This window comes from Shewanella sp. DW31, from assembly GCF_015767295.1.
GTDB lineage: Bacteria > Pseudomonadota > Gammaproteobacteria > Enterobacterales > Shewanellaceae > Shewanella > Shewanella oncorhynchi.
In genome coordinates this window covers 57,672-147,819 of sequence record NZ_JADWMP020000011.1, presented here as the reverse complement: position 1 = coordinate 147,819, position 90,148 = coordinate 57,672, and the positions used below count along the sequence as shown (strand labels likewise).

The 90,148-nt window shown below is 45.3% G+C and carries 73 protein-coding genes and 7 tRNA genes (1 of these 80 running past the window's edge); 57 read left to right on the top strand and 23 right to left on the bottom strand.

Features of this window, described 5'->3' with window-relative positions:
* Position 1: 1 nt before the first annotated feature.
* The 5 genes from GWI56_RS11455 (at position 2) to GWI56_RS11435 (ending at position 529) form a co-directional block, all read left to right on the top strand.
* A tRNA-Gln gene (locus tag GWI56_RS11455) sits at positions 2-76 on the top strand.
* A 24-nt stretch (positions 77-100) separates the two neighbouring features.
* Positions 101-175: transfer RNA gene (locus GWI56_RS11450), tRNA-Gln, on the top strand.
* Between the two features lie 2 nt (positions 176-177).
* A tRNA-Met gene (locus GWI56_RS11445) sits at positions 178-254 on the top strand.
* 75 nt (positions 255-329) lie between these two features.
* Positions 330-414: transfer RNA gene (locus tag GWI56_RS11440), tRNA-Leu, on the top strand.
* 40 nt (positions 415-454) lie between these two features.
* Positions 455-529, top strand: a tRNA-Gln gene (locus GWI56_RS11435).
* Positions 530-737: 208 nt separating this feature from the next.
* Here GWI56_RS11435 and GWI56_RS11430 read toward each other — a convergent pair.
* On the bottom strand, positions 738-1,463 hold the full coding sequence (locus GWI56_RS11430; RefSeq protein ID WP_198572954.1) for a hypothetical protein: 726 nt from the start codon (positions 1,461-1,463) through the stop codon (positions 738-740).
* Between the two features lie 386 nt (positions 1,464-1,849).
* Between GWI56_RS11430 and GWI56_RS11425 the strand changes: the two genes are divergently transcribed.
* The 7 genes from GWI56_RS11425 (at position 1,850) to secF (ending at position 8,654) form a co-directional block, all read left to right on the top strand.
* A complete protein-coding gene (locus tag GWI56_RS11425; RefSeq protein WP_168822802.1) occupies positions 1,850-2,530 on the top strand; it encodes a PepSY-associated TM helix domain-containing protein in 681 nt (226 codons plus the stop codon).
* 16 nt (positions 2,531-2,546) lie between these two features.
* The gene (locus GWI56_RS11420; protein WP_198572948.1) at positions 2,547-3,059 is read left to right on the top strand and encodes a DUF2271 domain-containing protein; all 513 of its coding nucleotides are present in this window, start codon (positions 2,547-2,549) and stop codon (positions 3,057-3,059) included.
* Positions 3,060-3,114: 55 nt separating this feature from the next.
* Complete coding sequence (locus GWI56_RS11415) at positions 3,115-3,933, top strand: DUF4198 domain-containing protein (RefSeq protein ID WP_198572947.1); 819 nt, start codon at positions 3,115-3,117, stop codon at positions 3,931-3,933.
* A gap of 298 nt (positions 3,934-4,231) precedes the next feature.
* The gene (greA, locus tag GWI56_RS11410) at positions 4,232-4,708 is read left to right on the top strand and encodes a transcription elongation factor GreA (protein WP_028761461.1); all 477 of its coding nucleotides are present in this window, start codon (positions 4,232-4,234) and stop codon (positions 4,706-4,708) included.
* A 385-nt stretch (positions 4,709-5,093) separates the two neighbouring features.
* Positions 5,094-5,708 (top strand): hypothetical protein, encoded by a 615-nt coding sequence (locus GWI56_RS11405; protein ID WP_198572953.1) that lies wholly within the window; start codon positions 5,094-5,096, stop codon positions 5,706-5,708.
* A gap of 226 nt (positions 5,709-5,934) precedes the next feature.
* A complete protein-coding gene (secD, locus tag GWI56_RS11400) occupies positions 5,935-7,749 on the top strand; it encodes a protein translocase subunit SecD (RefSeq protein WP_105251696.1) in 1,815 nt (604 codons plus the stop codon).
* A 2-nt stretch (positions 7,750-7,751) separates the two neighbouring features.
* The gene (gene secF / locus GWI56_RS11395) at positions 7,752-8,654 is read left to right on the top strand and encodes a protein translocase subunit SecF (RefSeq protein ID WP_028761458.1); all 903 of its coding nucleotides are present in this window, start codon (positions 7,752-7,754) and stop codon (positions 8,652-8,654) included.
* Positions 8,655-8,743: 89 nt separating this feature from the next.
* Here the strand turns inward: secF and yhbY are convergent, their stop codons facing one another.
* On the bottom strand, positions 8,744-9,043 hold the full coding sequence (gene yhbY / locus GWI56_RS11390) for a ribosome assembly RNA-binding protein YhbY (RefSeq protein ID WP_006082725.1): 300 nt from the start codon (positions 9,041-9,043) through the stop codon (positions 8,744-8,746).
* A 90-nt stretch (positions 9,044-9,133) separates the two neighbouring features.
* On the opposite strand from yhbY, the gene rlmE reads away from it, so the two are divergent.
* The 14 genes from rlmE (at position 9,134) to rpsO (ending at position 22,523) form a co-directional block, all read left to right on the top strand.
* The gene (gene rlmE / locus GWI56_RS11385; RefSeq protein WP_006082724.1) at positions 9,134-9,763 is read left to right on the top strand and encodes a 23S rRNA (uridine(2552)-2'-O)-methyltransferase RlmE; all 630 of its coding nucleotides are present in this window, start codon (positions 9,134-9,136) and stop codon (positions 9,761-9,763) included.
* 29 nt (positions 9,764-9,792) lie between these two features.
* Positions 9,793-11,763, top strand: a complete 1,971-nt coding sequence (gene ftsH, locus GWI56_RS11380; protein WP_168822810.1) for an ATP-dependent zinc metalloprotease FtsH — start codon at positions 9,793-9,795, stop codon at positions 11,761-11,763.
* A gap of 212 nt (positions 11,764-11,975) precedes the next feature.
* On the top strand, positions 11,976-12,809 hold the full coding sequence (gene folP / locus GWI56_RS11375; RefSeq protein WP_198572946.1) for a dihydropteroate synthase: 834 nt from the start codon (positions 11,976-11,978) through the stop codon (positions 12,807-12,809).
* Positions 12,810-12,889: 80 nt separating this feature from the next.
* A complete protein-coding gene (gene glmM, locus GWI56_RS11370) occupies positions 12,890-14,227 on the top strand; it encodes a phosphoglucosamine mutase (protein WP_198572945.1) in 1,338 nt (445 codons plus the stop codon).
* Positions 14,228-14,421: 194 nt separating this feature from the next.
* Complete coding sequence (gene tpiA, locus GWI56_RS11365) at positions 14,422-15,204, top strand: triose-phosphate isomerase (protein WP_006082720.1); 783 nt, start codon at positions 14,422-14,424, stop codon at positions 15,202-15,204.
* A 1-nt stretch (position 15,205) separates the two neighbouring features.
* Positions 15,206-15,541 (top strand): preprotein translocase subunit SecG, encoded by a 336-nt coding sequence (gene secG, locus GWI56_RS11360; protein WP_028761453.1) that lies wholly within the window; start codon positions 15,206-15,208, stop codon positions 15,539-15,541.
* A gap of 11 nt (positions 15,542-15,552) precedes the next feature.
* Positions 15,553-15,639: transfer RNA gene (locus GWI56_RS11355), tRNA-Leu, on the top strand.
* Positions 15,640-15,721: 82 nt separating this feature from the next.
* Positions 15,722-15,798 (top strand) — tRNA-Met (locus GWI56_RS11350).
* Between the two features lie 173 nt (positions 15,799-15,971).
* Positions 15,972-16,427, top strand: a complete 456-nt coding sequence (gene rimP, locus GWI56_RS11345; protein ID WP_006082718.1) for a ribosome maturation factor RimP — start codon at positions 15,972-15,974, stop codon at positions 16,425-16,427.
* Positions 16,428-16,456: 29 nt separating this feature from the next.
* Positions 16,457-17,956: a transcription termination factor NusA gene (gene nusA / locus GWI56_RS11340; RefSeq protein WP_028761452.1), complete on the top strand. Its 1,500-nt coding sequence runs from the start codon at positions 16,457-16,459 to the stop codon at positions 17,954-17,956.
* A gap of 25 nt (positions 17,957-17,981) precedes the next feature.
* Positions 17,982-20,624 (top strand): translation initiation factor IF-2, encoded by a 2,643-nt coding sequence (gene infB, locus GWI56_RS11335; protein WP_105251699.1) that lies wholly within the window; start codon positions 17,982-17,984, stop codon positions 20,622-20,624.
* Positions 20,625-20,681: 57 nt separating this feature from the next.
* A complete protein-coding gene (rbfA, locus tag GWI56_RS11330) occupies positions 20,682-21,140 on the top strand; it encodes a 30S ribosome-binding factor RbfA (protein WP_105251700.1) in 459 nt (152 codons plus the stop codon).
* A complete protein-coding gene (truB, locus tag GWI56_RS11325; protein ID WP_173497504.1) occupies positions 21,140-22,105 on the top strand; it encodes a tRNA pseudouridine(55) synthase TruB in 966 nt (321 codons plus the stop codon). Before rbfA ends, truB begins: the two co-directional genes overlap by 1 nt.
* Positions 22,106-22,253: 148 nt before the next feature.
* Entirely contained in the window at positions 22,254-22,523 is a 270-nt protein-coding gene (gene rpsO / locus GWI56_RS11320) for a 30S ribosomal protein S15 (protein ID WP_028761447.1), read from the top strand.
* A 191-nt stretch (positions 22,524-22,714) separates the two neighbouring features.
* On the opposite strand, the gene GWI56_RS11315 is transcribed toward rpsO, so the two are convergent.
* The gene (locus tag GWI56_RS11315; RefSeq protein ID WP_173497505.1) at positions 22,715-24,769 is read right to left on the bottom strand and encodes an EAL domain-containing protein; all 2,055 of its coding nucleotides are present in this window, start codon (positions 24,767-24,769) and stop codon (positions 22,715-22,717) included.
* A gap of 195 nt (positions 24,770-24,964) precedes the next feature.
* Between GWI56_RS11315 and pnp the strand changes: the two genes are divergently transcribed.
* The 11 genes from pnp to deoD all read left to right on the top strand — a co-directional run bounded on the left by pnp (position 24,965) and on the right by deoD (position 38,304).
* A complete protein-coding gene (pnp, locus tag GWI56_RS11310) occupies positions 24,965-27,067 on the top strand; it encodes a polyribonucleotide nucleotidyltransferase (protein WP_198572944.1) in 2,103 nt (700 codons plus the stop codon).
* Between the two features lie 191 nt (positions 27,068-27,258).
* The gene (gene nlpI, locus GWI56_RS11305) at positions 27,259-28,161 is read left to right on the top strand and encodes a lipoprotein NlpI (protein WP_198572943.1); all 903 of its coding nucleotides are present in this window, start codon (positions 27,259-27,261) and stop codon (positions 28,159-28,161) included.
* Between the two features lie 99 nt (positions 28,162-28,260).
* Entirely contained in the window at positions 28,261-29,841 is a 1,581-nt protein-coding gene (prfC, locus tag GWI56_RS11300; RefSeq protein WP_198572942.1) for a peptide chain release factor 3, read from the top strand.
* A 91-nt stretch (positions 29,842-29,932) separates the two neighbouring features.
* A complete protein-coding gene (locus GWI56_RS11295) occupies positions 29,933-30,136 on the top strand; it encodes a hypothetical protein (RefSeq protein ID WP_198572941.1) in 204 nt (67 codons plus the stop codon).
* Between the two features lie 10 nt (positions 30,137-30,146).
* Positions 30,147-30,911 carry a TatD family hydrolase gene (locus tag GWI56_RS11290; protein WP_198572940.1) on the top strand — a complete coding sequence of 255 codons (765 nt, stop codon included), beginning with the start codon at positions 30,147-30,149 and terminating at the stop codon, positions 30,909-30,911.
* A gap of 176 nt (positions 30,912-31,087) precedes the next feature.
* Positions 31,088-32,383, top strand: coding sequence for a NupC/NupG family nucleoside CNT transporter (locus GWI56_RS11285; RefSeq protein WP_105251707.1), 1,296 nt, complete (start codon positions 31,088-31,090; stop codon positions 32,381-32,383).
* Between the two features lie 347 nt (positions 32,384-32,730).
* The gene (locus GWI56_RS11280) at positions 32,731-33,570 is read left to right on the top strand and encodes an outer membrane protein OmpK (RefSeq protein WP_113939307.1); all 840 of its coding nucleotides are present in this window, start codon (positions 32,731-32,733) and stop codon (positions 33,568-33,570) included.
* A 421-nt stretch (positions 33,571-33,991) separates the two neighbouring features.
* Positions 33,992-34,762 (top strand): deoxyribose-phosphate aldolase, encoded by a 771-nt coding sequence (deoC, locus tag GWI56_RS11275; RefSeq protein WP_006086931.1) that lies wholly within the window; start codon positions 33,992-33,994, stop codon positions 34,760-34,762.
* 184 nt (positions 34,763-34,946) lie between these two features.
* Entirely contained in the window at positions 34,947-36,278 is a 1,332-nt protein-coding gene (gene deoA / locus GWI56_RS11270) for a thymidine phosphorylase (protein WP_198572939.1), read from the top strand.
* Positions 36,279-36,287: 9 nt separating this feature from the next.
* Positions 36,288-37,502: a phosphopentomutase gene (locus GWI56_RS11265; protein WP_105251710.1), complete on the top strand. Its 1,215-nt coding sequence runs from the start codon at positions 36,288-36,290 to the stop codon at positions 37,500-37,502.
* A 91-nt stretch (positions 37,503-37,593) separates the two neighbouring features.
* Positions 37,594-38,304: a purine-nucleoside phosphorylase gene (gene deoD / locus GWI56_RS11260; RefSeq protein ID WP_006086929.1), complete on the top strand. Its 711-nt coding sequence runs from the start codon at positions 37,594-37,596 to the stop codon at positions 38,302-38,304.
* Between the two features lie 189 nt (positions 38,305-38,493).
* On the opposite strand, the gene GWI56_RS11255 is transcribed toward deoD, so the two are convergent.
* Positions 38,494-39,564 carry an AhpA/YtjB family protein gene (locus tag GWI56_RS11255; RefSeq protein WP_206766073.1) on the bottom strand — a complete coding sequence of 357 codons (1,071 nt, stop codon included), beginning with the start codon at positions 39,562-39,564 and terminating at the stop codon, positions 38,494-38,496.
* Positions 39,565-39,607: 43 nt separating this feature from the next.
* On the opposite strand from GWI56_RS11255, the gene serB reads away from it, so the two are divergent.
* The gene (serB, locus tag GWI56_RS11250) at positions 39,608-40,588 is read left to right on the top strand and encodes a phosphoserine phosphatase SerB (protein WP_198572938.1); all 981 of its coding nucleotides are present in this window, start codon (positions 39,608-39,610) and stop codon (positions 40,586-40,588) included.
* 115 nt (positions 40,589-40,703) lie between these two features.
* Positions 40,704-41,690, top strand: a complete 987-nt coding sequence (locus tag GWI56_RS11245) for an alpha/beta hydrolase (protein WP_198572937.1) — start codon at positions 40,704-40,706, stop codon at positions 41,688-41,690.
* On the opposite strand, the gene GWI56_RS11240 is transcribed toward GWI56_RS11245, so the two are convergent.
* Positions 41,687-44,068, bottom strand: coding sequence for a PilZ domain-containing protein (locus tag GWI56_RS11240; protein ID WP_198572936.1), 2,382 nt, complete (start codon positions 44,066-44,068; stop codon positions 41,687-41,689). The genes GWI56_RS11245 and GWI56_RS11240 overlap by 4 nt on opposite strands.
* Before the next feature lie 100 nt (positions 44,069-44,168).
* Between GWI56_RS11240 and radA the strand changes: the two genes are divergently transcribed.
* Positions 44,169-45,530: a DNA repair protein RadA gene (radA, locus tag GWI56_RS11235; RefSeq protein ID WP_198572935.1), complete on the top strand. Its 1,362-nt coding sequence runs from the start codon at positions 44,169-44,171 to the stop codon at positions 45,528-45,530.
* 81 nt (positions 45,531-45,611) lie between these two features.
* Here radA and GWI56_RS11230 read toward each other — a convergent pair whose 3' ends face one another.
* Entirely contained in the window at positions 45,612-45,983 is a 372-nt protein-coding gene (locus tag GWI56_RS11230) for a PilZ domain-containing protein (protein WP_105251715.1), read from the bottom strand.
* Positions 45,984-46,675: 692 nt separating this feature from the next.
* On the opposite strand from GWI56_RS11230, the gene GWI56_RS11225 reads away from it, so the two are divergent.
* Positions 46,676-48,028, top strand: a complete 1,353-nt coding sequence (locus tag GWI56_RS11225; protein ID WP_105251716.1) for an NCS2 family permease — start codon at positions 46,676-46,678, stop codon at positions 48,026-48,028.
* Positions 48,029-48,090: 62 nt separating this feature from the next.
* Here the strand turns inward: GWI56_RS11225 and GWI56_RS11220 are convergent, their stop codons facing one another.
* From GWI56_RS11220 to GWI56_RS11210, 3 genes are all read right to left on the bottom strand, one after another.
* The gene (locus GWI56_RS11220; RefSeq protein ID WP_113939315.1) at positions 48,091-48,522 is read right to left on the bottom strand and encodes a CBS domain-containing protein; all 432 of its coding nucleotides are present in this window, start codon (positions 48,520-48,522) and stop codon (positions 48,091-48,093) included.
* Between the two features lie 115 nt (positions 48,523-48,637).
* Entirely contained in the window at positions 48,638-50,524 is a 1,887-nt protein-coding gene (locus tag GWI56_RS11215) for a lysophospholipid acyltransferase family protein (RefSeq protein WP_198572934.1), read from the bottom strand.
* Positions 50,514-51,611: a UDP-2,3-diacylglucosamine diphosphatase gene (locus GWI56_RS11210; RefSeq protein WP_198572933.1), complete on the bottom strand. Its 1,098-nt coding sequence runs from the start codon at positions 51,609-51,611 to the stop codon at positions 50,514-50,516. Before GWI56_RS11210 ends, GWI56_RS11215 begins: the two co-directional genes overlap by 11 nt.
* Before the next feature lie 727 nt (positions 51,612-52,338).
* On the opposite strand from GWI56_RS11210, the gene GWI56_RS11205 reads away from it, so the two are divergent.
* Together GWI56_RS11205 and GWI56_RS11200 are read left to right on the top strand one after the other, a co-directional pair.
* Positions 52,339-52,695 (top strand): ribonuclease E inhibitor RraB, encoded by a 357-nt coding sequence (locus tag GWI56_RS11205; protein ID WP_168822840.1) that lies wholly within the window; start codon positions 52,339-52,341, stop codon positions 52,693-52,695.
* A 1,595-nt stretch (positions 52,696-54,290) separates the two neighbouring features.
* Positions 54,291-54,740 (top strand): hypothetical protein, encoded by a 450-nt coding sequence (locus tag GWI56_RS11200; protein WP_168822851.1) that lies wholly within the window; start codon positions 54,291-54,293, stop codon positions 54,738-54,740.
* Between the two features lie 325 nt (positions 54,741-55,065).
* Here the strand turns inward: GWI56_RS11200 and GWI56_RS11195 are convergent, their stop codons facing one another.
* Entirely contained in the window at positions 55,066-56,424 is a 1,359-nt protein-coding gene (locus GWI56_RS11195; RefSeq protein WP_131523258.1) for a YjiH family protein, read from the bottom strand.
* Positions 56,425-57,130: 706 nt separating this feature from the next.
* Between GWI56_RS11195 and GWI56_RS11190 the strand changes: the two genes are divergently transcribed.
* Positions 57,131-57,844: a hypothetical protein gene (locus tag GWI56_RS11190; protein ID WP_028761881.1), complete on the top strand. Its 714-nt coding sequence runs from the start codon at positions 57,131-57,133 to the stop codon at positions 57,842-57,844.
* A gap of 36 nt (positions 57,845-57,880) precedes the next feature.
* Here GWI56_RS11190 and GWI56_RS11185 read toward each other — a convergent pair whose 3' ends face one another.
* Complete coding sequence (locus GWI56_RS11185) at positions 57,881-58,768, bottom strand: U32 family peptidase (protein ID WP_198572932.1); 888 nt, start codon at positions 58,766-58,768, stop codon at positions 57,881-57,883.
* Between the two features lie 37 nt (positions 58,769-58,805).
* A complete protein-coding gene (locus GWI56_RS11180; RefSeq protein ID WP_173497518.1) occupies positions 58,806-59,816 on the bottom strand; it encodes a peptidase U32 family protein in 1,011 nt (336 codons plus the stop codon).
* 138 nt (positions 59,817-59,954) lie between these two features.
* On the opposite strand from GWI56_RS11180, the gene GWI56_RS11175 reads away from it, so the two are divergent.
* The gene (locus GWI56_RS11175; RefSeq protein ID WP_173497519.1) at positions 59,955-60,488 is read left to right on the top strand and encodes an SCP2 sterol-binding domain-containing protein; all 534 of its coding nucleotides are present in this window, start codon (positions 59,955-59,957) and stop codon (positions 60,486-60,488) included.
* Positions 60,489-60,597: 109 nt separating this feature from the next.
* On the opposite strand, the gene GWI56_RS11170 is transcribed toward GWI56_RS11175, so the two are convergent.
* The 3 genes from GWI56_RS11170 to yegQ form a co-directional block, all read right to left on the bottom strand.
* Positions 60,598-62,487: a S8 family peptidase gene (locus tag GWI56_RS11170; RefSeq protein ID WP_173497520.1), complete on the bottom strand. Its 1,890-nt coding sequence runs from the start codon at positions 62,485-62,487 to the stop codon at positions 60,598-60,600.
* A 521-nt stretch (positions 62,488-63,008) separates the two neighbouring features.
* Positions 63,009-63,260, bottom strand: coding sequence for a YfhL family 4Fe-4S dicluster ferredoxin (locus GWI56_RS11165; RefSeq protein WP_006082676.1), 252 nt, complete (start codon positions 63,258-63,260; stop codon positions 63,009-63,011).
* A 4-nt stretch (positions 63,261-63,264) separates the two neighbouring features.
* The gene (yegQ, locus tag GWI56_RS11160; RefSeq protein ID WP_105251727.1) at positions 63,265-64,632 is read right to left on the bottom strand and encodes a tRNA 5-hydroxyuridine modification protein YegQ; all 1,368 of its coding nucleotides are present in this window, start codon (positions 64,630-64,632) and stop codon (positions 63,265-63,267) included.
* 328 nt (positions 64,633-64,960) lie between these two features.
* Here yegQ and GWI56_RS11155 point away from each other — a divergent pair, with 328 nt between their 5' ends.
* Together GWI56_RS11155 and GWI56_RS11150 are read left to right on the top strand one after the other, a co-directional pair.
* Positions 64,961-65,803 (top strand): HDOD domain-containing protein, encoded by an 843-nt coding sequence (locus GWI56_RS11155; protein ID WP_131523262.1) that lies wholly within the window; start codon positions 64,961-64,963, stop codon positions 65,801-65,803.
* Positions 65,804-65,893: 90 nt separating this feature from the next.
* Entirely contained in the window at positions 65,894-67,387 is a 1,494-nt protein-coding gene (locus GWI56_RS11150) for a bifunctional diguanylate cyclase/phosphodiesterase (protein WP_198572951.1), read from the top strand.
* A gap of 208 nt (positions 67,388-67,595) precedes the next feature.
* On the opposite strand, the gene GWI56_RS11145 is transcribed toward GWI56_RS11150, so the two are convergent.
* The gene (locus GWI56_RS11145; RefSeq protein WP_105251729.1) at positions 67,596-68,027 is read right to left on the bottom strand and encodes a thioesterase family protein; all 432 of its coding nucleotides are present in this window, start codon (positions 68,025-68,027) and stop codon (positions 67,596-67,598) included.
* A gap of 352 nt (positions 68,028-68,379) precedes the next feature.
* Here GWI56_RS11145 and GWI56_RS11140 point away from each other — a divergent pair, with 352 nt between their 5' ends.
* Positions 68,380-69,360: a chemotaxis protein gene (locus tag GWI56_RS11140; RefSeq protein WP_028761419.1), complete on the top strand. Its 981-nt coding sequence runs from the start codon at positions 68,380-68,382 to the stop codon at positions 69,358-69,360.
* Between the two features lie 152 nt (positions 69,361-69,512).
* Here GWI56_RS11140 and GWI56_RS11135 read toward each other — a convergent pair whose 3' ends face one another.
* The gene (locus tag GWI56_RS11135) at positions 69,513-70,769 is read right to left on the bottom strand and encodes an adenylosuccinate synthase (protein ID WP_198572931.1); all 1,257 of its coding nucleotides are present in this window, start codon (positions 70,767-70,769) and stop codon (positions 69,513-69,515) included.
* Between the two features lie 140 nt (positions 70,770-70,909).
* On the opposite strand from GWI56_RS11135, the gene GWI56_RS11130 reads away from it, so the two are divergent.
* The gene (locus GWI56_RS11130; protein ID WP_028761417.1) at positions 70,910-71,800 is read left to right on the top strand and encodes a LysR family transcriptional regulator; all 891 of its coding nucleotides are present in this window, start codon (positions 70,910-70,912) and stop codon (positions 71,798-71,800) included.
* A gap of 28 nt (positions 71,801-71,828) precedes the next feature.
* Here the strand turns inward: GWI56_RS11130 and GWI56_RS11125 are convergent, their stop codons facing one another.
* Both GWI56_RS11125 and GWI56_RS11120 read right to left on the bottom strand, forming a co-directional pair.
* A complete protein-coding gene (locus GWI56_RS11125) occupies positions 71,829-72,653 on the bottom strand; it encodes a transporter substrate-binding domain-containing protein (RefSeq protein ID WP_198572930.1) in 825 nt (274 codons plus the stop codon).
* Positions 72,654-72,980: 327 nt separating this feature from the next.
* Positions 72,981-73,415 (bottom strand): PACE efflux transporter, encoded by a 435-nt coding sequence (locus GWI56_RS11120; protein WP_168822865.1) that lies wholly within the window; start codon positions 73,413-73,415, stop codon positions 72,981-72,983.
* 90 nt (positions 73,416-73,505) lie between these two features.
* Here GWI56_RS11120 and GWI56_RS11115 point away from each other — a divergent pair, with 90 nt between their 5' ends.
* A complete protein-coding gene (locus GWI56_RS11115; RefSeq protein WP_198572929.1) occupies positions 73,506-74,393 on the top strand; it encodes a LysR family transcriptional regulator in 888 nt (295 codons plus the stop codon).
* Between the two features lie 99 nt (positions 74,394-74,492).
* On the opposite strand, the gene GWI56_RS11110 is transcribed toward GWI56_RS11115, so the two are convergent.
* Complete coding sequence (locus tag GWI56_RS11110; RefSeq protein ID WP_198572928.1) at positions 74,493-75,110, bottom strand: TetR/AcrR family transcriptional regulator; 618 nt, start codon at positions 75,108-75,110, stop codon at positions 74,493-74,495.
* Positions 75,111-75,527: 417 nt separating this feature from the next.
* Here GWI56_RS11110 and GWI56_RS11105 point away from each other — a divergent pair, with 417 nt between their 5' ends.
* The 6 genes from GWI56_RS11105 (at position 75,528) to GWI56_RS11080 (ending at position 84,786) form a co-directional block, all read left to right on the top strand.
* A complete protein-coding gene (locus GWI56_RS11105; protein ID WP_198572927.1) occupies positions 75,528-76,766 on the top strand; it encodes an efflux RND transporter periplasmic adaptor subunit in 1,239 nt (412 codons plus the stop codon).
* A 13-nt stretch (positions 76,767-76,779) separates the two neighbouring features.
* On the top strand, positions 76,780-79,938 hold the full coding sequence (locus GWI56_RS11100; RefSeq protein WP_113939332.1) for a multidrug efflux RND transporter permease subunit: 3,159 nt from the start codon (positions 76,780-76,782) through the stop codon (positions 79,936-79,938).
* Between the two features lie 443 nt (positions 79,939-80,381).
* Positions 80,382-81,059, top strand: a complete 678-nt coding sequence (locus GWI56_RS11095) for a methylamine utilization protein (RefSeq protein WP_198572926.1) — start codon at positions 80,382-80,384, stop codon at positions 81,057-81,059.
* Positions 81,049-83,355 carry a GGDEF domain-containing phosphodiesterase gene (locus GWI56_RS11090; protein ID WP_198572925.1) on the top strand — a complete coding sequence of 769 codons (2,307 nt, stop codon included), beginning with the start codon at positions 81,049-81,051 and terminating at the stop codon, positions 83,353-83,355. Before GWI56_RS11095 ends, GWI56_RS11090 begins: the two co-directional genes overlap by 11 nt.
* Before the next feature lie 76 nt (positions 83,356-83,431).
* The gene (locus GWI56_RS11085; RefSeq protein WP_198572924.1) at positions 83,432-84,313 is read left to right on the top strand and encodes a DUF3034 family protein; all 882 of its coding nucleotides are present in this window, start codon (positions 83,432-83,434) and stop codon (positions 84,311-84,313) included.
* Positions 84,310-84,786 carry a group 1 truncated hemoglobin gene (locus tag GWI56_RS11080; protein ID WP_198572923.1) on the top strand — a complete coding sequence of 159 codons (477 nt, stop codon included), beginning with the start codon at positions 84,310-84,312 and terminating at the stop codon, positions 84,784-84,786. Before GWI56_RS11085 ends, GWI56_RS11080 begins: the two co-directional genes overlap by 4 nt.
* Before the next feature lie 94 nt (positions 84,787-84,880).
* On the opposite strand, the gene GWI56_RS11075 is transcribed toward GWI56_RS11080, so the two are convergent.
* Positions 84,881-85,354 carry an NYN domain-containing protein gene (locus tag GWI56_RS11075; protein ID WP_006082658.1) on the bottom strand — a complete coding sequence of 158 codons (474 nt, stop codon included), beginning with the start codon at positions 85,352-85,354 and terminating at the stop codon, positions 84,881-84,883.
* Between the two features lie 114 nt (positions 85,355-85,468).
* Entirely contained in the window at positions 85,469-86,329 is an 861-nt protein-coding gene (locus GWI56_RS11070) for an AraC family transcriptional regulator (RefSeq protein WP_131523567.1), read from the bottom strand.
* Between the two features lie 193 nt (positions 86,330-86,522).
* Here GWI56_RS11070 and GWI56_RS11065 point away from each other — a divergent pair, with 193 nt between their 5' ends.
* Positions 86,523-87,446, top strand: coding sequence for a DMT family transporter (locus tag GWI56_RS11065; RefSeq protein WP_198572922.1), 924 nt, complete (start codon positions 86,523-86,525; stop codon positions 87,444-87,446).
* 77 nt (positions 87,447-87,523) lie between these two features.
* Here GWI56_RS11065 and GWI56_RS11060 read toward each other — a convergent pair whose 3' ends face one another.
* Positions 87,524-90,148, bottom strand: the 3' portion of a protein-coding gene (locus GWI56_RS11060; RefSeq protein WP_198572921.1) for a multidrug efflux RND transporter permease subunit. The gene runs 516 nt beyond the window's last position; the window shows 2,625 of its 3,141 coding nt (coding positions 517-3,141); the start codon falls outside the window, past its right edge; the stop codon is at positions 87,524-87,526.

Here is a 90,148-nt window from a genome sequence, read left to right as displayed (position 1 = left end):
TTGGGGTATCGCCAAGTGGTAAGGCACCGGGTTTTGATCTCGGCATTCCAAGGTTCGAATCCTTGTACCCCAGCCATTTTTTCTCAGTTTCCAAGTTGATTGGGGTATCGCCAAGTGGTAAGGCACCGGGTTTTGATCTCGGCATTCCAAGGTTCGAATCCTTGTACCCCAGCCATTGGCAATGTAGCTCAGCTGGTTAGAGCACAGCACTCATAATGCTGGGGTCGCAGGTTCAAGTCCCGCCATTGCTACCATATTTAACTCTGTTAAAGTGATTTTTCAGAGAAAAATCCAAAACTGTTGAACAGACAATTTTGGTACATTTTGATGCGGGAATGGTGAAATTGGTAGACACGCCAGATTTAGGTTCTGGTGCCGCGAGGTGTGAGAGTTCAAGTCTCTCTTCCCGTACCATCAAAATGCAATCTTCGATAGAAGATTAAACACAGTTTATTGGGGTATCGCCAAGTGGTAAGGCACCGGGTTTTGATCTCGGCATCCCAAGGTTCGAATCCTTGTACCCCAGCCAAAAAGTTAAAAAGCCTGTCTTCTGACAGGCTTTTTGCTTTTTAACTTTTAACTATTTTCAGCTTAGCGTTATTTTGCTTTCAGTTTCCCTTCAATATTAGCCCTTCCAGCCTTTCCCTTGTCTCTATAATTCCCGTTGGTTGTGGCAATTCAGCTATTTTCAAAGTTAATCCACAGTGCCATTTGAGCTGGCACTGTGGTGATCCGTTTTATTGCTTTTTGACTTCAGGAGTAACGGGTGGCGATTTTATTTCTGCTGGAGCTGCAGGAGCCGCTGGAACGGCGACTTTTGCAGCCGCTTCAGTGATATTGATTGGCATTGCAGCATTCTTAATGACTGTATTCTCTGTGACTGCACTATCAATAACGGCACTTTGGGCCGCTTTAACATCACCTGTTGCAACGGCTTTGACAGCATCAGGTATTGCTAATTGTTGCTGTACTTGATTTGCACCCGCTTCTAAGGCTTTTTGTTGTAACTTCTGTGGATCGGTATAGTCGGCTAATTCCTTCGGCCAACTTGGGACCCGTTTTTCTGCCTGATTACTGAGTTGCTCAGAAATCACTAAGGGTGCACCGCCTTTCATCAGCATGACTGCCATTTGGTTGGTGTCTGAGTTCCAAACTAGACCCGCTTTTTCGGCCATTTCGGGGACAGGGGTGTAAGTCGACACTAAGTAGATGAGTGGACCTTCCTGTTGGATCTTGTCGGCCGTTTTGAGCAGGGACAGGGTGGTATCGTAATTTTTACCCAGCAATTCCTGCATACGGTTTTTGATGAGCGGTTGTTCGAATAATCCGACATCGTTCGGATCTAAACCGACAAGGGGTTTAAGCAAGGCCCACATGAGCTGGCCTTGAGGTGACATTAATAATAGTGGTGCAACGCAGGCGTTGAGCATTAATGCGAGCCACACAATATGCAGGCAGCGCATTTTTTTGAGCAGAGATGTACTCAAGATGATATTTCCTTGGAAGTACCAGCAAGTCGCCGGCGGCGGATTGTAGCTGATTGGCATAAGGTAAACGAGAGGGTGGCAAAGTAAATTTTAAGCAAAAAAATTAACCCAAATGTTGGATTTTATCCTTATGAATTTGAAAGGTATTTACAGGTGATACAATAAATTATTTGCTGCTAATTTAATCGAAGGTAATGGTTTTTGAGTGCTAAAAACAGATTTACCCCTAAGTGCTTTATTTTTAGCACTTATTTTTCTTCTTACTTTTTGACTTCTTTTTCAGTATTGAATATGTAAAGTTTGTAAACTTTGTTCTGTTTGATAATCGATCTCATTTAATCTCGGCGCATTAAATTAGTTTAATGCAGCTCATTTCTATCTTTAGCTGCATAGGGAAAGCAGACTCTGGAGGTATTTCTCTTTGGTTTGTTTTTGAGAGTGCATCATTGAAATTAAGAGTCAGTAAGTCATCTTTGTCCTTTGCCCGCATTATTCATGTTTATGTGTCTATGGCTTTATTGTTGCTGATGCTGTTTTTTGCGGTGACAGGTATAACGTTAAATCATCCTAATTGGTTTTCTCAAGCTGATCAGGAACCTAAGCGGGAACAAGTGCCAATCCCAGCCTATTTGTTACCCGTTAATGCCCAAGACTCACAATGGCGTCTGGCTGCGGGTCATTGGTTGAAAAGTGAATGGGCTATGGATATGGCGAGTGCCGATATCGATGAAGATGAAATTAGTTTAGTCAGCAAAGGACCTGGTACTTATCGGAGTCTGACATTGGACTTACTCGACGGGCAAGCCTATGTCGAAACCTTAGATTACGGTGTCGTTGCCGTAGTGAATGATTTGCATAAGGGCCGTAACACAGGCACAGCTTGGGCTTGGATACTCGATCTCAGCGCTGTGCTTATCATTTTATTTTCGCTCACTGGGGCTTATTTGTTGCTGCCTCAAACCAAGCGCCTCAAAAAGTCATTGTTATACATGGTACTCGTCAGCAGTAGTTGCGGGCTTGTGTATGTTTATTTTGTTCCATAAGGAGTGTAGGCCGAGTATGCGTCATCTTATTCGCACCATTACGGTGAGTGCTTTGTTTGTCAGTTCTGTGGCGTTTGCGACGCCTAAAATGACAGTCGATTTAACCTTGCCTGAAATTACCGAAGGGCAATATCACAGACCTTATGTGGCCGTATGGGTTGAGGATGCCAAGGGGCAAACGGTTAAAACCTTAAGCCTTTGGGTATGGGATGAAGGCCATAAATGGTTGAAAGATATCCGTCGTTGGTGGCGTAAAGCCGGACGCGAAGATATGAGCTTTGTTGACGGTATTGCATCTGCGACACGTCCAGCGGGTCATTACAAAATCGATTGGGATTTAAAAGATGAGGCGGGAAAAGTGCTTGAACCTGCCACTTACACTGTATTTATTGAAGTGGTGCGTGAACACGGTGGTCGCGATCTTGTACGACAAAATATCGATTTAGCTGCGGGAGATTTCTCTGTGCAGTTGCCCGCCACGACAGAAACTGGCGTTATCGACTTACGCTTAAGCGGCATGGCTCGTTGAGTCAATCCATTAAATATTTAGCCCGTATATTAATTGTTAAACTTAAGGAAAAGGCATGAAATTACGTCTTATTGCATTACTTGGCACACTTTGCATTAGCCCATTGGCAAGTAGCCACGACAGATGGATTTTACCTAGCCACTTCAACGTTTCGGCTGAAAGTGAAGAAATTGTGTGGATTACTTCAGATGTGTCTGCCAGCAATCAAGTGTTTATGATGGATAAACCTTTTAGTGCCAGTGATGTGCGTGTGTTACAGCCAAATGGAAAACCAACGTCTCCAAGCTCAAGTTACACGGGCGGACGTAAGTCGGTGTTTGATGTGCAACTGATGCAAGATGGCACTTATAAGTTTGAAAAAGAAGTTTCACCTCGTTATTTTTCTCAGTATAAAGTTAAAGGAAAAGAAGGGGTTGTACGCAGCCGTATGGATAAAAAAGCCACAACTGCTGCTATGCCAAAGGGAGCCTATGAACTTGAAAGTTCTTTAAATGTGTCGCGGGTTGAAACCTATGTCACACGTAATAAGCCAACTGAGGAAGTGTTAAAGCCTAAGGGGGAATATTTAGAACTAGTGCCTGTGACTCATCCTGCAGATATTATTGAGAATGAAGCTGCTACCCTGCAATTTGTTTTCGATGGTAAGCCCGTTGAAGGCGTTAAAGTCGCCATTATTAAAGACGGTAGCTTATATCGAAACAAACCAGAGGAAATCGAATTTACCTCAGATAAAGACGGTAAAGTTTCAATGATCTTACCTTCAGCAGGACGTTATCTCTTACATGCGGCAATTGAGCGCCCTAATTCAGATAAATCCCTTGCTGATAAAACGGTTAGTGAAATCTTTTTGACCTTTGAGGCTGGGCTTGAATAAATGAGTTAACCTCTATTTGAGGTTTTTGCTTTGAGTCTTAATGCCCACGGTCTAAATGGCGAGTGGGCATTTTTGTATTCATTTCGTACTAAAACGTGTGCGAAATTTCCTTAGGTATACAGATTTGAATTTGATTACTGGTAACTCTGCTTAAGGTTGGGTAAGCTGCGTCAATGCATTGTTCTTGGTGCATCAAAAGCGCATAACGATTAGAATAGCGCAATTCCACCCTCATTTGACTGTGTTGACCTTAGCGTTGGCACGGGTTGCTTTTGTTTTAAAGGAGACGAAAGAAGTTATGACTAAGGTTCCTATGACAGTTGTCGGTGCAGAGCAGCTGCGTAAAGAGTTAGATATTCTCAAGTTTGACCGTCGCCCTAAAATCACTGAAGCAATTGCTTCAGCGAGAGAGTTAGGCGACTTGAAAGAAAACGCGGAATACCATGCGGCTCGTGAGGAACAAGGTATTTGTGAAGCACGTATCCGTGATATTGAGGGTAAGTTATCTAACGCGCAAATTATCGACGTCACTAAGATGGTGAATAACGGTCGTATCATTTTTGGCGCCACTGTGACTATTTTAAATCTCGATACCGATGTTGAAGTGACTTATCGCATAGTCGGCGATGACGAAGCGAATATTAAAGAAAACCTGATTTCAGTGAATTCACCAATAGCCCGCGGCTTAGTCGGCAAAAATGAAGGTGATGAAGTGTCTATTACTACGCCAGGTGGTATGACAGATTACGAAATCATCTCAGTACAGTATTTATAATCTGCTTATAATACTTTGCTTATAGTGTTGTGAGCGTGACTCATGCGATATCGCTAAAACCGTCCTAGGGCGGTTTTTTGTTATACGCGAATTAAGTTTGTTTACGGCTTGAGTTTAGGGCTTTAGCCAAAGATATCGATCGCGCTTCAGCGTTGAATTCGGGGTAAGATGGACAAAGTTTAATTTGTCTCTTTGTAGGTTTTTACCTAAGCTGCCATCCTAGCAAAATCAACATTGGCGAAATGTGTATGTTGTTTTTTTGCGCGAGTTTCACTTTATGGACCCACAGTTAAGCATCAAAAGCGAACAGTGAATAGGTTCATCCTTAGTTTGATAATGTTTTATAAGAGGGCACGCTTTGGTCAAACATTGGCGTACAGGATTGATGTTAGTTTGCGTGGCGATCATGTTGATTGCGCACTCGGCTAGCTATGCGCCAAAACCCTCAGTACAGCGCAGTGATGCAACTCGCCATTATGTTCAGATGCATATGGGTCAGAAACACACTGCTCTGAAACAAACGGCTCAGATGCATACTGTGAGTCTTGATAGCTCGACTCCCCATACAAAACTAAGCGCTGAGCCTCAAAGCTTGCCCGATGCCGATGTTATCGCCCAATCTAATGCACAGTCTGATGCGCAAACCGTTGAAAGCTGCGGCTCACCGAATAGTCATGATACCAATCGCGTCAGTTCAGACTCAGAATCACAGCCAGCACCTTGTCCGAGCTCTGACTATGTAAGTCATTCTGATGACTTAGATTTTGCCCCGATAAATTCGCCGCGATTTATCAGTCTTGCCCAGCACGATGTGCGTGAGGTCAAGCCAGTATATGTACTCGCTGTAGACTTTACTGCCGAACCGACATCCAATGCCGTTGAACCCACCGATCTTGATATCATATCAGATTGGACGCTTTCTGCTGTTTCTTCCCCCGCCCGAATTTCGGGTTGGAAAGTCTCAAATCTTCAATATCGATTTAGCCAACAAGCCGCTTAGCTCGCCTATTTAGGCATGACGTTGATAGGAGCCTACTCTTATCGATTTTTCATGCTGTTGCCTTTTTGTACTCACCGAAACTTTTTATAGCTGCTTAAGTAAGCAGTGATGATTTGAGCCTTACGAGCTTAGCCGCTGGTACTCAATCATGTGTTTCGGACTGATATCAATATGTTCGCTTAGCGATTTGATTCAAATGCTGAGCGTTAAATAGCGAGTTAATCCCATGGAAAGAAAACCCAATCAACGGCTGCTAAATCACTATTCAGCTTGGAAATACTTAGTGCTTATCGTCACTATTATCGTGATGCTATTCAGTGCGTTGCCGACATTTTACGGTGAGGATGCGGCGGTGCAGGTGGGCGCGAAGGCGGGGTTAACGCTCACACCTATTGCCCTTCGAGATAAGCTACAAGCTGAAGGCGTGACGGTAAAACGTATCGACCAAAAAAATGGTGAAACCTTAATTGTCCTCGATGCGGATAACCAACAAACCTTAGTCAAAACTTTAGTCTCTTCTATGGTCGCAGAGCCAAAAGAATTGACTTTATCCCTTGCCAGTGCGGCGCCAAGTTGGTTACAAAACTTAGGCTTTCAGCCGATTAAACTCGGGCTCGACTTGCGCGGTGGCGTACAGTTCTTACTCGATGTTGATATTGATCCTGTTTATCAAACTCAGGCCGAGACGCTTGTTGATTCGCTACGTCAATTCATCCGTGAGCAGAAAATTCGTGGTGCTAGCGTGCATTTGGACCAAAGTCATCAGTTAAACATGACGTTGCCGGATAATGACGCCCGTGCTGCTGTGCGTCAAATGATGAAAGAGTCCTATCCTAATTGGCAGCTATCCAATGCAGATGGCGCGGGTTTACTGATTAAGTTGAGCCAAGAAGAGCAAACGAAACTGCGTAATTTGACAGTGCAGCAAAACTTACAAGTGATGCGCAGCCGTATTGAAGAACTCGGTATCACTGAAGCTTTAGTGCAGCGTCAAGGGGAGCATCGAATTCGGATTGAATTGCCTGGAGTACAAGATCCTGCAGCCGCTAAAAACGTTATCGGTGCTACGGCGAGTCTGGCCTTTTTCGAGGTTAAAGAGTCTGGCTCCGTTAATGCTATGGTGCTCAATGACAAGTCTGGTAAGCCTATTTATGTGAGCCGCACACCAGTGCTGGGTGGCGATCATATTGTCGATGCGAGGGCGAGTTTAGGCGAGATGGGCATGGCGGAGGTGAACATTAACCTTGACCGTGTGGGCGGGCAGAAAATGTCTGAGTTTTCCCGTACCAATATCGGCAAACCTATGGCGACGTCTTACAGCGAATACAGCCGTGATGAGCAAGGTAAGGCAAAGCAAACACAAGAGATTATCAGTGTTGCGACTATTCAATCCCAACTTGGAGATCGTTTTCGCATTACGGGTGCAGGCTCCTATCAAGAAGCACAACAATTAGCTTTGTTACTGCGAGCTGGCTCTATGACGGCGCCAGTGACTATTGTTGAAGAGCGCACTATTGGCCCGACGCTGGGTGCTGAAAACATTGAAAACGGTTTTGCTGCCCTTGGTTTAGGGATGGGGATTACCTTGCTGTTTATGGCGCTTTGGTATCGCCGTCTCGGTTGGGTGGCGAATATAGCGCTGATCTCCAATATGGTGATCCTGTTTGGTTTACTGGCGCTTATCCCTGGCGCTGTGTTGACCTTACCTGGGATTGCGGGTTTGGTGTTAACAGTCGGTATGGCTGTAGATACCAACGTACTGATTTTTGAGCGAATAAAAGACAAGTTAAAGGAAGGTCGCAGTTTTGCGCTGGCAATTGATACGGGTTTTGATAGCGCGTTTTCTACTATTTTTGACGCCAACTTCACCACTATGATCACTGCAGTGGTGCTTTACTCCATAGGTAATGGTCCAATTCAAGGTTTTGCCTTGACCTTAGGTCTAGGTCTATTGACCAGCATGTTTACCGGTATCTTTGCTTCAAGGGCCTTGATCAACTTAGTTTATGGACGTGATGCTAGCCGTCATGTAAAGGTATAACTATGAAAAATATCAATCTAACTAAATGGCGTTATGTTTCGAGTGCTATCTCAATTTTGTTGATGCTAGTGTCATTAACCATAATAGGCGTGAAAGGTTTTAACTGGGGCTTAGATTTTACTGGCGGTGTCGTCACCGAAGTGCAGATCGATAGAAAAATTACCAGCAGTGAATTGCAACCTTTACTTAATGCCGCTTATCAGCAAGAGGTGAGTGTAGTCTCCGCCAGTGAGCCGGGACGTTGGGTGTTGCGCTATTCCGATATAAAGAGTGCCGATACAGAGCAAGGTAATATCGATATTCAGCAGGTATTAGCGCCGCTTAACTCTGAAGTGCAAGTGCTTAACAGCAGTGTTGTCGGGCCGCAGATTGGTCAAGAATTGGCAGAGCAGGGCGGTTTGGCGCTGTTAGTCGCTATGCTGGCGATATTAGGTTATTTAAGTTATCGCTTCGAATGGCGACTCGCATCGGGTGCCCTATTCGCTTTAGTGCATGACGTAGTGTTCGTGCTGGCATTTTTCGCCTTGACTCAGATGGAGTTTAATTTAACGATACTTGCGGCTGTGCTGGCGATTTTAGGTTATTCCTTAAACGATTCGATCATTATCGCTGACCGTATTCGTGAATTATTGATTGCTAAGCCAAAGCTTGCGATTCAAGACATTAACAACCAAGCAATTGTGGCGACGTTTTCTCGTACTATGGTGACATCAGGGACAACCTTAATGACGGTCGGTGCGCTGTGGATCATGGGCGGTGGGCCGCTGGAAGGATTTTCGATTGCAATGTTTATCGGTATATTAACCGGCACATTCTCTTCGATTTCGGTTGGTACCTCATTGCCTGAGTTATTAGGCTTAACGCCTGAGCATTATAAGGAACAAGTGATTTCTGAAACACCTTAGGGCTATGCTAATCGCTTAAATTAACAGCGAAAACAAAAAGGCCACTCGATTGAATGGCCTTTTTGTTAACACGATAAAATCAAGAAAAATTACTTTGCCTTTGGCAAAGCAATTTTCATTTCTGGTGATTGACGATAAATCACCAGAATATGACCAATAAGTTGCACTTTTGCGGATTGAGTTTCACGTACTATGGCATCAACGATGGCATTTTTTAGCTCTCTGTCGGCAGAGGCTACTTTCACTTTAATCAGTTCATGATAAGCGAGTGCGCTTTCAATTTCAGCGAGTACACCTTCAGTCAATCCATTGGCACCAAGCAGCACCACTGGCTTTAGCGGATGCGCTAGACCTTTTAAATGCTGTTTTTGTTTGGTTGTTAAGTTCATTTCTACCAACTTTTGCTGAGTTACTGTTGAAAAACGGCTATTCTACCCTTATATAGCCTTTGTGTAACTCTCAATTGTTGCGGATTTTAAATGTCAGGTATAAAACGTACGGCCAGTTCTAATCGCTGGATGCTAGAACACTTTGATGATCACTATGTCAAACTCGCCCAAAAAATGGGCTTGCGATCTCGCGCTGCGTTTAAGCTTGAGGAGATCCAGCAAAAGGATCAACTGATCCGCCCAGGCATGACTGTGGTTGATCTCGGTGCCGCTCCGGGAGGTTGGTCTCAAGTGGCAGTTAAATTAGCGGGAGATAGAGGTAAAGTCATCGCCTGTGACATTTTGCCTATGGATCCCATCGTCGGGGTAGACTTTCTGCAAGGGGATTTTCGTGAAGATAAAGTCCTTCAAGCATTACTTACTCGCGTCGGTGATGCTAAAGTTGACGTTGTGTTGTCTGATATGGCACCCAACATGAGTGGTTCAGATAGTGTTGATCAGCCCCGTGCCATGTATTTAGTGGAATTGGCGTTAGATATGTGCCATCAAGTATTGGCTCCTAATGGCTGTTTTGCGGTAAAAGTCTTTCAGGGGGAGGGCTTTGACGAATACATGAAAGCGGTAAAAGCAGTGTTTAAAGTCGTTAAAACACGTAAACCAGACTCTTCACGGGCTCGTTCCCGCGAAGTCTATCTTGTGGCGACTGGGTACAAGTTGTAGTAACCTAGCGTTAATAATCGCAAGACTTAATGAGGTCTAGTAATTTGAGTGACATGGCAAAAAATCTAATACTCTGGGTTGTCATCGCCGTTGTGCTGATGTCAGTGTTTCAGGGTTACTCCCCCTCTTCTTCGTCATCGCAGAAGATGGATTATTCTACCTTCTTAGATAATGTCCGTGATGGACAGGTCGCAACAGTTGAAGTTAAGAGCGACCAACGTACTATTGAAGGTGCTAAACGAACTGGTGAAAAATTCACTACTATCATGCCGTTATATGACCAAGATTTAATTAATGATCTTGATCGTAAAGGCATCACTATGAAGGGCCAAGAAGCCGAAGAGTCAGGGTTCCTTACCCAAATCTTCATCTCTTGGTTCCCGATGTTATTGCTTATCGGGGTATGGATTTTCTTCATGCGCCAGATGCAAGGCGGCGGTGGCAAAGGCGCTATGTCCTTTGGTAAGAGCAAAGCCAAGCTGATGAGCGAAGATCAGATTAAAACTACTTTTGCCGATGTTGCTGGTTGTGACGAAGCAAAAGAAGAAGTGAAAGAGCTGGTTGATTACCTGCGTGACCCAACTAAATTCCAAAAATTGGGCGGCCGAATTCCAACGGGCGTACTGATGGTGGGTCCTCCAGGTACAGGTAAAACCTTGCTGGCGAAAGCCATTGCGGGTGAATCTAAAGTCCCTTTCTTCACTATTTCAGGTTCTGATTTCGTGGAAATGTTTGTTGGTGTCGGTGCATCCCGTGTGCGTGACATGTTCGAACAAGCGAAAAAATCTGCACCTTGTATCATCTTTATCGATGAAATCGATGCTGTCGGTCGTCAACGTGGCGCGGGTTTAGGTGGTGGTCATGATGAACGTGAGCAAACACTGAACCAAATGCTGGTTGAGATGGATGGCTTCGAAGGTAATGAAGGCGTTATTGTTATCGCGGCAACTAACCGTCCAGACGTACTCGATTCTGCGTTACTTCGTCCGGGTCGTTTTGACCGTCAAGTGGTCGTTGGTTTACCAGACGTTCGTGGTCGTGAGCAGATTTTGAAAGTGCATATGCGTAAAGTACCGCTTTCTGAAGATGTGAAGGCAAGTGTGATTGCCCGTGGTACCCCAGGTTTCTCGGGTGCTGATTTAGCTAACTTAGTGAACGAAGCTGCCTTGTTTGCGGCTCGCGGAAATCGCCGAGTTGTAGGCATGGAAGAATTTGAGCGTGCAAAAGATAAAATCATGATGGGTGCTGAGCGCCGCTCTATGGTGATGTCTGAAGCTGAAAAAGAAATGACTGCTTACCATGAAGCGGGCCATGCGATTGTGGGTTGTTTAGTACCAGAGCACGATCCTGTGCATAAGGTGACTATCATTCCTCGCGGCCGTGCCTTAGGTGTGACTTTCTTCTTACCTGAAGCTGACTCAGTGAGCCAGAGCCGTCGTAAGTTAGAAAGCCAAATTTCGGTCGCCTACGGTGGTCGTTTAGCAGAAGAGCTTATCTACGGTACTGAGAAAGTGTCGACTGGCGCATCACAGGACATCAAATACGCGACATCTATTGCGCGTAACATGGTGACTCAGTGGGGCTTCTCGGACAAGTTAGGTCCATTGCTGTATGCAGAAGAAGATGGTGAAGTCTTCTTAGGTCGCAGCATGGGTAAAGCCAAAGCGATGTCCGATGAAACTGCAACCATTATCGATGCTGAAGTAAAAGTCTTTATCGACAAAAACTACGCTAGAGCGAGACAGATATTGACGGATAACCTCGATATTCTGCACTCAATGAAAGAAGCTTTAATGAAGTATGAAACCATTGATTCACTTCAAATTGACGATTTAATGAAACGTCGTGAAGTGCGTCAGCCTGCTGATTGGCAAGTGGATGACAATGGTTCTAACGATAAAGGCAATGGTCATGGTGAACCAGCAGCGAAAGCTGAAGACAGTGTGACTGCACCTGCTGAGCCAGAACTGAAAGATCCTGATGAATCTCCAGCTAAGTAATGTGTTGTGAAACCAAAGAAAACCCCGTAAAGGGGTTTTCTTGTTTTACCTTGTTAGCAATTTGACTGCGCTGTCATTGATACTCTCTGCCACCATTGATATTTATCTTCTGACAGTTAGTCATTTCGGATAGAAAATGAAGGCTTGAAATTAATGACGCAAGTTATGCCAGTGAGTAAAATCGTAAGTGTTCGTATTACAGGAGTAAATGCGTGTTTGAACTGATTGCTGGCACTAAACGCCTCGCGTTATCTTCGCCCATTGTGATGGGTATACTTAATATCACTCCCGATTCTTTTTCCGACGGTGGTCAATATTCTTCCTATGAGCTTGCCTGTCAGCATGCCGATGACATGGTGGCTCAAGGCGCGGGAATGATAGACATTGGTGGTGAGTCGACAAGACCTGGCGCCGCCGAGGTGAGCTTAGCCGATGAACTTGCGCGGGTGATCCCGTTAGTGAAATATGTTGCGGCGCACCATGATGTGTGGATTTCGGTTGATACCAGTAAGCCTGAAGTCATGCGTCAAGCTGTTGCTGCGGGCGCGCATTTGATTAACGATGTGCGCGCCCTGATGGAGCCTGGTGCGCTTGAAGCTGCTGCAGAGTTGCAAGTCCCCATATGCTTAATGCATATGCAAGGTGAACCCAAAAGCATGCAATTTGCACCGACTTACCATAATGTTATTGAAGAAGTTTCTGTCTTTTTAACTGAGCGGATTGAAGCTTGCTTGCGAGCAGGGATCCCCCGTGAATTATTAATACTCGATCCGGGATTTGGTTTTGGTAAAAGCTTAGAACATAACTATGAATTACTGGCGAAGCTCGACTGTTTTGCCCAGTTTGATTTACCGATATTGATAGGATTGTCTCGTAAGAGCATGATAGGAAACCTCTTAGCAAAACCGACCTCAGAACGTCTTGCTGGGAGCCTTGCTGGCGCTATGATAGCGGCCCAAAAGGGCGCTCATATCATTCGTGTGCATGATGTTACTGAAACTGTGGATATGCTCAAGGTGTTACAAGCGACACAAGCGTATTTTTAAGCATCGTTATGCTCTCGTTAAGCATTTAATTAATATTATGATCCCAAATCATTGGGACACATTTGAGTTTGTGGAGCGATATGAAAGAACGTAAATTTTTTGGAACTGACGGTATTCGGGGAAAAGTCGGTTCAGGTCAAATGACGCCTGAGCTCGCGCTTAAGTTAGGTTGGGCGGCGGGGCGCGTGTTATCCCGCAGTGGTACCAAAAAGGTGATTATAGGTAAAGATACCCGTATTTCGGGCTATATGTTTGAGTCAGCATTAGAAGCTGGCCTTTCTGCTGCAGGCCTTAATGTGATGTTAATGGGACCTATGCCAACGCCAGCTGTAGCCTATTTGACGCGCACGTTTCGCGCCGAAGCTGGGGTGGTGATCAGCGCGTCACACAATCCGTATTACGATAACGGTATTAAGTTTTTCTCCACCGACGGCAGTAAGTTAGACGATAACCTAGAGCTAGAAATTGAAGCCGAGCTTGAAAAGCCCCTCGTTTGTGTTGAATCGCATCTATTGGGGAAGGTATCGCGTATTGAAGATGCCCGTGGCCGTTATATTGAGTATTGCAAAGGTAATTTTCCTGCAGAACACACGTTAACTGGGCTAAAAATTGTGGTTGATTGTGCCCATGGCGCAACTTATCACATAGCGCCAGCTGTGTTTCGTGAGTTAGGCGCCGAGGTGATTGCCATTGGTGATAAACCCAACGGGATGAACATCAATGATAAAGTGGGCGCGACGTCCATGGGTAAAATTTGTGAAACCGTTCTAGCCGAAAGTGCCGATTTAGGTATTGCACTCGACGGTGACGGTGACCGTATTATGATGGTCAACAGCAAAGGCGAAGTGATCGACGGCGATCAAATTTTATATATTCTGGCCTGTGATGCGAAATCCCGTGGCGTATTACGCGGTGGTGTAGTTGGTACGTTAATGTCAAACCTTGGGCTTGATCTCGCCTTGCAAGGATTAGACATCCCCTTTGCGCGTTCGAAAGTGGGCGACCGTTATGTGATGGAACTACTTAAAGAACTCGATTGGCGCATCGGCGGTGAAAACTCAGGGCATATCCTCAATCTTGATCACGGCACAACTGGTGATGGCATAGTTGCGGGGATTTTAGTGTTAGCGGCTATGCGTCGTCAGGATGCCACGCTAGAAGAACTGACTTCTGCGATGGAAATGTTGCCGCAGGTGTTAGTCAATGTGCGCTTTGAAGGTGAACATGACCCTCTTAAGTCAGATAAAGTTAAAGCGGCGCAGGCACAGGTTGAATCTCAACTGGGCGTGCGTGGCCGAGTATTATTACGTAAGTCAGGTACTGAACCTTTGATCCGTGTCATGGTTGAAGGTGACGATCATAGTGCAGTATTGGCGCACGCAAATTTGATTGCGGATGCGGTAAAATCGGCAAGCTAATATTTGCTAATTTTGTAATGAGTGCGGCTGATACCAATTTAAAATTAAGGTGTTAGCTGCACAAATGAACAGAAAACAGCTTTGGCGTGTAAAAAATAAGCATTCCAACCTGATATCTGAAAAAATTCGAATTTAGCTATTGTAACTTAATAAGTGGTTCGCTATTATTCACGCCGCTTTCAGAGGAGACAGTGATGGCACTCAGACGTCCTATGGTAGCTGGCAATTGGAAGATGAACGGCAGTGCGGCATTAGCCCAAGAGTTGTTCAAAAAATTTGCCTCTAAGCTCCAAAATGATTCAGCTGAAGTGGTTTTATGCCCGCCTTCTATCTATCTAGAGAGCGTTAGGCAACTGCTAGAAGCAAACAAGGAAGCGTTAGACGGTTCACTTGTTAGGATGGGCGCTCAAAACCTAAGTCAACATGACTTTGGCGCTTATACCGGAGAAGTTTCAGGTCAGATGCTCAAAGATTCAGGATGTCGATATGTAATTATCGGGCATTCAGAACGTCGCCGTATGTACGGAGAGACGAGTAATATCGTAGCGGAGAAATTCGCCGCTGCACAAAAGCATGGCTTAACCCCAATTTTATGTGTGGGTGAGTCAGGTCCAGCACGAGAAGCAAGACGCACCTTCGAGGTGATTGCTGAAGAGTTGGATATAGTGATCCAGAAAAATGGCACTATGGCTTTTGATAACGCTATTATCGCCTACGAGCCGCTTTGGGCTGTAGGAACAGGTAAAAGTGCTACACCAGAGCAGGCACAAGAAGTTCATGCGTTTATTCGCAAACGCCTCTCTGAAGTGTCTCCGTTTATCGGAGAAAATATCAGGATTCTCTACGGTGGTAGTGTGACACCGAGTAATGCTGCAGATTTATTTGCCCAACCTGATGTTGATGGTGGACTGATTGGCGGTGCTAGCTTAAACTCTAGCGAGTTTTTAAGTCTGTGTACCATAGCGATGAGCGCATAATATGTATGAAGTTCTAGTAGTTATTTACTTGTTGGTTGCATTAGGTCTAATAGGCTTAGTATTAATTCAGCAAGGTAAGGGAGCTGACATGGGGGCCTCTTTTGGCGCCGGTGCATCAGGTACTCTTTTTGGTTCAAGCGGTTCAGGTAATTTCCTGACACGCAGTACGGCGATTCTTGCCATTGCGTTTTTCACTTTAAGTCTGCTTATTGGTAACTTAAGTGCAAACCACGCAAAAAATGAAGATTCATGGAAAGATTTAGGTTCAGACACTGAACAGGTTACCCAACCAGTTGAGCAAGGAACCCAAAAGTCAGAAACGAAAATTCCTGACTAGTAAAAGGTGTCGCCGAGGTGGCGAAATTGGTAGACGCGCAGCCTTGAGGTGGCTGTGACCTAACGGTCGTGCGGGTTCAAGTCCCGCTCTCGGCACCAAATATAACTAAGATAGGCGAGATAAGTTCTCTCTTAGTTATTGCAAGAAATGACGATAGTCAATATACTTGCACACAGTTGACGCGGGGTGGAGCAGCATGGTAGCTCGTCGGGCTCATAACCCGAAGGTCGTCGGTTCAAATCCGGCCCCCGCAACCAGCTCCTAGTAACGAATAGTGTTTGAATTCGTTATGGTTTACAGGTTCTTGAAATTAATGACCTCGTGATTACGGGGTTTTTTGTTATCTGGGACTTTTAAATTTGTCGCATGCTTCGTATGTGGCGTTGTACTAGGGCTATTAAGCCCTTTTTTGTTTTTTCGGGGGTCAATCTTGGCAACGTTAGAATTCAGACTGGCAGAAATGCTCAAAGTACCTGTGGAAGCATTAGGCTTTCAGCTGTGGGGCATTGAATATGTTCAAGCGGGTAAGCATTCCACACTGCGAGTGTTCATTGATGGTGAGAATGGTATCAATATTGAAGATTGTGCCAATGCAAGTCGCCAAGTCAGTGCTGTACTCGATGTTGAAGATCCTATTTCTACAGAATATACCCTAGAGGTTTCTTCGCCAGGCGTAGATAGACCCTTATTTACTGCTGAGCAGTACGCGGGCTATGTAGGCGAGGATGTAAAGCTTCAATTGACTATGCCGGTTGACGGCAGTCGTAATTTAAAAGGCGCCATCACTGCGGTCGACGGGCAAATGCTCTCGCTGAAAGTGAATGGTAAAGAGTTAGTTGTCGCATTGGATAATATCCGCAAAGGCAACTTAATCGCTAAGTTTTGATGGTTTCAAGGTGAACGAGGCAAGACGAGATGAATAAAGAGATTCTGCTAGTCGCTGAGGCGGTTTCAAATGAAAAGGCCGTTCCACGCGAGAAAATTTTTGAAGCGCTAGAGATTGCTCTGGCCACAGCAACCAAGAAAAAGTACGAAGGTGATATTGACGTTCGTGTTGCTATCGATCGTAAAACCGGTGGTTATGATACTTTCCGTCGTTGGATGGTAGTTGATGATCACGGTGAAGCGCTAGAAAACCCTTATCGTGAAATCACGTTAGAAGCGGCACGTTACGAAAATCCGGACATCCAGCCTGGCGAGTTTATCGAAGACGATATCGAGTCAGTGGTGTTTGACCGTATTACCACTCAAACCGCTAAGCAAGTGATCGTACAGAAAGTACGTGAAGCTGAACGTGCGCAAGTGGTTGAGCAGTTCCAAGATCAAGAAGGTGAGTTAATCACTGGTGTGGTCAAAAAAGCGACTCGCGAGAGCGTAGTGGTTGACTTAGGTAATAACGCTGACGGCGTATTGTTCCGTGAAGACTTAATTTCACGCGAATCTTTCCGTCCTGGTGACCGTGTGCGTGCATTATTGTACTCAGTACGTCCAGAAGCTCGTGGTGCACAGTTATTCTTAAGCCGTACTAAACCTGAAATGCTGATCGAGCTTTTCCGTGTTGAAGTGCCTGAAATCGCTGACGAACTGATTGAAATCATGGGCGCTGCTCGTGATCCAGGCGCTCGCGCTAAGATCGCCGTTAAGTCGAATGATCGCCGTATCGATCCTATCGGTGCGTGTGTGGGTATGCGCGGTGCGCGTGTACAAGCCGTTTCGAATGAACTGGGTGGCGAACGTGTTGATATCGTGTTGTGGGATGATAATCCAGCACAATACGTGATCAATGCCATGGCGCCAGCCGATGTTGCCTCTATCATAGTCGACGAAGATAACCATTCTATGGATATCGCTGTTGAAGCCGATAGTTTGGCACAAGCCATTGGACGTAATGGCCAGAACGTACGTTTAGCAACACAATTAACTGGTTGGGTTCTGAACGTTATGACAGTGGAAGATATGAATAAGAAACATCAGGCAGAAAGTGCCAAGGTGGTTGATTTATTTGTTAACTCACTGGATGTCGATGAAGATTTTGCACAAGTACTGGCAGATGAGGGCTTTACGTCGCTCGAAGAAGTTGCCTATGTGCCTGTGTCTGAACTATTGGCGATTGACGGTTTTGACGAAGATCTCGTCGAAGCTTTACGTGAACGTGCAAAAGCGGCGATCTCAACTCGAGCTCTCGCTACTGAAGAAGCACTGGATGGTGTGGAGCCAAGTGAAGAGTTGCTAGCACTTGAAGGTGTTGAAAGACACTTAGCCTATGTTTTCGCTAGCAAAGGTATTGTGACTCTAGAAGACTTGGCTGAACAAGGCATTGATGATTTGATCGAAATTGAAGAATTGACAGAAGAAAAAGCAGGTGAGCTCATCATGGCAGCCCGCAATATCTGTTGGTTTGGCGAAGAAGCATAAGTCGATCAACAGGGGGATTTAACTGATGGCAGATACTACCGTAGAGAAATTGGCCACGGAAGTGGGTAAAAGTGTTGAACGTCTGATTGAGCAATTCTCTCAGGCTGGAATTAAGAAAGGCCAAGCTGATAAAGTGACTGAAGCTGAAAAGCAGCAGTTACTGGATTATCTGAAAAAGCAGCACGGTGGCGAAAATGCGCCAACGAAAATGACGCTGCAGCGTAAAACCGTATCGACCCTAAGTGTGGCCGGTAATGGTGGTCAATCTAAAGATGTTAAAGTTGAAGTTCGTAAAACACGAACTTTCGTTAAGCGTGATGCTAATGAGGCTACTCTGAAGGCTGAAGAAGAAGCGAAAGCCGAAGCAGAAGCTTTGGCAAAAGCAAAGGCCGAAGCAGAAGCTGCTGCGGCAGCAAAAGTGAAAGCTGAAGCAGATGCTAAGGCAAAAGTGGAAGCAGAAGCCAAGGCGAAAGCTAAAGCAGCAGCCGAAGTGAAAGTGGTTAAAGATATGTCACCAGAAGCAGAAGCGGCTCGTCTAGAAGCTGAACGTTTGAAAGCGGCGCAAGAAGCGGCAACTAAACGTAAGCAAGACGAAGAAGCGGCTAAAGCGGCAGAAACAGCTCGCTTACTCGCTGAAGAACATTCTAAACGCTGGGCCGAAGAAGAGCGCCAACGTTTAGAAGCTGAGAAAAACGGTGATCATCACATCACGACATCTAAAGTAGCTCGTGCTGCTGAAGATACTTCTGATCTGGATGAAGAAAAACGCGGACGTCGTGCTCGTAACAAGAGCAACGCGAAAAAACGTGGCGGCAAAGATGCCCGTGACGGCCGTGAAAAACACATGCGTAACCGCAGTACTGCACCTGAGTCTATGGCGCATGGCTTCAATAAGCCTGTGGCAGCCGTGAGCCGTGATGTGCGTATCGGTGAAACTGTTACTGTTTCTGAACTTGCGCATTTAATGGCAGTGAAAGCGACTGAAATCATCAAACAGATGATGAAAATGGGTTCTATGGTCACGATCAACCAAGTGTTAGATCAAGAGACTGCCCAGCTAGTTGCTGAAGAAATGGGTCACAAAGTTGTGCTTATCCGTGAAAACGAGCTTGAGCACCAAGTGCTACAAGACCGTGATGATGAAGATGGCATTAAGCTAGAATCTCGTGCACCAGTTGTGACTATCATGGGTCACGTTGACCACGGTAAGACTTCGTTACTCGACTACATTCGCCGCGCTAAAGTGGCTGCTGGCGAAGCCGGTGGTATTACTCAGCATATCGGTGCATACCATGTTGAAACTGAAAATGGCATGATCACTTTCCTTGATACTCCTGGTCACGCCGCGTTTACCGCAATGCGTGCCCGTGGTGCCAAGGCAACGGATATTGTTGTGCTAGTTGTTGCTGCCGATGACGGTGTAATGCCGCAAACAATCGAAGCTATTCAACATGCTAAAGCCGGTAACGTGCCATTAATCGTGGCTGTGAACAAGATGGATAAACCGGAAGCGGATATCGATCGCGTTAAGAGCGAATTGTCACAACACGGTGTTATGTCTGAAGATTGGGGTGGAGACAACATGTTTGCCTTCGTTTCAGCTAAGACAGGTGAAGGCGTTGATGAACTGTTAGAAGGTATCTTACTGCAAGCTGAAGTTCTCGAACTGAAAGCGGTACGTGATGGTATGGCTGCTGGTGTGGTCATTGAATCACAATTGGACAAAGGTCGCGGCCCTGTGGCTACGATTCTGGTTCAAGAAGGTACGCTGCGCCAAGGTGATATCGTTCTGTGTGGTCTTGAGTACGGTAAAATTCGTGCAATGAAAGACGAAAACGGTCGTTCAATCACTGAAGCTGGTCCATCTATTCCTGTTGAAATTCTAGGTCTGTCAGGCGTTCCGTCTGCAGGTGATGAAGCAACAGTCGTACGTGACGAACGTAAAGCTCGCGAAGTTGCCCTGTATCGTCAAGGTAAGTTCCGTGATGTGAAACTGGCACGTCAGCAAAAATCTAAGCTAGAAAACATGTTTGCGAACATGACAGACGGCGAAGTGAAAGAACTGAACATCGTTCTTAAAGCAGACGTACAAGGTTCACTCGAAGCGATTACTGATTCGTTAACAGGTTTGTCTACCGACGAAGTGAAAGTGAACATCATCGCTCGCGGTGTGGGTGCACTGACTGAAACGGATGCAACCTTAGCGGCTGCCTCTAACGCTATCATGGTTGGCTTTAACGTACGTGCCGATGCACAAGCCCGTAAGACTATCGAAAGTGAAAGTGTTGATTTACGTTACTACAGCGTTATCTATAATTTGATTGATGAAGTGCGTGCAGCGATGACAGGTATGCTGTCTCCTGTGTTCAAACAACAAATTATCGGTCTGGCTGAAGTTCGTGATGTGTTCAAGTCACCTAAGCTGGGTGCAATTGCTGGCTGTATGGTGACCGAAGGTACCATTAAGCGTAGCGCGCCAATTCGCGTACTACGTGATAACGTTGTTATCTACGAAGGTGAACTCGAATCGCTACGTCGCTTTAAAGACGACGTTGCTGAAGTTCGCAATGGTATGGAATGTGGTATTGGCGTTAAGAACTACAACGATGTTCGCGTAGGCGACCAAATCGAAGTATTCGAAACCGTCGAGATTGCTCGTACTCTGTAACGATAATAAGGGCGGCTTTAGCCGCCCTTATCAATTTAAGCTATGGTAAGAAATATTATGGCAAAAGAATTCAGTCGTACTCGTCGAATCGCTCAGCAGCTTCAGCAAGAACTTGCTCAAGTGCTACAGCGCGACATGAAAGATCCTCGTATTGGCTTTGTGACTGTGAATGACGTCGACGTCTCTCGCGATCTCAGCTATGCCAAAGTGTTTGTGACTTTTTTCGAAGAAGACAAAGCTGTCGTTCAAGAAAAGCTAAACGCTTTGATCAGCGCAGCTCCTTATATCCGCACTTTAGTGGCGGGTCGTATGAAGCTGCGTGTCATGCCTGAACTGCGTTTTATCTACGATAGCTCGCTAGTTGAAGGTATGCGCATGTCTAACTTAGTTAGCCAAGTGATCAACCAAGACAAAGCGAAGCAACAGCAATTTGGCAGCGAAGACGCATCGGTTGAAGATGAAGTCTTAGGTGATGATATTGCTGATGACGCAGATGAAACGGAAGGTAAAGATTAATGGCTCGTCGTCCAAAAGGTCGTTTTATCGATGGGATAGTGCTGCTGGATAAATCCACTGGCATGAGTTCTAACTTTGCATTGCAAAGGGTAAAGCGCTTTTTTAATGCGAATAAAGCTGGGCATACGGGCGCACTCGATCCGTTAGCGACAGGTATGTTACCTGTATGCTTAGGCGAAGGGACTAAGTTTTCTCAGCATCTATTGGATGCCGATAAACGCTATTTAGTCACTGCAAAACTTGGCGAACGGACAGATACCAGTGATTCCGATGGTGAAGTGGTGCAAACCCGTGCCATTGATTTTACCGAGGCGCAGCTATTAACCGCGCTTGATTTCTTCCGTGGTGAAACTCAGCAAGTTCCTTCTATGTATTCCGCGCTGAAATATCAGGGTCAGCCCCTGTATAAATATGCCCGTGAAGGTATAGAAGTGCCGCGTGAATCTCGCCCTATTACGGTATTTGAGCTAAATTTCATCGGTCTTGAAGGCGATGAGCTGACCTTAGACATTCATTGTTCTAAGGGCACTTATATTCGCACTATCATAGACGATCTCGGTGAGATGCTCGGTTGTGGCGCACATGTGATTATGCTGCGCCGCACCCAAGTTGCACAGTATCCCTATGCCAGAATGGTCACTTTAGAACAACTTGAAGCGCTAGTTGCTCAAGCACATGAACAACAGATAGATCCGAGCGTATTACTCGACCCTCTGTTATTGCCTATGGACACGGCCGTGGCCGATTTTCCAGAGGTGAATGTGCCGGATGCTATAGCTCCTTACTTAATGCAAGGTCAAGCGGTTCGTGTATCGGTTAATGCAGAATTGAAAACCGATGAGTTGGTACGTATCACTTTAGGTGATATTCGCCGGTTTGTGGGGATTGGCACAATGAACGAAGATGGCTTATTAGCGCCGAAACGACTCATTGTTATCCATGACGAACCTGCAGAAACGCATTAGCCCGCTATCCATCGACAAATGATTAAACTAGTTGATGCATTAGTCCCCGCCTTTTATTGCGCTAGGGTGGGTTTATGGGTAGAATAGCGCGCCCTCTGGCTGAGTTAGTGATCGGCTAGAGATTCATATTATTTATTTGGAGATATACATGTCACTAAGTCCTGAAGCAAAAGCAAAAATTTTGGCTGATTTTGGCCGTTGTGAAAACGACACTGGTTCAACTGAAGTTCAAGTTGCTTTGTTAACTGCGCAAATCAACCATTTGCAAGATCACTTCAAAGAGCACATTCATGATCACCACTCACGTCGTGGTCTGTTACGTATGGTTAGCTCACGTCGTAAGTTAACTGCTTACCTGAAACGTACTGATTTAGCACGTTACACTGCTCTGATCCAAAAGTTAGGTCTACGTCGTTAATTTCGCGTCGACTAACGTGAAAAAGGAGGCTTAGCCTCCTTTTTTATTGCCTAAAATTCAACAGAATATTTATTGTGCAAACGAGAGATATACAGAAGTTACAGCCAAAATCAGTCTAATGTTTAGGTCTGTTACGCTGAGCTTGATGTGATTAAGCATCGAATCGAAACTTAAGTGCCAATGTAAGTATCCTAAGCCCCACGTAAACCATCAAGACTGCTTATTATTGCTGTTTGTGTTGCTATATACAGCGCTTCAAATTCTGCTTGGGGTAGAGGCTGACTAAAATAGAAACCTTGGCCGACTTGGCACTGATTTTCTTTCAACCAATCCAATTGCTGCTCGTTTTCAATGCCTTCGGCCACAATGGTCAAATTAAGCTGCTTTCCCAACATTAAAATGGTCGATGCAATTGCACTATCCCCTGGTAGATCGGAAACGAAACAACGATCGATTTTCATGGTAGTGATAGGCAAATGGCGCAGGTAAGAGAGTGAAGAATACCCTGTGCCAAAGTCATCGACTGCAATACCAAATCCGGCTGATTTCAATTGTTCCAGCTTAGCGATAGCGAGTTCAATGTCGTTCATCAACGAGGTTTCAGTGATTTCAATTTCCAGCAACTCGGGTTGGATTTGATAGCGTAATGCCATCTGTTTGATATCGGGAACTAAACTAGCATCGGCAAATTGCTGTGAGGCAACATTAATCGCAATTGGGATGGCATAGTTATATTTTTTCTGCCATTCCCTAAGTACTTTACAGCTTTGCTCTATCACCCAACGACCTATAGGAATGATGATACCGGTCTCCTCCGCGACGGGAATAAAGGAAATGGGGCTGATGAGTCGTCCGTCTTTTTGCCAACGGATCAAGGCTTCACAGGCGATGACTTTGCCCGTTTGCAGATCAAGTTTCGGTTGGAAATACAGTAAAAATTCATTGTTTTTTAACGCATCATGTAAAGATGCTTCAGTGCGTAAACGAACTGCTGCTCGCTCAGTCATCTGTTGTTTAAAGAAGGCCCATTGATTCGAGCCTGCAGCTTTCGCGCTGTACATGGCAATGTCAGCGTGACGGATCAAATCTTCAGCGCTGTTACCGTCTTCGGGATAAATAGAAATCCCAATCGATGCCGCAGGATGAATTGCATGTTCATTTAATTGAATCGGGACATTGAGCTGGATCAGTAGCTTATCTACAAAATCTGCCGCTTGGTCTGGGGTGTGAACTGTATCGGCCAGAATAACGAATTCATCGCCACCTAAGCGGGAAACTGTGCCTTTATCACCAACGAAGCGTTCGAGAATACGGGCGATACGAGCGAGGAATTGATCGCCTAATGCGTGGCCAAGGGAATCGTTGATATTCTTAAAACGGTCTAAGTCGATAAACATCAATGCAAAGCTGCGTTTGTGTACTCGCGAGCGTTGGATAGTGACTGCGATGGTTTCAAGCAATAATGTGCGGTTAGGTAAACCCGTTAGCGGATCTCGGGTCGCCATTTTGCGCAGTTTGGATTGCGTTTGGCTAAATTGGATAAGAATTTGGTTGAATTTCGAGGTCACTAGGCCGAGTTCATCATCCTTATGCGCGTTGGACATAGGTAAGAGATTTTCGTCCGGTGAGTCGGGTTCGATCTTATCGATGGCCTCACTGATGCGTGCGATAGGCTGAGTCAGGAAGCGATGGAATACCACGGACAGCACTAAGGTGAGTAAGAGTGCACGAGCGAGAGTAGCAAAAAAACTAAATCTTAACTGCGAGAAGAGGGTGTTTGTTAGTTCTTGGGTATCGTAGAAAACTGTTAATGTACCAATGAGTTGCTGTTGTTGGGTACCTTCAAAATAAAAAGGCCTATACAAAGGGCGAGAAATTTCTTTGAGATCATCAAATAATTTATTACTTAAACTGATAAAAGTCTGTGAGTTATTCTGCTTATTATTACTGACAGAAACAAACATTGAGCCATCGTCCAGCTCAATCACCGCCGAGCCAACATGTTCGACTTTGATGGCACCCTCTAAAGTTTGACGGGCTAAATTATCATCTAATGCCCATACGGCATTTGCTGCAGGTTGTTCAACTGAATCAAGGAGTTCTTGCTGAGTGGTCGTGAGTTGTTGTTTGGTTGATACGACGACTAAAGCGATTTCAACAATAAAAATGGCAATGGCAAAAAATAGGGCAGTAAATACGACTAGGTTAGTTTGTTTCCACGTCAGTGACTTAAAACGGCCTGTCATCGGGCGCATCCTTCATGATAATTATTCACCATCGGCGAGATTTTCCGTATCAATATAAACCGCAACTCTTTGTTGATTTAACCACTTTAGTGAAAAGTTACGTATTTGTCATCATTATCTGCTCTTTATCTATTGATCCGAATTGCAGTATACTTACGCGCGTAATTCAAGGTCATTAATTAAGGAATGGGTCACGTGAATCCTATTGTAAAGAGTTTTGAGTATGGTCAACATACAGTCACCCTGGAAACAGGTGTTATAGCGCGTCAAGCTGATGCAGCCGTTTTAGCGAGTATGGGTGACACGACAGTGTTAGTCACTGTTGTCGGTAAAAAAGATGCAGATGCAGGCCGTGACTTTTTCCCTCTGACTGTTAACTATCAAGAAAAAACCTACGCAGCGGGTAAAATTCCTGGTGGTTTCTTTAAGCGTGAAGGCCGTCCTTCAGAAGATGAGACATTAATCGCTCGTTTGATCGACCGTCCAATTCGCCCTCTTTTCCCTAATGGTTTCAAAAACGAAGTTCAAGTTATCATTACCGTAGTATCTGTCGACCCACAAATCGAGCCAGATATCATCTCCATGATCGGTACTTCTGCGGCACTGGCTATTTCTGGTATTCCATTCAGCGGTCCTTTAGGTGCTGCACGTGTGGGTTACATTGATGGCGAATACGTGTTGAACCCAAGTGTTGCACAACTTGCAACCAGTCAACTGAACTTAGTGGTTGCAGGTACTGCTGGTGCAGTATTAATGGTGGAATCAGAAGCCCAAGCATTACCAGAAGAAGTGATGTTAGGTTCTGTAGTTTACGGTCACGATCAACAACAAGTGGTTATCAAGGCGATTGCTGAATTTAAAGCAGAAGCCGGTAAACCAACTTGGGATTGGACTGCACCAACGCAAGATGCCGATTTAGTCGCCCAAATCAAAGAGCTTGCTGAAGCTGGTTTAGGTGATGCGTATAAAATCCAAGTTAAACAAGATCGTTATGCTCAAGTTTCTGTTGTAAAAGCAGCAGCAAAAGAAGCCTTGTTAGCGAGCAATCCAAGCGTTGATTTACGTGAAGTTGACAACTTACTGGGTAGCTTAGAGAAGAAAGTGGTTCGTGGTCGCATCATCCGTGGCGAGCCACGTATCGATGGTCGTGAACCAGACATGATCCGTGCCTTAAGTGTGTTAGCGGGCGTATTGCCACGTACTCACGGTAGCGCATTGTTCACTCGTGGCGAAACTCAAGCGTTGGTAACTTGTACTTTAGGTACTGAACGTGATGCACAGAAGATCGACAGCATCATGGGCGAGCGCACTAACCGTTTCATGCTGCACTATAACTTCCCTCCATACTCTGTTGGTGAAACAGGCATGGTGGGATCACCTAAGCGCCGCGAAATCGGTCATGGTAAGTTAGCTTGGCGCGGTATTAACGCTGTTATGCCTTCAGCGGCTGAATTCCCATACAGCGTACGCGTTGTATCTGAAATCACTGAATCTAACGGTTCAAGCTCTATGGCGTCAGTATGTGGTACTTCTCTCGCGCTGATGGATGCCGGTGTACCTATCAAGACTTCTGTAGCGGGTATCGCTATGGGTCTAGTGAAAGAAGGCGATGATTTCGTTGTTCTTTCTGACATCTTAGGTGATGAAGATCATTTAGGTGACATGGACTTTAAAGTTGCGGGTACGCGTGATGGTATTACTGCACTGCAGATGGATATCAAGATCGAAGGTATCACTAAAGAAATCATGGATATCGCACTGCAACAAGCCTATGGTGCACGTGTACATATTCTAAACGTGATGGATCAAGCGATTGGTTCACACCGTGATGATATTTCTGATCACGCTCCACGTATCACAGTTATCAAGATCAACCCAGAAAAAATCCGTGACGTTATCGGTAAAGGTGGCGCAGTTATCCGTGCTCTGACCGAAGAAACCGGCACTACGATTGAGCTGGAAGATGATGGTACTGTGAAAATTGCTTCTTCAAATGGCGAAGCAACCAAAGAAGCTATCCGTCGTATCGAAGAAATCACTTCAGAAGTTGAAGTGGGTCGTATCTACAACGGTAAAGTTATCCGTATCGTTGATTTCGGTGCGTTCGTGAACATTCTGCCGGGCAAAGACGGTTTAGTACACATTTCACAAATCAGTGATGAGCGTGTTGCTAACGTGTCTGATCACCTTGAACTGAACCAAGAAGTTGCTGTTAAAGTAATGGAAGTGGATCGTCAAGGCCGCGTACGTCTGTCAATCAAAGAAGCACAAACTAAAGAAGCTGCAGCTGCTGAATAATGAGTCTTTGACTTATTATAGGCACACACTTTCTAAGTGATTGCATCAAAAGGAGATCAAATGATCTCCTTTTTTGTTTTGGTATTAAGAAAGTCACTATTAATCTTAATTCCCTAATAGCGGTCCTGTGGTGGGATTGCTATCATGAAGATTCTTCTGCGTATGTTGGGAATCTAAAAAGGTAGAAATGGATGAGTCTTAAAATTAGAACCGCTGTCGTTGCTGTGCTGGCGAGTGCCAGTCTGTTGTTAGCCGGATGCGCAACCACCCAGTCTCCTTTAGATAACCATAATGATGTTGAAGGTAAATTGGTTGTCGCGCCGGTTATGCCTGATTATAAAGTCGAAGTGACACTGGCAAAACTCAACGAGATTTTGGCTACGGTCGAACTGACGAATGAACAGAGAGCCAGATTTCATTACGATCGTGGTGTGATTTACGACAGTGTGGGCTTAAGACTGCTCGCACGGATTGATTTTATGCAAGCGTTAAAACTTCAGCCTGATCTTGCTGATGCCTATAATTTCCTTGGAATTTATTACACCCAAGAAGGTGAATACGACAGCGCCTATGAAGCCTTCGATGGCGTATTAGAGTTAGCACCTAATTATGATTATGCCTATTTGAATCGCGGTATTGCTTTGTACTATGGCGACCGTATTGATTTAGCGACTAAAGATATGCAGGCGTTTTATGCAGGCGATAATAAAGACGGTTATCGGGCATTATGGTTGTATTTGATTGATTTGAAAGCTGACTCCGTTGAAGCTAAAAAACAGTTAGCGCAGCATCGTCAGAATTTAGCAAATGATGCTTGGGCGACCGTTATCGTCGATTATTATTTAGGTAAAAAAAGCCGTGACGAGGTGTTTTCTGCGGCTAAAGTAGGCTTAACTTATCCGAAAGAATATGCTGAACGTTTATGCGAAGCTTATTTTTACCTTGCAAAAATGGCGATAGAAACTAAGCAATATCAAGATGCTGCAAACTATTTTCGCTTAGCATTGGCAACCAATATCTATGATTTTGTCGAACATAGATATGCGCGTATTGAACTCGCCAAAGTCAAAGGTTTGCTCGAAGCCACAAAATAACCTCTCTCAGCCCGAGTTCATCTCGGGCTTTGCCTAGCCAAGCTCGAACTGAGGCGCTATAATTTGCGCCTTTTTAGCGATACAAGTGCATAGGTTAACATGTCAGGCAATAAAGTAGAGGTCGATAAACGTCGCACCTTCGCGATCATATCGCACCCCGACGCGGGTAAAACAACCATTACCGAAAAAGTGCTTTTATTCGGAAACGCTTTGCAGAAAGCGGGTACGGTTAAAGGCAAAAAATCGGGTCAACATGCTAAGTCTGACTGGATGGAAATGGAGAAGGACCGTGGTATTTCTATTACTACGTCTGTCATGCAATTCCCCTATGGTGGCGCCCTTGTTAACCTACTCGATACGCCTGGTCACGAAGACTTCTCTGAAGATACTTATCGTACTCTGACAGCCGTTGACTCATGTTTGATGGTGATCGACTCTGCTAAGGGTGTTGAAGACCGTACGATCAAGTTGATGGAAGTGACACGTCTGCGTGATACGCCGATTGTGACCTTTATGAACAAACTCGACCGCGATATCCGTGATCCTATTGATCTGATGGATGAAGTCGAAAACGTGCTGAATATTGCCTGTGCACCTATTACTTGGCCTATTGGCAGCGGTAAAGAATTTAAAGGTATTTACCACATACTGCGTGATGAAGTGGTCTTGTATCAAGGCGGCATGGGACATACGATCCAAGAACGTCGAGTGATTAAAGGCATTAATAATCCTGATCTTGAGAAAGCGATTGGCAGTTATGCCGCCGATTTGCGTGATGAGATGGAATTAGTACGTGGCGCGTCAAATGAGTTTGACCATGCGGCTTTTTTGAAAGGTGAGTTGACCCCAGTATTTTTTGGTACTGCTTTAGGTAACTTCGGTGTGGACCATATTCTTGACGGTATCGTTGAGTGGGCACCTAAGCCACTTCCTCGCGAAAGCGATGTGCGAGTGATCATGCCTGACGAAGAAAAATTCACCGGTTTTGTATTTAAGATCCAAGCAAACATGGATCCTAAACACCGTGACCGTGTCGCCTTTATGCGTGTGTGTTCAGGCCGTTACGAGCAAGGCATGAAAATGCACCATGTGCGTATTGGTAAAGATGTTAACGTTAGCGATGCATTGACCTTTATGGCGGGCGATCGTGAGCGTGCTGAAGAAGCTTACCCAGGCGATATCATCGGTTTACATAACCATGGCACTATCCGTATTGGCGATACGTTTACCCAAGGTGAAAAATTCCGTTTCACTGGCGTACCTAACTTCGCCCCTGAAATGTTCCGCCGTATTCGTTTGCGCGATCCGCTTAAACAGAAGCAACTCTTAAAAGGCTTAGTACAGTTATCTGAAGAAGGTGCTGTACAAGTATTCCGCCCAATTGATACTAACGATTTGATTGTTGGCGCTGTGGGTGTACTGCAGTTTGAAGTGGTTGTTGGTCGTCTGAAGAGTGAATATAACGTCGAAGCTATTTACGAAGGTATTAGCGTGTCGACAGCTCGCTGGGTTTATTGTAAGGATGAGCGTAAGCTTGAAGAGTTCCGTCGCAAGTGTAGCCAAAACTTGGCACTCGATGGTGGCGATAACCTAACCTATATTGCACCAACTATGGTTAACCTTAATCTTTCGATGGAAAGATATCCTGATATTGAGTTTGCGAAAACCCGCGAACACTAATAGGGTTCGGTTTAGAATAGTTGTTGAAATGGCGGTGAATTCACCGCCATTTTTGTATCTAATGAAAACTAAAAATCGGTTCTGGATGTAAATGATGGCGAATTGGATCACAAAAACATGGCAGGCTTATATTCATTGGTGCGACCGAATGGGGCTGACACCTGAAAATCGTCGCTGTTGCATGCCGCGCCTTGAAGATCCTCCATTAGCGGTAAAATGCGCTAAAGCTTTGGTGGTTGACGAAACAGTATCGCCACCCGAACTTCATTCAATTGGTAAATCGACCGCAGAGTGAGGAATTTACTGTGATTGATACCCACGCCCATTTGGATTTTGCTGAGTTTGATGTTGACCGCGACGATGTGGTGTTGCGAATGCACAGTGTTGGCGTAGATAATCTGATTATTCCTGGTGTGTCCCCGCAGCGCTGGCACAAACAGCTCGCCGTTGCCGAACAATACCAAACTTATTTTGCCCTCGGTATTCATCCTTGGTTTTGTCCAGAGGATGTTGATGCTGGGATCTTAGCATTAACATCTCAAGTTTCGGCGTTACTAGAATGTCCTCGCTTTGTTGCTATTGGTGAATGTGGCTTAGATAAGCTATATTCCTCAACCTGGCCTCAGCAGCTCGCATTTTTTGAGGCACAATTAGTTTTAGCTAAGTCCGTTAATCTGCCAGTTATTATTCATAGCGTAAAAGCACATTCAGAGGTTTTAGGGTGTTTGAAAAAGCATCAATTGCCTAGAGGCGGTGTGATACATGCTTTTTCTGGCAGTACTGAAATTGCACTGGAATATATCAAATTAGGTTTTAAGCTGGGAATTGGTGGTTTGATTATGAACCCTAATGCCAAAAAATTGCTCAAAACTGTCAGCGAATTACCACTTCAGCACTTCATACTTGAGACTGACTCTCCTGCAATGACGCCGATAAATGTTACTGAAAAACGTAACCAGCCCGCTAACCTTGTTCTTTTTATAGACAAAATTGCCAATTTGCAAAAAAAATCAAGTGTTCTAATATCAGAACACTTGGTGTCGAATGCAATGCAACTGTTTGACCTTTAGCTGTTTTTAAATAAACAGGTGTAGGTCGCACTAGCATTCTGCACTAAGCGATTGAAATTAAACTCCAAAAATATGATCAAAACGACGATTTTCGACTTTGCCTCGGGTATAATCTGACTCGGAAATAGGTTGATTAACAACATAATTAAAAAGTGTTAACAATAGGGTGATGGTTAATGGATATATTAATGAGTTTAGTAGGGGTGGTCACCCTACTTGCGATAGGTTTCCTCCTATCGAATAACAAAAAAGCAATTAATTTACGTACAGTGGGCGGCGCGTTAGCTATCCAAGCTGCCTTCGGTGGTTTTGTACTGTATATTCCTGTTGGTAAAGACATTCTGAAAGGGATGTCTGATGCGGTTTCTAGCGTTATTGGTTACGCACAAAACGGTATCGGTTTCCTGTTTGGTGATTTAGCTAACTTCAAACTTGGCTTTATCTTCGCAGTTAACGTGTTACCCGTTATTGTGTTCTTCTCTTCTCTGATTGCGGTTCTATATTACTTAGGCGTTATGCAGTGGATCATCCGTATCATCGGTGGTGGTTTACAAAAAGCATTGGGCACAAGCCGTACTGAATCTATGTCAGCAACAGCTAACATCTTCGTTGGTCAGACTGAAGCCCCATTAGTGGTTCGTCCATTCATTCCAACTATGACGCAGTCTGAACTGTTTGCGATCATGGTGGGTGGTTTGGCATCAATCGCGGGTTCAGTATTGGCTGGTTACGCGCAGATGGGTGTACCTATCGAATACTTAGTTGCCGCTTCATTTATGGCAGCACCAGGTGGTCTATTAATGGCTAAACTGATGCACCCTGAAACTGAAGCTGCTAAAAATGACATGAGCGATTTACCAGAAGATCCTGACAAACCAGCTAACGTGTTAGACGCTGCTGCTGCAGGTGCTTCATCTGGTATGCATTTAGCCTTAAACGTAGGCGCTATGTTGTTAGCCTTCGTTGGTTTGATCGCTATGGTCAACGGCATTATTGGTGGTGTGGGTGGTTGGTTTGGCGTTGAAGGTTTAACACTTGAACTGATCCTTGGCTATGTGTTTATGCCATTAGCATTCCTTATCGGTGTGCCTTGGAATGAAGCATTAGTAGCAGGTTCTTTCATCGGTCAAAAGATCATTGTTAACGAATTCGTTGCTTACTTAAACTTTGCTCCATATATCTCTGATGCTGCCACGGCTTGTACAGCGGTTGCTGCTGAAGTTGTTAAAGGCCTGCCGTTATGCGTTGCTGAAACTCAAGCTGTGATGACTCATAGAACACAAGCGATTATTTCGTTTGCTCTGTGTGGTTTCGCTAACTTGTCTTCAATCGCGATTCTGCTTGGTGGTTTAGGTGCTATGGCTCCTAACCGTCGTCATGATTTAGCTACAATGGGTATTCGTGCGGTTATCGCCGGCTCTTTAGCTAACTTAATGAGCGCAACACTTGCTGGTTTGTTCTTAGCTATCTAAGTAACAACAGCAGGGGGAAACCCCACTAACTGGGTCCTGACCATGCAGGGCAGGGCCTAAGTTAATTCAACCATTTTCCAGTAGTGATTCCTGTAGTGAATAGTTTCTCCAATTGAAAGACACAGAATGCAACCGAAGTGTAGCTGTCATTCTGTCTTAAATGTCGTGAGTCTACGCTTACGTTAATTAATCGTAATGCAGAAGTCGCGACTTTGTTCACAATTAAGAATTTTGTGTTTGTGATTTTACGCTAGATTATTGAGATTTTTTTTAATCTAGGTAGAATGCGAACGCCACAAAAAGAACGCTACCCTCGATGGTAGCAAACAAGATAAATGGGGTTGATGATGAAAAACGTTAAAACTTTAGCTTTAGCCGCTACTGCAGTAGCAGCAATCTCTGGCAACGCATTTGCTGCTGATCGTACTGATCTTCACGGTACTGATTATAAGTGGATGCAGTTCAACGCTATGTACTCTATTGGTGAAAAGCCAGATAACCCAGCAACAGGCGATCAACACAACTATTTAGAAATGGAATTCGGCGGTCGTTCTGGCGTATTCGATCTATACGGTTATGTTGACGTATTCAACTTAGCAAACCAATCAAGCAGCAACGGTGACAAGAACCCAGGTTCTGGCACAAGCAAAATTTTCATGAAGTTTGCTCCACGTGTGTCTATCGATGCTTTGACTGGTAAAGACTTATCTTTTGGCCCAGTTCAAGAAGTTTACTTCTCTACTCTGTTCAACTGGGACGGTCTGAATGGTGAAGGCGTTAACTCTTCATTCTGGGGTGTTGGTGCTGATGTAAACGTGCCTTGGTTAGGCAAAACAGGTATGAACCTATATGGTTTCTACGACCTGAATGCTAAAGAGTGGAACGGATATCAGTTCTCTGCTAACTGGTTCAAACCTTTCTACTTCTTTGATAACAAGAGCTTCCTGTCATTCCAAGGTTACATCGATTATCAATTCGGTGCAGATGAAGACCAAGCTGCTTTCGTACCAAAAACGTCAAACGGTGGTAACATCTTCTTCGGCCTATACTGGCATTCAGATCGTTATGCTCTGGGCTATGGCTTGAAAGGCTTCAAAGACGTTTATCTGTTAGAAGATGGTGCTGGTGCTCTAGCTCTAGAATCAACAGGTTGGTCACACTACCTGTCAGCAACTTACAAGTTCTAATCTCTTGTAATTATTGCTTGTTGGAGCCGCATTATGCGGCTCCATCTTTGTTTTACCATGAGTCTTTATCTAAGCCTATTGGGCTAACAAGTGGGTTTATATAAAGGTTTGTGTTTTTCTCGCGCTAAAATGGATTTTTCGCGGAAAAGTAGGAGCAAGATTTTATTCGTATCCTCTCTTCCGGTCTTCAAGGATTCAAGTCGTGGTCACTTATAAGTTATTTTAAGTGTCAGGATGCCTATTGCTCTTTATGACTTAGGCAAGATTGAATACCTACAACAAGGTAGTTTGTAATAAGCAAATTACTCGGCACCGCCTGAAGGCCCGGCCATATAAAAATAATCAAAATAATGCCACCTCTCAAGCGTTGCTTTTATGCGACTGATTTCTATTCATTTAATTTTTATTTTGGAGAGCTATTATGACTGATTTAAAAAAAGCAGCACAACGCGCCATTGAGTTAATGGACTTAACGACTTTGAATGATGACGACACAGATCAAAAAGTGATCGACCTGTGCCACAAAGCGAAAACGGCTGCGGGTAATACTGCCGCTATCTGCATTTACCCACGTTTCATCCCGATTGCACGCAAGACACTAGATGAAATCGGTGCTGAAGATATCCAAATCGCCACTGTGACTAACTTTCCCCATGGCAATGATGACATTGCCATTGCTGTGCTAGAAACTCGCGCCGCTGTTGCCTATGGTGCTGACGAAGTTGACGTGGTATTCCCATACCGCGCACTGATGGAAGGCAATGAAACAATTGGTTTTGAATTAGTTAAAGCCTGTAAAGAAGCCTGTGGTGAAGTCTTGTTAAAAGTCATCATCGAATCTGGCGTGTTAGCTGATCCTGCGCTTATCCGCCGTGCATCTGAGCTTTCAATCGATGCAGGTGCTGACTTTATTAAAACCTCTACTGGTAAAGTGCCTGTAAACGCCACACTTGAAGCGGCTGAAATCATGTTAACTGTGATCAGCGAGAAGAATACCCAAGTAGGCTTCAAGCCTGCCGGTGGTGTGCGTGATGCTGCACAAGCGGCTGAATTCCTCGGTGTTGCTGAGCGTATTTTAGGTGCTGATTGGGTTTCACCACGTACCTTTAGATTTGGTGCTTCAAGTTTACTAAACAGTTTGTTACACACACTAGAATTAGCTGATGCGCCTAAGCCGACTCAAGGCTATTAATTGCAAACTATCGCTGATTAATACTATCAGCGTATAGCGAGCCTAATTAAGTGTGACCTAAATCTATTTGGCAAACTCAAAACTTCGATAGTATGAACTTGTAATATTGCTACAGTTTTGATGTTTCATTGCAAAGATAAGCACTAGCGACAGGGTTGTTAGTGCCTATCTTGGAGGCAGTATCATGTTTCTAGCTCAAGAGATTATTCGTAAAAAACGTAATGGTTTAGCGCTAAGTTCCGCAGAAATACAGTTTTTTGTTCAAGGTATCACTACCAACTCCGTATCTGAAGGTCAGATCGCCGCATTAGGTATGGCGGTGTATTTTAATGACATGAATATGGATGAAAGAATCGCTTTAACGACAGCGATGCGTGATTCTGGCACTGTGCTTAATTGGCAATCATTGGGACTCAACGGTCCTGTCATCGACAAACATAGCACTGGTGGTGTCGGCGATGTGATTAGTCTCATGCTTGGTCCTATGGCTGCGGCTTGTGGTGGTTATGTACCTATGATTTCTGGGCGTGGCCTAGGTCATACGGGCGGCACGCTCGATAAGTTTGATGCCATTCCGGGTTATCAAACTGAGCCATCAAGTGAATTGTTCCGTAAAGTGGTTAAAGAAGTCGGTGTGGCGATTATTGGTCAAACAGGCGATCTCGTTCCTGCCGACAAACGTTTCTATTCTATCCGCGATAATACCGCCACCGTTGAGTCCATTTCTCTCATCACTGCGTCGATTTTGTCTAAGAAATTAGCCTGTAATTTAGATGCACTAGCGATGGATGTGAAAGTCGGTAGTGGTGCTTTCATGCCAACCTATGAGGCATCGGAAGAATTAGCTCGCAGTATCGCTGCTGTTGCAAATGGCGCGGGCACTAAAACGACGGCTTTGCTGACGGATATGAATCAAGTGCTTGCATCTTGCGCCGGTAACGCGGTTGAAGTGAAAGAAGCCATCGACTTTTTAACGGGGGCTTACCGTAACCCGCGTTTATATGAAGTCACTATGGGTCTTTGTGCTGAGATGCTGCTTCTAGGCGGTCTTGCAAGCAATGAAGCCGACGCTCGCGCTAAACTGAATCGTGTGCTCGATAATGGTCGCGCTGCAGAACTCTTTGGCAAGATGGTGTCGGGTCTTGGTGGTCCAGTCGATTTTGTTGAAAACTACAGTAAATACCTACCGCAGTCACAAATTATTCGCCCAGTTTTTGCCGATATGCAAGGTTATGCCTATAGCATGGATACCCGTGAATTAGGTTTAGCGGTTGTGACCTTAGGTGGCGGCCGCCGTAAGCCCGGTGATGCACTAGACTATAGTGTTGGCTTAACCCAAGTGTGTGCTTTAGGCGATAAAGTAGATTCATCGACTCCGATTGCCGTTATCCATGCACAGTCTGAAGCCGCCTTCGCGGAAGCTGAACTTGCGGTGAAAAAAGCGATTCACATTGGTGAAACCGCTCCAGAAAAAACACCTGAGATCTATGCCTATATTCGTGCATCGGATCTTTAAGGAAGAATTATGAAACGTACCATTATTATGATGTTGGACTCCTTTGGAGTCGGTGCTTCTGCTGATGCAGCAAGCTTTGGTGATGTCGGTTCCGATACCTTTGGTCATATTGCTAAAGCATGCGCCGAAGGCAAAGCCGATATTGGCCGTGAAGGCCCGCTGAAATTACCTAACTTAGCGCGCTTAGGTTTAGGCCATGCAGCGATGGAAAGTACTGGCGCCTTTGCCCCCGGTTTTGGCGATAATGTTGAGCTGATTGGTGCTTATGGTCATGCACAAGAGTTAAGTTCGGGTAAAGATACGCCGAGCGGTCACTGGGAGATGGCGGGCGTGCCCGTACTATTCGAGTGGGGTTATTTCAGCGAGCATCAAAATTCTTTCCCTAAAGAACTGACGGATAAGATCTTAGCCCGTGCAGGTCTGGATGGATTCTTAGGTAATTGCCATGCCTCAGGTACAACCATTTTAGAAGAGTTAGGCGAAGAGCACATGCGCTCTGGCAAGCCTATTTTCTACACCTCTGCTGATTCAGTATTCCAAATCGCTTGTCATGAAGAAACCTTCGGTTTAGACAATCTCTATCGTCTTTGCGAAATAACCCGTGAAGAGTTAGAGCCTTACAACATAGGTCGCGTCATTGCCCGTCCATTTGATGGTACTGGTCCAAGTGATTTTGCCCGTACCGGCAATCGTAAGGATTATTCGCTCGCGCCACCTGCAAAAACTGTACTCGATAAGCTGAAAGAGGCTGGCGGTGAAGTGGTGAGTGTAGGCAAGATTGCCGACATTTATGCTTACTGTGGTATCACTAAAAAAGTGAAGGCGAACGGCTTAGAAGCACTTTTCGATGCGACTTTAGCCGAAGTGAAATCTGCGGGTGATAACACTATAGTGTTTACTAACTTCGTTGATTTCGACTCTCACTACGGTCATCGCCGTGATGTTGCTGGCTACGCCAAAGGGCTGGAATATTTTGATGCCCGTTTGCCTGAAATGCTCGCATTATTAGGTGAAGACGATCTGCTGATTTTAACGGCGGATCACGGTTGCGATCCAACATGGCAAGGCACGGATCATACCCGTGAATATGTGCCAGTATTAGCCTTTGGCGCTGGATTGAAAGCGGGATCGCTGGGTCGTCGTAATAGCTTTGCCGATATCGGCCAATCTATTGCGAGCCACTTTAAGCTTGAACCTATGGCCTATGGCGAATCGTTCCTTTAGGCAAATTAGCATTTATTTCGATTTGGCGGCTGACATTTGCCGCCAGTAAACAAAGACTTAAGTCTTAATAAAATAAACAGGGGTTATTTCGATGGCAACACCACACATTAATGCTGTAGAGGGCGCATTCGCTGAGACAATGCTGTTTCCAGGCGATCCATTACGTGCAAAATATATTGCTGAAACATTCTTAGAAAATGTTGAGCAAGTGACTGATGTTCGAAACATGCTAGGTTTTACTGGTACTTACAAAGGTAAGCGTATTTCAGTAATGGGTTCTGGCATGGGTATTCCTTCATGCTCTATCTATGCAACTGAATTAATTCGTGATTACGGCGTTAAGAACCTGATCCGTGTGGGTACTTGTGGTGCGATCAGCACTGACGTTAAAGTACGTGACGTGATCATCGGTATGGGTGCATGTACTGACTCAGCGGTTAACCGTTTACGTTTTAAAGGCCAAGATTTTGCCGCTATCGCTAACTATGAGCTGATGAATGCGGTTATCGAATCTGCGAAAGTTCGTGGCACTAAAGTTCGCGTAGGTAACATTTTCTCTGCGGACCTGTTCTACACTCCTGATCCACAAATGTTTGACGTGATGGAGAAAATGGGCGTGTTAGGTGTTGAAATGGAAGCGGCGGGTTTGTACGGTGTTGCCCATGAGTTTGGTGCGCGTGCCCTGTGCGTTGTGACTGTATCTGACCACATCCGCACCGGTGAAAAGACTTCTGCAGAAGAACGTCAAACCACATTCAATGACATGATCATCATGACATTAGAAGCGGCGATTACACTGTAACTGTTACGCTGTAAGAGTGTGCTACTGAAAAGGGTTCGCAATGCGAACCCTTTTTTATGCCAATTTTTAGCGGCTGTTCTATTCGACTTTGTAATTAATGGTTTGGTTATTAGAAATTGCTTGTTTATGGCTTATCTAGAGCTTAGCTATCAATAGATTAGTGATTTGCCTTATCTATCGAAATAGAGATTAACCTGTTGAATCTGTGTCGAGATCACTTGGTTCACTGGGTGTTTTTGGCGTCGAGGTTTCGGCTGCAGCGGCTGTTGCTTTAGTCGCGTGTTTTACCCGACGGACACTTTTCACTTTAGGTTTAACCTTAACAGGTACCGCTTGTTCCGCATCGTTTGCCGCGTTTTCAACTGTTGTATTATCCTGTAATTCCAATGATTTTTCTGACGTTTTTTCGGCCTTAGTTTGCACGCTGGTCTGAGTGAGCTTATCGGTATTTGCCTCTGTCACTGCTTTTGGTGCCTTAGTGGGCTTAGTCACTTTCTCTTGTGGGTTATCAGTGGTTGCCACCGGTTGATCTTCGGTTAGCTCTTGCGCCAAACCATCATTAACACTTTCTGATGGCTCTTCAGCTATGGATCGTTTCTTAGGTTTTTTCGGCGCTTGACGCAACTTAACCCGAAAGCGGCGGCGGTCGAAGTCGGCACGTTTGAAAGACAAAGAGCGCGAAAGCAACATACCAATCAAGCCTGCAACCAACAGCATGATTTGTTGTTGCTCCATGTTTAAATTATGGGCTTCTTTGATTTCGTTGAAAAATAACTTGGTATCAAGCCTAACTTCGACATAACCTAGATTTTTCCCTTCTTGGATCACGGGCTCTACATAGGGAGGATATTTGCTTAGCAGCAAATTCATATCTTCAGAGTCAGGATCAACTACATCCTTAGTGATGCTTTGAGCGAAGGATAGCCGCATGCCTTGGTCACTGAAGATGGCGGCGGACATCACCTTAGGATCTTCCACTAAAGCGCTGGCGAGCCATTGCAACTGCTCGTCATTTTGCAGTTGTAGCGCGGGTGCGGCACCATAAGCGGTTTGCTGTACCAGTAATCTGGCCATCTTTTGAGTTTGGGACTTTAGAAGCAGCTGACCTTGTAGTAGGCTTGTTTGCCACAATTGCACTAAGCCGAATATTAAGGCGAATGCGGCGGCAATTTGGATCAGTCTACTGATTTTATGGCTTTTCTTTAGCCCTTTAAGATATAACACTTTGACCCTTAAAATGTAGAGCGCTTGCCTAATCATAATTGATTCTGAGTGAGCCCGATAGTTGGAGAATTTAAGTCCGATGGAAAGCTTGAACCAAGATGCGCTTTTTTTGTGGTTAGTCTCTGGCCATTCCCCAAGGTTTGAACGCCAAGGGCAAGTGTTTGAACGCTATCAAGAGTCAGCAAACCCCGCTGGTGTTTCACGTGTGCGAATTATTTATCAAGATGCCGTGGTAGAGGCGACAATATCGGCATGGATAGCGCAATTACCTCAGTCTAACGTTATCGGTATCGCCCATATCGAACGACAAGTTGGTTTACATTGTATCGAGTTGGCACTGGTAAATTTGCCTTCTCAGGCGCAGTTAGCGGCATTCCCGCAGTCTTTAGCTGAACTGCATGTCATTCATGCTGATTTGCCTTGCTTGAATCATCCCGGCTTATTAGTGATGGATATGGATTCCACAGCGATTCAGATTGAATGTATTGATGAATTAGCGGCCATGGCAGGCGCGGGTGAGCGCGTGGCGGCGATTACTGAACGTGCTATGCAAGGTGAGCTAGATTTTGAGCAGAGTCTGCGTCAGCGTGTGGCACAGCTTAAGGGCGCCGATGCCAGTATTATCACGACATTGTGCGACAACTTGCCTTTGATGCCTGGGCTTGAGCTTATGCTTTTAGAGCTTAAATCCCATGGCTGGCGTTTAGTGGTTGCATCTGGCGGCTTTACGCCTTTTGTTGGCCATTTAAGGCAGCTTCTAAACTTAGATGCGGCCTTTGCTAATGAGTTAGTGATCACTGACGGTAAACTTGCGGGGGAAGTAACAGGTAAAGTTGTGGATGCGCAGTTTAAAGCGGATGTGGTTGAGCGTTGCAGTGAGCAGTGGCAAATTCCAAAAGGCCAAAGAGTCGCGATCGGCGATGGCGCGAATGATATTCCTATGGTGATGGCAGCGGATTTTGGTATCGCTTTCCATGCCAAACCTAAGCTGGCAGCGGCGGCGGATGCCAATATTCGCCATCTCGACCTGCGGGTTCTACCTTATCTGCTACAAATCTAGGTTATTCATTTATTTAAATATAAGTCTGGATATAGACTGAGTTAGAGTAAGGACTCTTGTCTTTTATTGATGAGCTGGTAGTTTAGGGATATTGATAAACTACCAGTGACTTATTTTGACTCAGCTCGCCCAAGGCTCAATTTCGACCATTTCACAGTCTTCAATCTACCTGCCGTACCGCGATGGTCAACTGCATCTGCGCCAGTTATTACCGGCTGCGCCTGATTTTTCTAAAACGCCTATCCTCATGCTCCATGGTGCTATGTCTAACGGTCGGGTGTTTTATAGCCAGAGTGGCCGTGGTCTTGGTTGTTATTTAGCGAAGGCGGGATTTGTGGTGTATGTGCTGGATACTGCAGGAAGAGGGCTCAGCTTGCCTAAAATCGATCGTGATTTTACCTTAGGGCAGGGTGAAGTGATCCGCGAGCAGTTACCTTTAGTGCAGCAGGCGATTCTCGATTTACATCAAAAAGTCTGCCAAGAGCAGACGGCTCGTAAAGCCGCGGCGCCTTTGCAGGTGCATTGGTGCGCCCATTCATGGGGCGGCGTGTTGATGGCGAGTAGTTTGGCCCGATATCCTGATTTGCAGCAAAGCGTTCGTTCACTGCTTACTTTCGGTAGCAAACGGACAATTCGGGTTAAGTCCTTCAAAAAGTGGTTAATGGTTGATGTTTTTTGGAATCGTTTAGCGCCAGGTTTAGCGATGGGCCAAGGTTACCTCGCCGCCGATAAGCTGCGCATTGGTATGGACAATGAGAGCCGTGCCTCATTAGTTCAAAGTATCGATTGGGTGCGGGGCGATTGGATCGATCACGATGATGGGTTTGATTATGCGAAAGCGGCAAAGCATGCTCATTGGCCACCGGCTTGGTTTATCTCAGGGCAAAACGATACTGTGTTGGGGCATCCAGAAGATGTGGCGGATATGGTCGTAGAGTGTGGTTTTAAACGGGTTAAATCGACGCTTCTCTCTAAGGATAATGGCTTTAAGCATGACTATGGTCATGCAGATATGCTGACGCATTTAGATGCCACCAGTGATCATTTTCCTAAGATAAGGGATTGGTATTTAAGTTTTGATCTGGCGGTATTGAACAATTAAGACTGCTTTTTATGAAGTACTGGGTATCTTAATTCGACTTCTTGGGTAATATCTAACAGTTCGCCGACACCAATCACACGCCATAACTGTTCTTCTAACTGCTTAGCTTTATGGTTTGCATGAATATTAATGTATTCCAATTCACGGCGTAGGTAGTTCATATCAGGCTTCTCTGTCGCGCCGCGATAAATCCGTAGGGCGAGGAACCTGCCTAGTGCTTTGCTCTGATTGATAAAGGTTATCTGTGCTTCGACATCACCGATTTCAGTTGCAAGAGTGCACTTTAAAAAGATTTTTCCGCGAGATTGACGAATTAACTGAATAAACACTTCAATAAAATCCATGTCCTGTTGGGGTTTCATTTGACGGATAGGTTCGAGAATATCTCGCTTAAAAAAACCGTCTTTTAGCAGCGGCGCTAAATTATATTGCAGAGTATCTGAGGTGCCCGCGGCAAAAATATCGCTGATTTCATCCTGTTGTGTGCCAACGCCTAAACAAGCGACTTGGGCAGATTTTGTCGTTTTTTCAACAAAATAGGGCACAGAATGTAAATCATGCATCAAAATATTTTTTAAACCATCGGCAAGTTCTTTGATTTCACTATTGTTTTCGGTGAGTTGCTCTAATTTTTCTTTGTTATGGGCAATAAGTTTATTTAAAAATTCTACCCCAACATGGGGCGTATGGCCCATAACGGCGGTTAAATGCAAGGTTACACCATTCTTGCGGGTACGCACTAAGCGGTAGGGGAGGTTATCTAGCTGTGTTTTGCCTGCAATGGTTTGGAGCTTTGGGAAGCTTAACAGTAGTGGTTTATTTGATGAAAAATCTGCAGGATTATCCAAGGTTAATTGCATGCCTCGGCTTGAAATATCTAAAGTAATGCCCGTGGCTTTGTGCTTGTCTTGAGTCACATTGACTAAGGTTTTAAAGGCGAAACGCGCTTCTTGGCGTCGCTCGCTAAACTGCATGGAAACTAACTTAATTTGATTGGTGGTCAGTCGTTGTTGACCAAAGGTTTTTAGGGCGTTGGCATTACTGTCGTCTTGCCAAGCTTTGTAATGGCCTCTGGTATCTTCGTTGCTGATTTCGATGAGCTGAAGCAAATGACTAAATTGTGATAATTGTTGTTCGACCAATGGGCTAAATTTTGCTTCATCTCCTGGGAGGGTCGCACGTCGATAACCCTTGTCATGATAAATTCTATCTTGGGTGACTTTGAAGATCCGCCAGCTGGGCTTGGTCGATGCAAAGCCTAAAAATAAAGGCATCATGCCCTTAGCTTTAAGCTCTGCTAAGGTGGCAGAGTAAAAATATAAGCAACCTTGGGCATTATAGGTAAAACTAAAAAATAGCCCATGGTCGGGATTTTCAGGATGATTAAGTAGCGCAGATAAACGGCTTGGCGTCAGCATGGCTGGTAACTGGCTCACATCATTTTCATCTTGAAAATAATGCACTATCTGCTGGTTATCTCGGCTGAGTAGCATGTGGCTCAAACCTTGAGTTTGAGTATTGAAATATAAAGGTAAGTGCGGTAAATGGGGTAAATAATGACGCTCAAATCCAAGCCCAGATGCAGTTACTATCACATCATTCACATCTACTTTGTAACGCAGTTTGTAGCCGCGGATTAAATTGCCAAGCATTTCACTTAAGGCTTCGCTGCCCCCAATACGCTTGAGTCTTAACCAAATATATTCGCCATTGGTTTGGCTATCGACAACCTCATAGTCAACACCGAGCTGGAGATCGGGATAGTAAAACTCTTCACTGAGTTCCAGTAACTTTATTTTTAGGGGATGGTCGAGATCGAAGGGATGGTTAGCTGCAAGGCGAATACGGGCACCACCTACGGATAAATCTGCAGTTATCCCTTGTATTTCACCACGGCCGGTTTGCGATGCTGCGATGCGAATACTGTAATTCATCCGCTCTTCTGTGCGGTTGAAATAACTGCCTAATACCACGCCGGGCACCATAAAAGGCTCTGACTCAGCGGCCTCTACCTGCGTGACACCTTGGCGCAACTTTAACCGACGTTGTTGGTGAGCATTGAGCACATACTCGTATACTCCCAAGGTATATTGATTGCGAAACAGTGACATGGCCTCATGCATACTGTTTTTGGCGGGTTCATCTAAAAAATGTCGCTGTTGACCTAACATCACTTCAACACAAGGAAGCTCAGATTTATCCCTGAGATCGATAATTCGCGTGCATGGTGAAGCCAAACGACTGAGTTCCATTTTCACTAGAAAACGGGTCGAATTGGTTTCATCTATCGTCAGCTGCTGGAAAATCTCTTGGAAGTTAGGTTCCATGAGCAATGGCTTGAGCTGTTCGATGAGTGCACTATGGTTATCTAGACTCATGTAGGGTTCTTTTTAATGCTTATTTTGTATTGGGCTGTTAGTCTTATGTCGGCAGTATTCGCAGTTACTTAAATTGATTTTATACAGATTTTAATGAGTTATGGCAAAGAATAAAACGGCGTACGTATGTAATGAGTGTGGACAAGACTTTCCTCGTTGGCAAGGGCAGTGTAGCGCTTGTCAGGAATGGAATACGATCACTGAGGTGAGGCTCGGTGCAGCTTCGCCTGGGCGCAGCACTAAGTTTGTCGGTTATGCCGGAGCAAGCAGCAATGAAGTGAAGACATTAGATCAAATCGATCTCAATGCCTTACCGCGGATCTTGAGTCATTTTGGCGAATTAGATCGAGTACTCGGTGGTGGGATTGTACCAGGTTCTGCCATTTTGATAGGCGGACATCCAGGCGCAGGTAAGAGTACGCTTTTATTGCAAACTCTGTGTCATTTGGCCGAGCAAATGCCTGCACTGTATGTCACGGGTGAAGAATCGTTGCAGCAGGTAGCGATGCGCGCCCATCGCCTTGGTTTACCAATCAATAAATTGCGGATGTTGTCTGAAACCAGCGTCGAGCAAATTTGCGAAGTTGCCCTTAAAGAATTGCCTAAAGTCATCGTTGTTGACTCGATTCAAGTGATGCACATGAGTGATGTGGCATCGAGCCCTGGCAGTGTGTCGCAGGTGCGTGAATCCGCTTCTTACTTAACCCGTTTTGCGAAAGAAAATGGCATTGCCGTGATCATGGTCGGCCATGTAACCAAAGATGGCAGTTTGGCTGGGCCCAAGGTATTGGAACATTGTATCGACTGCTCTGTGATGTTCGAAGGGGATAGCGATAGTCGTTACCGCACCTTGCGCTCCCATAAAAATCGTTTTGGCGCGATCAATGAATTAGGTGTATTTGCCATGACCGAGCGCGGCTTAAAGGAAGTCGCCAATCCTTCGGCAATCTTCCTTTCTCGTGGTGAAGAATCATCTGGCTCGCTTGTCATGGTGGTTTGGGAAGGCACCCGGCCCTTGTTGGTGGAGCTGCAAGTGCTGGTGGATAACTCAGCCATGTCTAACCCGCGCCGCGTGGCTGTGGGTATGGATGCAAACCGTTTGGCCATGTTGCTTGCTGTAATGCACCGCCATGGTGGTTTGCAGATGTCGGATCAGGACGTGTTTGTTAACGTGGTGGGCGGCGTAAAAGTGACTGAAACCAGTGCCGACTTAACCTTGCTGCTTGCTATGGTATCGAGTTTTCGCGGTGATATTTTGCCTAGCGATTTAGTGGCCTTTGGTGAGGTCGGGTTGTCCGGTGAAATTCGTCCTGTGCCCAATGGGCAAGAGCGATTAATCGAAGCCGCTAAGCATGGTTTTAAGCGAGCAATAGTGCCCAAGGCCAATGTGCCGAAAAAGCCTCCAGCTGGGATGGAAGTGGTGGGTGTTTCTAAGTTATCCGAAGCGCTAGAAGCGATTTAGCATCAAATGCTCGCGAGTGAGATTAACACCAGTAAGTAAAACAGCGCCATTAGGCGCTGTTTGTATTTGTGAGCTGGTGTTTTAAGCTGTGATATTGTGTTTTTCGATAAACAACATAAGTTCACGATTCAGCAAAGAAGCATCACCTAGGTTCAGTTCCACCATACGTTTTAGGTGGCTGATACTATCAACATCGATAAAGTTACACTTCAAACCTAATTGGGCATTTTTTTGATGGACCAACTCAGTTTCCATACGGATCTCAATGTCAGATTCTGGTAAGGCAAAACTGAGGGTAATAGCATCACCCGAATTAATAAAATTTTGCGGTTCTTCAACCAAGGCGCCATTTAGACTCAAATCGAGAATGGTCGTCTCCCACTGTGCACCACCTTGTTGTAGATGTGCGCTCGTGGCAAATAGAATCCGCGAAAACTTACGCCTTTCGTCCATACCCAATCCTTTTTCTTTCATAGTCAGCTAAGTGTAGTCCCATCAGTGCCTCTAAGCATAAGTCATATTGATGTGACTGTAAAAGCAGAGTAATTTTTTGTTCAATAAAGCTACCAAGATCGCATATTCACGCAGGCGGTGTGAATGACGAGGTGTTCGTTACAGAAAGTGTAAGTGTGGCTCCTTAAACAACAACCACTGAAACGTTAATACGCCAAGTATCAATACACAGTATCAAGGTTTGGTTGACTTGCCATATTCTAATATTGGGAGATAAAGGAAGGGTGAAGTTAGCGTACGTTTACGCGGCACTGGCAGACTCTTATCGTGATTAATGTGATATTAAGTAGCAGTTATTACATAGGTTTAGGCGTTTTTTTAAACAACAGATTTCAGTTTTTGCCGCTAATTTTTTATCGAAGTGTAGGCGATGTCTTAGCTATCTTTGGGAGATTCCAGTATCATCCGCGGCCAACAACGGCTGCGTCTACATGGTTAATGGCTTTTTAATCATCGCGAGGCATCACTGCTTGCAGATCATGGATTTTTCCCACAGTAGGAAAATGATGTGGATCTCTCACCCAAGTCTGATGGATTTGGGGCTCTAATCTGCCGCAGCCAGCGTCGCCAATTGCGTTTTAGGGTAATTGGTACCGACCCCATTTTAAGAGATCACAAGGTATAACAATATTATGTCTGAGCAATTGAGTTCAACAGCCGTATCCTCTGGTTCGTTTCTGGACCGTTATTTTTCTATTCAACAACGTGGTAGCACAGTTCGCCAAGAAGTGATTGCGGGATTCACAACCTTCCTCGCTATGGTCTACTCAGTGATTGTGGTGCCTAACATGTTAGGCCAAGCGGGATTTGATCCCGGCGCCGTGTTTATCGCCACCTGTTTAATAGCTTCATTTGGTTCTTTGCTCATGGGTTTATGGGCTAACTTACCTATGGCAATTGGCTGCGCGATTTCGCTCACGGCCTTTACTGCGTTTAGCTTAGTCCTAGGTCAGGGAATGTCGATTCCAGTCACCTTAGGCGCGATTTTCCTAATGGGTGTCACGTTCACGCTTGTGAGTGTGACAGGTATTCGCCAGTGGGTGCTGGCTAATTTACCAAAGGGCATAGCCCACGGTACAGGCATAGGTATCGGCTTGTTTTTACTTTTGATTGCGACTAACAGTGTGCAGTTGATTGTGGCCAATAGCGCAGGCTTACCTGTGAAGTTAGGCGACATTAACAGTTTACCTGTTATCGCTACCGTTATAGGTTTAGCGGCGACAATTGGTTTAGAGCGCCGCGGTGTACCTGGCGGTATTTTGTTGGTGATTATCGCGCTATCGGTATTTGGTTTAGTGTTCGATCCGAGCGTTAAATACCAAGGTTTGTTCGCCTTGCCTGATTTTACCTCAGAGCATTCACTGATTGGTCAGCTCGATATTATGGGAGCCTTTAATCCTGTGGTCTTGCCTATCGTATTAGCGTTAGTGATGACGGCGATTTTCGATGCGACCGGCACTATCCGTGCTGTGGCTGGCCAAGCTAATTTACTCGATAAAGACGACAATATTGTCGGCGGCGGTAAAGCCTTAACTTCAGACTCAGTCAGCAGTATGGTGGCAGGTTTAGTCGGCGGTGCACCAGCGGCTGTGTATATCGAGTCGGCGGCGGGGACTGCAGCGGGCGGTAAGACAGGTTTAACCGCGACTATCGTTGGCGTACTGTTTTTATTGATGATGTTTTTAGCGCCATTAAGCTACTTAGTGCCTGCCTATGCGACAGCGCCTGCTTTGATGTATGTGGGTTTGTTGATGCTGAGTAATGTGGCGAAACTCGATTTTGACGATAAAGTTGATGCCATGTCGGGCTTAACCTGCGCTGTGTTTATCATCTTAAGCTGTAATATCGTTACCGGTATTATGCTGGGTTTTGTGACACTGGTGGTAGGCCGTATTTGCAGTGGCGAATGGCGCAAACTGAAGTTAGGCGTGCTTGCCATCACCTTAGGTTTAGTGGTGTTTTATATGGGTGGCTGGGCGATTTAAGTTAGGCAAACTGAGTGATTTGAACTGAGTTATTGAGAACAGAAGCGAGTGCAGTCTTAGGATTAGCACTCGCTTTGATTTTGTGCCCTGTACTCACAATAGGCACGTAATAAGTCTTTCCAAGTAACAATCCCAACCAATTTACCGTCCTCTAACACGGGTAAACAGCCTATATTGTTATCTAATAACATGCGGGTCGCCGTGTCTAAATTGATGTGGGGTGCGACGGTAACCGGATTGCGCGTCATCACTTGATGCACACGTTTTTGCAGGGTTTCTAAGTCTCTTGCGGTTTCCGCGCTACTGCCCAAGTTCGGGCTAATCGCGCGCAATAGATCCCGCTCCGATAACACGCCTTCAAGTTGATACTCATCGACGACCAACAAGTGATGAAAGCTCGCTTGGTCGAAGATTTCCTTCGCCACAGTTAATCGATCGTCCATTTCAACCGTGACGACTCGGGTACTCATAATATCGGCGATAATGATCGGCATGATGATCCCCTGTTAAGCTTGCGCATCCTAAGATGCGCTCTGTTAATGCGCTGCATTACAGTTACTTATAACAGAGTGGTGCAAGTTTAGCCAACACCCATTACAAAGTTTTAACTCAAAGATCTTGGATCTCTGGCTCATCATCTGCTGTGATTTGCATCCGCTCCGATTCGGGCAAGTGTGCGCCTATGTAGCGTTGATACTTTTTGCCTTTCAGTTTGTGGGTGTCCACCAGTACTAAGCCATCGATACAATCGCCAAAGTCGGCGTCAATACCAAAGGCGAGAAACTTAACCCCATCCGCTTTACACAGTTCACCATATTGTTTGTAGAGCGTAGGTACGGCCGCCCCCATACTCGCGAGCACTTGTTTGAGTTGCTTAAAGTTACTCTGATAATCCTCGGAGAAATACAAGTCATCTAACTTAGCTTTTTGGGATTTAGATAAGCCAAAGGGCGACATGGAAACTGCCATCTGCTGTGCAGGTGCAAATTCCCGCGCATAAAAGTGCACTAGCATTTCCCTAGCACTTCCAGGCAGTTGATTACTGATGGATACTGGGCCAAATAGATAACGATATTCAGGATGCTTGGCGAGATAAGCCCCAATGCCAAACCACAGATAATCTAAACTGCGTTTACCCCAATATTTAGGCTGCACAAAGCTGCGACCGAGTTCTAACCCTTGCTTCACAAAGGGCATAAAGCTGTCGGCGTATTGGAATAGGGATTGGCTGTAGAGTGCGTTGTCGCCATATTTTGCTAAGACTTGCTCACCACTGGCAAAACGATAGGCGCCGATAATTTCAAACTGCTCTTTATCCCACAACACTAAGTGTTGGTAGTAGGAATCGTATTTATCGATATCGCGGCGCTTGCCCGAACCTTCGCCTACGGCGCGAAAGGCGATTTCCCTAAGGCGGCCAATTTCCCGCATGATGGGATTACTGTCGTGGTGTTGGTAGAGATAAATCAACTTGTTATCTTGCGTTTCCCCTAGAAGTTCACATTGTTGCAGTGCCGCTTGCAGTTCACGGCGCGATTCGGGGTGGGCGATAGCGCTCTGTGTGATAAACAGTGGATCTTTATCTTTGCCGATACGATACAAATGATTTTTAAGCAGTTTTATCTTTGTCTTGAGTGGAAAGTCCATTGAGCGTACGGCTTCATTGGGAATGAGCTCGCCAATGCGGATCGGCATATTACGTTTAGCCTGCTTGAACATTTCCTTCACTAGCAGCAGTGTCGCGAGTGGCTTATAAATCATAGATGCGCCGTAGAAAGTGGCAGAGTTTTTGGCATCTAAAAATATTGGAAGTAGGGGCGCATTGCAGGAAATCGCCATCTTTAAAAAGCCTGAGTGCCATTGGGTATCACGCACGCCGTTAGGACGCAGACGTGAGACTTCGCCCGACGGAAAAATCAGCACTGCGCCTTCGTTACGCAGGTGCTGGTGGATTTTTTCTAAATGTTGTTTCGGTGTGCCGCCGGTCATATTGCGCACTGGCAGTAGGATTGAGTGCAGCGGTTCCAGCGCCATCAAGAGTTCATTCGCGACGACTTTTATATCTGGGCGAACTTCACTGATGAGTTTGATGAGCGCTAATGCATCGAGTGAACCTATAGGATGGTTGGCGAATATCACCACTCGGCCTTCGCAGGGAATGTTTTCTATCTCGTTGGCGGGCACGGTAAAGCTAAAGTCAAAACTCGCCAGCATTTGTTCGACAAAGTCTACGCCCTGTAAATAGGTATATTGACTGGCGATATCGTTGCACTGTTTTTCATTGAGTAGGTAACGCAGCATGGCCTTGGCAGGTTTAGCGAGCCAAGGTTTGTCATTGATAGCTGGTAGATTTTGTTCAACCACATTATCAACGGTAAAAATCATGTTATTCGCCTTAAACGGCACAGTATGCTTGTTATGGCTAAGTTTGCTGTTTAGCGTTTTTTCATTGTATTCCATAGCGTTATGTAATTGATTCATAGTGTTAGGCAACATCCCTTGGGCGAGTTTCGCCGGTATTTGTGTTTGGCATTTGCTGCGCTGCCGTTTTTTGTTGCTTGTCTTTGTGCGTCTTAGGCGGCTGTTGTACCAGCGCTATACTGTTGAGAATATCGAGCTTGAGCGTTTGCTCGTTCCAGCGGCAAAGTTGTAATTCGCCGCTTAAGGTTTCTGTGATTAAACTGCAGTTTTCGACCCAGTCACCGTCGTTGGCGTAGATGATCTGCCTCTTTTCTGGGGGACTGAGTGGTGAGTAATATTGGGCTGCTCTGGGATGAGTCGAGAGTTCGGGCTGATGGATATGACCGCAGATCACACCGTCAACATCAAAGTGCTGGGCATAGTTGAGTACCGCTTGACGGTAATGTCCAATAGCGGCTTGAGCTTTACCCACTTTGGACTTGATATAACTTGCCAGTGACCAATAGGGGTAACCTAAGCGTTCCCGCAAGCTATGGAGATTGCGATTGAGGAACAATAATAGGTCATATAAATGGTCGCCCAATATGGCGTAGAAACGGCCGACACACACATCGGCATCAAACTGATCCCCGTGGAGCATCAAGAGTTTATGGCCGCCGATTCCGTGGTGAATATGTTGGCGGGCAATTTTAATATTCCACAGGCTTAGCTCGGCGTAGGGTTTAATCAGTTCGTCATGGTTGCCCGGCAGATAAATCACTTGGATGCCGTTTTGTGCCAGTTCAATGAATTTTTGCAGTACCTTATTGTGGCTATCGGGCCAGTGCAGCTTACGTTTCAACGCCCATAAATCGACTATGTCACCGACCAGATACAAGTGCTGACAACGCACAGTTTCAAGCAAGCTGAGCAGGTAGTCAGCCTTGCAATCCTTACAGCCTAAATGGATATCTGACAACCAGAGGGCGTTAATTGTGATGCTTGCTGTATGGGCTGAAGTTAATGCGGATGGGGTAATAGCGGCACAATTGAATTGATTTGAGGATGTTGGTGCTAATGTTGGCGTTTGTGTTGAGCGATTAAAGATGGGAGGGGAAAGGCTGGGGTCATTTATCTCTTCCCGCGTAGACCTCTCAAGTTTCCTGAAATTAAATCCTGTCATCTCGTATTCACCCCATTAGGCTGTTAACGAATATGAGCTTAGTGGGGGGCTTTGACCGAATGATGAAGTTTAGATGACATGCAGATGACAAAAGGTGAATCAGCCTGGACTGAACCTGCAAGATTCACATCAGGATGCAATTAGAACCGACAGGTTGGTTTAACTTACTTCTGCCCCAAAGCAAGATAACTTTGTTGTCAGTTTACAGCATGTTTCCCCTGTGACTCGCCGCCCTTGCATTTAACAAGAAGCGTCCCTGAGGGCTCGACGACGGCATCCATGCCGCCAACGGTCACAGTTGCAACAATGCCAATCTTAATTAACACTTCTGCTGTTCGTTTAGCTAAAAAGCTATTGCCCCGAAATGAGTTAGCAAGTTGTTAGTGGCGTCGCAACAAACGGACTTTGTGCCCTAAAAATTCTCATCTATATCTCTCGCTTGGCACAAGTCACCTGCGATTTGTCAAAACTGTACAAGTATACCGTCGTATTTAAATCATAAGTATTTTGAGCGATTTTAAACTCATTTGTTTGCGTGTTTATCCAGCCTAAAATTAATAAAACCCTTAAAATCATTTGTATATACTTTACCAAAATTAGTTAATAGGTTTGGGAAACGCGCATGCGCGTTTTTCCAGATGGTGTATTTGAAAAAAAGCTGATAAGTTCCTTTTATTACAAGTAATTAACAGTGCGCGTTTTTACTGGTCTAATGAGGTAAACGCGCATGCGCACTAATAAAATGTTAGGCAACAAGGAGAGTTCTGTGACCTGGCCAAATGATGCAGATGGGGATGTACTTCGACGGCTTGAAGCCGATGGCTTCGATTTTTCTAAATCCTACACAGTTGATTACAACATTGATTTTGATAGTTGGCCGCCAGCACTGGAGGCTCTTGAATTACTCAAATCTAAATACGGCAATATTGAGGTGTACGAACCAGATGAAGATTATGCTGGGTATGTGCAATTTCAAATAAACGCCCCTATTACTTATGAAGGCGTCACATCTACTCAAAGAAACGCTAGCTCCGCTATGCAACCTTTTGGTGGGGTTTGCGAGTCTTGGGGAATAATGCACTAGTGCACAGCCTAACAACTGGTTCAAACCGTTCGCTTCGCTCACTGGGACTGGCTAAAGCCAGCCCCTTAACCAAACGTTATGTGGCAATTGAGAATGATTAGACTTATTAGCATTTTGCTTTTTACCGCCCTGTGCGGATGTACTGCGACCAAGCCTACAGAAGTAGAATTAAATTTCTCATATCAGGACAACTACGACTATTTCGGGTACGTTACTTATTGGGTGAGAAACCCAGAAATTCCCCCGACAGGTGACAATATAGTCGGGGCTGAAAAGGACTTTGTACTCTGCAAAAGTGAGATAAAGGAGCATCTAATTGATAAACAATTTCCAAGTCGTGATATCCAATATGCATTTATCGTAGAATGTATGTACAAAAAGAGCTGGTTCTTGTCTGCCGAGACTTATATGGTTACAAAGTAGGCCACATAACAAACCAAGTCAGCGGGACAATTACATGCAGTCTCCCGTCACTTCGTTCCGTATTTTAGCCTGCATGTACTTGCCCTGCTTGGGGCGTTATATGTCATTTAGGAAAGTTCGATGAAATGTCCCGTGTGTTCTGAGGAGTTCGGTTACTTACTATTGAAAAACTTGGAAAAAACAAAAAAGGAAACATTATTTCATTGCCCTAAATGCTCGCAAAAACTTAGCAATTCATCACTATTAGAAATCCAGAGAAAGGTAGATTTTTTTCATCTATGGAGGACTAGTTTTCTTGATGGTAGTGCTTGGGATCGAATACATCATCCCAGGTGAGTCAATGAGCACAGTTTCTAGAATTTTAATAATGACTATTTGTCCTATATCGTTGTTTTTAGGTTACTTGCAAATTAAAAAGATGGATACAGCAGAGTATCGTAAAGCTGGTGAAAAAAATGCCATATAACAAGTTACTTAATTTCGTTCCGGCCACAAACAGCGTGGCCTCTACGGGACTGCCTACGCTGCGCTGCGGCAGCCCATTAGTAATGCGTTAGCTTGCAAAAGCAAAGTCGGTGTAATTGCGTATTTTCGGTACGTTCGGTGGTTTAATCCGTTCGTTACTTCAACGCCGGTTTTCATGGTTCAACTGGCTTGGCAAGGCGCTTAAAAGTAATTCAAACTGTTGGCGTCTTGCGCCAACGACCCGGGCGGTAGCATGGTGTTTTTATGTTATGCGGCCGCAAGTTTTTAAATTGCACGGCTGGTGTTGTTTGTTGCACGGGTTGCTAACAAGGCGCATCAGTAGCGGCCTGCGGCCGCGGGACGCTGCCTCTGTGCTTATAGTTATGTGTTCGGGAAATTATGACTCCAAGTAATCAGATAGTTTTTAAATCGCTGATAGGCTATGGCTTATTTTTCCTTGTTATTTGGTTTTTTTTAGTTGGCGTCCTTGTGTTTACTGGAGAGGCAAATCCGTCATTCAAAGGACTAAGCATTTCATTTTTCGCACTACAAATACCTACATTGGTACTGGTAATTAAAACCAAAGTAATGCTCAATAAAAAACCAATAAAATGAGATATACGCATAACAAACGCCAGCACACCGCGCCTGCGGCGCTGGACTCGCAACAAGTTGCTCGCCTGTGTGGCGGTAGTTATAGGTCAATCATGAAGAAGTGTATTTTTACTCTGTTAGTTATTTCTCTATTTGGTTGCGCTACAAATAAAGAGTCTTTGTCTAGCGACGCTCATGTATTTAACCTAAATGGTAAAAATATGAGCGTCTCTGAAGGTTTGCTTTCAGAGGTTCGTGAGAAATGGAAAGGTAATGTGAGTCGTATTGTTACAAGCAGCCTGCTAAACGAAGCTGATGTGCAATGGTCTCTAGACTACATCGCTCTAATGGAGGCCATTAACAGTAAAGAGTGCAATTCACTTCAAGTACTCCAAACTAGAAAATATGATCCTATCAAAGACATTGACTCAACAGGGGCCAATATAGAGCCGGGGTTATTCGACTATGTTTGGGTGGTTCAAGTCTGTGATGCTCAAAGAAATTATCGGTTAGTAAATCAAAAAGGAGATAAGTCATTTACACTTTATCCACTAAACCTATAACAAGTTTATCAACGAACGCCACTTCGTGGTTGGACAGCCTAAAGCGTGGCTTCGCCACAGGCTGCCCGTTATAAAGGCGTTATCTCCATAGATATTTTTATCCAAAACAGACACGTTAGAGTTAAGGCTTTAACTCGAAAATGTCCAAAAGTGAGTTGTGTGGTGTCGAGTGGAGATTGTACGATTAAGTCACGCTATATAATCAAATCAGCCAGTTCGTGTATGAGTTAGTGCAAAAAGGGGAGTCAGTTAATCTGACTCCCCTTTTTTAGAACGCTTGTTGGACTTACATTAAAACCTACGTTAGGTCCAAACTAGCGTAATGTTAGAACAATAAATGCGCTACACCTGCGATAACAGGCAGTGTCACTAAGGTGCGTAGAATAAACACCACGAAAAGCTCAACGAAGTTGACGGGGATTTTACTGCCGATAAGCAGTGCACCGACTTCACTCATATAGATCAACTGAGTCACAGATAAGGCTGCAATTACAAAGCGGGTCATATCTGATTCAATTGAGCTGGCAAGGATTGACGGAATAAACATATCCGCAAAACCGACCACGATTGTTTTAGAGGCTTCAGTGGCTTCTGGAATATGCAGTAATTCGAGTAATGGAATAAACGGCATCCCCAGATAGTTAAAGATGGGCGTGTGCTCGGCAATAATCAGTGCCAGCGTACCAATGGCCATTACCACAGGGATAATGCCAAATACCATATCGACAACGTTTTTAATGCCTTCATTTAAAACGGCTTTTATGCCACCGGCACTGGCGGCTTTTTCTAAGGCTTTATCAAAGCCCCAAGATAAGGCGCCATGTCCTGCAGGGATCAGCTCATCATCTGGCATGCGTGGTGTGTCATCTATGTAGTTGTCTTTCTTCCACGATAATGGTGGCAACTTAGGCACAATCACGGCGGCGGCAAAACCCGCGAGGCACACAGTCAAATAAAAGGGCACAAACATATGCTCTAACTTAACTTGAGAGATCACCACTAAGCTGAAGGTAATCGATACCGCAGAGAAGGTTGTGCCAATAACTGCGGCTTCTCTCTGGGTATAAAAACGGGCTTCGTATTGTTTGCTGGTCAGCAAAATACCGACACTGCCATCACCTAACCATGAGGCCATACAATCGATAGCGCTACGACCCGGTAGATTGAACACGGGACGCATGACTTTCGTTAAGAGTGTGCCAAAGAGTTCGAGTAGGCCGAAGTTCAGCAGCAGCGGCAGTAACATACCCGCAAAGATAAATACCGAGAATAACACAGGTAATAAGTCGTTTAAGACTAATGCGCCAGTGCTCGAGGAGTTGATGATCTCTGGACCTAAACCTAAGTAAGTCAGTACGATAAACACTGCACCTAAGATCCGAGTCGTCAACCACATAGGGCTGACATTCAATAAACCATTAAGGAAGTGATTTTGGCTAACGAATGTGGGCTTAAACACTTTTGACAGTAAAGAGGCCAGCGCCGTAGTCACAACAATAATAGTCACTATGAGGGTTAGCACACCGCTCAATGCGCCTTGCAGTGCTTTAGATATGATAGCGATAGGAATTGTGATCGCATCGTTGTAGCTGATAGGGGTCATAAATAACAACAGACCAATCAGCGAAGGGACGATAAAGGTGAGTATCGTCTTAATGTTTCGGTTTTTATTTTCAGTAGCCAATGTTGTACACCTTAAAGTACGAGTCGTACATGGTAAATTTGAATAAATAGCCGCACGTAACAAGCTGTCGACGCTAATTAAGGTGCATTTAAATTCAACTCAAAAACGAGAATGGGGAAGATTACTCGCTTAGCTTCTCTATGTAAAACGATTCGCTAGTTAGTTTGATATAAGCAGCAAAACAGCATAGTTATTTTACTTCAGTTGTCGATAAATTAAGAGTGGCTATATTGGCTTCCATTACTGCAAAAGCATTATTAAACATAGCTTTACCATCACTTACCTTAGGTGGGTTAACGACTGGTTAATTACTTGTTTACTGATGTGTGTGAAACTATCTAGATGTTATTTCTGCACAAAAAAACATCAGCAACTTTAGCCCTACCGCCATGTTGGCTGGTTTTCTGTTCGATTTGAAAGTGCAATAGAGATAACTCTGGCTATATAGCGTTGACGAGAACCTGTTGTGCATATCGCGGTAATGTTAAGGAGTCTTGGGCACTAGGACACATTTTTATGCGATAAGCCTTTAAATCGACTTATCTCTAAAAGTGACCTTCTCCATTATCTTGATGCTTTTGTGATTGACTAAAAAGTCGCAAATAACGATGAAAGTAAAAATATTATTCATAAAGCGGATACCCGCCGCTTTAAATCTTCTCATTTCCATGTAAGTTAGTATTACTCCCATCCAGCTCTAGTATTCATGATCGCAAAAGTACAGAAGGTTACGATTAAAGGCGGCTCAACACTGGCCATTAAGTTTGGTTTTTTGGGGATCTTTGGGCTTTTAATTGGCATTGTTATTACTGTTTTGGGGTTCGATGATTCTGAATTCCATCGCTTCAATTTTTTGAATCACACCCTAAGTGAATTAGGGACTTATGGTCATTCGTCTTTCGCTGTCATTCTCAACGGTGGATTGTTTTTTGGCAGTTTAAGCCTCGTTTTCTATTGTTTGTCTTCTTTGCAGCAGGTAACTTCTTGCTGGGGATACCCTTTCTTTATCAGTTTGGCTCTCACTTTTCTGGCTTTAGCGAGCGTGGGATTATTTCCGGTGAACGTGTATCACTTGCATGTTCTTGGGCTGAAATGGTTTTTCTATCTGGGGAGTTTGAGTGCGATCTTCTATTTAGCCTTGGTCTGTTTCGGCAAGTCTAACTTTGGCCGTTGGACTGGGTTGTTGGCGTTAATAGTCTTATGTAGCATGTTGACGTTTCTGTATGCGCCACAGCTCAATTTAGGTTTGACCGAAGGTGATAGACCGTTTTATCAGGAGATGGTATTGCAACTGCCGCGTCCTACTTTGTGGTGGCCAGCCCTACTAGAATGGATTGGACTGGGAAGTTTATTGTGCTGGACAAGTGTGCTGCTTTTTAGCCAGTTAAGCTTCAGCCAAGATCCCAAAATCATTGGCTGAGTTATCTTTGAATTTAGGCTTATCTTCAGCTTTAGGCTATGGATTCACATGCACAGCAAGGCCCGCTTCACCAAACCAATAACCGTTGCACTGGGTTATACCAAGATTGCTATTCATCGAAAAATCCTGAGTATTTTTAGTCGCTTGAATCGTATCGACCAAAGCATTGGCTTTAGTGATGCAGTCAAGACTACTGGGTGATACTCGAAACACATCGACCCCCATTTGTGTCATTGCCGCTATTTCACTGCGTAAATCTAAACAGCTAGCGGATTGGGTTTGAATTCCATTGAGCCTGAGTAAAGGTTGCTGCTCTTGGGTTTGCGCGAGTAGTCCTTTACTGTATTCACGGCATACCGTTTCGCAATGATCTTTCGTGAGCTGTTTGTGTCTAGCGGTAAAGCAGCGCGCCGAATGGGCGAGTGGTAAATAGCCGTGGCCGAGCACTTCCACCTCAAATAATGGCTGCTCTTGAATTACTTGTTGTAACCAAGCCTTAGATAGCTCCACTGGCATCACAAATCTTTGCATTCCAAACCGCTGCAAGATGTCTAAACTAGCACGATTGTAGTTATTGATACTCGCGCCGCAGACAAAGGGTAACTTACGCTCTTTGGCAAGATACACTGCCGCCATATCGTTTGCTTCGACGATAAATTCACCGTTATCGACCTGGCGTTTGAGCTCAGTATATTCAGATGGCGCTTCGATTAAGGCCAGCGTCGAAAGCACGACTTCTTTACCCGCCTGCTTGAGCATTTGCGCCAGCTCTAGATAATCGCCCCACTTGAGTTCGCGTCTGCGGCTACAAACCGCCTCACCTAAATACACTAAGGGAATTTGACTGCCGGCGACTTGCTGGTAAAAGTCAGCGACTTGCTGTTTCTGCCAGCAATACAACAGTGGTCCTAGGGAAATCTTCATAAGGTGTCCTTTGTCAATCTTGCTCTCTATTTACCTTTTATTGCCAATCGCGCTCGTAGGCGCCAAGCGTAGTGATCTGACCCTCGGATACTTTCGCTAGGGCTTGTTCCCAATGGGGTTGATTTTGGCTTTGTGAGTACAGCGCTGGATTATTTAGATAGGTGTCTATGGCTTGACGCCATACTCGAGTGACTTGTTCAACATAGGCTGGGCTGCGTTGACGTCCTTCGATTTTCAGCGACACTATGCCCGCCTTGGCTAGCTCTGGAAGTAAGCTTAAGGTATTCAAACTGGTTGGTGATTCGAGTAAATATTGCGGCGAATCTTGATCTGCTGTGATGTAACGGCCTTTGCATACCACGGGATAACCCATTTGTTCGTCGAGGGCCGATTTATCAATTAACACATCGTTGAGCCGGGTTAATCTGTTCTGTCCTTCTTCTTGCCAGCGTACGTGTTTTGCTGGTGAACAAGATCCACCAGTGTTGGGCGATTGGCCTGTTACATAGGATGACAGCTGGCAACGCCCTTCGGCCATAATGCACAGACTACCAAAGGCGAATACTTCCAAATCCACTGGGCTGACTTTAGCAAGATCCCGTACTTGTTTCATGGATAACACCCGTGGCAATACTACTCGGGCGATGTTAAAGGCTTCCTTATAAAAGCTCAGCGCACCCAGATTGGTTGCACTGGCCTGCACCGATAAATGCAGTGGCAGGTTTGGATAGTGCCTATGGGCATAATCGAGTAAAGAAAGATCGGCAACAATTAATGCATTTATACCCAGTTTTGCCGCTAAATCGATAGCCTGATACCAACGATGCTCTTCACCGGGCTTTGGAAAAGTATTTAAGGTTAAAAAGATTTTTTTGCCGTGCTTTTGCGTCAACTCAGTGGCTTCTTGCAATTTTGCGGGGGTGAAGTTTAATCCTGCAAACGAGCGCGCGTTGGTGTCGTCTTTTAACCCTAGATACACAGCGTCGGCTCCGGCATGTAATGCCGACTTTAGCGAGGCCAGATTTCCTGCTGGACACAACAGCTCCATAGTGATGCTCCCGATAAAATGATAGCCGCTGAGTGTAGGTAAGATTGAATGGCGATGAATTGATTTAAAACAGGTTTAAGATCATAAAATCCCGATAAACTGGGATATATCATGTTTTATTCTTGTAGGGTTCCCGCTATGTCCGCTGTTTTTTTCGCAAAATTTGCTCAGCAACTTTTAGAGTTCACCCCAAAAGCCATCGGCTTTCCCCTTGCTAAGATGCCGTTTAGCCTCAAAGCAAAAGCCATCAGCCAATTGCTTGAACTCTTACTTGCCGAGCAAGCTGCTGGCGATGAGCTTGGATTTTTGACGGATAAATGGGTCGCGATTCGAGTGGAAGATATAAACTTAGCCTTCGAAGTCAGTTTTAATGGCAAGTGGCAAGTCAGAGAGCTCACCAATGCGCAGGTGACCTTCAGTGCCAACTCTGCTGAGCTAGTGTTAGTGGCGGCGGCGAAGGAAGATCCCGACACGCTATTCTTCCAGCGTAAGCTGAGTATTCAAGGTGATACAGAATTAGGACTCGAAGTGAAAAACCTGCTGTTAAGTATCGAATTTGCCAGTATGCCAGCCCCAATTCGTTTTAGTGTTGAAAAGCTTGCCGCTGTGATTGAGCGTCTGCAAATTGAAGCGAAACCGACAATTATTCTCGCCAAATCCCCAAGCTTTTAACGTTATGTAGTGAGACTACACACTGCTAATTCCATAAAGAAGCCCGCTAAGTTGTTATCTTAGTGGGCTTATTTTTATTTAAACTTTACTGTATGGTTTGGTCAATGAGTTAGTAGCTTGCACTCAGTTGTAGTCCCGAGTAGCTCGAATAAGCGCGTAACATCACATGGTAAGTTCCCGCTTGAGTCACGGTAATCGAACAGCTTTCATTGTTCCCGTTTTTATAGGGACGGCAATCATAGCTGGTGGTCGTTGGGGTAGTGCCTGCTTTAACATACAGGTCTACATCTCCAGTTCCGCCACTGGTGGCAATGTTGAGTTGGCTATTGGCTGGAACCACTATCTTATACAGTTTCTCTGTTGCCGTTGCCCCGCTTAAATTCGTGACAGGTACGCCATTGGTTAAGCAGTTTGCATCGGTGCAGCTTCCGCCGCCATTCAGGTTATAGCTGGCTGTCAGTTGGGCATTGGCGTAATTATTATAGCCTTGCACCATCACATACCACCGACCCGCCATAGGTGTGGTGAAGTTACAGCTCTCGTTGTTGCCATTTTGATAGGGGCGGCATTGGTAGCTTGTTGTCGTCGGTTTTTGTCCTTGGCTGACATAAATATCCGCATCACCAGAACCACCCGCTAGATTGATCCCTAAACTTGCCGCATTGACTGGGACATCGATGTAGTAATACGTCGCAGAACCTGTGGCACCACTGATTGCGACACCCACATTATTTTGCAGCGGTGTTTCATCGACGGGGCAATTATTGCCACAGCCACCATCATCGCCTGCGAGTGAAAAGAGTAATTTATTGGGTGAACCTGTTTTAGCGTCTGTAACTTTATTTGACGTGGCGCGTGTCGTAAGTAAGTTTGTCACCTGTGCGGGAGAGAGATTTGGATTTTCATCTAAGTATAATGCGGCAACGCCTGCCACATGTGGGGCTGCCATTGAGGTACCACTTATGGTATTAGTCGCTGAATTCGAGTTATACCAAGCGGACGTAATGCTCGAACCTGGCGCATAAATATCAAGGCAAGTCCCGAAGTTAGAAAAACTCGAGCGGGAATCGTTACTGGTGGTTGAACCAACCGTGATGGCATTTACCGCCCGTGCGGGTGAGTAATTACAAGCGCTACTGTTGTCGTTACCCGCCGCCACTACGAAAGTGACCCCTGCGGCAACTGCGGCATTGACTGCATCATCAGTTGCTTGGGAGGCGCCGCCTCCTAAACTCATGTTTGCGACGGCGGGGCCGGAAGCATTGTTTTTCACCCAGTTTATCCCTGCAATCACGCCAGAGTTACTGCCTGAACCTGAACAGTTGAGTACTCTGACTCCCACAAGATTGACGTTTTTCGCGACACCGTAGGTTGAACCGCCAATCGTCCCCGCCACATGGGTACCGTGACCGTTACAGTCAGTCGCATCGTAATCATTATCCACAAAATCATAGCCACTGCTGGCGCGACCACCAAACTCATTGTGAGTATTAAGCACGCCAGTATCGATCACAAAGGCGGTGACACCAGAGCCGTCGAAATCCGTGTGATAGTTACTATCCAATGGCAAGTTTCGTTGATCGATTCTGTCTATGCCCCAGGTCGGACTCGGTTGATTGGCATTGGCTTCAACCATAGGTGTTACTGACATGATTTGATCTTGTTCTATGTATTTCACATTTGGATCTTTACGCAGTGCTTTAATCTGTTGGGCGCTGGCCTTGATGAGTACACCATTGAGCACATTGCCAAAGTTTTTCATTACAGTGACATCATATTGGTTGACTAAACTCTCGGCTTTTTTCGTCGCGAATTCAGCTATGGTGTTGTTATTACTTAGATTAAGAACGCTTGGGGTATTGAATACAACAATGTAAGTATCTTTGATGGCTTTAGATTGCGGGACACTTACCATACTCGCTTGGTATTCATTAGCGTTAACAGGGAAGTAAGCAAGTCCAGTTGCGACCGCGACTGCAATTAAATGTTTCTTATGCATGTTGAACTCCATTTTCTTTTTATGTCTCCACGGACTTCGAGACATAATTCAATGTAGAAGGTATTTTCAACCTGCCCAGTTCGATGCTTAAGGTATATCTAATTCATAGGGTTGAAATGTAACACTTGATTTACAATTTGACCGTGGGTGACTTTTTACTTAGCTAAAGAGTGAGGTGTACAAATAAGCGTCAAAATAATAACTATTAGTCTATTAAAACAACCGAGTTTGTAAAAGTGGTGATTTATCAAGCGACATTTAGTCCGAATCATAAACTGTGAAGCAGCGATAAATTCCGTCTGCTACTTTTTTGACATTCACCGCTGAAAAGAAGTCAGTCTAAAGTAGTGTTTTGACTAATGCTGAAATAAAGGCTTGGATTTAAGCGATTTAAAGGTTTTCCATACTGTTAAATGCATCTTTATTGTGATTTTTTATGCGGGTTGTTTTGCGCAGGTTATGGCAGGTATTAGAGCAGATTTGACCGAGAGGCATTATAGCCACTCGGTCAGGTGACGTGATTAAGCTTTTTGCGTTAACACGGCAAATTTCACTAACAATTCGTCGTTAGATTCGACACGGTTTGGATCTGGGTCGATGCAATCAATGGGGCAGACAGACACGCAAGTCGGTTTGTCGTAGTGACCCACACATTCGGTGCAACGGTCTGGATCGATTTCATAGATCTCTTCGCCCATAGTGATGGCCTGATTAGGACATTCAGGTTCACACATGTCGCAATTGATGCAGCTATCGTCGATCAGTAGTGCCATGATCTTAACCTAGTTCATGTGGGTTGCGAGTATCCTGACCTTGGGGCAAGTTACGCAGCAAAATACCGTGGCTCAAATCGACTTCTTTCGGCACGGGTAGATACACAGTGTGCCCCGAACCTAAACCGGCTTCAACCGCTTCAGCTTTGCGATTTTCGAGTTGTTCAATCGTCAAACTGATATTGCCCTGCGGCGTCATCAGTTCAACACTGTCGCCAACGGAGAACTTGTTTTTTACTTCAATTTCGGCCAATCCTGCAAGATTACGTTTGCCCGTCAGTTCACCTACAAATTGTTGGGTGTCACTAACTGAGTAGCCATAGTCATAATTTTGATATTCATCATGCACATGGCGACGTAAAAAGCCTTCGGTATAACCACGGTGGGCTAGGCCTTCTAATTGATTCATTAGGCTGCGGTCGAAATCTTTACCCGATGAAGCATCTTCAATCGCGCGGCGATACAGTTGTGCGGTACGGGCAACGTAATAGAAGGACTTAGTGCGGCCTTCAATTTTGAGCGAGTCTATGCCCATTTTAGTCAGGCGCTCAACGTGCTGAATGGCCCGTAAGTCTTTAGAGTTCATGATATAAGTGCCGTGCTCATCTTCGAAGGCGGGCATGTATTCGCCGGGGCGATTGGCTTCCTGTAGTAGGTAAATTTGATCTGTGGGTGCGCCTGCGCCTAAGGTCGTTGGCGTTTCAATTTGCACCGCATTTGGCATGGCAATGATGTCACCGCTGTCATTTTGCTGCGCTTCGTGTACATCGTATTTCCAGCGACAAGCATTAGTACAGGTGCCTTGGTTAGGATCGCGTTTATTGATATAACCCGAGAGTAAACAACGGCCTGAATACGCCATACACAGGGCACCATGCACAAACACTTCAAGCTCGATATCGGGGCAGCGCTGACGAATTTCTTCGATTTCATCTAAGGACAATTCGCGTGACAGGATCACGCGTTTGATGCCTTGGGTTTGCCAAAACTTTACCGAGGCCCAGTTGATGGCATTCGCTTGCACGGATAAATGCACCACTTGATCAGGAAACGCTTCACGCACCATCATGATTAAACCTGGATCGGACATGATCAGTGCGTCAGGCTTCATCGCCACTACGGGTTCCATGTCCTTGATATAGGTTTTTAGCTTGGCATTGTGGGGCGCGATATTGCTCACCACATACAGCTTTTTACCGAGTGCATGGGCTTCTTCAATCCCAGTGGCAAGGTTTTCCATTTTAAAGTCATTATTACGTACCCTTAGACTATATCTTGGCTGACCGGCATACACGGCATCTGCGCCATAGGCAAAGGCGTAGCGCATGTTCTTTAAGGTTCCAGCTGGAGACAGCAGCTCAGGTTTAAACATAATCACTCTCAAATGGGTTAATAAATGACGCGGTGCGCGGGGGCGGCATTTTACACAATGAAAGTAGGGGTATGCAAATTGCCTTAGTTAACTTTAGCAGTACTTCACATTTTACGAATATAGTGAGTTTGGCTTAGATCGACTGGAGCGGAATATTTCAACTTGAGTGATGATTGAGGTCGATGATCAAGACAGAGAAGTAAGGCAAAATTGATAACGCAATCATACAAATTATTAACGTCTGCTGTTTTTTCTACGCATCTAATGACAGCCAACTGATATACTCCAACAATCCAATGTTGATGTTTACAGATTGATGGGAGTTAAGATGTCTACCGAACATCTACTGTTAGTCAGTTTATTAAAAAAACTAAAAGACGATGCCTTAGTACTACCGACCTTGCCTGAAGTGGCGATGCGGGTGCAAGAAGTGGTTGGACGCTCCGATGCGAGCCTTAAACAAGTGGCAGAAGTGATCGGCCAAGATGCAGCGATTTCTGCGCGTATTATTAAGGTCGCCAACAGCGCGCTATATAGCCGAGGCGTGCCGGCTGAAAGTATCAACAGTGCGGTTTCTCGTATTGGTTTAATCCAGATTAAAAGCATTGCCACTTCGGTGGCGATGGAGCAATTATTCATTTCCACCAATGAAATGGTGTGGGAAGTCATGGACGAAGTGTGGCGTACCTCAATCGATGTAACCGCTGCGTCTTGTGCCATGCTGCAGATGTACAATAAGCGTCATTCAACCAGTCGGTTAAATTTTGATACCTTAACCTTAGCTGGACTCGTGCATAACATTGGCGCCTTACCTGTATTAACAGAAGCGGAAGCTCATCCCCATTTATTCACTAGCATTGATCAATTACGCGCGCTCGTACGTAAAATGCAAGGGCCTTTGGGTCGTGCTGTTTTGAAAAGTTGGGATTTCTCTACCGAAGTGATGGAAGTGGTTGAGCGTTGGGCTGATTTACCTTATCTACCCGATCATGTCACCTATCTCGACTTTATCCGTGCAGCGGCCTTTTATACCGGTGAATTGCGAGCGGGCACTGAACTAGAGCAACGTCTCGGTGTGTTTGTCGCCCGTGGATTACCTGTGACGACCGATGATTTAGCCAGTGATGAGTTTATGGATAAATTCCATTCAATTAGAGAAAGTTACCAATAATCGTTAGGCCTAAATGGAATTCAAATGGCGCTGATATCTTTTATCGTGTCATTTGAGAAAAAGCTTACGTGGTATGGCAGAGGCCAAGGTATGTTCGTAATCGGGTTAGTTGTCGCTTCTCTCGCTTTATTGATATTTTCATTGTATATCCTGCAGGCAAAATACAGATCTTTACGGTCGCAGCAAAAATTCTTAGCACAGCTTTGTACCCAGCTAGAGCAGCAAAAGGTTGAACGCCAAGCTTTAGACATTGGCATCGTCCCCCAAGCGTTTGTTCCTCTCTACCATACTTTAAATGAATTATTAAAGGCGTTACCGGCAAGTGTGGGTAAGGATAAGCTAACAGGACTTGTTAATCGTGTCGGCTTGAAACGTACTCTTACTGGCATGATGCCGCTGACTCAAGGGACATTAGTGCTAATTGATATTTATCGATTTCGCTATGTGAATGATCTCTTTGGTTTTGTATTTGGCGATATCCTGCTGAAGCAATTTTCTGAACGCTTAAACAGCTTAAGTTTATCCCCGAGATTAATCGCACGCCTCAATGGTGATGAATTTTGTTTATATTACGAGCAAGCGTTGACTGAGGAGCAATTAGTCCACTTAAGAGGGCGGTTGCAAGTGCCTTTTAGCATTAAGAACACACCCGTCAGCGTTAAGCTTCAAATCGGCTGTCTGCATTTACAAGAACACCATGCCGACACGAGTCAGATGTTACGTCGAGTCGATTTGGCGCTGAAGAAAGCCCGCCATTCTCGTAGCGCGATTGCTTACTATGCCCAAAATGATGATATTCGTCAGTTAAGAGAACTGAAAATTATCGATAGTTTGCCTAAAGGTTTGCAACGTAATCAAGTATATATGGTGTATCAAGCTAAACAGGATATTGTAACGGGTCGATGTTTTCAGGTTGAAGCCTTGATGCGTTGGGAGCATGACGAACTCGGGATTATTTCTCCTGGAGAATTTATTCCCTTAGCCGAATATGCTGGCATGATTGATTTAGTCAGCCAATGGGCACTCGATCAGGTTTTAGCACAGCAGGCAAAATGGCGCGCGGCAGGGATACAATTGTGTGTTGCAGTTAACCTCTCGACACGGGATCTTGACAGTGAAACCTTACCCCAAGAAATTGCTGCAAGATTAGCCTATTACCAGCTCCCTCCCGAATCCTTGATGATCGAAATTACTGAAAGCACTTTAATGGCCGATTTAACTAAGGCGGTCGAGACGTTAGGAAAGATACGTGCCTTAGGGGTTAGGCTTGCAATTGATGATTTTGGTACGGGTCATTCTTCCTTAGCTTATTTAAAGCATTTACCCGTTAATGAAGTCAAAATTGATAAAGCCTTTTTAAAGGATCTGGAGCAGGATAAACCGTCGGAATACATTCTCGAAGCCAGTATTAATATTGCCAAAAAACTCGGTTATGAGGTAACTGTTGAAGGAATTGAAACGCTTGAGATTAGAGATAGGTTAGTGGCTATGGGGGTTGATACTATACAAGGCATGTATTACGCGAAGCCCATGAGTGCCGCCGAACTCGAAATGAACTGGGCCCAACTACATAATACAATCTAAACCTTGTGCTCATTAAATTAAGCGCTCGTTAAATGAAATGCTCGTTAAATCAAATTCTCGTCAAATCAAGAGTATTAAGGCTTGCAACCGAGCCTTAATACTGTCCAGTTATCGCTATTTGAGTTGTACTTCTTTGAGTGATTTTTGTTGCCCTTGCTTATGTCGAAATAAGCTCAGGAAATCGCGCGCGTACTTGTATGTAAGAGTATTAGCTTTGTTCGCTTGATGTGAAACCAAGACTTAATATGGCGATTAACTCTGCCGGCATAGGCGCTAATTGACGGGCTTGATTCATACACACCATTTCAATGGTTGCAGTGACAGCAGGCTTTTTGCCCTGCGGGCGCCAAATCTCCTGCTGCCACACAGTGCGATACTTGCTCTCAAAGTAAAATTTAGTGCGAACATCGATAATATCGGCAAATTCCACCCCCTCATGACACAACATATCGCTACGATACACAGCAAAACCCAGTTGGTTTTGTTGCCATAATGCACTTAAACGCTCAGCACCAATCACATGCTCACGGGCGCGTTCGAAGTATTTCAAAAAGTTGGGGTGATACACCACGCCAGAAAAATCAGTATCTTCATAGTAGATTTGCACTGGGAAAGAAAAGGTCGGGCTAAATTGCGGCATGGGGTACGGCTATTCTAGATAGTTTTATTGCGTAATAGTTTAGCGGCTTATCTCTTAAAACAAAACCTCTAATGCGGAGAGACAAAATCGCTGTTAAGGGAAATGTGCAGACTACTTTAGGTCGGCAACGGTGATGCTTAATCTGGCCATGATTGACAATGTGACGACTGAAATCGTCATTAGATTCGATTATGTGACGTTTTTCTGCTTATAGATAAAATGCTTGTTACCCAAAAAATATCACGCTAATCAGGCAGTAAAATCACACTATCGTGCCTAATTCATTAATCCCTTCCTATACTGATAACTGCAATCCCTTTCTTACGTTGATTTGCTAGGTTGAGAGCTTTATATGAGCGAAATTAAAAAATCAGAAATATTGACAGAGAGTGGCACAAATGAACTCGAAATTATTGAGTTTCATCTACATAAGACACTTCCCAATGGTGGCCATAAAGTGTGCCATTACGGTATTAATGTCGCCAAAGTGAGAGAAGTCATTAGGGTGCCAGAAACGTCAGATTATCCCAATGCCCAGCGGCACATGGTTGGGGTGTTCTCGCTGCGAGAAAAGTTGATCCCTTTGGTCGATCTTGCCGGTTGGCTCGGAATATCGACACCTGAGGATTTAACCCACAAAGTGGTCATAGTGACTGATTTTAATAAGATGATTAATGGATTTTTAATCGATAGTGTTCGTAGCATCCATAGAGTGTCGTGGGAGCAAGTTGAATCGCCGAGTCAATTTTTAGAAGCGGGTGAAAATGATTGTGTCGTTGCCGTAGTGCGCCGTGATGGCATGCTCATTATGATATTGGATTTTGAGAAAATTATTGCTGACATTAATCCTGAACTGAGTATGGATAAGTACGATGTCACGCTCGATAGAAGTGTACTGATCAATGATAAAATGCTGGCGAAACGTGAAGCGAAAACGATTTTAATTGTCGATGATTCCGCTTTTATTCGTAAGATGATCGAAAATACCCTTCGCAGCGCAGGTTACAACATTATCACAGCCAAAGATGGTGGTGATGCCCTTGAAATGCTGATGGAATTTGAGAATCTTGCTGACCAAGATAATGCATCTATCTCTGATTTTGTCAGCGCCATTATTACGGATGTTGAGATGCCTCGCATGGATGGCATGCATTTGGTGAAACGCTTAAGAGAATCCAAGGCGTATCGACAAATGCCCATTGTGATGTTTTCCTCTTTAATGAGTGAAGATAACCGCGCAAAGGCGATGGCATTAGGTGCTAACGATACCATTACTAAACCAGAAATTGGTCGTATGGTCGGTATGATAGATAAATACGTATTCGAAGAGTAATGCCATTTCATTTAGCTGCAATATTTGAATATGGGGTATTCGAGTCATCGCTATCAACGTCTTGAGTGATTCTTCAATGACAAACCATATCAAAGTAAAAAGCCATATTCACCGAGGCGAATATGGCTTTTTTGTAGGGTAAACGTTGTTTACTAGCGGATGATCATTTGATCGCGCTCTGGTCCAACAGAAACCATGCTAACGCGCACACCCATTAAGTCTTCAATACGTTCAACATATTGTTGTGCGGCGACTGGCAGGCTTTCGAAGGTGCGACAACCAGTAATATCTTCGCTCCAGCTTGGCATTTGCTCATACACTGGGCTTAACGCAGCAGTTTGTGGCCAAATTGGGTTCTCAGTGTGTTCACCAGCATAGGCAACACAGATTTTCAGATCTTTCATGCCAGAAAGACAATCAATCTTAGTCAGGGCAATTTCGGTTGCCGCTTGTAGCTCAACACCATTACGGGTGGCAACAGCGTCGAAGTAACCCATGTCACGTGGACGGCCTGTCGTTGCACCAAACTCGTTGGCATTTTCGCGGAAGGCGTCTTGCTCTTCCATTGCGGTCACTAACGTGCCTGTGCCGACTGATGAGCTAAAGGCTTTCGCGACAGCAATGATGCGTTCTGGACGCAGGGCAGGTAAACCGCTGCCGATACCCGCGTAAGCCGCAGTCACGTTTGAAGATGTGGTATAAGGATATTCGCCGTAGACTAAGTCGCGGCCAGCACCTAATTGCGCTTCAAACAGTAAGCTCGCATCTTGTTTTTGTAATGCTTTTAATGGCTCTGTCACGTTACAAATAAACGGACGCCAAGGTGCCGTCACTTCTAATAACCATGCGGTCATTTCGGCGGCGGTTTGATTAAAATCGCAGCTTGGATAAAGTGCTTTTAACTGTGGCAATTTCCAGTCGAGCATAAATTGAATGCGCTCTTGCAGCACTTCAGGTTGGTTTAACCAGCCGACTAAAATGCCTTTTTTCATCACGCGATCGCCATAGGCTGGTGCAATCCCTTGACGGGTTGAACCATAGGCGAGGTCGCCAAGACGTTGTTCTTCTAAGGTATCTTCTAATGCATGTAGAGGTAAGCACAAGGTAGCACGGTCAGAAATGCATAATTTGACTTCAATGCCAGCCGCTTGCACTTCAGCAATTTCTACACTGAGTTTTTCAGGGCTGATCACCATGCCAGGGCCTAAAACTGCAACGCAGTTAGGGTTGAAAATGCCACTCGGTAATTGGTGTAATTTAAAGGTGCCATAGTCGTTTACGACGGTATGGCCAGCGTTGTTACCACCTTGAAAGCGAATACTGGCAGCGGCATCCGCGGCTAAATAATCTACGATGCGGCCTTTGCCTTCATCACCCCAATTTGCACCCACAACCACGATCGACGGCATAACAACATCTCCTCATTGATTAAGACGCTATGCTAGACCCGTCATTTGAATAAGAGAAATTAATTATGGTTATCATCCCAATAAGAATTTCATATATCATTGGCTATCATTAACTCTAATACTTTGCAAAAGGTGGCGTTATGCTCGATATCCATTGGTTAAAGACCTTCGTGACTTTGGCTGAATACAAGCATTTTGGGAAAGCGGCCACAGCGCTGCACATGACGCAGCCCAATGTTAGCTTGCATATTAAGCAGTTAGAGCAAAGCACTCGAGTCAAGCTGATTGACCGTAATCCCTTTCGATTAACGCAAGCAGGATTTCGTCTGTTAGAGAGCAGTCAGAAGACGTTAATGGAACTGCAAATTTGTCAGGCGGATCTCAATGCGATTAATGACCTTAGCCAAGGCACCTTGACCATTGCCGCCAGCGACATTATCTCGCGGTTATTGTTGATCCAGCCGTTTCAGCTCTTTAAGGCGGAGTTTCCGGGAATAGATTTCTCACTGCTCAACACAACCTCATCACAAGCCTCTGAATTGGTGAAAAATGCCGAGGCAGATTTAGGGTTTGTGATTGCGCAGAAGGAAAGTCAGCCACTGCATTTTACTGAGCTACAACAGATTAAATGGTGTGCAATCGGAGATAATTTACAGCAATGGCAGCAGGCAAAACCCTCTGTGGATACGCCCTTAGCCGAGCAACCGACGTTGATTTTATTAGGACACGATACGCGAACCCGCGAATTGCTCGATCCCGCATTGCCGTCGCTGAACTTATCGAATTACAGAATAATGGAAGTCGGTAGTGTTGACGCGCAAATCGATTGGGCTGAGGCGGGATTTGGTGTGGCTATCGTACCGGAGTTTTCGGTTTACACTAAGGCGAATCTCACCACTAAAGTCACTCCTCTACCGCAATTCCCTACTACGAGTTTAGGTTATATTGTGCGCCAGAATCAGATCCTGTCGAAGGCTATTAAGCAGCTGTTATATTGGGTGAATCAAGAGATCATTCGCTCGCAGCGGTAATCTATCATTCGCTTGTAGCGATAGTGGATTAGTCAGCGACTAAGAGCAGTTTGTCGTATTGGCCTGTGGCTTTTAGCTGTGATAAGCCTGCGTCGAGTTGGCTTGCTAAGGTTTGTGCTTGCGGATTTCCTTTCGAGAAGGCCAAAAAAATATCGCTGCTGTGGTTAGCAAATGCAGGAATAATCTCATCATCTACCCCCATTTTTTTCAGGTTTTCCTTCGCGACTAAGTCGAACATCAAGGCAGCATCTATGCGACCAATCAATAATAAATTGATGAGCTGTTGTTGGTTGGCGACGGTGACGATATTGAGCTGTTGCTGTTTAACTAATGCGGGAAACTCATCGCCATATTCATAGCTTTTAATCACGCCGATAACGGTGCCTTTAGGTAGCGCCCATTTATTGTCTGCCAGAATAGGTTTTTGTTTCTTTTGATAAAAAGAAGCCGTGGCGATAAATAATGGGGTGCTTCCAAAGATGAAGCGCTGCTCAGTACTGTTCTCGCGGGTGACGTTAAACACTCCATCAACTGCACCTTTTTCCGCCATCATTAAGGCACGGGAGTAGGGTACAACTAAGCTATTCACTTCAATATGCGACTGTTTAAATGCGGCTTGGATTAAACGATGGGAAATACCTTGACCAAACTGATTGGCGAAAGGTGGCCAACTGTCTTCTGCGGCTAAGGTTATGGCTTGAGGTTGCGATTCTGCTGGTATTGCATTGCTTTCTTTAGCGAGTGCCATGTTACAAATAATGGATACGAGCAATAAAACGATGCTAAGTATCAATGCTGACGGCAAATTTAATGCCTGCTGCATCCTGAGCCTCATTCTGTTCCCTGCACGCATTTTGCTTCCATCTCCCCGCTTAATATATGGCTTTTATAGCATAAAGAATTATATCTAGACTAATGATTTGAATATTAATTACTGATAGTTAGTCTTTTTGTGATGTTTATAGGATATTTCAACAACCTCAGTTTACTGTGTGCGGGTCTATTATTTTTATGTACTGTGTTTAAGGGGAATTTTACGCTGGGCAACACATGAACTGGCTTAGCTTTCTTGCTAAGTAGAAGAAATTGAAATGGATAAGTTTCAATGCTGCCATCAAACGAATCGCTAAATTGTTTAGTGAGGTTCGTTTGATGGTGATGTGTGTTGATCTTAGCTGCGCTATTTGACCTTAGTGGCTTGCATAGTAATCCAAGTCTTATAGGGCTGATACTTGTCATAGCACCAATGGAATAGGGTGCTGTAGAAGAAGAAAAAGATCAAAAAAACCGCTTCTAAGCCCATGGCTGCCAACCAACCTATCTGTAGAAACCAGGCGATGGTCGGTATGCTAATGAAAATAAGTCCCCCTTCAAATCCAAAGGTATGCAGTATTCTGGTTTTCAAAGTGCGTTGCTCTCGATTTGCCCCAAATACCCTGTCGAATCCTAGGTTGTAGAAGTAGTTCCATACCACGGTATAAAGACTCAAAGCGATACCTACTATGACAAGTTCACTGGTTCCCTTGCCTGATATTAGGGCAGAAACGGGGATAATAATAGCGAGTGCAATCGCTTCAAAGAGTAAGGCGTTAAAGATACGTTCTGTCGTTTTCATGGCTATTTCCCCTTCATTTAATGTGACTATGGCCATAATTTTATCTAGTATAGGGATAAGTTATAGTTAGATAGTATCGGTAAAAACGATATGTTTAGTCTCGAACAACTCGAAGCCTTTATGGAAACCGTAGAATCTGGTTCATTTTCGAATGCTGCAAGGCAACTTAAGAAAGCACAATCCGTGATTAGCCAGCATGTGATGAATCTTGAAATTGACTGTGGGGTTGAGTTATTTGACCGTTCGGGTCGTTATCCGGTATTAACGGCCGAAGGCAGTAAATTACTGCCCTACGCAAGAGCGACGATTCTTCAACATCGTAGGCTCAAACATACCGCCTTATCGCTCTTCAGTAGTCAATCTTCAGAAGTGTGCCTTGCGATGGATGAAGGCATTCCTATACAGAGAATATCTGAAATTATTCGGTTGTTAGAAGGTGATTTCCCTAATATCGAACTCGAGTTTCTCAGTGCCTCAAGCATAGATATTATCGACATGGTGCATTCGGGAAGAGCATCTACAGGATTGATTTTTAGTGAATTATCTATGCCAAGTAGTATAGATTTTGAGAGCATTGGGGTGATTCAATTCGATCTTTATGTGGCGAGTTCGCATCCCTTAGCAAAATCAGTTGCACCGAACATGGACTCATTGCGACTGTATCGACAATTACTCATCCGCTCACGGAATACTAAAACCAGTAGTTTTCAGCAGGGGTTCAGTCCTGATGTTTGGTATGCCGATAACTATTACGTGTTATTGGAGCTCGCATTACAGGGCCATGGTTGGTGTCTGTTGCCCGAGCACATGGCGTCCAGCTCAGTTTCATCGGGCAACTTGACTCGTGTCCCCATAGAGTTTGAGCAGATAGGCTGGCATGCAAACGTCGATGTGATCCAGCATCAAGATAAAAGCAGCCTGCCATTATTGAAACGACTCAGGCAACTGTTTAGAGAACTCTTGGTTGGACAGAAATAAATGGTTGGACAGAAATAAAGCAAAGCATAAATAAAACCCCAGTTAAGTGAGTACTCTACTGGGGTTTAGTTTTTGTGGATCAGGATTGGTGAATCAGGATTAATTATTACGCGGAAAGTTAGCCAGCACTAGTTCGGCCACTTTGCGCAGTTCATTCGGGCAAATTCCACTGGTCGCTTGTACGGCCATACCTTGTAATACAGTGCCTATATAACGGGCAAGCAGCAAGGGATCGGCATCAGCGGGCAAATCACCTTCATCTTTGGCGCGTTGCAATCGTTCGCACAGAGCGATTTCACCATCGCGGCGACGATTAATCAAAGTGTCTTTAATCGCTTGCCCTGCTTCACTACAGGTGAGTGCCCCTTGAACAATCAAACATCCCTGTGGATGGCTTTTATCCACCAAAGAGCTTGCCGCACCGAGTAGCATTGACTCGATAACCTGATAGGCGGTTTTTTGTTCCAGTGCCGGGTAGAAAAACGCACAGGGGCGCTGTTCATACAATTCTATCGCTTTGAGAAATAACTGTTCTTTATTACCGAAAGCGGCATAAAGGCTAGGTTTATTAATGCCCATAGCTTGGGTGAGATCGGTTAACGATGTACCTTCAAAACCTTTGAGCCAGAAGACTTCTAAGGCTTTTGCTAATGCATCGTCAGTGTCAAAAGCTCGTGGGCGACCAACACAGGGCGTCTGGGTGACGGTTGACATCATTAGGCTCCTCAATTCTCAATTGCCCCTAGGATAGACATGGGTTTAGTCCCTGTCCAGCCACACTTGCCACTGATGACTGACTTAGGGGGATATGTCTACTTAGTCATTCAAGGTGTCACCTAAGTTCAGCATGTTATCTGCGTTAGTCAGTGTTTGCTTCAATATTCATCAAAATGCTTTGCAGTTCAAACTCGTAGCCTTTTGCCTCTGGACGCATTCCTGCCTAGGGTAAGTGCACACTTTTAATTAAATACCGTTCGGTACGTAAATTTGTTGACAGCATCATTTTACGCTATATATTACCGTCCAGTACAGAATATTTTTTACCAGTCGGTATTTAATTGGTTTGGTTTGTAACACAGCTGCATGTGTGTGGTTCGAACAGCGTGAAATGCCCGCCACTTTGAGGATAGTAATATGATGAGTAACAAACCTTTACGAATAATGATGTTAACGGCTGTGGCTGCTTTCGTCCTTTCAGCTTGTGGTGAGCAAACAGCGCAGCAGGGACCTGCACCGAGTGCGCCTAAGGTGGATGTCGCTCAGGTATTGCATGAGCGAGTCACCGAATGGGATGAGTTTACCGGTCGTTTACAGGCGCCAGAAAGTGTCACCCTTATCCCGCGGGTGTCAGGCTATATCGACTCAGTAAATTTTAAAGAAGGCGCCTTAGTGAAAAAAGGCGAGGTGTTATTTCGCATCGATCCAAGCGTGTTTGAAGTGGAAGTGGCCCGGTTAAAAGCAGATCTTGCTAGCGCACTCTCTGCAGAGCAACTGGCCACTAATGATTTTGAACGGGCACATAAGTTATTTGACCAAAAGGCGGTCTCGGCCGAATTACTCGATACCCGTGAGTCGAATAAACGTCAGACTGCAGCCGCAGTCGCTTCGGTGAAAGCAGCACTCATGCGCGCCGAGCTTGATTTAGCTTATACCCAAGTACAAGCGCCGATTGATGGCCGCGTGTCCTACGCCAATGTCACCGCGGGTAACTATGTCACTGCAGGGCAGAGTGTGCTGACCAGCTTAGTCTCTACCGCCAGCATGTATGCCTATTTCGATGTGGACGAGCAAACCTACCTTAAATACGTGAAGTTAACTGCGCAGAACAAACGTAACGATCCCCGTGCTGACGATAATCCTGTGTACATGGCTTTAGCCAATGAGCGCGATTATCACCATATTGGCATGGTCGACTTTGTGGATAATGCGATGGATAAGCAGACGGGTACTATTCGAGTGCGTGCGACTTTTAACAATGAAGACAATAACCTATTGCCAGGCTTGTTTGCGCGTCTTCGTACTGCGGGCAGTGGCGCCTATGAGGGGATCTTGATTGACGATAAAGCGGTTGGCACAGATCTCAATAATAAGTTTGTGCTGGTCGTCGGTCATGATGGCACGGTCGAATATCGCGGTGTGACCTTAGGCGAAAAAGTCCAAGGACTGCGCATTGTAACCCAAGGCTTGATGGCCGAAGACAAGATCGTCGTCAACGGTATGCAACGCGTTCGTCCTAAGATGCAAATTGAGCCAAACATAGTGGACATGGTCGACAGCGACAAGCTCGAGGCGCTACGCCAAGCCCAGTTAATACTCGATAAAAACCAAGAGCATTTGACGGCGCAAGCGGTTGAAACGGCGAGCCGCGGTTAAGGAATAACACACTATGTTGTCGCAATTTTTCATTAAAAGACCGATATTTGCAGCCGTGCTGTCATTGCTGTTTCTTATCACGGGGGCGATTGCTGTTTGGCAGTTGCCTATTACCGAATATCCAGAGGTAGTGCCACCTACGGTAGTGGTCACTGCTAATTATCCTGGCGCAAATCCTAAAGTGATTGCCGAAACAGTGGCTTCACCGCTGGAGCAGGAAATTAACGGCGTCGAAGACATGTTGTACATGTCATCGCAGGCGACGTCCGATGGACGCATGACCTTGACTATCACTTTTGCGATTGGCACGGATGTGGATAAGGCACAAACCCAAGTGCAGAGCCGAGTTGATCGCGCTATGCCCCGCCTACCGCAGGAAGTACAACGTCTTGGTATTGTTACTGAAAAATCATCGCCAGACTTGACCATGGTGGTGCATTTGTTATCGCCGGATAACCGTTACGACATGTTGTATCTGTCTAACTATGCGGCGTTAAACGTTAAAGACGAGCTCGCACGGATTAACGGTGTGGGCGCGGTACGTTTGTTTGGCGCCGGCGAATACAGCCTGAGAATTTGGCTCGACCCGAATAAAGTCTCGGCGCTGGGTTTATCGCCAGCGGACATTATTGCCGCCGTACGTGAGCAAAACCAACAGGCAGCAGCGGGCAGTTTAGGCGCGCAGCCCAGTGGCAGTGCTGACTTTCAACTTTTAATTAACGTGAAAGGCCGTTTAACTGAACTGTCTGAATTTGAAGATATCATCATCAAAGTTGGTCAGAATGCTGAAGTGATCCGCCTTAAAGATGTCGCGCGGGTGGAACTCGGGGCAACGAGTTATGCGCTGCGCTCTTTACTCGATAATAAGGATGCGGTCGCTATTCCTGTATTCCAAGCATCGGGTTCTAACGCGATTCAGATTTCCGACGATGTACGCGCCAAAATGGCTGAGCTGTCTAAAGGATTCCCTGAAGGACTCGAATACGAAATCGTTTACGACCCAACAGTGTTCGTGCGTGGCTCGATTGAAGCTGTGGTAAAAACTTTGCTCGAAGCCGTGTTGCTGGTGGTGTTAGTGGTGGTGCTATTCCTGCAAACTTGGCGCGCATCGATTATTCCGCTGGTGGCTGTGCCTGTGTCTTTGGTCGGTACCTTTGCCTTTATGCATCTGCTCGGTTTCTCGTTAAACGCCTTGTCGCTATTCGGGCTGGTGCTCGCCATCGGGATTGTGGTTGACGATGCCATCGTCGTGGTCGAAAACGTCGAGCGTAATATTGCCGCAGGATTAAGCCCAGTAGAGGCAACGCAAAAGGCGATGAAGGAAGTGACTGGCCCGATTGTGGCAACCACCTTAGTGCTGGCGGCGGTGTTTATTCCAACGGCCTTTATGAGCGGTTTAACCGGGCAGTTCTATAAACAGTTTGCCTTGACTATTACTATCTCGACCTTTATCTCGGCGATTAACTCACTCACTTTGAGTCCGGCATTATCGGCGCTGTTACTCAAGAGCCATGATGCACCTAAGGACGGCTTAACGCGTCTAATGGATAAGTTGTTTGGTGCTTGGTTATTTGTGCCTTTTAATCGCTTATTTAACCGCGCATCCGATGGTTATGGCTGGTTAGTGCGTAAGGTTATCCGTTTTGGCGGCATTATTGGTCTGGTGTATTTAGGCATGGTGGCGTTAACGGGTGTGCAATTTGCCAATACACCAACGGGTTATGTGCCCGGCCAAGATAAACAGTATTTAGTGGCCTTTGCTCAGTTGCCCGATGCGGCATCCCTTGAACGTACGGATAGTGTGATCAAGAAGATGTCTGAGATTGCGCTAAATCACCCCGGAGTCGCGCACTCGATTGCCTTCCCTGGCCTTAGCATCAACGGTTTTACCAATAGTCCTAACTCAGGCGTGGTGTTTGTTGCGCTCGATGATTTTGACTCTCGTACCAGTCCTGAACTGTCGGCGAATGCCATTGCAGGACAATTGAATCAGCAATTTGCTGCTATTCAAGACGCGTTTATTGCCATCTTCCCGCCGCCACCTGTGCAAGGCCTCGGCACCATAGGAGGGTTCCGTCTGCAAATTCAAGACAGAGCCAACCTTGGTTATGAGGCCTTGTATCAGGTGACCCAACAAGTGATGTACAAGGCGTGGGCCGATCCTCAGTTAGCTGGCGTTTTCTCTAGCTATCAAGTGAACGTGCCACAACTTGAACTGGATATCGATCGTACTAAAGCGAAACAGCAGGCAGTGTCGCTCGATCAAATTTTCCAGACATTACAAACCTATATGGGCTCGACTTATGTCAACGACTTCAATCGTTTCGGCCGAACCTATCAGGTGAATATGCAAGCTGACGAGGCCTTCCGTCAAAGTCCGCAACAGATAAGTCAGCTAAAGGTGCCGAATCTGAATGGTGACATGATCCCGCTAGGTTCGTTCATCAACGTCAGCCAAAGTTCAGGCCCAGACAGAGTGATGCACTATAACGGTTTCACGACCGCTGAAATCAACGGTGGTCCAGCGCTCGGAGTGAGTACAGGCCAAGCGCAGGCGGCGATTGAGAAAATTTTGGCTGAAACGTTACCTAATGGTATGACTTATGAGTGGACCGAGCTGACCTATCAGCAAATTCTCGCGGGCAATACGGGTCTTTTGGTTTTCCCGCTGGTGATCATCTTAGTGTTTATGGTGCTAGCCGCCCAGTACGAGAGCTTAAGCTTGCCATTGGCGATTATCTTAATCATCCCAATGACCTTACTTTCAGCCCTCAGTGGTGTGCTGATTTACGGTGGGGATAATAATATCTTCACCCAAATTGGCCTGATAGTGCTGGTGGGGCTGGCGACTAAGAACGCTATCTTGATTGTCGAGTTTGCAAAGGAGAAACAAGATCACGGTATGGCACCTATGGAGGCGATATTAGAGGCCGCAAGATTACGTTTACGTCCTATCTTGATGACATCTATCGCCTTTATTATGGGAGTGGTACCTATGGTGTTCTCCACTGGCGCGGGCGCCGAGATGCGCCAAGCCATGGGCGTGGCAGTATTCGCTGGTATGATTGGGGTGACTGTATTTGGTCTTATCCTAACGCCGCTGTTTTACTATGCCTTAGCAAAGAGAGGCGGTAAAAAAGCCGATGAGCATAAAGAGATAACAGTCGGTTAAGCTTGTTTTCTAGTTGAAAAATACATGAAAGGTCTACATTGAGTAGGCCTTTTTTGTTTATTCACGGCGAGAGCGATTAGATTTGACTATCTTTAGCTGGGGTTAAATAACATTAGGTCAATTGATGCTTAGTGATGGTATTGCTCACTAGGTTAAAACTAAAACCAGAAATGAGGAATATCGTTGGTATTTTCTGGATCATCAATAAGAAACAATGAATAACTATTACCAGACCATTCTGTTAGCTTATAACTTATTGCCACTTGAGCGCGTCATTATCACAGAATGATTAGAATGGTTACTGTTTTACGACTTTTCTATATAATTTGATGATTATTCAATATATTAGTAATGTACAATGCTAGATGAATCTAGATCGTTTTTTTACGCAGAACTCAGCTAAGGTACTTGTTTACCTTGCATCACTATGCCCGAGGTAACGGATGATCCTATATCGCGTTTTATATGCGTTAGTACTTTGCGTTTTGATCTATTTCACGCCTCAAGTCATGGCTGCTGAACTCAATATTAATGTAGTAGATCTGCAACAACAGGCCATTGCCGATACTGTTGTGGAGCTGATCCCTGCAGTGATGCCCGATAATGCAATACCTATCGAGCATTATGAAATGTCGCAAAAAAATCGAACCTTTATCCCCTTTGTGCTGGCGGTGCCTAAAGGTGCAAAGGTGGATTTTCCCAACTTAGATCGTACTCGCCACCATGTGTATTCTTTTTCAGAAGCTAAACCTTTCGAACTTAAATTGTATGTGGGTCAGGCCGAAGCGCCGATTCAGTTCGATAAACCCGGTTTGGTCGCGCTTGGCTGTAATATTCACGATTATATGCAGGCATTTATCTATGTGGCAGATAGCCCTATTGTCGCGGTGACGGACGAGAAAGGTGAGATCCAGTTTAAGGGACTTATCGCCGGTCAATATAAAGTTAAGCGCTGGCATCCATGGCAGAAGGCGGCATCAGAGCCAACGGATTTACTGATAGTTAATGGCCCTAATCAACTCAGCCTGCCCTTAGACATTGAGCGTCAAGCTAAACCGTCGGCTCCGCCGTCGGGATTTGGTCACTACGATTCTGAAGGTAAGCCATTACATGCTAAATAGTTTTCGCGCTCGGCTGATTTTAGTTTTCTTTATTGTGCTGACGTTAGTGCAATTTGCCACAGCATTTTCTGTGTTGACAGCGACCGAAAAAGATAACTTTTTACAGCAACAGAAAAGCCTCGATATTGGCGCGAATGTGTTTCTCGAAGTGTTATCGAATCGCGGTATTCAGCTCAGTCAAAGTTTGTCCGTACTCAGTGCCGATTTTGGTTTTAAGCGCGCGATTGCTACTGGTGAGCAAGAAACCATTGAGTCAGTGTTATCTAATCACGGCTCTCGTATTGGTGCCGACGCCGCTGTATTGTTATCACCTAAAGGGGAGCTCTTGACCTCGAGTTTGCCCGGACTCACTCAGGATGATATTCAATCCTTATTTAATATGACCACCAGCAATCATAATGCGTTAGCTATCCTTAATTTTGATCACGCTAGCTATCAGTTTGTGCTGCAGCCGGTGAAGGCACCGACCTTAATCGCTTGGGTTGGCATGGGGTTTCTATTAGATGAGAAGGTCGCCCAACAAGCTAAAGCCATTACGGGCATCGATGTGAGTTTTGTCAATCAGGCAACGGGCCGCACTGAAATTGCTTCAACCTTATCAGATAATGAAAAGTTAAGCGTAATTGAGCAGGCGAGCTTATTGCCTAGCTTGCTGAAAATGCCTAGTGAAAGTATTCCCGTAGATCATCTGTCTATGGGCATCAAACTTTATGATCACAACGGCAGCCAATTAGCGCTACTACACCAATCAAACCTCAAATGGCAGCAAAGTTATCAGCAACTTCGCAATAATATGCTGCTGATTTTTGCTTTGACCTTAGCACTGGCGATTGCGATTGCGATTTGGTTGTCGGGCAGTTTGACTGAACCCGTGCATCAACTTGTGAATTATGCCCGCAAAATCGGTCAAGGTAAGCAGCCTGCCAATATTCAAGGTGCGCCAGCAGAGCTGAGGGTGTTGGCCAAGAGTTTGTCCTTAATGCGCGATGATATTGAAGCGCGGGAAAAGGATTTAGTCTACCAATCTCGCCACGATAGCTTGACAGGTTTACTCAATCGTTTTGCGGCAAAACAGCATTTGGCGGATCTTAACGATAAATTATCCGGTGCTATGGTGTTGTTAGATATTAAACATTTCCGCCATATCAACGATATTATTGGTTTTGCCAACGCCGATACTTTGTTACTGCTTTTTGCTCGTCGCCTAGAGCAATTAGCACCGACACCGGATTTACTGGCGCGTTTAGACGGTGACTCATTTTTACTCCTTTACAGTCAAGGGATCCGTCCCGAGCACTTGCTGAAATCATTGGATATGCTGGAGTCACCCTTTCCAATCCAAGGCTCAAATATTTCTCTTACCGTGCGTGCGGGATTACTCGAAATCGATGGTAATGGTGCTGATATCGATGTGTTAGTGCGCCGCGCCGAAATTGCCCTCAATCAAGCCTGTCTCGAAGAGCAACGTATTGTCAGTTATCGTCAAGGCGCCGATGAAAAGTATCAGCGTGAGCTGACGATTATCCGTGATTTGCCTATAGGTTTAGCGCAAAACCAATTGTATTTAGTGTTCCAACCTAAAGTGGATTTACGCCTAAACCAGTGCATTGGCGCCGAGGCATTGATCCGCTGGCAACATCCTACGCTAGGGTTTATTCCGCCCGATGAATTTATCCAACTGGCTGAAAATTCAGGCAACATTGATATTGTTAGCCAGTGGGTATTGAAGCAGGCAATTCAGCAATTAGTGACATGGCAGCGGCGGGGTATAGTGCTAAAACTGGCTATTAACCTGTCGGCCCATGATTTAGTCGATACTCGCTTACCAAATCAAATCGCCATTTTACTGAAAGACAATAATCTGCCAAGCGGTGCACTCTGTATCGAAGTCACTGAAGGCGCCGTGATGAAAGATGCACAGACTGTGGTGAGTGTATTACAGCGATTCCGTGACATGGGCGTGTCTGTTGCCATTGATGATTTTGGCACAGGTCATTCATCATTAGCCTATTTGAAAATTTTACCCGTTAATGAAGTGAAAATTGATCGCAGCTTTATCAAAGACATGCTCACGGATAGCCAAGATGTGATGATAGTCGATACGAGTATTAAATTGATCCACGGCTTAGGTTTTACCGTAGTAGCCGAAGGCGTTGAAGAACAAGAAGGTGTTGATATATTGCGCAATCTCGATTGCGATATCATTCAAGGTTATGTGTTTTCTAAACCCTTAAAAGCGGCTGAATTTGATCTGTGGTTCGAGGCGTTTAACCATCCAAATACTTCTGATGCATAAGCGCGTTTACTCAAGTCAATATGCAAAGACGCTAGACTAACGATTCATCGTCGAAAGAATTAGAGCGGAGCATCCAGTGAACATTTCCATAAATGCATTGAAGTTGAATTCATTAACTTGGGCTTATGTTAAGGCTTTTTTTTGCCTATTTTTACTATTGGGCACTGTTCCTGCGTTTGCCGAAGGTAGTCGTGTGGTCGCGACTGGCGGCGGGACGACGATTGAAGGCAGTGCTGGCGGTGGCATAGTGCCATGGGCCGTGATCAACGGTTATGGCAGTAGCGGTGAATGGTCGGCAACGGCGATGGCGACGGCTGTCTATGTCGATGATTTTACGCTGAAAGTGATCGGCGCTTCTTTGAGTTTTGATAATCGATTCGAGCTGAGCGTTGCGCGGCAAACCTTTGATTTAGATACTATGGGCGGCGAGTTAGGCCAAGATATCTTCGGCGTAAAATACAAGCTTGCCGGAGAGCTACTTTATACGGGTATGCCGCAAATTACCTTAGGTGCCCAGTATAAAAGAGTCGATGACTTTGCGATTCCTCAGGCGGTTGGGGCGCGGGATGATTGGGGTTTAGATTTGTATGTTGCTGCCAGCAAAGTATTTTTTGATGCGGTAGCGGGACGAAATGTATTACTCAATGGGACCGTGCGCGCGACCAAGGCGAATCAAACGGGTTTATTGGGTTTTGGTACCCAAGCCAATCATGATTACCAGTTTGTGTTCGAAGCCTCTGCCGCGGTATTGCTGACGGATAATGTGGCACTGGGTATCGAATATCGCCAGAAACCCGATGAGTTAGCTTTTGCCCGTGAGGATGATTGGCAAGATGTGTTTTTAGCGTGGTTTATCAATAAGCATCTTTCCGTGGTGACGGCCTATGCGAATTTGGGCAGCATTGCAGGGTTTGAAGAGCAACGGGGTTGGTACCTGTCGATGGAGGGGGCGTTATGAGGCGTTTATTGTTGAAACTATTACCTCTTGCCGCTTCGTTTGTTTTCACTGGCTGTGCGGTGCAAACGATCGAAACCTCAGCATCACAAACTCACTCTAGTCATCAAACCGCAAGCCATCAAACCTTATACCAAGATTTAGGTGGTAACGCAGGCGTATCGGCGATAGTCGATGGTTTGCTGGCACGTATTGCCACTGATCCACGCATAGTGCATCACTTTCAAGAGACAGATATTGCGCTATTTCGTGAGCGTGCCATTGAACATTTCTGTCTGGTTGCCGATGGCGGCTGCGTGTATCACGGCGAAAGTATGCAGCACAGTCATAGAGGATTGAATATTACCCAAGCGGATTTCGATGCCTTAGTCGGCCATTTGATTGAATCGATGAAAGAGCAACATATTCCGCTATCGACCCGTAATGCCTTTCTAAAACGTCTCGCCCCTATGTATACGGACATTACCTATCACTAGTGTGTTGTTTGTATTATCCAAAAGTGGCCTTTAAATATGGCGAAGGTGTTTGATGCGGTTAGTGTGATGAGTAGCCGCATTTTTTGTCTAGTGACTAGAGCAATAACGCCTCATCTATGGGATGAAATTGAGAGGCTGCATCCCTTAAGGATTTAGCCGTCAGGGTAGGGACGCCATACACTTGGGTTTCAACGCCATACTTTTGATGAATTTTTTGCAGCAATAAATCGAAATCGCCATCACCAGACAATAAGATCACTGTATCCACTTCACTCGCCGCTTCCATAATATCTATGGTGATCCCCACGTCCCAATCGCCTTTGGCTGAGCCATCGCTACGCTGAATAAACGGTTTTAACTTCACCTCAAAACCTATGTGCTTTAGTGCGTCTTGAAATTTCAATTGCCCATCGTCGCCCTTATGGATGGCATAAGCCACGGCCAATGCTATGTCTCCCTCGTAGCCTAAGTGTTGCCACAGTTTACGATAATTAAATTGGCGACCATAGGCTTCGCGGCAGGTGTAATAGATGTTTTGTACATCGACAAATAAAGCGATTTTTTTCAAGGCGTTTTCCAGCGGCTAGGGATTAAGGGCACTATAGCATATCGAGGCAATAGGGTTTTCAAGGATGTTAGAGTGTTGGGTTCAGCCGTCGAGATTGTGAACCCAAAGCGTATGTTAGCTTCTATGGTATTTTTGATATTCGCCCGGTGACATGCCACTGAGTTTTTTAAAGTAACGCCCCATATGACTTTGATTGGCAAAGCCATTACTGAGGGCGATATCGGTCAATGATTGCGTTGAATGACTCAAGCTTTGTTTGACCTTTTCAATGCGCACTTGCAGTAAATACTCCTGCGGCGTCATCGCAAATTGGGATTTAAACATGCGACAAAAATGGTACTCGCTCAGTTGGGCAAGCTCGGCCAACTCAGACAAGTAAATTTGTCGATGGGAATGGCAATGAATAAACTCTTTGATCGCTTTAGCCACTTTAGGTGCGAGCCCACCCTTAATTGGCCCCACCGACAAATTAAAGCCTGAGCTTTGCAGCAAAGTCACCAGCACAGTGTCGGTTACTTGTTCCATCATCAGATGGTGATCACTCGTCTGCCAATCGAGCCCGGCAACTTGGTGCCGAAACAGCGCCTCTAATCTCGGATTATCGACAAAGGTCAACTCAGGTAAACGCACTTGGCGTGGATCTTTATCAAAGACTCGCACCGCCAATTTTTTAAGATGTTCATCGCTAAAATACAAATGCATAAACTGCTGCGGTTGTCCCAGTTGCCAATGGCTTTGGCAGCCTTGGGGCATAAGGCAAAACTTACTGGGCGCGCCATAGTCGGCCTTGATATCGGTTCTGTGGGTTTCGTAGCCGCCATCCAGATACATGCTCAGCGTATGTTGTGCATCGTTTTGGTAATACAGACGCTCGCCCGCATTTTGATAATGGGCCCAAGATAAATCCTCCGTAATCGCTTGCTTACGAATACAGGTTTTGGCGGATTTATCAAAACTGATGTATTTGGGCTCCATGGGTTCCTAGTGATCTCACTGGCTAAGCATTTTGTCTTTCCAAATTATCGCACTTATGGGCGTGGCTCAACGTCCGCTCGCGATTAAAACCGCAATATCGTGTTATGGCCAACAAGATGGTGACATAAGGACGAAAGCTATCGCTGTATAGTTTGCCTTATTAAGCATTTTATGAAGGTGTAGGGGACTCATTATGGCTGCTGTGATGTATTTGCTGATGATTTTTGTGTGGGGTTTTTCGTGGATTGCCATTAAGTGGCAGCACGGTGAGGTGGCGACGGAAGTCTCGATTTTCTATCGGTTTGCGATTGCGAGTCTCTTGATGTTCGCCATTGGCTTTGCCTTTAACAAGCTGCAAGCGGTAAAGCTTAGGCAGCATCCTTGGTTTGCGCTACAAGGCGTGTGTCTATTTTGCTTGAACTTTATCGCGTTTTATACCGCAACCCATTATATCGCCAGCGGTTTAACGGCGGTGATTATGGCCACTGCCCCCATTTTTAATGCGATACATGGCCGCATTTTTTACGGTACGCCCACCAGTCGTAATTTTTGGTTAGGAGTCGGTGTCGGTCTGGGGGGCATTAGCTTACTCTTTGGTGCCGATTTGCTCGCGACTCAGTGGTCACAAAATATAGTGTGGGGCTTATTGTTTTCGCTGTTAGGTACGTGGTTTTTCTCGATTGGTAACATGATCAGTATGCGCAACTCGCGCGATAATGTGTCGCCCTTTACCTCAACAGCCTATGCCATGTGCTATGGCAGTGCGGCGTTACTGCTCATCATCTGGTTTAAAGATTTAAGCTTTAGTTTACCGCTGACAACCCGTTATCTTGGCAGCTTGTTCTACTTAGCCGTTATCGCCTCTGTGATTGGCTTTACCGCTTATTTGATCTTGGTTGAGCGGATTGGCGCTAATGCCGCTGCGTATCTGTTGGTGATTACCCCTGTGGTGGCACTGAGCGTATCGAGTGTGTTTGAGGATTATCAGTGGACTTGGTATTCAAGCGCGGGACTCTTGCTGGTCGCGCTCGGAAACATGTTAACGCGCCGTCAAAAACCGCTTGGTGCTGGTCTCGGTTTACTTTTAGGCTTAGCCAATAAAGCAAAAAACGCTTAAAACGTTAATGAGAAAAAAGCCAAGGCACTGAGTACCTTGGCTTTTTGTTATTCGATTATCAAGAGCTATGATTCGCGTCAGGCTTTAGGTGCGAGTTCCTGCTTTGCGGCCACCTCTTGTGCCGCTAACTCTTGTGCTTTAATCGCCGCTTCGAGCTTAGCTTCAACATAACCCGGTGAATGGGTCGTGGCCGAGATTAATCGATACATGGCGGGGATCACCAGTAAGGTCACAAAGGTCGCAAACGCCATTCCGAAGAACACCACAGTACCTACAGCGATACGGCTTTCTGAGCCTGCGCCCGTCGAGAAAATTAGCGGTACAGCGCCCACTAAGGTGGTGAAGGCTGTCATTAGGATTGGCCGTAAACGACGGGATGACGCATCGATAATGGCTTTATCGAGTTCAAAGCCGCGGTCACGCAATTGGTTGGCAAATTCGACGATAAGGATACCGTTTTTAGTCACCATACCAATTAACATGATCATGCCTATCTGGCTGTAGATGTTGATCCCTTGGCTGGTGATCAGTAGTCCTAAGAAACCACCGAATACGCCCATAGGCACAGTAAACATCACCACTAATGGGTTGATAAAGCTCTCAAACTGTGCGGCTAATACTAAGTAGGCAACCAGTAAAGCTAAACCAAATACGATAAAGATACTGCTTTGGTTTTCTTTAAAATCTTTGGATTCGCCCGTGTAACCAATCGAAATATCCTTAGGTAATAATTCAATGGCTTTAGCGTCTAGGAACTTTAAGCCTTCACCTAAGGTGTAACCTTCACTGACGTTAGCCTTGAGGGTGATCGATTTTTGTTTATTGGTGTGGCTTAATCTTTGTGCAGAGGCAATTTCTTCTATATGGGTGACAGTATCGAGAGTGACTAATTCGCCCTTAGCTGACCGCATGTAGATTTGGCTCAGGTCACCGACATTATTGAAACTGTTTTCATCACCGCGTAAATACACATCGTATTCTTCGCCTCGATCAACAAAGGTCGTTTCGGTACGGCCACCCAGCATGACTTCTAAGGTTTCCGATACTTGGTCGACACTGATCCCCAGTTCTGCGGCGCGCTCTTTATCGACAGTAACAATGAGTTCTGGCGTTGTTTCTGCATAGTCTAAGTCAGCCCCTTCCATCATAGGGCTAGCGTTAGCCTCTTCTTTCAATATCTGCGCCCACTTAAACAGTTCGGCATAGTCCGAACCACCAAGTACAAATTGCACGGGTTCGCTCGATTGCCCTCTAAAGCCTGGCATCATAGGGCGAACCATTACATCTGGAATATCCTTTAAGGCATTGCTAATAATTCCAAGGGCTTGCTGTGCTGTCACATCGCGGTGTTCCCAATCTTCTAGCTGCATGATGACAAAGCCAGTTTGATCGCCAGCACGGCCACCAAAGGCGGGAGCTTGTACGCTGAAGGATCGCAGCACACCTTTACCGAGCAAGGGCATGAGTCTGTCTTCGACTATGTCCATGTTGGCTGTCATACGGTTATAACTGGTGCCTTCGGCGCCTTTAATAAAGGCGAACAACACGCCGCGGTCTTCCTGCGGCGCAAGCTGTGACGGTACTTGTTGCATTAACCAAGCGCTGCCGCCGATACAAGCGAGGATAACTAGCGGTGCGAGCAGGCGGAGTTTAATCGCTCGAGTCACGGCGACGCGATAAACGCTTTCCATGCGAGCAAAGCCGCTGTCGACCCAACGATTAAAGCGATTCGGTTTGACGTTGGCTTTGAGTAATTTACTGCTTAGTACAGGCGTAAGTGTGAGTGCCACTAAGGAGGAGAACAGCACTGACACCGCCAGCATCACGGAGAACTCGGTAAATAGTAGTCCGACCATGCCCTCCATAAATGAAATTGGGAGGAATACCATCACCAGTACCGCCGTAGTGGCGATAACGGCAAAGCCCACTTCTCGAGTACCTTTATAGGCGGCGAGTAAGGGCTCTTCACCTTTTTCGATATGGTGGAAAATGTTTTCAACCACCACAATCGCATCATCCACCACTAGACCGATGGAGAGGATTAATGCCATCAATGTCAGTAGATTAATCGAATAACCTAGCATGTTGGCGGCGATAAATGCCGAGATCAAAGATACTGGAACAGTCACCGCTGGGATTAACGTTGCTCGTGCTTGTCCAATGAAGATATACAGCACGAGTACGACCAAGGCGCCCGTGACATAAAGGGTGCTATACACTTCGTTAATCGAGCGGTCGATAAATACGGTCGAGTCGAAGTCGACCACTAGGCTAGTGCCTTCGGGCAGGAAGTCTTGTACGCGATCAACTTCTTTATGTACTTCTTTGGCAACGAGCAGAGGGTTGGCATCGGACTGGGCAATAATGCCTAAACTGATGTTAACTATGCCGTCGCTTTTGAAGGTCGAGTTTTCGTTTTGTGCGCCAACAGCCACATCGGCGACATCTTTTAAGTAGATAGCCGTGCCATCGCTGGCGGTACGCACCACAAGATAGTCGAAATCCTTCGGCGTGTAGTACAAGCGTTTGGTACGCACCGACATCACAGTGGTGTCGTTACGCACTTGGCCGCCGGGTGTTTCGATGTTCTCTTTACGCAGGGCGTTGATAATATCCGTTGCGGTAACATTACGTCCTGCCATTTGTTCGGGTCTGAGCTTGACGTACATGACCTTATACAAGCCGCCGGAAATGCTGATAGA

Bases quoted from the DNA above. Each gene is read 5' to 3' on its own strand.
- GWI56_RS11430 (WP_198572954.1), bottom strand. From the start codon at position 1,463: ATGCGCTGCCTGCATATTGTGTGGCTCGCATTAATGCTCAACGCCTGC.
- GWI56_RS11425 (WP_168822802.1), top strand. From the start codon at position 1,850: ATGCAGCTCATTTCTATCTTTAGCTGCATAGGGAAAGCAGACTCTGGA.
- GWI56_RS11420 (WP_198572948.1), top strand. From the start codon at position 2,547: ATGCGTCATCTTATTCGCACCATTACGGTGAGTGCTTTGTTTGTCAGT.
- GWI56_RS11415 (WP_198572947.1), top strand. From the start codon at position 3,115: ATGAAATTACGTCTTATTGCATTACTTGGCACACTTTGCATTAGCCCA.
- greA (WP_028761461.1), top strand. From the start codon at position 4,232: ATGACTAAGGTTCCTATGACAGTTGTCGGTGCAGAGCAGCTGCGTAAA.
- GWI56_RS11405 (WP_198572953.1), top strand. From the start codon at position 5,094: ATGTTAGTTTGCGTGGCGATCATGTTGATTGCGCACTCGGCTAGCTAT.
- secD (WP_105251696.1), top strand. From the start codon at position 5,935: ATGGAAAGAAAACCCAATCAACGGCTGCTAAATCACTATTCAGCTTGG.
- secF (WP_028761458.1), top strand. From the start codon at position 7,752: ATGAAAAATATCAATCTAACTAAATGGCGTTATGTTTCGAGTGCTATC.
- yhbY (WP_006082725.1), bottom strand. From the start codon at position 9,043: ATGAACTTAACAACCAAACAAAAACAGCATTTAAAAGGTCTAGCGCAT.
- rlmE (WP_006082724.1), top strand. From the start codon at position 9,134: ATGTCAGGTATAAAACGTACGGCCAGTTCTAATCGCTGGATGCTAGAA.
- ftsH (WP_168822810.1), top strand. From the start codon at position 9,793: ATGAGGTCTAGTAATTTGAGTGACATGGCAAAAAATCTAATACTCTGG.
- glmM (WP_198572945.1), top strand. From the start codon at position 12,890: ATGAAAGAACGTAAATTTTTTGGAACTGACGGTATTCGGGGAAAAGTC.
- tpiA (WP_006082720.1), top strand. From the start codon at position 14,422: ATGGCACTCAGACGTCCTATGGTAGCTGGCAATTGGAAGATGAACGGC.
- secG (WP_028761453.1), top strand. From the start codon at position 15,206: ATGTATGAAGTTCTAGTAGTTATTTACTTGTTGGTTGCATTAGGTCTA.
- nusA (WP_028761452.1), top strand. From the start codon at position 16,457: ATGAATAAAGAGATTCTGCTAGTCGCTGAGGCGGTTTCAAATGAAAAG.
- infB (WP_105251699.1), top strand. From the start codon at position 17,982: ATGGCAGATACTACCGTAGAGAAATTGGCCACGGAAGTGGGTAAAAGT.
- rbfA (WP_105251700.1), top strand. From the start codon at position 20,682: ATGGCAAAAGAATTCAGTCGTACTCGTCGAATCGCTCAGCAGCTTCAG.
- truB (WP_173497504.1), top strand. From the start codon at position 21,140: ATGGCTCGTCGTCCAAAAGGTCGTTTTATCGATGGGATAGTGCTGCTG.
- rpsO (WP_028761447.1), top strand. From the start codon at position 22,254: ATGTCACTAAGTCCTGAAGCAAAAGCAAAAATTTTGGCTGATTTTGGC.
- GWI56_RS11315 (WP_173497505.1), bottom strand. From the start codon at position 24,769: ATGACAGGCCGTTTTAAGTCACTGACGTGGAAACAAACTAACCTAGTC.
- nlpI (WP_198572943.1), top strand. From the start codon at position 27,259: ATGAGTCTTAAAATTAGAACCGCTGTCGTTGCTGTGCTGGCGAGTGCC.
- prfC (WP_198572942.1), top strand. From the start codon at position 28,261: ATGTCAGGCAATAAAGTAGAGGTCGATAAACGTCGCACCTTCGCGATC.
- GWI56_RS11295 (WP_198572941.1), top strand. From the start codon at position 29,933: ATGATGGCGAATTGGATCACAAAAACATGGCAGGCTTATATTCATTGG.
- GWI56_RS11285 (WP_105251707.1), top strand. From the start codon at position 31,088: ATGGATATATTAATGAGTTTAGTAGGGGTGGTCACCCTACTTGCGATA.
- GWI56_RS11280 (WP_113939307.1), top strand. From the start codon at position 32,731: ATGAAAAACGTTAAAACTTTAGCTTTAGCCGCTACTGCAGTAGCAGCA.
- deoC (WP_006086931.1), top strand. From the start codon at position 33,992: ATGACTGATTTAAAAAAAGCAGCACAACGCGCCATTGAGTTAATGGAC.
- deoA (WP_198572939.1), top strand. From the start codon at position 34,947: ATGTTTCTAGCTCAAGAGATTATTCGTAAAAAACGTAATGGTTTAGCG.
- GWI56_RS11265 (WP_105251710.1), top strand. From the start codon at position 36,288: ATGAAACGTACCATTATTATGATGTTGGACTCCTTTGGAGTCGGTGCT.
- deoD (WP_006086929.1), top strand. From the start codon at position 37,594: ATGGCAACACCACACATTAATGCTGTAGAGGGCGCATTCGCTGAGACA.
- GWI56_RS11255 (WP_206766073.1), bottom strand. From the start codon at position 39,564: ATGATTAGGCAAGCGCTCTACATTTTAAGGGTCAAAGTGTTATATCTT.
- serB (WP_198572938.1), top strand. From the start codon at position 39,608: ATGGAAAGCTTGAACCAAGATGCGCTTTTTTTGTGGTTAGTCTCTGGC.
- GWI56_RS11240 (WP_198572936.1), bottom strand. From the start codon at position 44,068: ATGAGTCTAGATAACCATAGTGCACTCATCGAACAGCTCAAGCCATTG.
- radA (WP_198572935.1), top strand. From the start codon at position 44,169: ATGGCAAAGAATAAAACGGCGTACGTATGTAATGAGTGTGGACAAGAC.
- GWI56_RS11230 (WP_105251715.1), bottom strand. From the start codon at position 45,983: ATGGACGAAAGGCGTAAGTTTTCGCGGATTCTATTTGCCACGAGCGCA.
- GWI56_RS11225 (WP_105251716.1), top strand. From the start codon at position 46,676: ATGTCTGAGCAATTGAGTTCAACAGCCGTATCCTCTGGTTCGTTTCTG.
- GWI56_RS11220 (WP_113939315.1), bottom strand. From the start codon at position 48,522: ATGCCGATCATTATCGCCGATATTATGAGTACCCGAGTCGTCACGGTT.
- GWI56_RS11215 (WP_198572934.1), bottom strand. From the start codon at position 50,524: ATGTTGCCTAACACTATGAATCAATTACATAACGCTATGGAATACAAT.
- GWI56_RS11210 (WP_198572933.1), bottom strand. From the start codon at position 51,611: ATGACAGGATTTAATTTCAGGAAACTTGAGAGGTCTACGCGGGAAGAG.
- GWI56_RS11205 (WP_168822840.1), top strand. From the start codon at position 52,339: ATGCGCACTAATAAAATGTTAGGCAACAAGGAGAGTTCTGTGACCTGG.
- GWI56_RS11200 (WP_168822851.1), top strand. From the start codon at position 54,291: ATGAAGAAGTGTATTTTTACTCTGTTAGTTATTTCTCTATTTGGTTGC.
- GWI56_RS11190 (WP_028761881.1), top strand. From the start codon at position 57,131: ATGATCGCAAAAGTACAGAAGGTTACGATTAAAGGCGGCTCAACACTG.
- GWI56_RS11185 (WP_198572932.1), bottom strand. From the start codon at position 58,768: ATGAAGATTTCCCTAGGACCACTGTTGTATTGCTGGCAGAAACAGCAA.
- GWI56_RS11180 (WP_173497518.1), bottom strand. From the start codon at position 59,816: ATGGAGCTGTTGTGTCCAGCAGGAAATCTGGCCTCGCTAAAGTCGGCA.
- GWI56_RS11175 (WP_173497519.1), top strand. From the start codon at position 59,955: ATGTCCGCTGTTTTTTTCGCAAAATTTGCTCAGCAACTTTTAGAGTTC.
- GWI56_RS11170 (WP_173497520.1), bottom strand. From the start codon at position 62,487: ATGCATAAGAAACATTTAATTGCAGTCGCGGTCGCAACTGGACTTGCT.
- GWI56_RS11165 (WP_006082676.1), bottom strand. From the start codon at position 63,260: ATGGCACTACTGATCGACGATAGCTGCATCAATTGCGACATGTGTGAA.
- yegQ (WP_105251727.1), bottom strand. From the start codon at position 64,632: ATGTTTAAACCTGAGCTGCTGTCTCCAGCTGGAACCTTAAAGAACATG.
- GWI56_RS11155 (WP_131523262.1), top strand. From the start codon at position 64,961: ATGTCTACCGAACATCTACTGTTAGTCAGTTTATTAAAAAAACTAAAA.
- GWI56_RS11150 (WP_198572951.1), top strand. From the start codon at position 65,894: ATGTTCGTAATCGGGTTAGTTGTCGCTTCTCTCGCTTTATTGATATTT.
- GWI56_RS11145 (WP_105251729.1), bottom strand. From the start codon at position 68,027: ATGCCGCAATTTAGCCCGACCTTTTCTTTCCCAGTGCAAATCTACTAT.
- GWI56_RS11140 (WP_028761419.1), top strand. From the start codon at position 68,380: ATGAGCGAAATTAAAAAATCAGAAATATTGACAGAGAGTGGCACAAAT.
- GWI56_RS11135 (WP_198572931.1), bottom strand. From the start codon at position 70,769: ATGCCGTCGATCGTGGTTGTGGGTGCAAATTGGGGTGATGAAGGCAAA.
- GWI56_RS11130 (WP_028761417.1), top strand. From the start codon at position 70,910: ATGCTCGATATCCATTGGTTAAAGACCTTCGTGACTTTGGCTGAATAC.
- GWI56_RS11125 (WP_198572930.1), bottom strand. From the start codon at position 72,653: ATGCGTGCAGGGAACAGAATGAGGCTCAGGATGCAGCAGGCATTAAAT.
- GWI56_RS11120 (WP_168822865.1), bottom strand. From the start codon at position 73,415: ATGAAAACGACAGAACGTATCTTTAACGCCTTACTCTTTGAAGCGATT.
- GWI56_RS11115 (WP_198572929.1), top strand. From the start codon at position 73,506: ATGTTTAGTCTCGAACAACTCGAAGCCTTTATGGAAACCGTAGAATCT.
- GWI56_RS11110 (WP_198572928.1), bottom strand. From the start codon at position 75,110: ATGATGTCAACCGTCACCCAGACGCCCTGTGTTGGTCGCCCACGAGCT.
- GWI56_RS11105 (WP_198572927.1), top strand. From the start codon at position 75,528: ATGATGAGTAACAAACCTTTACGAATAATGATGTTAACGGCTGTGGCT.
- GWI56_RS11100 (WP_113939332.1), top strand. From the start codon at position 76,780: ATGTTGTCGCAATTTTTCATTAAAAGACCGATATTTGCAGCCGTGCTG.
- GWI56_RS11095 (WP_198572926.1), top strand. From the start codon at position 80,382: ATGATCCTATATCGCGTTTTATATGCGTTAGTACTTTGCGTTTTGATC.
- GWI56_RS11090 (WP_198572925.1), top strand. From the start codon at position 81,049: ATGCTAAATAGTTTTCGCGCTCGGCTGATTTTAGTTTTCTTTATTGTG.
- GWI56_RS11080 (WP_198572923.1), top strand. From the start codon at position 84,310: ATGAGGCGTTTATTGTTGAAACTATTACCTCTTGCCGCTTCGTTTGTT.
- GWI56_RS11070 (WP_131523567.1), bottom strand. From the start codon at position 86,329: ATGGAGCCCAAATACATCAGTTTTGATAAATCCGCCAAAACCTGTATT.
- GWI56_RS11065 (WP_198572922.1), top strand. From the start codon at position 86,523: ATGGCTGCTGTGATGTATTTGCTGATGATTTTTGTGTGGGGTTTTTCG.